The organism is Allobosea sp. RIT-PG3_2 (assembly GCF_057321085.1).
Genome location: NZ_JBXWCA010000003.1, coordinates 111,727 through 222,481 on the forward strand (window position 1 = coordinate 111,727; position 110,755 = coordinate 222,481).

Genomic DNA, 110,755 nt, shown 5'->3' on the forward strand with positions numbered 1-110,755 from the left:
CAGCGTGTCGGCAATGTCCGGAACGCTTTACGCGACGCGCGCGCCGCCGATGGCGCCGAGCAGCCACAGGATCAGAACGACGACGAGCACGAGGCCCAGCACGCCGCCCAAACCGGCGGTTCCATAGCTGCGGTGGCCGTAATATCCGCCGCCACCAAGAAGCAGGATGAGCAGCACGACAATCAGAACGGTGGACATGGCGATCTCCCCAAAGTCAGCGCCCATGCCGGGCGAGGTCTAGCGGGAAACGCCGTCTGGGAACCGCGGGTTCCCTCGCCGCCGGTTTGATCAATCGGCCTTGATGCCGGCTTCCTTGATGAGATCGCCCCATTTCTTCAGCTCGGAGCGCAGGAAGGTGCCGAGCTCGTCCGAGGACCAGCCGCCGGGCTCGGCCGCCAGCGCATCCATCTTCGCCCTGAGCGCGGGATCTGCGACGCCCGCCCGGGTATCGGCCTGGATCTTCGCGACGATCTCGGGCGGCGTCTTGGCCGGCGCAAACAGTGCGAACCACGAGGACACGTCGAAGCCCGGCACCGTATCGGCGATCGGCGGGAATTCCGGCGCGGTCGGCGCACGCTTCGCCGTCGTCACGCCGAGGCCTCGGATCATGCCCGCCTTCGCCTGCGGCAGGGCCGAGGTGATGTTGTCGAAGATCAGGTCGACACGGCCGCCGATCAGGTCCTGGATCGCCTGCGCCGAGCCGCGATAGGGCACATGGACCATCTTGGTGCCGGTGAGCTTCTGGAAGAGTTCGCCTGAGAGATGCAGCGAGGTGCCGACGCCTGACGAGGCGTAGGTCAGCTTGCCGGGATTGGCCTTGGCATAGGCGACGAGCTCGGCGACATCCTTCACCGGCAGCTGGTTGTTCACGACGAGCAGGTTGGGCACGAGCGCGACCATGGTGATCGGCGCGAAATCCTTGATCGGGTCGTAATTGACCTTGGCGTAGAGATACTGGTTCGTCGCGAGGCCAACCGAGACGATCAGCAGCGTCTCGCCATTGGGCTCGGCCTTGGCCACCGCCTCCGTCCCGATATTGCTGCCGGCGCCCGGCCGGTTCTCGACGACGATGCTGGTTCCCCAGGTCTGCCCCAGCTTGTCGGCGATGAGCCGCCCCAGCACGTCGGTGGCGCCGCCCGGCGTGAACGGCACGACTAGCTTGATCAGCCGCCCCTGCGGCCAGGGCTGCTGGCCGAAGCCAGGCGTCGGAGCTGCGAGAAGCGCGCTGGTGCCCGCGAGAAGCGCGCGGCGGTCGATCATGGTGGTCATCGATATCCTCCCTGAGGGGCGCTCTGCGTCGCCTTTGCCAAGGCTGCAATTCGCCGCGGCGCTTGTCCAGTCATCGCGCTTGACCACCATGAGGCACCGCAGCGATTCTGCTGCGATGCGCAGCATCTCGCGAATCGCCACCTTCCTCCTGCCGCTGGCCCTGCTCCCCACGGCCGGCCACGCCCAATCGACGGCGGATCAGGAGGCGAAGACGCGGGCCGCCAACATCGCCGCCTGGCCCGACGCCGCCCGCTCGCTCTTCGGCCAGAAGGCGGCGCCTGCCAGCATGCAGGCACGCGCCATCGGCTCCTATGCCCGCGGTTGCCTCGCCGGGGCCGAGGCGCTGCCGGTCGACGGGCCGAGCTGGCAGGTGATGCGGCTCAACCGCAACCGCAACTGGGGCCATCCGGCGCTGATCGATTATCTCGAGAAGCTCGCCCGCGACGTCCCGCGCATCAACGGCTGGCCGGGGCTGCTCGTCGGCGACATGTCGCAGCCGCGTGGCGGGCCGATGCTGACCGGCCATGCGTCCCACCAGATCGGGCTCGACGCCGACGTCTGGCTGACGCCGATGCCGAAGGGCCGGCTCGACCACGAGCAGCGCGAGAACATGTCGGCGGTCAACATGGCCCGCGCCGACTGGCGCGATGTCGATCCGCGCAACTGGACGCCGGCCCATACCCGCCTGATCAGGGCGGTCGCGGCCGAACCGCGCGTCGAGCGCATCTTCGTCAACCCTGCGCTGAAGGTGGCGCTCTGCCGCGAGGCGGGGGCCGACAAGAGCTGGCTCGACAAGGTCAGGCCGATCTGGGGCCACAACTATCACTTCCACATCCGTTTGGCCTGCCCGGCCGGCATGGCGAGCTGCCAGGGCCAGGAGCCGCCGAATTTCGGCGATGGCTGCGGGACGGAGCTGAGCGGCTGGGTCGAGCGCCAGCATCAGGCGATCTTCAACCCACCCAAGCCGAAGCCGGGTCCGAAGCCGAAGCCCAAGCCGCCCATGTCAGTCGATGCCCTGCCGCCGGAATGCCGGCAGGTGCTCGTCTCCCCCTGACGATGCGCCCTGCCGTCATGCTCGGGCTTGACCCGAGCATCTCCTGAGGAAGAAGGCTCTGAAGCTCTTCCGGCCTGAGATTCCCGGGTCAAGCCCGAGAATGACGCCCTTTACCGCCGCGGCGGGACCCGTGCCGAGCTGTAGGCGAAGGGGTCGCGCTGCGGGCTGATCGGCAGCGCCTCCTCGGAGCCCTGCTGATCGACGACGCCCGATCCGCCGCCGTCGCCGAACACGGTCTCCTCCTCCGAGGGCTCGACCGCCCCGGGCAGGGCGAGAGGCCCGCGCGTCTCGCTCGGCAGAGGCTGCGGCTGGAATCCGGGGCGCCCTTGCCGCTGGCGCGCGTCATATTGCTCCAGGAAGCGCTGTTGCGCATCGAGGCTGTTGTCCTGGCCCCGCCCGTTGCTCGCGACCGGATAGCCTCCCTGCACGGCACCGGGCGGACGCAGTCCGTCGCTCGGCTGGCGCAGCAGCGGCCCGCCGGCATAGGCGTTGGCGGCCGGCTCGCCGCGGCGTGGAGACATGGGCCCTGGTGCGTTCTGCGCCGAGGAGTAGGGCCGGGCCGGGTCCGGCGGCGGCAGGTTGTAGTTCGGCGTGTATTTGATGATCGGCTTGCAGATATGCCGCCCCTTCGAATGGCGGGCGAGGTCGATATGGAGGTGGTCGTAATGCATCGGATCGGCGCCGGGGCCGAGCACCGTGCCGAAATAGGTGCAGGCGCCGACGAAGATCTCGCGCAGGAAGTTCTGCTCTTCGGGCGAGCCGCGCCAGCCGTCCTTGACCGTGACGACGCGGTTGTCGTTCAGCCGGAAGGAGAACACGTCGACGGCGTTGCCATAGGCATGCTCCGAGGTGCGCGTCGTATAGGTGCCGTTGTTCATGGCGCGGCAGGAATAGGAGCCGGACCGGATCTCGATCACCTGTGCGCCGAGGATGTTCATCGCTGCAGGCTGTACGACCTCGGCGAACCACTGGTCCGTCGTCGCGACGACCGGGCAGGCGAGCAGGGCCGGGCTCGTCAGGCTGACGCTGCCGTTCTGCAGGGCCGTGACCTTCAGCGGCTGCTGCATGCCGCAGATTCCGGGGCCGTCGATCGGCTTGCCGCGCAGGCTGACATAGCTCGATATCTGCACCTGGCCGGAGGCGAGGCAGGTCGCTTCCGCCTGGTCGCGCCACGGCGCGCGCTGGGCTTTCTGGAATTTGCCGCAGCCGGCCAGCCCGGCGGCGCCGGCGAGGCCAAGTGCGATGAGGGCGAGTTTCACGCGTCGCATGACCATTCAAATGCGAAGCGTTTGGTGAATGGTTTCTCAACCGACTGCGCCCCGGCCGCCACAGCCGCATTAACTTTGCCGAGGTGGTGAACCGGGTCTTAATCCCGCTCGGATCGGCCTTAACCAGCTGCTGAAGCCGGGACGGTGAAGAGGTTGGAAGTCACTGTGAAGATCACACGGCGAAGCCCTGCGGGAAACATGGCGCTGCCATGGCGAAGGCAGGTGGAGGCGGGGTCCGCGACCATTCGGTCGCAGAATTATCCCCAAGTCTAATCAATGCTTTAAGTAAGTTTTAAGGATGATGTAGCCTTCGCCGTGGCGCTGCCATGGTGCCGCCCCCTTGCGGCCTCCGTCAGTTCTGGTAGCTTCCGCGACAGGTCAATGACAGGAGGAGGGTGTGATGAGTGTCACGCTACGTCTCGACCGATGGATCATGGGTGCGGCCTTCGTGTTCATGATGGCGATCGTTCTGGGAGCGTTCTGACGAGGTCAGTCTCGAAGTCGCTAGGACCACAAGAGCCATGAGAAGCAACGCCGCCGGGAAATCCCGGCGGCGTTTTTGTTTGATACAGCTAGGCGCCCGCCGCGTTTCAGCTTTCGGGGCAGGGAGTTTCGGTGATCTGCCAGGACATCATGTTCACCACCCGTCCGCAGGTCGCCAGCCGGCGGCCCTGGCTCGTCCGGATGCAGGAATTCGATCCCTCTGCGATCTTGCGCCCGTCGTTCCAGCAGAAGCAGAGCGGCTCCGGTGCCTGGGCGAGGCGCGGCGGATCCAGCGCGACGGCAGGCTCCCCGGCTGCGGCCGCTTCCGTGACGAGCAGCAGGACGGCGAGGGCGAGCAGCCAGCTCAATACCCTGTGACGGTGAGGCCTCGGTCCGGATCCGATCATGGCTCTCTCCTGCCCCTGCGCATGGCGAGACGGCCTCGGGAGTTTACCACGCGGTCCCGATCACGACGAATAATTATGCACTGATTTGAAATAGTAAGAGATTTCAGAATGTTAGCCGGGGAGAGGCTTGCGTGCGCGGCGATCGCTCTCCATATTGGCCGGAAGAGAGCCCGTGGGGGGCTCCGGGAGGAACAATGTCACTGATTTCGCTTGCCCGTCGTGGACGTGCCGTCGCCCTGGTCACCGGGGCCCTGTTGCTCGTGCCGCTCGTTGCCGAGGCCCGTCCGGGCGGCGGCCGCAGCTCGGGCAGCCGCGGCAGTTTCACCAATAGCGCGCCGCCCTCGACCAGCACGACGCCGGGTGGCGCCCAGACTTTCCAGCGCTCCGCGCCGTCCTCGCCGGCTTCGCCGTCTATGGCTGGCCCCTCGGCTGCCGGCGCGGCTGCCGCGCAGGCGGCTCGCCCGTCCTTCGCCCGCAACATGATGATGGGCATCGGCGCCGGCCTGCTCGGCGCGGGCCTGTTCGGCATGCTGTCCGGCTCGGGCTTCTTCGGTGGCCTGGCCTCGCTCGCCGGCATGTTCGGCTTCCTGCTGCAGCTCGCGCTGATCGCAGGCATCGTGATGCTCGCCATTCGCTTCTTCCGCCGCCGCTCCGAGCCGCAGCTCGCCGGTGCCGGTGCGCCCTATGCCCGTCAGGGCTATGACGCGCCGCAGCCCCAGCCGGCCGCAGCCCGTATGGGTGGCTTCGGAGGTGGCGGTGCCGCGGCTGCTGCAACGCAGCCCCAGCCGATCGAGCTCGCCGGCGAGGACTTCAACAGCTTCGAGCGCCTGCTCGGCGAGATCAATACCGCTTACTCGAACGAGGACGAGGCCGGCCTGCGCCAGCGCACGACCACCGAGATGTTCGGCTATTTCGACGAGGACCTGACGGAGAACGTCCGCCGCGGCGTCGTCGACCGGGTCACCGACGTCAAGCTGCTGCAGGGCGACCTGTCGCAGGCCTGGCGGGAGGGCGACAGCGACTACGCCACCGTTGCGATGCGCTTCAGCCTGATCAACGCGCTCTACGATCGCAAGAGCGGCAAGATCGTCGAGGGCAACGCGACGCAGACCCAGGAGGTCACGGAATACTGGACCTTCCTGCGCGAGCGTGGCGCCGCCTGGAAGCTCTCGGGCATCCAGCAGGCGGCCTGAGCGGCATCAGAATGATACGATCCAGAACGGCCGGGGCGACCCGGCCGTTTTGCTTTGTCCGGGTTTCGGGTGTTGCGCTGGCGGAAGCCGGCCTATTGCGATACTGGCCAAGTAACAGCTGCAGTGGTCGCAGAACGGTTTCGGAGCCCGCCTTCCATGAGTGACATGCGTCTCGTCGTCGTCGGTGCCGCCGGGCGGATGGGCCGGATGCTGATCCGCGCGATCGACCAGGCCGAGGGCTGCCGGCTTGCGGCTGCCGTCGAGCGGCCGGGTTCGGCCGTCATCGGCGAGGATGCCGGGGTGCTCGCCGGCCTGCCGTCGCGCGGCTTGAAGGTGACGGGGGATGCTGCAGCCGCCTTCGCCAACGCCGATGGCGTTCTCGACTTCACCGCCCCGGCGGCGACGGTCGCCTTCGCCGATCTCGCGGCGGAAGCCGGCATCCTGCATGTCGTTGGCACGACCGGGCTGGAGCCGTCCCATCTGGCGAGGCTGGCCGAGGCCGCTCAACGCACGCCGATCGTCCGTTCCGGCAATATGAGCCTCGGCGTCAATCTGCTGGCGGCACTGGTGCGCAAGGTCGCCGCGACGCTGGGCACCGATTGGGACATCGAGATCGCCGAGATGCACCACCGCATGAAAGTCGATGCGCCCTCGGGCACTGCGGTCCTGCTCGGCGAGGCGGCGGCCGAGGGCCGCGCGATCGATTTGGCTGAGCACCGCGTCGCCGGCCGCGACGGCATCACCGGCGCACGCGAATCCGGCACGATCGGTTTTGCCGCCCTGCGCGGCGGTACCGTGGTCGGAGACCACAAGGTGATCTTCGCCGGCGCCGGCGAGCGGCTGGAATTGGCCCATGTCGCCGAGGATCGCAGCCTCTTCGCGCAGGGCGCGGTCAAGGCCGCGCTCTGGGGCAAAGGGCGGGCGCCCGGCCTCTATTCCATGGCCGATGTTCTCGGCCTCGACACGCTCTGACGATGACCCGTGTCGCCGTCGCACCGGGCGTGTTTCACTGGCCCGGCCGGCTCGCGCCGGTGGAGCAGGCTGCGTTGCTGGCGGAGCTGCGCGCGGTCTCGCGCAAGGCGCCGTTCTTCCAGCCGCGCATGCCGAAGACGGGCAAGCCCTTCTCCGTCCGCATGACCAATTGCGGCACGCTCGGCTGGGTCTCCGACGAGCGAGGCTATCGCTACCAGCCGCTGCATCCCGAAACCGGCGAGCCCTGGCCGCTGATGCCCGCGCCGCTGCTCGATCTTTGGAACGAGCTCTCCGGCTATCCGCATCCGCCCGAGGCCTGCCTCGTCAATTTCTATGCGGGCGGCGCGAAGATGGGGCTGCATCAGGACCGTGACGAGCAGGAGTTCGATGCGCCCGTGTTGTCGGTCTCGCTCGGCGACGCCGCGATCTTCCGCATCGGCGGCACCGCGCGGGGCGGCAAGACGGCCTCGCTCAAGCTCGCTTCCGGCGATGTGCTGCTCTTCGGCGGCGAGGCGCGCCTGGCTTATCACGGCATCGACCGCATCCTCGCCGGCTCCTCGACGCTGTTGCCTGAGGGCGGGCGGATCAATCTGACGCTCAGGCGCGTGACGAAGCCGTAGGGCTATAGTTTTCCGGGCAGGCTCGGGAACGACCATCCCCACAGCAGGGAGCCGGCTCGTAGCCCGAAAGTCGTTGCCACGCCGCCGAGCATGATGATGGCCGTCGGAAGGCCAAGCCCGACCAGCACAGCGGTCACTGCCGCCCCCGCCGTCGCCGCGGTGACGTAGAAGTCGCCGCCCCACAGCACCATCGGCCGGTCGCCGGCCAGGATATCGCGCAGGATGCCGCCGAAACTTGCGGTCATGGCTCCGAGTGCCACGGCGGAAAGGACGGGTGCGCCGGCTGAAAGGCCCTTGAACGTGCCGATGACCGCGAAGAGCGAGAGCCCGGCCGCGTCCGCCCAGATCAAGACCTTGCGGCCGCCCCAGCCTTCCAGCAGGCCTGGCCGGAAGTAAGCCGTGGTCCAGGCGCAAAGCGCGACCACGACGCAAACCGCGACATCGATGGGGTCGCTCACCCAGAACGCGCTGTTTCCGAGCAGGACATCCCGCAAGGTGCCGCCGCCGACCCCGGTGACCGTCGCAAGCAGGATGAAGCCGAACGGATCCATCCCTTTGCGGCCAGCGACGATCGCACCGGTCAGAGCGAAGATTGCGACGCCGGCGGCCTCGAACACGGCGTTAGTGTTTGGTGTCGTCGGCAGGCGGCTCGGCCGCCTTCGGCGCACCGGCCGAGACGCCGACCAGTGCCGGGCGCAGGACGCGCTCGCCGATCTTGTAGCCGACCTGCACGACCTTGGAGACCAGCCCCTTGGCGATCTCGGCGTCGGGCGCCTCGAACATCGCCTGATGCAGGTTCGGGTCGAACTTCTCGCCCTGCGGGTCGATCCGGCGTACGCCGTGGCGCTCCAGCGTCTTCAGGAGCTCGCGCTCCGTCAGCTCGACGCCTTCGTAGAGGGTCTTCACGGGGCCCTCGGCGCTGCTGCGGGCCGCCTCGGGCAGGCTTTCCAGCGCCCGGCGCAGATTGTCGGAGGAGCCGAGCATATCGCGCGCGAAGCTCGTCACCGCATAGGCCTTGGCATCGGCGATCTCGCGCTCGGTACGCCGGCGCAGGTTCTCCATCTCGGCTAGCGTGCGCAGGACCTTGTCCTTGAACTCGTCGCGCTCGGCCTGGAGCTTGGCGATCAGGGCCTCGGGGCCTGCCTCGGTGGCCGCTGCCTGCTCGGGCGCATCGGCCGCCGCATCGAGATTGGGGTCTTCCGTCGCAGGTTTCTGCGTCATCGTCTCTTCCAGTTCCTCATCGTCTGGCTGGCTGGGGCCGCCCTTTTGGCCGGGCCTAAAGGCCGATCATGTCGGGGCACAGCCGCGTTCGTGCCGGATATCGGGCTTATGGCGTCTTAAATCAAGCGCGGGCTGGCACCTTGGGCTTTGCCGGGGCGGCCTTCTCGGCCTCCAGCTTGAACACTTCGAGCAGCGCCTTGCGGATCGTGAGCTGCCGCCCGGTCGAGACGATCTTCGCATGGGTCAGGTCGGTGACATAGAATACGTCGACGGCCTTTTCGCCGAAGGTCGCGATATGGGCCGAGGCGATGTTGAGGTTGAGCTTTCCGATCGCGGTGGTGAGGTCGTAGAGCAGGCCCGGCCGGTCGAGGCCCGAAACCTCCAGCACCGTGTGGCGCGCCGAAAGCACGTTGTCGATGATGACCTCGGGCTCGACCTGGAAGGTCTGGCCGCGCGGCGGCGGCGCGCGCCGCTGCGCCACAAGGTCGGCGATCTTGATCTCGCCCTTCAGCGCCCGCTCGATCGCGGCCGCGATCCGCTCGGCCCGGCGCAACTCGTCGTCGTCGCGGTCGAAGGCGCGCGAGACCGAGATCGTGTCGAGCACGAGCCCGTCGCTCGTCGTGAAGATCTGGGCATCGACGATGTTGCCGCCGGCCGCCGCGCAGGCGCCGGTGACGATGGCGAGCAGGCGTGGATGGTCGGGCGCCAGCACGGTGAGTTCGGTCACGCCGCGGAACTGGTCGGTCTCGACGATGGTCGCGGTGGTGCGCCCGGCGAGCTCGGCCTTGCGCAGGAAACGGGCATGCTTCTCCTGCTGCTCGGGATCGACCTTGATCCAGTAGGCCGGGTAGTGGCGAGCCAGATAGGCCTCGCGCTCCTCCGCGCTCCAGTCGGCGAGGCGCTGGCGCAGCCCGTCCTGTTTCATGCTGACGCGCGCCTTGCGCTCGACGACGGAGTGGCCGCCGGCGAGCACGAGTTCGGTCTCGTAGTAGAGCGTGCGCAGCAGCTGGCCCTTCCAGCCGTTCCAGACGCCGGGCCCGACCGCCTTGATGTCGGCTACGGTCAGGATCAGCAGCAGCTTCAGCCGCTCCAGGGTCTGCACGGTCGCGGCGAAGCTCTCGATCGTCTTGGGGTCGCCGAGGTCGCGGCTCTGCGCCACCGTCGACATGTCGAGATGGTGCTCGACCAGCCAGGCCACGGTCTCGGTCTGTGCACTGGTCAAGCCGAAGCGCGGGCCGAGCTTGCGCGCGATGCGCGCGCCCGCCATCGAGTGGTCGTCCGGCCGCCCCTTGGCGATGTCGTGCAGGAACAGGGCGACATAGAGCGCGCGCCGGTTGGCGATGCTCGGCATGATCTCGTTGGCGAGGGGATGTTCCGCCTCGAGCACGCCGGCATCGATCTCGGCCAGCACGCCGATCGCCCGGATCAGATGCTCGTCCACCGTATAGTGGTGGTACATGTTGAACTGCATCATCGCCACGACCCGGCCGAAATCCGGGATGAAGCGGCCGAGCAGTCCCGACTCGTTCATGCGCCGGAGCACGACTTCCGGCGAGCGCCGGGCGGTGAGGATCTCGATGAAGATCCGGTTGGCCTCCGGCTCGTTGCGCAGGCCCGGCGTCACCAGCCTGAGCGACTGGGTCACGAGGCGGCTCGCATCCGGATGAATGGCGAGATCCTCGCGGCTGGCGATCTCGTAGAGGCGCAGCAGGTTGACCGGATCGCGCTCGAAGGCGCTGTCGTCCACGACGTTGAGGCGCTGGCTCGTCAGCTTGAAATCGCGATGGCCGAGCGAGCGCTCGCGCTTGCGCTTGGTGAAGCTGCCCAGCAGGCGCGAAAGCGTCGCGCGCGGCTTCTGCTGGCGGGCCTCCAGCGCGGCACAGACGATGGCGGTGAGGTCGCCGACATCCTTGGCGATCAGGAAGTAGGACTTCATGAAGCGCTCGACCGGCGCTTGCCCGCTGCGGCCGGCATAGCCGATAGCCGCGGCGACCTGCCTCTGCAGGTCGAAGGAGAGCCGCTCCTCGGCCCGGCCGGTGATGAAATGCATCCAGCAGCGCACGCGCCAGAGGAACTCCTCCGAGCGCTGGAACATCTGCAGCTCTTCCTTGTCGAAAAGCCCGGCCGCGACCAGCTCGCGCACGTCATGGACGCGATAGGCATACTTTGCGATCCAGAACAGTGTGTTGAGGTCGCGCAGGCCGCCCTTGCCGTCCTTGACGTTGGGCTCGACCAGATAGCGCGAGGTGCCGGCCCGCTGCACCCGCGTCTCGCGCTCGGCCAGCTTCGCCTCGGTGAAGGCCGCGGCGGTGCCCTCCACAACCTCGGCATCGAAGCGGCGCGTCATCTCATCGAACAAGGCCCGGTCGCCGACCAGGAAGCGCGCTTCCAGCAGGGCGGTGCGGATCGTCATGTCGGCGCGGGCCTCGCGCACGCAATCGTCGATCGAGCGCACGGAATGGCCGGTCTTCAGCTTCAGGTCCCAGAGCGGGTAGAGCATGGACTCGACCACGCTCTCGCCCCAGGCCGTCTGCTTGTGCGGGAACAGGAAGAGCAGGTCGACATCGGAGCCCGGCGCCAACGTGCCGCGGCCATAGCCGCCGACCGCGACGACCGCGATCCGCTCCGATTGCGAGGGATTGTCGGCAGGGTAGAAATAGGAGGTCGCGGCCTTGTGCAGCCCGATGACGACGGCATCCATCACCGCCGACAGCCGGTGCGCGCAGGCAAGCCCGCTGCGCGGACCAGCAAGGATCGCCTTCGCCGAAGCGGAGCCCTCGTCGAGCAGCTGTCGCAGAGCGCTGACCAGCATCTGGCGCTTCTCCGCCTTGTCCAGTCGTCGTGCGGCCTCGAACAGTCCCGCGACACCCGCCTCCGGATTATGCAGCATGTCGGCGAGGGGAAGCGCAGGGGAGATGGTGGAGGCTGTCACTTGGGCATTGTTCCGTCGGCTGCCGCCATTCTTAACATGCTGTGGGTGAAGGCCAGAGAGAGAAATTACACATAAAAATAATGGGAATTAATGGAACAACGGCGCGTAATGTGTTGTTTGACAAACAGAACGATCGGACCTAAAAGGCGGATACGCGCCGATTTGAGCCACCAGCTTGCGGGCGCGAAACAAGTGCAGCTAAAGCGTGGGGCGAAGGGTGCTTAGCGCCCCGATCCCTCGCATCATCGCCAGAGGGACCGCCAGATGACCCATATCACCCGCCGTATCGCCATAGCCGCTTTCGCCGCCGCCGCAGCATTCGCCGCGCCGGCCTTCGCGCAGGCGCCGAAGGAAATCCGCATCGACTACGCCACCTACAATCCTGTCAGCCTCGTGCTGAAGGAGCGGGGCATCCTCGAGAAGGCGCTCGAGGCCGAAGGCATCAAGGTCCGCTGGGTTCTCTCCGCCGGCTCGAACAAGGCGCTCGAATTCCTCAACGCCGGCTCGATCGATTTCGGCTCGACCGCCGGCGCCGCCGCGTTGATCGGCAAGATCAACGGCAATCCGATCAAGTCGATCTATGTCTATTCTCGGCCGGAGTGGACGGCGCTCGTCACCGGCGCCAAGAGCGAGATCACCAAGGTCTCGGATCTCAAGGGCAAGCGAGTCGCCGTGACGCGCGGCACCGATCCGCACATCTTCCTCGTCCGCGCGCTGGCCGACGCCAAGCTGACCGAGAAGGACGTCAAGCTCGTCCTGCTCCAGCATGCCGATGGCCGGCTCGCCCTGGAGCGCGGCGACGTCGACGCCTGGGCCGGGCTCGACCCGCTGATGGCGGCCGCCGAGGTCGAGAGCGGCGCGAAGCTGTTCTACCGCAAGGCGGAGGACAACACCTGGGGCATCCTCAATGTCCGCGAGGCCTTCGCCAAGGAGAACCCGGCGCTGGTGCGCAAGGTGATCGCAGCCTACGAGGAAGCGCGCGCCTATGCCCGCGCCAACCCGGCCGAGCTGAAGAAGGTCCTGGTTGAGTACACCAAGCTCTCCGAGCCGGTGATCGAGCGCCAGCTGACCCGTACCGAGCTCACCCATTCCGCCATCGGCAAGGCGCAGATCGACAGCATTACCGCTGCCGGCATCGCGCTCACCGAGGCGGGCGTGCTGCCGGCCTCGACCGATGTGAAGGCGGCCGTGGATTCGCTGATTGACCGCAGCTTCGTCGCGACCAACTGAGGGTTGTTGCGCGGCGATGAGCGTTCTGGAGGTCGAAGCCGCGACGGATGAGGCGGAACGGCGGTCTGCCGCGCCCCGCCGCGCCTACGGCCTCGCCATCGCAGGCTTCGGGCTGCCGGTCGTGCTCGCCATCCTGTGGGAATGGCTGGTTGCGGCGGGCATCGCGAACGGCCGGCTGATGCCGCCTCCCAGCGTCGTCGGCCGCACGCTCTGGAACCTCGCTGCATCGGGCGAGCTCCTGACCCATGCCGGCGCGACGCTCTGGCGGGTCGGGGCCGGCTTCGGCCTGGGGGCTCTCGCCGGGACGGTTCTCGGCGCGGTCACCGGCGCCCTGCCTGTCGCCCGCAGCCTGCTCGATCCGACCTTGCAGGCGCTGCGGGCGATCCCCTCGATCGCCTGGGTGCCGCTCTTCATCCTCTGGCTCGGCATCTTCGAGGCCTCCAAGGTCGCGCTGATCGCAGTCGGCGTCTTCTTCCCGGTCTATCTCGGCGTCGCCGGCGCGATCCAGGGCATCGATCGCAAGATCGTCGAGGTCGGCCGGGTCTTCCGGCTCTCGCGCCTTGCCATGGTCAGGCGCGTGCTGCTGCCGGCGATCCTTCCGAGCTGGATCACGGCGCTGCGCTCCGGGCTCGGCCTCGGCTTCATGTTCGTCGTCGCGGCCGAGATCATGGGGGCGAGCGAGGGGCTGGGCTATCTGCTCGTGGACGGCCAGCAGCTCGGCCGCCCCGACACCATCATCGCAGCCATCATCAGTTTCGCCGTGCTCGGCAAGCTGGCGGACGGGCTGCTCGTCGCCATCACGCGGCCCTTCCTCGTTTGGCAGGATACGGCGCGCGACAAGCTCTGAAGGCTTTCACCCGTGCTGAGCTTCGACCAGCTTTCGAAAACCTATGCCGACGGCACCCGTGCCTTGTCGGCGATCACGCTCGATGTCGGGCGCGGCGAGATTCTCGCTTTGCTCGGCGGCTCCGGCTGCGGCAAGACGACCCTGCTCCGGCTCGTCGCCGGGCTAGACCGCCCCAGCGCCGGCGAAATCCGGCTCGACGGCGAGGTCATCGCCGAGCCGCGCGCCGATGTCGGCGTCATCTTCCAGGAGCCGCGGCTCTTCCCCTGGCTCAGCGTCTCCGAGAATGTCGGCTTCGGCCTGTCGCATCTTTCCGCCTTCGAGCGGGAGGGGCTGGTGACCAATGCGCTGGTCCGCGTCGGCCTCGCCGGCTACGAGAAGCGCTGGCCGCGCGAACTCTCCGGCGGCCAGCAGCAGCGCGTCGCCATCGCGCGCGCCCTCGTCACCCGGCCGAAGCTCCTGCTGATGGACGAGCCCTTCTCGGCGCTCGACGCCACGACGCGGGCGAGCCTGCACGGCCATCTGCTGGCGCTCTGGCAGGAAAGCCGGCCGACCGTCGTCATGGTCACCCATGATGTCGAGGAAGCTGTGACGCTCGCCGACCGCATCGTGGTCATGCAGCCCAAGCCCGGCCGCATCTTCGACGAACTCGACAACCCGCTCGCCCGCCCGCGCGACCGGCTCTCGCCAGCGTTCGAGGCGGCTAAGCGCGAGGCGCTGCGCACGCTCGACCGCTCGCTGCGTAACGAGGTCCCGCATCAGGAAAGGACGGCGGAGACGGCCGGCATGTGGTGGTAGCCTGTCCGGATCGCATCAGCCGGACTGGCACCCAGGTCGTCTTGAGCCTATCAGCGCCTTAACGCGATCTTCCGCTCGAACAAGAGGTTCAGCCCCATGGACGTCACCGCACTGCGTGCCCTGCAGGCTCCGCTCAAGGACGAGTACCGGACCAATCCCGAGGCCGCCATCATCACGCTGAAGGCGCATGGCGAGCTCGACGACCAGCACATCGCCTGCAAGGTCGAAACCGGCCGTGCCATCGCGCTCGCCGGCCTTCATCCTGCGACGGGCGGCTCGGGCGCCGAGCTCTGCTCCGGCGACATGCTGCTGGAGGCGCTGGTCGCCTGCGCCGGCGTGACGCTGAAGGCGGTCGCGACCGCCCTCGAGATCGAGCTGAAGAAGGGCGTCGTCCACGCCGAGGGCGATCTCGACTTCCGCGGCACGCTCGGCGTCGCCAAGGATGCGGCTGTCGGCTTCAAGGCGATCCGGCTCTCCTTCGATGTCGAGACCGATGCGCCGCAGGAGAAGCTCGACACGCTGCTGAAGCTCACCGAGCGCTATTGCGTCGTCTTCCAGACCCTGAACGTGAAGCCGGAGCTTTCCGCAGTGCTCAGCCGCGGGTGATCACTCCGCCGCGGCCTTCAGCTCCAGCCCCTTGGCGAAGGGCAGCTTCGGTTCGCTCTTCTCGTCGTCGAAGTCGAGCGCGCCGATCCTCTCGGCGCGGGTCGTGACCTTGCCGGCCGAGGTCTTGATCTGGCCGACATCCTCCTGCGCCTGGCGGAAATGCGTGTCGAGCTTGTCGACGCGCTCGCCCAGCCGTCGCACATCGTCGAGCAGCTTGCCGACCTCGGTCTGGATGACCTGCGCCTCCTCGCGCATGCGCGCATCGCGCACCAGCGACTGCATGAGCTGGATCGCCAGCGCCAGCAGCGAGGGCGAGACGATCATGATCCGCGCCCGGTGCGCCCGCTGCACGACATCGTCGAAATACTCGTGCAGATCGGCATAGATCGACTCGGACGGCACGAAGAGCAGCGCGACATCCTGCGTCTCGCCGGGCAGGAAATAGCGTTCGGCGATGTCCTTCACATGCACGCCGACATCGCTTCGCACGCGCTGGCCGGCGGCCTTCTTCGCATCCTCGCCGCGCGCCTCGCGCAATTGCGTGAAGCTCTCCAGCGGGAATTTCGCGTCAATGACCAGCCCACGCCCGTCTCCGGGCAACGTCACCAAGCAGTCCGGCCGCTTGCCGTTCGAGAGCTGCGGCTGGAAGGCGAAGAAGGCGGCGGGCAGTCCGTCGCGGATGATCGCCTCCATCCGCCCCTGGCCATAAGCGCCGCGCGCCTGCTTGTTGGAGAGTACGTCCTTCAGCGTCACGACCTCGGAGGTGAGGTCGGTCAGGTTCTTCTGGGCGCTGTCGATCACCGCCAGCCGTTCCTGCAGCTTGCCGAGGCTCTCGGTGGTCTGTCGGACATTCTGCTCGAGGCCCTGGCCGACCTTGTGGCTCAGCCCGTCCATACGATCGGCGACGAGCCGCGCGAGATCGCCCTGCCGGGTCGAGAGGATCTCGGCCATGGACTGCATGCGGCCGGCGAGCTCGGCCTGCTGGCGGTTCATCTCGGCGACCTTGTCGTCCATCTCGCGGGCGCGCTCCGCCGCCATGGCCGCTTCGATGGCGCGGCTTTGGCCGCCACGCCAGGCGGACAGCACCACCATCAGCAGAAGCAGGAGGCTCAGGCCGGCGAAGCCGAGCGCCGCTTCGGCCCAGGTCACCGGGCGCTCGAGCAGGGTGAAGGCGATCTCGTTCATGACGCGAGCCTAGCCGATTCGAGGCGGTATTGCGAACGAAAGCGGAACAGTTTGACCGCTTGCCCACAAATGCTTATGTCCCGCCTTGTTCAGCCTTTTTCCTGCGGAATCCCATGGCCATTCGCCCGCTCGTCATCCTGCCCGACGCCCAGCTCCGTCTCGTCTCGAAGCCGGTCGCAGCCGTCACGCCCGATATCCGGGCGCTGGTCGAGGATATGTTCGAGACCATGTATGACGCGCCCGGCATCGGGCTTGCCGCGATCCAGATCGGCGAACCGCTGCGCATCGTGACGATCGACCTGGCGAAGCGCGAGCCGAAGGAAGGCGAGGAGCCGGAGCCGAAGAAGCCACAGGTCTTCATCAATCCGGAGGTCACCTGGTCCTCGGACGAGTTCAATGCCTATGAGGAAGGGTGCCTCTCGATCCCCGAATATTACGAGGAGGTCGAGCGCCCGGCGCAGGTGAAGGTCCGCTTCATGGATCTCGACGGCAAGGTGCAGGAGATCAAGGCCGACGGGCTGCTCGCCACCTGCCTGCAGCACGAGATCGACCATCTCAACGGCGTGCTCTTCATTGACTATCTCTCGCGGCTGAAGCGCGAGCGCGTAACCAAGAAATTCGCCAAGGCCGCCAAGCGCGAGCGGGCGGCGTAACGAGCAGTCGTCACCCGAGCCCTCATCCTGAGGAGCCGCGGCACGCGGCGTCTCGAAGGATGCTTCGGGAGGCGGCTGGATCATCCTTCGAGACGCGCCTTGCGGCGCTCCTCAGGATGAGGGCTGTTCTATTCTTTCCGGCGCTGCGCCGGGGCTGAGGTAAATCGAGCGTATGAGTTTGCGCGTCATTTTCATGGGCACGCCGGATTTCGCCGTGCCGGTCCTGACCGAGATCGTCGGCCAGGGGCACGAGGTCGTCTCCTGCTACACTCGCGCTCCCGCGCAAGCGGGCAGGGGCCTCGAACTCAAGCCTTCCCCGGTTCATAGGGCGGCCGAACGCTTCGGCATCCCGGTCTTCACGCCTGCGACGCTGAAGACGCCGGAACAGGCCGAGATCATCGCCTCGCATCAGGCCGATGTCGCCGTCGTCGTCGCCTACGGCATGATCCTGCCCCAGGCGATCCTGGACCTGCCCGAGCTCGGCTGCCTCAACCTGCATGCATCGCTGCTGCCGCGCTGGCGCGGCGCGGCGCCGCTGCAGCGCGCGATCATGGCCGGCGATGCCGAGACCGGCGTCTGCGTGATGAAGATGGAGGCGGGGCTCGATACCGGCCCGGTCGGCATGGTCGAGACGCTGACGATCGGGCCGGATCTCACCGCCGGTGAATTGCACGACCAGCTCAGCATTCTCGGTGCCGACCTGATGGTGCGGGCGCTCGCCGCGCTCGGGCGCGGCGGCCTGCAGTTCACGCCCCAGCCGGAGGAGGGCGTCACCTACGCCGCCAAGATCACCAATGCAGAGGCCAAGCTGAGCTGGGCGCAGCCGGCGCAGCAGGTGCACGACCGCGTTCGCGGGCTCTCGCCATTCCCCGGCGCTTTCGCCGAGATCGATCTCGGCAAGGGGCCGGAGCGGCTGAGGATCCTGCGGACGGCGCGCGCCGGCGGAGCGGCCGAGCCCGGCACGCTGCTCGACGACGAGGGCACGGTCGCCTGCGCCGTCGGCGCGGTGAAGCTGCTGCAGGTCCAGCGCGCGGGCAAGGCGCCGATGAGCGGGGCCGAGTTCCTGCGCGGCGCCCGGCTCGGAGCTGGCGACAAGCTTTAGCGGAGCAGGCCCTTGTCCGATAATCGCTTCGCATCGTTCGGTGGCCGGCTCTGATGCCGCGCTACAAGCTCGTCATCGAATATGACGGCACGCCGTTCTCGGGCTGGCAGCGCCAGGTGAACGGCCCCTCCGTGCAGCAGAGCGTCGAGGAGGCGGTCGAGGCCTTCTGCGGCCACCCCGTGCGCCTGCATTGCGCTGGCCGCACCGATGCCGGCGTGCACGCCACGCATCAGGTCGCCCATGTCGATCTCGACAGGGAATGGCGCACCGATGTGGTGCGCGACGCCACCAATGCCCGGCTGAAATCCCGCGTCCCGGTCGGCGTGCTCAGCGCCGAGGCGGTGCCCGACGATTTCAACGCCCGGATATCGGCCAGGCGCCGCTATTACATCTACCGCATCCTCGACCGGCGCGCGCCACCGGCGCTCGACCGCGACCGCGTCTGGCATGTGCCGGTCAGGCTCGATCACGAGGCGATGGACCGGGCCGCCAAGGCGCTGCTGGGCCACCACGACTTCACGACATTTCGCGCCGCCGAATGCCAGGCCAACAGCCCGATGCGCACGCTCGACCGGCTCGATGTCCGGCGCGAGGGCTCCGAGATCGTGGTCTACACCGATGCCCGCTCTTACCTGCATCATCAGGTGCGCTCGATCGTCGGCAGCCTGAAGATGGTCGGAGCTGGCCGCTGGCCCGAGGCGAAGATGGGTCAGATCCTCGCTGCACGCGAGCGTGCGCAATGCGCGGCCCTGGCGCCGTCCTGCGGACTTTATCTGGCGGGCGTCGACTACTGAGACGGTCTCAGAACAGGCCGAAAAGCCGGATCACGCCGTAATCCAGGACGACGCTGGCAGCGACCAGCGGCAGCGCGATGGCGCGGCCTTCCGGCGCGAAGGCGGCCCGCGCCACGCAGTAGCGCAACCTCAGCACGATCGCGGCGAAGAAGCCGGATTGCACCAAGGCGAGCTGGGGCGTCGACCAGCCAAGCGCGAGCACGGCGGCCGGAACCGCCATCAGGCTGGCCGAAACGATGCCGGCCCAGTTCCAGGCGATGACGAAGCTGGTGAAGCGCGGAGCCTGCGCGAGTTCCGGGCGCAGCGCTATCAGGAGTGCCGGCACGGCAAGGATGGCAAGGCACAGAGCGGCGATCACCGACAGCACGAGAATGGGGGCGGTGAAAAGCCCGGCGCTGTTAGGCAGCCCGGCCATCAGGCGCGCGGCGGCGAGGATCGCGATCGTCGCGGGCAGCATCAGCGCGAAGGCGAGGAAGGAGCGCCAGAATCCATCCCGGCTGAGATCGAGCTCCGAGAGTGCCTCAGCGCCCCGGGTCATCAGATGCCAGGAACCGCGCAGCGAACGCGCGATGTCGTCGGCGGCCAGCCTCATCACGGCCTCCATCATCTCTCTTAGACTTTCGTCTAACGGAGATAATGGACCTCGGTTCCGAGGCGTCAAGCGTTATGTTGCGCTGCAAAATAGCTGGCGAGTAAACGATGCGTGATCCGCTCGAGCGCGAGGACGTCCGCGACGGCGACGGATTCATCGATCTGGTGCATGGTCTTGCCGACGACACCGTATTCGACCACGGGGCAATAGCTCTTGATGAAGCGGGCATCCGAGGTGCCGCCTGTGGTGGACAGGGCCGGGCGCTTGCCGGTCTCGGCTGCGACCGCATCCGCGACCATCGCGACGAACGGGCCGGGCTCAGTCAGGAAGGCGACGGCATTGGTCGGCTGGAAGCCGATCTCGTAGCGCACCGTGTTGCCGGCGGCCTCGCGCAGCCGCCGCTCGATCTCGGCGGCAAGCGTCTCCGGCGTCCAGACATCGTTGAAGCGGATGTTGAAGACCGCCTTGGCCTGCGCCGGGATGACGTTCGTCGCGGGGTTGCCGACATCGAGCGTCGTTACTTCGAGATTACTCGGGTCGAAATGCGCGGTGCCGGTATCGAGCGGTGTGGCATCGAGCGCCGCCAGCAGGCGCACCATGCCGCGGATCGGGTTGTCGGCGAGATGCGGGTAGCCGACATGGCCCTGAGTGCCCTGGACGGTCAGCCTGCCGGTCAGCGAGCCGCGACGGCCGATCTTGATCATGTCGCTCATGGTCGTCGGATTCGTGGGTTCGCCGAGAATGCAATGGTCGAAACGTTCGACGCGCTTATGTGCCCATTCGAGCAGCTTCACCGTTCCGTTGACGGCCGGCCCCTCTTCGTCCCCGGTGACGAGGAAGGCGATGGAGCCTGGCGCATCCGGGTTCTCGCGGCGATAGCGGATCGCAGCCGCGGCCATTGCGGCGAGCCCGCCCTTCATGTCGCAGGCGCCGCGGCCGTAGAGGATGCCGTTTTCGATCGTTCCAGCGAAAGGCTCGCGCGTCCATGCCGCTGCGTCGCCGACAGGCACCACATCGGTATGGCCGGCGATGACCAGGACAGGGCCTTCGCTGCCGATCCGGGCGTAGAGATTCTCGACGTCGGGCGTGCCGGGCTCGCTGAAGACGGGGCGATGGACCTCGTAGCCTTCCGCCGCCAGCGCGGTGGCGAGCAGGGCAAGCGCTCCGCCTTCCTCGGGCGTTACCGACGGGCAGCGCACCAGCGCCTGCGTCAGTGCCACCGGATCGGCAGGGTCGAAGGAAAGGGCGGAGGTCGAAGCGGCGGGTGCGATCGTCATGCCGCCGCTTTAGCGCGCTTCAGGCTCCGCTGGAACCGGCCTGTGCCGCCGCGGGTGAGCCCGTCGCGATCTCCGGCCCGTCTTTCGCCGCAGGCATCAGGCCCAGATCGATGAAGGCGGCGATCCAGGCGATGGTCGAGATCGCCTCCAGAGACGGCCGCCAGCCGAACGGCAGGTGGGGACGCAACTGCTCCGGCAGCACGATGGCGCAGATCAGCAGGATGCCGAACAGCGGCGTGCTGCCGCGGTCGTTGGCGCGCTTGGCCGCCAGCGCCGCCCAGGGGAACAGCGCGAAGGCGTTGAGGAAAACAAGGATCGTATGGGCGGTCTGACGATCCGCCAGCTGTGGCACGATCTTCTGCAGGGCGAAGAGCGTGAGCGCGACGCCCGCGCTGCCGAGCCAGAAGGCGCGCAGGCCGATGCGTCCATCGAGATCGCTGAACAGACGGATCAGGGACATGCGTCGGGCTCCTCGCTGCCCTTGTCGCATGTCTTAACGCAACGTTGAAGCTTATGGTGAATAAACGGTTAACGGCGCGGCCAACCGGTTGTGCCAACTCAGAAAAGGCTTGAACGGCTCTTGCCGGGCCGCTAGCTGCGGAGAGTGCGCCGTCCCGGCGCGGCCTGCCGCCATCCGAATTCCGTGAGTGCAGTTGAAGGGCGCCCAGCGCGGCCCGAATGAGGTTTCGAGCATGACCATCCGTTTTCATCGCGGCGATCTGCCGGACGGCTACGAGGCCGGATCGAGCGTTGCGATCGATACCGAGACGCTCGGCCTCAATCCGCATCGCGACCGGCTCTGCGTGGTCCAGCTCTCGCGCGGCGACGGCACCGCCGATGTGGTCCAGATCCCGAAGGGCGGCGAGCGGCCGAAGAACCTGATCCGCCTGCTCGAAGACCCGGCCGTGCTGAAGCTCTTCCATTTCGCACGCTTCGACGTCGCGGTTCTCAGGCAGGCCTTCGGCATCGTGACGACGCCGGTCTACTGCACGAAGATCGCCTCGAAGCTGACCCGCACCTATACGGATCGCCACGGGCTCAAGGATCTGGTGCGCGAGCTGCTCGGCGTCGACCTCTCGAAGCAGCAGCAATCCTCGGATTGGGGCGCCGATACGCTGAGCGAGGCCCAGCTCGCCTATGCCGCGTCAGACGTGCTGCATCTTCACGCCCTGCACGAGAAGCTCGAGGCGATGCTGGCGCGCGAGGGCCGCAGCCATCTCGCGCAGGCCTGTTTCCAGTTCCTGCCCTATCGCGCGGAGCTCGATCTCGCCGGCTGGGGCGAGACCGACATCTTCGCCCACACTTGACAATTTCTAAGGCTTCTTGCGTCAGTCTGCCTTGACGACGCGGCGCGGGGGCGGCCCGTCCGATCTGGAGCGAGCGGCGCGTGGGCGCGTTGCGGTTCGCCCGGCGACACGAAAAAGCCGTGAGCGGCTGCCATTGCGCGGGGCATGACTGTGGCAATGACCTTCAACGACCCGGCGGGTCGGGTTTCAGGGCAAGCCTTGCGTCGCCGCGAGGCCTTCAGTGCTGCGCGCCGCCATACCCGGTTCGTCCATGTCCTGCGCCGCGCGATCCCGCTTCTGGTCGTGGGATTGGTCGTTGTGCTGATCGTGATCCCGTTTCTGAGCCCGCTCAGTGGCAAGCTCGCCCATGTCTCGGTCAGCTCGGTCGGCATCACCAACGGCAAGGTCAGGATGGAGACGCCGAAGCTCTCCGGCTACCGCAAGGGTAACCGGCCTTATCAGGTCACCGCCGAGAACGCCTTCCAGGAGATTCGCAACCCGACCCAGGTCGAGCTGGAGACCCTGACCGCCCGCATCCAGATGGAGCGCGAGGGCTGGGTGACGGTCAACTCGAAGACCGGCCTGTTCGACACTCAGAAGGAAAAGCTCAGGCTCGTCGACGACGTGAAGATCCGCACCGAGAGTGGCCACGACATGCAGATGAAGACGGCCGATGTCGACTTCAAATCCGGCACCGTGACGTCGAGGGATCCCGTCAGCGTCCACATGGATCAGACCACTGTGGACGCCGATACGCTTGACGTGAAGAACAATGGCGAGTTGATCGCCTTCGAGGGGCGGGTTCGGGTCTTCATCAAGAACGCGCCAGCAGGTACGATCGCCGGACCCGAACGCGAGGGCAGCACGCCGATGCTGGAACTGCTGAACGCGAATCGGGTTGCCCCGGCGGGGGATGCGCCCGCCAACGACGCTGGCAACGGGAAGAGACAGTGATATGAGCACGGCAAGCCAGACGTTCCGCTTCGCCAGGGGTTTCTGCGGCGCAGGCCTGCTGCTGGCAGCGGGCCTCGTTCTGCTGACTTTGCCGCAGGAGGCTTTCGCGCAGGCTGCGCAGGGCAAGCCACGCGGCGGCAGCGCCTCCTCTCCGCTGGGCGGCCTCGGCGGCGACAGCAAGGAGCCGATCAAGATCGACGCCGACAAGCTCGACGTGCTCGACAAGGAGAACAAGGCCGTCTTCACCGGCAATGTCGTCGCGGTCCAGGGCGAGACCACGGTGCGCTGCACTGTGATGACCGTGCTCTACGAAGGGCGTGCCGGCGGACAGGGCGGTGCCGCCTCAGGCCGGGCGGCGACGCCTGCGCCTGCTGCGCCCGCCGCCAATGGGGGCAACGGCCAGAGCAATGACAGCTCGATCAAGCGCATTCTCTGCAAGGGTCCGGTGACGGTGGTCTCGAAGACCCAGGCCGCGACCTCCGACAACGCCGAGTTCGACCGCGCCAACAACGTGGTGATCATGACCGGCAATGTGGCGCTGAACGACGGCCCGAACATCACCCGCGGGGAGAAGCTGACCTACAACACGGTCACCGGCGTCGCCAATGTCGAGACCAACAAGGGCGGTCGCGTCCAGGGCTTCTTCGTGCCGAACTCCGGCGATGCGAACAAGGCCGACGCGAACAAGCCCGGCGCCAAGCCGGCGCCCAAGCCGACCAACTGATGAAGCTCACCAACTGATCGTGCCGCAGTGACCGTCTCCGAAGCGCCCAGCCCCGCCGCCATGCCCACCCGCACCGAGACTCCGACATCGAACGGCGCGTTCGGGCGCCTGCGCGGGCTCTTCGGCGGGCGAAGCCGCTCGGCGAGTGGAGCCGGATTCGGGGCTTCGGCTGCTGCGATCGGCGGCCCCGGCATCCTCGCCGTCAGCAATCTGCGCAAGAGCTATGGCGGACGAACCGTCGTGTCCGACGCCAGCCTCTATCTGCGCCAGGGCGAGGCTGTCGGCCTGCTCGGCCCCAACGGTGCCGGCAAGACGACGATCTTCTACATGATCACCGGGCTGGTCGCGGCCGATTTCGGGGTGATCTCGCTCGAGGGTGACGACATCACCGCGCTGCCGATGTACCAGCGCGCGCGGCTCGGCATCGGCTACCTGCCGCAGGAGGCCTCGATCTTCCGCGGCCTTTCGGTCGAGGACAATATCCGCTCCGTGCTGGAGGTGGTGGAGCCTGATCGCAAGGCGCGCGAGCGTCAGCTCGATCAGCTGCTCGAGGAATTCACCATCGCCCGCCTGCGCAAGGCGCCCTCGATCGCTCTCTCGGGCGGTGAGCGCCGCCGCTGCGAGATCGCCCGAGCGCTCGCGGGCAAGCCCTCCTTCATCCTGCTCGACGAGCCCTTCGCTGGTATCGATCCGATCGCCGTCGGCGACATCCAGGCGCTGGTGCGCCAGCTGACCGACCGCGGTATCGGCGTGCTCATCACCGACCACAATGTCCGCGAGACGCTCGGCCTCGTCGATCGCGCCTATATCATCCATACCGGCCGGGTGCTGACCGAAGGCTCGCCGGCCGAGATCATCGCCAATCCCGATGTCCGCCGCGTCTATCTAGGCGAGGATTTCCGTCTCTGAGGTCGAGGGCGTCTGCCGGGCTTTGCGCTGTTATGTTGCGGCGCATCAAATTTTCTGCGCACAAACGAGGCAGGGCTTTGACGTGGCGCTAAGCTGGCGCTAGGGTCTTTTCACAAGCAAGAAGCGTGCCGGATGGCGCGCGGCGGGGAAAGGCCTTTGGCGCATGGCGATGATGCCGCGCATGGAGCTACGTCAGGGCCAGTCCCTGGTGATGACGCCGCAGCTGCTGCAGGCGATCAAGCTCCTGCAGCTGTCGCATCTCGAACTCCAGAACTTCGTCGACGGCGAACTCGAGCGGAACCCGCTGCTGGAACGGGACGACGGGGCGGAGCCGCCGTCGCGGGCCGATGGTCCCGACAACCCGCATGCCGCCGACCCTGAGAGCTTCGCTCGTGCCGAGAGCCTGCATACGCAGGAGGGCATGGAAGGCCGGCTCGGCACCGGCCTCGACAATGTTTTCCAGAGTGAGCAGCCGAGCGTTGCCCGCAGCGATTCCGCCGGCGCCGACAGCCTGCCGGTCATCGGCGGCGCCTATGGTTCGCGCAGCGGCTCCTTCGAGGATGGGCCTGAGGGCTTCGAGAGCGGGCTCACGGCGGAAATCTCGCTGCACGACCATCTCAGCGCGCAGCTCGACCTCGCGGTCATCGACCCGGCGCAGCGGATCATCGGCAGCCACCTGATCGACGCGGTCGACGACAGCGGGTATCTCGGCGAGCCCATCGCCGATATCGCAGAGCGCCTCGGTGTCGGGGTCGAGCGGGTGGAAGCCGTGCTGCGCGTGGTCCAGAGCTTCGATCCCTCGGGTATCGCCGCGCGTGACGTCGCCGAGTGCCTCACCATCCAGCTACGGGATCGCAATCGCTTCGATCCGGCGATGCAGGCCCTGATCGCGAATCTTCACCTCGTCGCCAAGCGCGATTTCGCCGCCTTGAAGCGCGTCTGCGGTGTCGATGACGAGGATATCGCCGATATGGTCGGCGAGATCCGCAGGCTGGATCCCAAGCCCGGTCGCGGCTTCGGCGGCTCGGCGGCGGAGACTGTGGTGCCGGATGTCTTCATCCGCTCCGCGCCCGACGGCTCCTGGCTGATCGATCTCAACCCCGACACGCTGCCGCGCCTGCTGGTCAACCAGACCTATCACGCCCGTGTCTCGAAGGCGGTCCGCAACGACGAGGAGAAGGCTTTCATCGCCGAGTGCCTGCAGACGGCGAACTGGCTGACCCGCTCGCTGGAGCAACGCGCCCGCACCATCCTGAAGGTCGCGAGCGAGATCGTGCGCCAGCAGGACGGCTTCTTCGCCCATGGCATCGAGCATCTGCGCCCGCTCAACCTCAAGACCGTCGCCGATGCCATCGGCATGCATGAATCGACGGTCTCGCGCGTCACCTCGAACAAGTACCTGACCTGCTCGCGCGGAGTCTTCGAGATGAAATATTTCTTCTCGGCGGCGATCGCGGCGACGGGCTATGGCGAGGCGCATTCCGCCGAGGCCGTGCGTTTCCGCATCAAGCAGATGATCGACGAGGAGAGCCCGTCCGACGTGCTCTCGGACGACGCCATCGTCACCCGGTTGAAGGCCGGCGGAATCGACATCGCCCGGCGCACTGTGGCGAAATACCGCGAATCCCTGCGCATCCCTTCTTCGATGGAGCGGCGGCGGGAGAAGGTCGCGATGGCGCTCGGTTAGCGTCGAGCGGTTTTGTTCCAAAGCTTTCCCGCATGAGGGCTATGACGGCCCTCTCTCATTGACATCCCCGACTCCCGGTTCTTAGCTCCTAGAGATGGCCGACCACTGGCCATGGCGAACAAGGGGAAGCACTCCATGAGCTTGCGAATCTCCGGCAAGAATCTCGATGTCGGCGAGGCCCTGCGCGGCCAGGCCGAGGAGCGGGTCGCTGCAGCCGTCAGCAAATATTACGAGGGCGGCTATCAGGGCCACGTCACGGTCGACAAGGATGGCTCGGCCTTCCGCACCGACACCGTGATCCATCTCTCCTCCGGGATCACGCTGGAAGCCTCCGCCACCGCGCATGATGCCTATGCCAGCCTCGACAAGATGGCTGAGCGCATCGAGAAGCGGCTGCGACGGTACAAGCGCCGGCTGAAGGACCGCTCGGGTACCAATGGCCGCGATGGCGGGATCGAAATCCCCAGCTATGTGATCGCGGCGCCAGATGACGAAATCGAGGAATTCGATGGGATTTCCGACGGTGACAACCCGGTGATCGTGGCTGAAAGCACCAAATCGCTGCATGTTTTGACGGTCAGCGATGCTGTTGCCGAGCTTGATCTGACCGGTGCGCCCGTCATCATCTTCCGCCACGCTGGCAATGGCCGGATGAACATCGTATACCGCCGCGGCGACGGCAATATCGGTTGGATCGACCCACCGGCATCGTTGTCCTGAGGCCGGCGGGCGACCCGCTCCGGCCGTCGAACCTGACCCGCGCCGACGGCTTTTCGGCCGGCACGGGACATGCATGGACGGGCGAATGACGCTGACCGATCTCCTGAGCCCTGCCGCGGTGATTTCGCCGCTGCGGGCGAACGGCAAGAAGCAGGCTCTCCAGGAGCTTGCCCAGCATGCCGCCACCCTGACGGGCCTTCCCGATCGCGAGATCTTCGAGGCGTTGCTTCAGCGCGAACGCCTCGGCTCGACCGGTATCGGCGAGGGCATCGCCATCCCGCATGGCCGCATGCCGGGCATCGAGCGTCTGGTCGGGCTGTTCGCCCGCACCGAGCGGCCGATCGATTTCGATGCGCTGGACGGCCAGCCCGTCGATATCATCTTCGTGCTGATCGCGCCGGAAGGGGCGGGCGCCGACCATCTCAAGGCGCTGGCCCGCGTCGCTCGGGTGCTGCGCAACCAGGCGGTGCTGGAGCAGGTCCGCAAGATCCGCGATCCCGCCATGATCTACGCGGTTCTGGCGGAATCGGCTGCACAGGCCGCTTAAGCTTAAACGCATTAAAGACTGCTTGGAGGCGACAGGCTGAGCGGCTATGACGCCGGCTGGATTGGCGTCGCGTCTTCCATGCCTGTAACGCGGCGCGCCCTGTTTCGGAGCCGCCAGCCATGGCTTATACGCATGTCGACCTTTTCCCGCTCGGCGAGGACACGACGCCCTATCGCAAACTCGGCAGCGAGGGCGTCAGCGTCGAAAGAATTGGCGACCGTGAGGTGCTGAGCGTCTCGCGCGAGGCGATCCGCCAGCTCTCCGAGCAGGCCTTCATCGACATCAACCATCTGCTGCGCCCGGGCCATCTCGCCCAGCTCCAGAAGATCCTCGACGACCCCGAGGCGACCTCGAACGACAAGTTCGTCGCCTACGATCTCCTCAAGAACGCGAACATCGCCGCCGGCGGCGTCCTTCCGATGTGCCAGGACACCGGCACGGCGATCATCATGGGCAAGAAGGGCCGCAAGGTCTGGACCGAGGGCGACGATGAGGAGGCGCTGGGGGAAGGTGTTTACGACGCCTATTTCAAGCGCAACCTGCGCTATTCCCAGGTCGCTCCGCTTTCGATGTTCGAGGAGAAGAACACGGCGACCAATCTGCCGGCGCAGATCGATATCTATGCCGAGGGTGAGGACGCCTATAAATTCCTCTTCGTCGCCAAGGGCGGCGGCTCGGCCAACAAGACCTTCCTCTTCCAGGCGACGCCCTCGCTCCTGACGAAGGAGCGGATGATCGCCTTCCTGAAGGAGAAGATCCTGACGCTCGGCACGGCGGCCTGCCCGCCCTACCACTTGGCCATCGTCATCGGCGGCACCTCGGCCGAGCAGAACCTCAAAACCGTCAAGCTCGCCTCGACCAAATATCTCGACGCGTTGCCGACTCAAGGGTCGCCCTCAGGCCATGCCTTCCGCGACCTCGAGATGGAGGAGGAGGTCCATAAGCTGACGCAGGCGCTCGGTGTCGGCGCGCAGTTCGGCGGCAAGTATTTCTGCCACGATGTCCGCGTCATCCGCCTGCCGCGCCACGGCGCCTCGCTGCCGATCGGATTGGGCGTTTCATGCTCGGCCGACCGCCAGGCCAAGGGCAAGATCACGAAGGACGGCATCTTCCTCGAGGCCTTGGAAACCGACCCGTCGAAGTACCTGCCGGAAGTCGACGAGGCCGGGCTCGGCGGCGATGTCGTCAAGGTCGATCTCAACCGGCCGATGAGCGAGATTCTCGCCACGCTCACGCAGTATCCCGTCAAGACGCGTCTCTCGCTGACGGGCACTATCATCGTCGCGCGCGACTCGGCGCATGCCAAGATTCGCGAGCGGCTGGAGACCGGGCAGGGCATGCCGGACTACCTGAAGAACCATCCGGTCTATTACGCGGGTCCGGCCAAGACGCCGGAGGGCTTCGCCTCCGGCTCCTTCGGCCCGACCACAGCCGGCCGCATGGATTCCTTCGTCGACCAGTTCCAGTCCTTCGGCGGCTCGATGGTGATGCTCGCAAAGGGCAACCGGTCAGCAGCGGTTCGGGAAGCCTGCAAGAAGCATGGCGGCTTCTATCTCGGCTCGATCGGCGGACCCGCCGCGCGCCTCGCGCAGGACTGCATCCGCAAGGTCGAGGTCCTCGAATACCCCGAGCTTGGCATGGAGGCGGTCTGGCGCATCGAGGTCGAGGACTTCCCGGCCTTCATCGTCATCGACGACAAGGGCAACGACTTCTTCAAGGAGCTGAACCTCGGATGAGGCTGTCGGTCATCCTCGCTTTTTTGGCATTGTCGGCCAGCTCCGCGCCGGCGCAACAGCCGCGCCCGGCCACTTGCTCGCGCGACATCTTCCAGAACGAGGCCGGCTTCCGCCAGCAGCAAACCCGGCTCGCGGCCGTGGCCGGCGCCGACCAGGCGACGCAGTGCCGGGCTTATCGCGAGCATGTCGCCTATCTCCAGAAGTCCCGCTCGGTCTTCGCCGCCTGCCAGGCCGGGGCCGAACGGGAGCGCAACGTCTCCGAGATGGACGGCGATCTGGTGAATTACCGCGCGCTCATCGCCAATCGCTGCGGCGGGCGGTAAGCACTTTCGTCCTGCCCGAACCGAAAGCGACCGCATGACCGACAAGCCGGAAGTACCGCTCCAGATCGCCGTCGTGCCGGTGACGCCGTTCCAGCAGAACTGCTCCATCGTCTGGGACACCCGGACGAAGCAGGCGGCGATCGTCGATCCCGGCGGCGACGTGCCGCGCCTGCGGGAAGCCCTGAAGGAACTGGGCGTCACCCCGGTCGCGATCTGGCTGACGCACGGCCATCTCGACCATGCGGGCGGCGCCACGGAATTGGCCGAGGCGCTCTCGCTGCCGATCATCGGTCCGCATGAGGGGGACAAGTTCCTGCTCGACGGCCTGCCGGAGCAGGGCCTGCGCTTCGACATACTGGACATGAAGGCGGTGAAGCCGACGCGCTGGCTGAAGGAGGGAGACGAAGTCTCGCTTGGCGATCAGACCTTCTCGGTCCAGCATGTTCCCGGTCATACGCCGGGCCATGTCACCTTCTTCCAGAACGATCTGCGCTTCCTGCTGGCGGGCGATACGGTCTTCGCCGGCTCCGTCGGCCGCACCGATTTTCCTTATGGCAGCCACGAGACGCTGATTTCGGGGATCAGGACGAAGCTCCTGCCGCTCGGCGACGACGTCCAGTTCCTGCCCGGCCATGGCCCGGCGAGCACGCTGGGCGAGGAGCGGCAGAACAATCCGTTCCTGCAGGGGTGAAAGACCGCGACGTCTAGCGCGCCCTTGTGGCGAACATGACGTCTTGAACACCTCTATCGACGAAGGAAGAGGTGGATAGTCGGGACCGGCTTGGCCGAGATGCAAGGCGGAAACGAAAAGACCCGCAGCGGATGTCCGCTACGGGCCTCGGAATGAACCAACGGCCATGTCCTGAACGGGTGCGCGTACATCCGGCGTCAAACGTTCGGCTCATGGCCGTCTTCAACGGTAATGGAGAGCGGTGGAACGCTCTCAACATTGCCGTGACCCTGAGATGGGGGCGGGCATCGCCGATTACAAGCCCCGGCTCAAACGGATGGCCGCCACTCGTAGAGAATGTCCGGTTCGCCCTCTTCGTTGCGCGCTCCGTCGTTGAGGTCGACGATGCGGAAGCCGTGGCGCTCGTAGAAGGCGCGGGCGGCCTGGTTTCGCTGGAAGGTGAACAGGCAGAGCCGCGCCGGGTTGCGCTCCCTGGCTTTGTCGAGCAGGAGCGAGCCGAGACCGCAGCGGAAATGCCCCGGCAGCAGGTAGAGCTGATCGAGTTCCTCGCCGTTCACGGTCATGAAGCCGAGGATGCGACCGGCTTCGCGCGCGACCCAGGTCTCGCCGCTGGCGAGCATCACGGTCCCGATCCAGTCGCGCACCTCGGCGTCGCTATGGCAGCGGCGCAGATAGGGCAGGGCCTCGGCCCGTGAGGCCAGATAGAGCGCGGCGATCTCCCCGGCATCCCGGGGAGTCGCGCGTTCGATCGCGATGGAGGTTGTCTCGCTCATCCGGGCTGATCGGGCCAAGCGGCTCAGGCGTCGAAAACGCCCTTCAGGAAATCCTGTTTGCCGATCTGGAAGCCATTCTGGCGCAGGATGTCGTAAGCCGTGGTTGCGTGGAAATAGAAGTTCGGGATGGCGAAGCGGGTCAGGTAGGCCTCGCCCGTCATCGTCACGGTCGCCGAAGGGCCACGCGGGAAGGTGACCTCGCGGGCAAGCCCGGCATCGAGCGTGGCGCCATCGGCCGCCGCGACGAAGGCGAGCGTCTTGGCGATGCGCTCCTTCAGCTCCGGGAAGCTCTTCTCCTCGTCGGGGAAGCGCGGATTCTCGCCGCCGGAGAGCCGCGCCACGGCATTCTTGGCGAAGTCGCAGCAGAGCTGGATCTGGCGGGTGAAGGCCAGCATGTCCGGGGCGAGCCGAGCGCTCAGCAGCACTTCCGGCTGGATCTTGCGGGTATCGGCCTGCTCGACGGCCTTGTCGAGAATGGCGTCGAGCGCGTGAAGCGTCTGCACGAAGCCGGAAAGGGCGGCGGCCTGGACTGTGAGCGGCATGGATATCCCCGGAAACGACAACGGGCCCGGAAAGGGCCCGCTGCGTGAATCTATAGAGGAGATTTTTCCGCGGCGCTCTGCGCTGACAGGTCAGTCCTTCGCGCGCTCGACATAGGAGCCGTCGGTCGTCATCACGACGATGCGGGTGCCGACGCCGACATGCGGGGGCACGGCGCTGCGTACGCCGTTCGACAGGATCGCCGGCTTGTAGGAGGAGGAGGCCGTCTGGCCCTTGGTCACCGGCTCGGTCTCGACGACTTCGAGGGTCACGCGCTGCGGCAGCTCGATCGCGACGGCCTTGTCCTCGAATACCGAGAGCGAGACCTTCATGTTCTCCTGGAGATACGGAGCCATGTCGCCGACGACGTCCTTGTCGACATGGATCTGGTCGAAGGTCTCGGGGTTCATGAAGACGTATTGTTCGCCATCCTGGTAGAGATAGGTGAAGTCGCGATCCTCGACATAGGCGCGCTCGACCTGCTCGGTCGTCTTGTAGCGCTGCGTCATCTTCACGCCGTCGGCGATGCGGCGCATGTCGATCTGCGTCGTCGGGGTGCCCTTGCCTGGGAAGAAGCTCTCGGCCGAAATGACGGTGCAGAGATGCCCGTCGAGTTCGAGGACGTTGCCCTTGCGGACGGAAGAGGCGATGACCTTGACCACGTGAATGTCCTTCTGGTGCGCGGCGCGCCCGCGCGCTATGCGAAATCTCGTCGCCGCGCACCTACCGCATTCGCGTGCGAAACGAAAGCTTTCCGACGCAATCCACGCGAGATTCGATGAGTTCCTCCCCCTCGCCATTCTGGCGGCCCGACATTCACGCTGACCGCCGCCCGGCGCTTCTGGCGCGCGGGCGGATCAAGGCGGCGCTCAGGCGCTGGTTCGAAGGTGATGACTTCACCGAAGTGGAGGCGGCGATCCTGCAGCTCTCGCCCGGCAACGAGACGCATCTGCACGGTTTCGCCACGACGCTGATCGACAACGCCGCCGAGGCGCATCCCTACTACCTGCACACCTCGCCGGAATTCGCCGCCAAGAAGCTGCTCGCGGCCGGCGAGACGCGCATCTTCGATTTCGCCCGCGTCTTCCGCAACCGCGAGCGTACGGCGCTGCATCATCCCGAATTCACCATGCTGGAGTGGTATCGCGCCGGCGAAGATTACGAGGTGCTGATGCGGGACTGCGCAGCGCTCATGGCCGAAGCAGCGCGCGCTGCGGGTGCTACCACGCTGCGCTGGCGCGGCGTCGAGGCCGATCCCTTCGCCGAGCCTGAACGCCTCACCCTGCAGGAGGCCTTCATCCGCCATGCCGGTATCGACCTGCTGCGCACGGTCACGGCCGATCACGACGTTGACCGCGGCGGGCTCGCCGCCGATGCGATCGAGGCCGGCATCCGGGTCGCTCCGGACGACAGCTGGTCGGACATCTTCAGCCGCATCCTCTCAGAGCGCGTCGAGCCGCATCTCGGCCGCGGCCGTGCCACGATCCTCTGCGAATACCCGATCAGCGAGGCCGCGCTGGCTCGCCCGAAGCCCGGCGATCCGCGCGTGGCCGAGCGTTTCGAGCTCTATGCCTGCGGCGTCGAGCTCGCCAATGCCTTCGGAGAATTGACCGATCCGGCCGAGCAGCGCCACCGGTTCGAGGCCGATATGGACGAGAAGGAGCGCATCTATGGCGAGCGCTATCCGATCGATGCCGATTTCCTCGCGGCACTCGCGCAGATGCCGGCAGCATCGGGCATCGCGCTCGGCTTCGACCGGCTCGTGATGCTTTGCGTTGACGCTCGCCGGATCGAGGACGTGCTCTGGACGCCGGTCGCGGAACCGGGCAGGGGAGGGGCATGACCGTTCACCAGCCTCCCGGCGGGCAGCCGCTGCGCAGCATCGACGCGCTCGTCGAAGCCGGGCTCGCCGCGCCCGAGCGGCGCGAGGCCCTGCAGGCGGTGGCGGAGCGCTATGCCGTCTCGGTGACGCCCGCCATCGCCGCGCTGATCGATCCGGCCGACGCTGCCGATCCGATCGCGCGCCAGTTCATTCCGAGCGCGGCCGAGCTCCTCACCTTGCCGCAGGAACTGGCCGATCCAATCGGCGACGACGCTCATTCCCCGGTCGAAGGGGTGGTCCACCGCTATCCGGACCGGGCGCTGCTCAAGCTCGTTCATGCCTGCCCGGTCTATTGCCGCTTCTGCTTCCGGCGCGAGATGGTCGGCCCCGGCGGCGATGCGCTGACCGGTGCCAAACTCGACGCAGCGCTCGCCTATCTCGCCTCCCGGCCCGAGATCTGGGAGGTGATCATGACCGGCGGCGATCCCTTCATCCTCTCCGCCCGCCGTATCCGCGAGGTGGCGAAACGCCTCGCAGCCATTCCGCATATCAAGGTCGCGCGCTGGCACACTCGCGTGCCCGTGGTCGATCCCGGCCGGATCACGCCGGACTACGCCAAGGCGCTGCGCATCCCCGGCAAAGCCAGCTACATCGCCATCCACGCCAACCACCCGCGCGAATTCACGGATGACGCGCGCAAGGCCATAGCGACGCTCACCGACGCCGGCCATGTGCTGCTGAGTCAGTCCGTGCTGCTCAAGGGCGTCAATGCCGATGTCGAGACGCTCTCGGCCCTGATGCGCGCCTTCGTCGAGAACCGTATCAAGCCCTATTACCTGCATCACCCCGATCTGGCGCCGGGCACCTCGCATTTCCGGCTCACGCTGGAGGAGGGGCAGGCCCTCGTCAAAAGCTTGCGCGGGCATCTTTCCGGGCTGTGCCAGCCGACCTATATCCTCGACATTCCCGGCGGCGCCGGCAAGATTCCGGTCGGCCCATCCTTCCTCTCCGGCTGCGAGACGCCCGGCGCGGAGGCGGTCGCAGAAGACCGGCATGGCGGGCAGCATCGCTATCCGCCGGCCTGATACGAAGGATATCGATATGCAGGACAAGCTGCCGCTCGCGATCGTCTCGGACATCGCCTGCCCCTGGTGCTTCATCGGCAAGGCCCGGCTCGAGACGGCGCTCGACCGCCATGGCCTGACCGAGCGCTTCGCCATCACCTGGCTGCCCTATGAGCTCAACCCGGAGATGCCCGAAGAGGGCATGGACCGCACGCAATATCTCGAAGGCAAGTTCGGCCCCGGCAAGCGCAGGGAGATCGAGGTCCGTCTGTCGGAGGCGGCGCTCGAGAGCGGCGTCACCTTCAACTGGGCGAAGGTGACGAAGAGCGTCAACACCCGCATGGCCCATATGCTGGTCGCGGCGGCCTCGACCGTGCAGCGCGGCGGCGAGATGACCGCGGCGCTGTTCAAGGCCTATTGGCAGGACGGGCGCGATATCGGCGACGTCGAGACGCTGGTCCAGATCGCGGTCGAGCAGGGCTTCGACGAGCAGGCCGCCCGCGACGAACTCGCCAATGGCGAGCTGCGCGAGACGGTGATCGGGCTGGAGGATCACGCCCGCAAGGTCGGCGTCACCGGCGTGCCCTTCTTCATCGTCGACGGCAAGCTCGCCGTTTCCGGTGCGCAGCCGCCTGAGGTCTGGGCGCAGGTCTTCCAGCAGGTTCTGGCTGCGCAGCAGCCTGAGCAGGTGCCGCAGTTCTGAACCCGCCCGGGCTTGTCAGGCGCCGATCAGCCCGATGAAGGCGGGCGCTCCGAGCGCGACGCCGGACAGGAACAGCAGCGCGAAGACCACGCGCTTGAGCGCAAGTTGCGAGATCGCCGGCGGATAGCGGCGCGCCAGATGGGTCGCGCCCATCACGACGGGCACGGCCAGCAGGCCTGACAGCGTCGAGGCCGACGGAACCTGGCCGGAGATCGCGACCAGCCCGGTGCGGACCAGGGCGTTGAGCGCGAATACCGTCACCAGCGTTTCCCGCACCACGACGAGCGGCATCGGCTGGCGGTAGAAGTGGTAGACCAGCGGCGGACCGGCTGTCGAGAACAGCCCGCCCATCAGCCCGGCGATGCCGCCGAAGAACAGGAAGCTCGGCGGGGCCGACTGCTGGTGCAGCGGTTCCGGTCTGCGCGCCAGCTGCAGGCTCGACACGATGATGACCAGGCCCAGCACCAGCCGCAGCAGATCGGCCCGGCTGTCGGCGAGCCAGCCCAGCAGCTCGTAGCCGATGAACAGGCCCGGCAGGCTCGTGACCATCACCAGCCCGAATTCCCGCCAGGCGACATCGCGCCAGCCCTTGAGCAGCATCTGCGTCGCATTTACCAGGGTCAGCAGGCTGACGAGCATCGCGGCATCGGGCAGGGAGAGGAGCCCGGACAGCCCCACGCCGCCCATGGTGATCAGGCCGAAGGCGAAGCCTGTCAGCGTCTGGGCATAGGCAGCGATACCGGTCAGCAGCAGAAAGCCGATCAGCGCGGTCCAGGACATCGTCGGCTGTCTCCAGGAACGGAGTGCGAGGCCTAGAGCATTGGCGCGCCGGCCGTAATTCGCTTTCCGGCAGGGCCGATGTGCGTTGCGCGGATCACTGTTGACTTGTCATCGGGTATCGCCGTGCCGTTGCGCCCGGGCAACGCCCATCGCCATTCGACCCGTCGCGAATGCGGCTAAAGGTTGACTTGCACGGGGAGGGGCAGGCAACATCGGCCTGCTCGCGATCAATCTACAGCAGGAGCGGCGAAGATGCTGTCGATCCCGAACCGCGCAGCCGTGTGCTTTTTCGGCGTTGCGCTTTCCGGTTGCATGCAGTCGATGCCGACTGCTGAGACGATCACCCGGCCGACCATGGAAGCCTTTACCCGGCTGAGTTCATGGACGCCCTGGCGCTCGTCCCCCGAACAACCTCCGCCGGTGGTCATCACCGCGCAGGACCCGCTTCCGGCGGTCGAGCCTGTGGAGCAGCAGGCGGCAGCCCCGGAGCTGCGGAAGCCGCCAAAGCCGAAACCTGCCGTCCCTGTGCCGCAATTGGCGTCATCGCGCGCTCGTCCGGTGACGCCCGCGCCCGCAATCGTCCCTGCTGCCGTGGTGATCCCGGCTGCGGCGGCCGCTCCGGTGGTGTCGCCGCCGACGGCGTCGCCGCTTCTGCCGGCTAGGGTCAACTGCCAGACCGCGAGCCAGCCGGGCGAACGCGTTCGGATGGAGTGCACGCCGGTCGAATGACGAACCGGCAGGCGCCGCAGAGATGCGGCGAGCATCCGTGCGTCCTTGCTTCGGCGTGCTGGCCGAGCGTCAATCTTCCCGGTCGGCGATATAAAAGCCGATCGCTGAAGCGCACGCCAACATCATGCTGATTTCAAGAATGCCCATCGCCGCCTCCTGTGTCTCTGGTCGATAACGGCAAAAACCTGCCCAGGTTCCGCCACGCCATCGCCAAAGTTCGAGCCCTGCCCGAGGGGGCATTCTCAGCGCTGGGAATTCATTTTGTGGGGAACAACCCGCTGCGGTCCGGGCTTCCTAGGACATGCCCATTCGCAAGAAACCACCGCTGGATTTTTGGCTTTGGCTCGCGGTTATCGGCCTCGTCGTGATCGTCGGAGCGGTCTCGGTGCAGTTTCCGGCACATATCGCGCAGCCGGTCCCGTCTGCCGCGGGCCAGGGAAAAGGGCGATAGGCCGGGAAGCTCGTCGGGAGCAGCGCTTTTCGCATCGCCAGGTGGTTTGGCGGCGCTGTTCGAGTGCGTACCGTCTCCACGCATGAAAATGCCCCGCCGGCATGCGCTGGCGGGGCAATGTCTTATCGGCGAGCCCTCATGGAGATTTCTCTCCGCGAGGGCTGTCCGAGAGTTAGCTGCGATACCAGGCAGCAAGATTCCAGGTATCGACGTCCCAGCCGCTGTGGTCATGCGAGAGGGTGTTCGCCGCAGCGACGACCTTCTTCCGCGACAGCACCGGTAGGATGACGTTGGCTTCGCAGAAGATCTCGTTGACCTTGATCAGCAGCTCAGCGCGCTTGGCCGGGTCGAGCTCCTTCTGCGCGGCCTTGTAGGCCTCGTCGGCAGCCGGATCGGTGTAGCGCGAGACGTTGCGGCCCAGCCACTTGTTCTCCTTGTTGGCGACTTCCCAGGAAACGAACTGGTTGAGGAAGCGCTCCGGATCGGGCTGGGGCTGGGTCGTCGTGTACATCTCCATGTCGACATAGAGCTTGGTGTAGGTGTCGGGGTTGGCGACATCCGACGAGAAGAACACCGAAGCGGTGACCGACTTGAGCTCGATATCGATGCCGGCGCGCTGGCAGGCCTGCTTGATGATGGCCTGGACCTTCTGGCGCGGGGCGTTGATCGAGGTCTGGTAGACGTATTTGAGCTTCTTGCCGTCCTTTTCGCGGATGCCGTCGGCGCCCTTCTTCCAGCCGGCGTCGTCGAGGATCTTGTTGGCCTTGTCGATGCTGAACTCGTATTTCAGCTTCTGCGACTTGAACTGCTTGGGCTCGTTGACGAAGCTCGCCGTCGCGGTGCCGGCCCGGCCATAGATGAACTTCTGGATCGAGTCGCGGTCGATCAGCAGGTTGATCGCCTGGCGAACGGCCGGATCGGACAGCGTCGGGTGCTTGGTCTTGATGCTCGAGCGCTCGCCGTCGACTTCCGTCCACGGATCGGTCGTGTTCAGGGTGATGAATTCGATGTCGCCGGCAGGGGCTGCGCTGATCTTGCCGCGGCCGCCGGTCTCCATGCGCTTGAGGACCTCGTCTTCGACCAGCGTATCCCAGGCATAGTCGTATTCGCCGGTCTGCAGCACGGCGCGCGCCGCCGAGACTGCGTCGCCGCCGCCCTTGATCTCGAACGTGTCGAAATGCGGCTGGTTCTTGACGTGGTAGTCTTCGTTGCGCGTACCCGTGAGGATGTCGCCCGGCTTGAAGTCGGCGAACTTGTAGGGGCCGGTGCCGACGGGCTTCAGGTTGGCCGGAGCCTCGCGCGACTTTGCGCCCTTGTACTCGCCGAAATGATGCTTCGGGATGATCATGCCGGCGACGCCGACGAAGGGATCGGCCCAGAAGGGCGTCGGCTTGGCGAAGATCACCTTGACGGTGAGATCGTCGACCTTCTCGACCTTGATGTCCTTGTAGGCACCGGAGGTGTAGGCGGCGGTCGCCGGATCGGCGGCGTATTCCCAGGTGAAGACCACGTCGTCGGCGGTGAAGGGCTTGCCGTCATGCCACTTCACGCCCGGCTTCAGCTTCCAGATGACGGTGGTGCCGTCGTCCGAGAGACCGCCATTGGCCTTGCTGGGAACCTCTGCGGCGAGCTGCGGCACGAGGTTGCCTTCCTTGTCCCAGCCGGCCAGCGGCTCGAAGAAGACGCGCGAGGCGATCTGGTCCTTGGTGCCCGAGGCGAAATGCGGGTTGAGCAGCGTCGGCGCCTGCCAGAGCAGCATCTTCAGCGGCCCGCCGCCGCCGGCCTTGGTCGGCTTGTATTCGAGCGTGGCGTTCGCCATCGCGACATCGTTCCAGGCCAGGATCTGGCTCGCGATCGGGGCCGTGATGCCCAATGCCGCCATCCTCTGGATGAAAGAGCGTCGCGACAGGCGCCCGCCCTTCAGATTATCGACCATTCCCTGAATATACTGACTGCTCATAACAGACCTTCGCATTGCGTCGGCTAAATATCGATCAAGAAATAGATCAGTATCAGCCTTGTTTTTACTCGGTCCAAGGCAAGTTAACGCCTTGGTGGCGACTCACCTCGTACGAGCCGCGACCTTAAGCCCATCTTAAGGCGGTTGAGGAGAATGGTAGGGTTGCTCGCTGCGCATGGCGGACACCCACTTTCCATAGATGTCATTGCTCACAAGTCGCGAGACTTTAGCTTCTGCCTGCAGGCCAGCAGGTGGACGAGGGCCATGCCTGGGATAGCGCGGGCTCCTCTTGCCCGGCACGTTGGCGGAGGGCCGGTCAGCCCTCCGCTCTTGTCATCTGAGCCTAGCTCCAGAAGCCTTGTTGATAGGCGCGAGGCGAGAACTCCTTGTCGTCCGCCTGTTCCTCGCGATCGTCCCGATGCTCGCTCTTCTTCTCGCCAGCGCAGTCGGAATCGTGCCGTTCCAGCATCAAATCTCTCCTTTCAAGTTGTGAGGGAGGGTGCCTTGGGCGGGGGGAATATGGAGATTTATGCTGCAGTGCACAAGGTGCGGGCGGCATGGACGGGTTGCCAGTAACGTTGGAACAATCCAGCTATGGCTAAGTTGGTGCGGTTCGCCGCAACGCGGCCTTGAAGATTGGATGTGAGATGAATCGTAAGACGTTTTTCGCGAGCTTGGTCGGTGCGTTGGCGATCGCCGGTGCTGCAATTGCCTCGCCCACGACCGCCGATGCCCAAGCCTTGCCCGCGAACATGGCCGCCGGTCTCGATCAGCAGCCTGTCGAGTACAGCATGACCGCCGCCAAGGAGCGCCGGCTCATGATGATGCAGGAAACCGCGCGCCAGCAGCGGTACGGTCGCGGTGGATACGGACATGGGCGTGGCTACGGTCCGCGGCCCGGCTATGGTTATGGTCCCCGTCCGGGCTATGGTCCGCGTCCGGGTTATGGGCCGCGCCCTGGCTATGGCTATCGTCGTAGCTACGAGCGCTGGTGATCTCGTAGAGACACTGCCGCTGCCGGGATACGCTTGATCCCCTCCAGCTCTTAGCGCGTTCATGCTGCATCATCTGTCTCTCGGGGTTTCCGACATCGAGCGTGCTGCTGCGTTCTATGACGCGGCCCTGGCGCCGCTGGGGTATGTCAGGGTCTGGTCCGATCTTCGCCCTGGCGAGGCCGGGCAGGCTGTGGGCTACGGCTCGCATGGCGGAGGCGACAAGCTCGCTTTGAAGCACCGCCCCGGCGATCAGAAGCCGCCGGGTCCGGGTTTCCATCTGGCCTTCGCGGCACCCGATCAGGAAAGCGTCGCTGCGTTTCACGCTGCGGCGCTCGGGCAAGGGGGCACGGATAACGGTGCGCCCGGCCTGAGACCGCATTACGGGCCGCATTATTACGCGGCTTTCGTCGTCGACCTGGACGGCCATCATCTCGAGGCTGTTTTCAACGCACCCGCGTGACGCGGCGTAGCCGGACGTCTGGCCGCAACTGCCCGCGCAGTTCCGATTGATCTCCACCCTTCCGGGCCGCTGTCCCTTCGGGCCGCCTCGTGCCCGCGGAGCGGTGTGCCGCGTGGCGCGCGAGGCTCGGCGCCTGCCGCGGGACGCCTTGCATCCCGCTTCGAATCATGCGCCTTCCCTCGAAACTCAGGGAGCCGGTTGATGATGCAGAAGATCAACGATGTCCGCGACCGCCTGATCGTCGCTCTCGACGTGCCGACCGTCTGGGACGCCTACCGCCTCGTCTCGACGCTTGGCGACGGCGTCACCTTCTACAAGATCGGCTATCGCCTTGCCTTCGCCGGCGGGCTTGATCTCGCGCGCCAGCTGGTCGCCGAAGGCAAGAACGTCTTCCTCGATCTCAAGCTGCACGACATCGGTAATACGGTGACCGAAGGCGTCGACTCGCTGACCAAGCTCGGCGTCACCTTCCTGACCGTCCATGCCTATCCGCAGACCATGCGCGGCGCCGTCGAGGGACGCGGCGATGCCGAATTGAAGCTGCTCGCGGTCACCGCGCTGACCTCATATGACGATAGCGACCTGCGGGATGCCGGCTACGGGCTCGCGGTGCGCGATCTCGTGCGCCTGCGGGCCGAGCAGGCGCGCACGGCCGGCATCGACGGCATCGTCTGCTCGGCCGCCGAGACGGCGATCGTGCGCGAGGTCATCGGGCCCGACATGGTCATCGTCACGCCCGGCATCCGCCCCTCCGGCAGCGCCGTCGGCGACCAGAAGCGCACCCTGACCCCGGCCGAGGCGATCCGCGTCGGCGCCGATCATCTCGTCGTCGGGCGTCCCATCATCCGCGCGGCAGACCCGCGTGCGGCGGCGGGCGCGGTCATGGACGAGATCGTCGCGGCTTCGTAAGCTCCGCCCCGACCCGATTCAGCCAACGGACTGCACCATGCCCAAGGGATATGTCATCGGCCGCGCCAAGGTCACCGACGCGACCAAATGGGCGGCCTACGCCGCCAAATCTTCCGAGGTGATGAAGATCTATGGCGGCACGCCGATCGTGCGCGGCGGCCAGATGACCGTCGGCGAAGGCGAAGGGCGCGCCCGCAACGTCGTCATCGAGTTCAACGATTTCGCTTCGGCGCGAGCCTACTTGTTCTCGCCGGAATATGCCGAGGCCCGCAAGCTGCGCGAGGGCGCCGGCGAAATCGATCTCGTCGCGGTCGAGGGAGCCTGACCGATGGCGAAAGGCTACTGGATCGCGCGCGTCGATGTCGAGAACGAGGAGGCCTATGGTCGCTATCGTTCCCTGAACGCCGTCGCCTTCGCCAAATACGGTGCGAAGTTCATCGTCCGCGGCGGCGAATACAAGCTCGCCCGCGGCGAAGGTCGCAAGCACAACGTCGTCATCGAATTCAAGGACGAGGCGACGGCGCGTGCCTGCTATGCCTCGCCCGAATATCAGGAGGCGATCAAGCATCTGAGCGCCGCCGGCAAATCCGACCTCATCATCATCGGCGGCTATGAAGGCCCCCAGCCGGGCGAATAGCCTTGCCCGGCGCCGGCCTTGAGCGTGATCTCGCGCAGGAGACGCTGACCGCCATCGGCGTGATCAGCGGCACCTCGATGGACGCCATCGACGTCTCGCTGGTGACGAGCGACGGACGCGACGCCGTCTCCTTCGGCGCTGGTGCTTCCTATCCCTATCGCGATGAGACGCGCCGGGCGCTACAGGCCGTCATCGCCGATGCCGAGCGCGCCTCGGCCGAGCCGCTGGGCGAACTCGAAGCTGGCGTCACGGCCGATCATCTCGCCGCGATCCGCAGCTATGTCGCCGATCATCGCCTCGACTGGGCGGGGATCGATCTCATCGGCCTGCATGGCCAGACGATCTACCATCGCCCGGAACGGCGCTTCACCCGCCAGCTCATCGATGGGCAGGCGGTGGCCGATGCGCTCGGAATTCCCGCCGTCGACCGCTTCCGCCACGCCGATGTCGCGGCTGGCGGCGAGGGCGCGCCCTTCGCGCCGCTTTATCACCGTGCGCTGGCGCAAAGGCTGGAGCAGCCGGTGATGGTGCTGAATCTCGGCGGCGTCGGCAACGTCACCTATATCGATGGCGACACCGTCGTCGCCTTCGACACTGGCCCGGCGAGCGCGATCCTCGACGATTTCGTGCTGCGCCGGCTCGGACGGCCCTATGATGCGGACGGTGCGCTGGCGAGGAGCGGGCGCGTCCATGACGATCTCGTCGCCGGCTTCATGGCCAATCCCTTCTTCGATCGGCCGGCGCCGAAATCGCTTGATCGCAACGATTTCCATCGTCGTGCCCAGGTCGTCGAGGGGCTCTCCGATGCCGACGGTGCGGCCACGCTTTCCGCCTTCACCATCGAGAGCCTCGTTGCGGCTTTGCGCCACGTACCTCGCCCTCCGAAGCGTTGGCTCGTCGGTGGGGGCGGGCGGCTCAACCGGCATTTCATGACACGGCTCGGTGAGCGTCTCGGTGTCCCGATCGAACCGGTCGAGACTGTGGGCTGGAATGGCGATGCGCTGGAGGCGCAGATCTTCGCCTATTTCGCGATCCGCTCGGTCAAGGGATTGCCGCTCAGCCTGCCTTCCACCACCGGGGTGCCGCAGCCGATGACGGGAGGTGAACTCCACCAGCCGGCGGCGCGCGCCTGATCTCAGTTGTCATATCTCCGTCATTTGGAGGATGAGGAGGCCGGCCAGCTCGGCCTAAGCTCATTGTCGGGTGGAGGGCGAAGCGGAGAACTTCGCCGTCCTGTGGGGGGACATCGTTCCGTCGGCCCTTGTCCGGCTGGAACGGAACTCAGCGCGGCTGAAGAGGCAGGACCGCGCTACGCAGCAGCGAGACGAGCTGGCTTTGTTGGCGGGTGTTGGTCTTCTGGAAGATCCGCGCCAGATGCGTGCGTGCGGTCGAGATTCGGACGCCCTGGATATCGGCCGCTTCCGTCAGAGATGACCCGCTTGCGAGGGCGGATGCAAATTTTGCTTCGGTATCGGTCAGATCGAAGAGCTGGCGGGTGCAGGCGACGATGTCGGTCGCCGTCTCCAAGCGCCTGAGCGCGATCATGATCTGGCCATGCGATCGGGGGAGCGCAGGGGATGGAGCCGCAGGCATGACGCAGGCCGAAAGCGAATGACCGCCGTCGCTGCCATGCAGGATCATGCTCGCGTGATGGTTGGCGAGCGGATCGTGGGCGCTTCGCAGCGCGCCGTCGATCAACTGCCGCAGGCGGCGTTGATCGCCCGGCTGCCGGGCGAAGAGGCGGCCCTGACGCAGGCCGATCGCCCCGTCGGGCTCGGCCAGGATCTCGTCGGCACCTTCATTGGCATAGGATATCCGCAGTTCCGCATCGAGGACCGCGATGCCCAGCGCGAGCCGGTCGAGCGCACCGCGCGCCTCGTCGCGCTGGACCTTGACGCGGCCGATATGGCGACGCAGCTCGGCGACACGCCGCAGCACCGGATAGAGCTTGCGCAGCAGTGCGGCGTCCTCGTTGTCGAAGCCGTCCTGGTTGCGGCCGCGCTGCACGTCGAAGAACCAGAAGGCCTGCCCTTTCTCGGCCAGGCGGCAGGCCATGCCGCCATACATGTCCTGCGGGCGCATCCACTCCTGCCAGACGCGCGAGCATCGCAGGGGCTCGATGCCGTAGACCTGATGATCCCGGTAGACCTCCCCGAGCGGGATGCCGCGCAGCGCCATGCCCATCTCGACAAATTCCGACGCCAGCTCGCCGAAGCAATGTTCCTGCAAGGCTGCGTCGTGATGGGTGGCATAGGCGGCCCAGTCTTCCGGATCGGGGCCTATGCTGGCGAAGCAGGCTTTCGAGCCATTGAAAAGCCGTCGCATCGTCTCGGCGGCGACCGGCATCTGCTCCTCGTCCATGGCGCCGGCCAGCAACTGGTCGATCGCGGTCATGACGGTGTCGACATCCGGATGCGCCATGAATGCCCCCAGCTCTCGTATATCCGGCACGATCGTGCGGCGCGCAGGTTAGCAGTATGGGCGGGTGACGAAAAGTCCAAAAACAATCCAAACTTTTACGCGCTTTTCTGCGCGATCGAGCTGGTCTGGAAATCGGTGACGGCGGCGATCTCGTCGGACGAAGGCAGGGCATCGAAGACGCCGTGCCGTGTTGTCGTCAGCGCGCCGGCGGCGGCGGCATCGCGTAGCGCCTTGGCCAGCGGCAGGCCCTCGGCCAGGCGGACACCGAGCGTCGCGGCAAACGCGTCGCCGGCGCCGAGCGTGTCGATCGCATCGACGGGAAAGCTGGGCTGCAGAACAGGCTCGGCATCCGCCATGACCGCAATGGCGCCTGCCGCGCCGCGGGTCAGCACAACGAGCCCCGGGCCGCGTTCCAGGATCGCCGGGCCCAGTTCAGCGATGAAGCGCGGGGGTGTTGCAATATCCTCATCCCAGCCGAACATCGCCGCGAGGCCGCGGGCTTCGGTCTCGTTGACGATGAGAATCGAGGTCGAGCCCAGGATATCGTCGTGGATCGTCCGGAAGGGGGAGGGGTTCAGCAGGGTCGGCACGCCCGCGCGCTGCGCCAGGGCGAAGGCCTCGCGGATCGGCGCGTCCGCGATCTCGAACTGGGCTGCGACCAGAGCCGCGCCCTCGATTGCCCGCGCCTTCTCCCGGACATGGGCGGCCGAAAGGGCCAGATTGACGCCGGAGGCGATGGCGAGGCTGGTCTCGCCGGCTGCATCGATGAAGGCGACGCCGCTCCCGGTCTGGCCCGCGATGCGCACGAGCATGGTCTCCGGCAGGTCGGCGTGCTCCAGCGCCGGGACGGCGAAGCTGGCCGCAAGATCGTCGCCTACCGCCATCAGCCCATCGACGGCGACACCGAGACGGCGCGCCATGATGGCCTGGTTCATACCCTTGCCGCCGGGCTCGATGGTCACCCGCTCGGCGGTGATGGATTCGCCCGGGCGAGGAAAACGCCCGACCTTCGCCGAGCAGGCGAGGACGAAGCTTCCGAGAACGAAGATCGACTTATCGAGCATAGGGTTTGATTTTCCTAGCCACGAACTGCTACGCGGGTTGTGTCACGATCATGCAACCGATGACAGCGCCTAAGCCTCCAATTCCCAAGCGGCCGTTCCAGGAGCTTCTGGAACTGCGCAGCGATACCGCCAAGCCGCTTTATCAGCAGCTTGAGGATCAGTTGGCGCGACTGATCGGCGATGGAGTCCTGCCGCCCGGCATGACCCTTCCGGCCGAACGCGAACTCGCCGAACGGCTCAGCATCAGCCGCACCACCGTACAACGATCCTATAATACGCTGCGACAGCGTAAATTGTTGAGTGCGCAGGGACGTCTGGGCTCGATCGTGCAGGGGCCGGGGCCTCGGCTGCATTCCGGCATGGACCGGCTGAAGGGCTTCACCGAGGAAATGCGCGAGCTTGGCCGGGTGCCGTCCTCACTGATTCTGGAGCGTGCGGTGGTCAACGACCGTTCCATCGCCTCGATCTTCGGGGAGACGTCTCACGCGAGCTTCCTGAAGCTCGTCCGCGTGCGCTCCGGCGACGGCATCCCGATGTCGCGCGAGGTCGCCTGGTACAATCTCGAGCGCGCGCCGGAGTTGGCCAAGGCCGACCTGACGGGCTCGGTCTATGCCACGCTCGCCGGTTTCGGCCATCCGCTGATGCGCTGCGACCAGACCATCGAAGCCGCCGCGCCGACCGAAGAGGAATGCACGATCTTCGGTTTCCGGCAGCCGGTGCCCTGCCTGCTGATCAAGCGACGCAGCTATGGCGCCGAGAGCGAGATGCTCGAATATGTCGAGGGGTTGTTCCGGGGCGATACCTACACTTACCGGCTCGCGCTGAAGGTCTGAACCGGCCGGCGTGGTTACCCCTGCGTGAAGCCAATCCCATTCCAAAATCTGCAAGGGCTTTGAACCGTTCCGCGCCTCCGCGCGACGAATGGAAATCGAGGCGCATCTCCGGGGCTTTCCCCGCATCGGATACGCGGCGATCCAAGGATTGCAGGGATGGGTATTGCGATGTCATTCCATGTTTCGATCATCGGCAGGGCTCCCTACACGCCGCCGCCACCGCGCCGGGAAATGCCGGAAGACGCGGAGACGGCCTCGAAACCCGTCTTTGTCATCGATGCCGGCTTGAACATGCGTTTCGGCAATCGCGGCGCGGCGGCGCTCGCCTGCGACGGCCTTGGCGATACGGATCGCTTCACGGCCTGCGACAAGGATTTCATGGCGCGTCTCCAGGTCTGGATGAAGCGTTGCCGGGCGGGCGCCGTGGCCGGGGAGACGCGCCTGCCGCTCGCCCTGCGCTGCGGGCGCCAGGTCGCGATCGATGCCGTGCATTTGGCGAGCATCGAGCTGTTTGTCCTGACGGTGGACGACCCCGAAAGCGCGATTGAGCGCAAGGTGGCGGAGGTCAGCGAGGCCTGCGGGCTGACGCCGACGGAGGAGCGCATGCTGGCGCTCATGGTCGAAGGGCTCGACACCATCATCGCCGCCAAGCGGCTCGGCATCGCCCCGACAACCGCACGCACCCACCTTCAGCGCCTCTTCGCCAAGACGGGAACGGCCCGCCAGAGCGAGCTCGTCCGCTTCGTCGCGACCTATGTCGAGGAGGCCCGCTGAGCGGATTCGCTCAAGGGCGGGCGATCTCGCTGGCGCTCGATATTGACACGGTTCGTCATCGGCAGCCCTCTGTGCCGATGTGCGGGCGCCCGCACCGTCCGGAGCGACCGCGACCATGGCTGAGACGCTGGCGGCCCTCACCTTCTGCGCCCTGCTGAGCGCAAGCGCCTTCTTCGGCGTGAAGCTGCGCGGCTGGCTGCCGGAAGAGCATCTGTCAGAGCGCACCATGGAGGCCCTGCGGCTGGTGACGAGCCTTCTCGTCACCTTCGCGGCGCTGGTGCTCAGCCTCCAGCTTTCCAACGTCAAGGCGGCTTTCGACAAGGCCTATCGCGATCGCAACGCCGATGCGGCCCAGCTCGCGCAGCTCGACGAATGCCTGCGCAGCTACGGCCCGGATGCCGCGCCCATCCGTCTCGACCTGCGAAGCTACACCGCCGCGGTCATCGCCAGCACATGGCCCCGGGAGCCGAAGCCGACCGGGGTGTCCTATCCCGACACCGCCGCCATGGCCCGTGAAGGCGAGGACATGTCGCTCAGCGCGCTGGTCAACCGCATCGGCCGCACGATCAACGGCCTGTCGCCCGCCGATACGCTCCACGTCAATCTCGCCGCCGAATGCCGGTCGGCCTATCTGCAACTCCAGCAGCGACGCTGGGATGTGATCGAGGACGTCCGTGGCCCCGTCTCGCCGCTGTTCTCAAGCATCCTGACCTTCTGGCTGATGCTGGTTTTCCTGAGTTTCGGCCTGCAGATCCCGCCCAAGCGCCTCGCGGCGATCATGCTGGCCATCGGCATCGTCTCGATCTCGACGGTGATGTTCGTGATCACCGATCTCGAGACGCACTATGCGGGGTTGTTCGGTATCCCCAGCACCTCGATGCGCGATGCCCTGGCGAGCATGATCCGCTGACCTGCTGGTTCTGTTGGCGCGGAGCTTGCCAAGAGACGTATGATCGGGTGCGATGGCATCGCTTACGCGACACGATACAAACGATACGATCTCGATACGAGGCAGGGGACAGGCAGATGACGCGCAGGATGACGGGGTTGAAATTAGGGCTGGCGCTGGCGGCGTCGCTCCTTGCGCTCGGCGTGGCGCAGGCCCAGGCGCCGAAGAAGGGCGGCACGGTCCATGTCGTGGTCCAGCCCGAGCCGCCGATGCTGATGCAGGGCCTCAATCAGAACGGCCCGACCAACATGGTCGCGGGCAACATCTACGAATCGCTGCTGCGCTATGACGAGAAGCTCAATCCACAGCCCTCGCTCGCCAAGAGCTGGGAGGTCTCTGCGGACGCCAAGGTCTACACCTTCAAGCTCCAGGAGGGCGTGAAGTGGCATGACGGCAAGCCCTTCACCGCCGACGACGTCGTCTTCACCCTCGACAAGTTCCTGCGCGACGTCCATCCGCGCTGGCGCCCGATCGTCAACGCCCAGGTCGACAAGATCGAGAAGGTCGACGACTTCACCGTCAAGATCACGCTGAAGCAGCCCTTCGGCCCGATGGTCATGACGCAGGAGGTCGCCTCCGCGCCGATGATCCCGAAGCATATCTATGACGGCAGCGACTATCGCGCGAACCCGGCCAACAACACGCCGATCGGCACCGGCCCCTACAAGCTCAAGGAATGGAAGAAGGGTTCCTACATCCACCTCGTGCGGAACGAGGACTACTGGCTGAAGGACAAGCCGAGCCTCGACGAAATCTATTGGCAGATCATTCCCGATGCAGCCGCGCGCGCGGTTGCCTACGAGACGGGCAAGGTCGATGTGCTGACCGGCGGATCGGTCGATGTCTACGACGTCAAGCGCCTCGCCAAGCTGCCCAACAGCTGCGTGACGACCAAGGGCTGGGAGATGTTTGCACCCCATGCCTGGCTCACCGTGAACATCGCCAAGGGCGGGCCGCTCGCCAACAAGCAGTTCCGCCAGGGCATGATGTACGCGATCGATCGCGACTTCGGGAAGGATGTGGTCTGGGATGGACTCGGCAAGCTGCCGACCGGCCCGATCTCATCGAAGACGAGGTTCTATTCGGCCGATGTCCCGAAATACACTTACGACGTCGCCAAGGCGAAGGAGCTGATCAAGGCCTCCGGCTACAAGGGCGAGCCGCTCAAGATCCTGGCGCTGCCCTATGGCGAGACCTGGAGCCGCTGGGCCGAGGCGATCAAGCAGAACTTCGCCGATGCCGGCATCAACGTCGCGATCGAGACGACCGATGTTCCCGGCTGGACCCAGAAGGCCTCGAACGGCGATTTCGACCTGACCTTCAACTTCCTTTACCAGCTCGGCGACCCCGCGATCGGCGTCGCCCGGAACTATATCTCGACCAACATCGTCAAGGGCAATCCGTTCGGCAACCAGGGCGCCTATGTGAACCCCGAGGTCGACAAGCTCTTCGCGGAAGCCGCGATCGCATCGACCGATGCGGCGCGGCAGGAGCTCTACACCAAGGTCCAGAAGATCCTGGTCGAGGATGTGCCGGTGCTCTGGCTGCTCGAGATGGACTTCCCGACCATCTATCGCTGCAACGTCAAGAACCTCGTCACCACCGGCATCGGCGTGAACGACGGCTTCCGCGACGCCTGGAAGGAGTGACGGGGAAGGTTCGCAGCGGAGCCGTCATCCCGGACAAGCGACGAAGTCGCGCTGATCCGGGGTCCATGCCTGAACCATTCCGGCATGGATCCCGGGTCTTCGCTTCGCTCCGCCCGGGATGACCGGCGAGCAGGATCGAGAGCTGAAGACCAGACCCTATGAATCTCGCACAATTCCTCGCCGGCCGGCTCGTGAAGGGCGTTCTCGTGCTCTTCGCGATCGCCGTGCTGAATTTTCTGCTGATCCGCGCCGCGCCGGGCGATCCGGCGCAGGTGCTCGCCGGCGAGGCCGGGGCCGCCGATGCGCAGCTCCTCGAGCAGCTGCGCGCCCGCTTCGGCCTCGACCAGCCCTTCCTGACGCAGCTCTGGATCTATCTGAAGGGCTATCTCACCTTTGATCTCGGCTTCAGCTATCGCCAGCAGCAGCCGGTGCTGAGCCTGATCATGGAACGCCTGCCGGCGACGCTGCTGCTGACGGGGGCGGCCTTCCTCGTCTCGCTCGTTGTCGGCACGGCTATGGGCGCGCTCGCCGCGCGCCGGGCCGGCAAATGGTCCGACAGCCTGATCACCACGCTGGCCCTGATCTTCTACGCGACGCCCTTGTTCTGGATCGCCCTGATGAGCCAGATCGTCTTCTCGCTGAAGCTCGGCCTCGTCCCCAATGTCGGCTATGAGACCATCGGCGCGAACTATACCGGCCTGGCGCGGGCGCTCGACATCGCCCAGCACCTTATCCTGCCGTCGCTGACGCTCGGCCTGTTCTTCACCGCGCTCTATGCCCGGATGATGCGCGCCTCGATGCTGGAGGTGGCCGGTGCCGACTTCGTCAAGACGGCCCGCGCCAAGGGGGTCTCGCAATCCCGCGTCTGGCGCCGGCACGTCGCGCGCAACGCCATCCTGCCGGTGGTGACGCTTGCCGGTCTGCAGGCCGGCCAGCTCGTCGGCGGCGCCGTGCTGACCGAGACCGTCTTCGCCTGGCCGGGCATCGGCCGGCTGATGTTCGATGCGCTGGTGCAGCGCGACTATTCCGTGCTGCTCGGCGTCTTCTTCATCTCCTCGGCCATGGTCGTCGGCTTCAACATCCTCACCGATCTGGTCTACCGGATCGCCGATCCGCGCATCGAGGCGAACGCATGATGGCCTTCATGTCGGTTTTCCTCAGCCCTCATCCTGAGGAGGCCCGTCAGGGCCGTCTCGAAGGATGCTTCAGAAGGCTCCGGAACACGCTGGATCATCCTTCGAGACGCGCCTGCGGCGCTCCTCAGGACGAAGGCTCTGGAGGCAGGTCGCGATGAACTTCCTCAAGCGTTTCGTCCGCAATCGCGGCGCCGTCATCGGCATCGCCATCCTGCTCGCCGTGGTCGCCTTCGCGATCCTGGCGCCGACGCTCTATCCGCAATCGCCATGGCGCCCGGTGGCGCGGCCCTTCCTCGCGCCCTTCACCATGGAGCGCTTCCCGCTCGGCACCGACACGCTCGGCCGCAACCTCGCCGCCGGCCTCGTCCATGGCGCGCGCGTGTCGCTGATGATCGGTGTGGTCTCGACGCTGGTTGCGCTGGTGATCGGCGTGCCGCTCGGCGCCGCCGCCGGCTATGCCGGGGGCTTCGTCGACGATGCGCTGATGCGCTTCACCGAGTTCTTCCAGACGATTCCCTCCTTCGCGCTCGCCATCGTGCTGGTCGCGATCCTGCAGCCGCAGCTCGGCTCGATCGTGCTCGCCATCGGCGTGGTGAGCTGGCCGCCGGTGGCGCGGCTGGTGCGAGGGGAGGTGCTCTCGCTGAGATCACGCGAATATGTCCAGGCCGCCGTCACCATCGGCCAGTCGACCCCGCGCATCATCTTCAGCCAGGTGCTGCCCAATACCATCGCACCGATCATCGTCATGGGCTCGCTGATGATCGGCTCGGCGATCCTGCTCGAATCCTCGCTCTCCTTCCTCGGGCTGGGCGATCCCAACCTGATGAGCTGGGGCTACATGGTCGGCGCCGGCCGCACCCGCCTGCTCGACGCCTGGTGGATCAGCTTCTTTCCGGGGCTCGCGATCTTCCTGACGGTGCTGGCGCTGAACCTCGCCGGCGAGGGGCTGAACGACGCGCTCAATCCGCGCCTGGCACGGGGGCGCGAATGACCGCTCCCGCACTTTCCATCGAAGCGCTGACGCTGGCGCTGCCGGCCATGGCCGATCGCGCCCACGCGGTCGAGAACATCTCGCTCGTCATCCAGCCGGGCGAGACGCTCTGCGTCGTCGGCGAATCCGGTTCCGGCAAGTCGATGATCGCGCATGCCGTGATGGGCCTGCTGCCCAAGGCGGTGAAGCCCGTCGCCGGAGCGATCAAGCTCGCCGGTCGCGATCTCCTCGCACTCGACGAACAGGCGATGCAGGATGTGCGCGGCCGCGAGGTCGGCATGATCTTCCAGGAGCCGATGACCTCGCTCAACCCGGTCATGCGCATCTCCGACCAGATCGTCGAGACCTTCGAGGCCCACGGCCTGCACGACCGGGCGACGCGCCGGGCCCGCGCCATCGATCTGCTGACCGAGGTCGGCCTGCCCGATCCGCCGCGCCTGGCCAAGGCCTATCCGCACGAGCTATCCGGCGGCCAGCGCCAGCGTGTCATGATCGCGATGGCGCTCGCATTGGAGCCCAAGCTCCTGATCGCCGACGAGCCGACCACGGCGCTTGACGTGACGACGCAGGCGCAGATCCTCAAGCTCATCGACAATCTGCGCCACCGCCACGGCACCGCCGTGCTCTTCATCACCCATGACATGGGCGTCGTCGCCGAGATCGCCGACCGCATCGCCGTGCTGGAGAAGGGCGTGCTGGTCGAGGAGGGCACCGCCGATCAGGTGCTCGGCGCCCCGCGGCATCCCTATACGCAGAAGCTGCTCGCCGCCGTGCCCTCGCTGACGCCGGCGCAGCTCCCGCCGTTGCCGGACACCGCGCCGGTCATCAGCGTCGAAGGGCTGGGCAAGACCTATCGCAAGCGCTCGTTCTTCGGCGTCGCGCGCGAGGTCAAGGCGGCCGACGACATCTCCTTCTCGCTGGTCCGCGGCGAGACGCTCGGCCTCGTCGGCGAGTCCGGTTCCGGCAAATCGACCGTCGGGCGCTGCTGTTTGCGCCTGATCGAGCCGGATCGCGGCCGTATCGCGCTCGGCGATCTCGTGCTCTCCGAGTTGAGCGCGCGCGAATTGCGCCGCCAGCGCAAGCGCATCCAGATGGTCTTCCAGGACCCTTTCGCCTCGCTCAACCCGCGCCAGACGGTCGGCCGCATCATCTCGGACGGCCCCGTCGCCCATGGCACGTCGCGCCGGGAGGCCTTGGCGCGGGCGAAGGAGCTGTTGGAGCTCGTCGGCCTCTCCGCCAATGCGATCGATCGCTATCCTCATGAATTCTCCGGCGGCCAGCGTCAGCGCGTCGGCATCGCAAGGGCGCTCGCGCTCGAGCCTGACGTGCTGGTCGCGGACGAGGCGGTCTCGGCGCTGGACGTCTCCGTGCAGGCGCAGATCCTGAAGCTGATCAAGGATATCCAGGCCCGGCTCGGCCTCGCCATTCTCTTCGTCACCCACGATTTGCGCGTCGCGGCACAGATCTGCGACCGCATCGCGGTGATGCAGCGCGGGCGCATCGTCGAGACCGGCCCGACCGCCGCACTCTTCGCCGACCCGCAGCACGAGTATACGCGGCAGCTGCTGGCGGCAGTGCCGGGCGGCGGGCGCTTCGGGCACTAATCGAGATATCGTCGCGGCTGGGATCGTCCGGGCCGCGACACCCTGCGCCGGAGCCTGCCCATGCCGCTCGATCCCGCCCTTCGCGACAAGATCCTGGCCGCCGTCGAGGCGGGCTTCGACCAGCAGGTTGCCTATACGCAGGAGCTCATCCGCTTCGGCTCCGTGCGCGGGCAGGAGCACACGGTCCAGGATTTCGTCTTCCGCGCTCTGAAGCAGCGCGGCTTCACCATGGACCGCTTCGCCATGGACCGCGAGGCGATCGCCGCCCATCCCGGCGGCGCGCCTTTCTCGGATACGCATTCCGATGCGCCGATCGTCGTCGGCATTCACCATCCGCGCGAGGAGAAGGGCCGCTCCCTCATCCTCCAGGCCCATGTCGACGTGGTGCCGACCGGCCCGGCCGATCAATGGACGCATCCGCCCTTCGATCCCGTCATCGAGGGCGATTGGCTCTATGGCCGCGGCGGCGCCGACATGAAGGCCGGCCACGCGGCCAACCTCGCCTGCCTCGATGCGCTCAGGCGCATCGGCATGCAGCCGGCCGCGACCGTGTATGTGCAGTCGGTGGTCGAGGAGGAATCGACCGGCAACGGCGCGCTGATGACGCATCTGCGCGGTTATCGTGCCGATGCCGTGCTGATCCCGGAACCCGAGGAAGAGATGCTGGTGCGCGCCAATACGGGCGTGCTCTGGTTCCAGGTCGAGGTGCGCGGCAAGCCGGTGCATGTGCGCGAGATGGGCGCCGGCGCCAACGCGATCGACGCGGCCTATCGCGTGATCGCTGCGCTGCGCGAGCTGGAAGAGGAGCTCAACCGCGAGAAGGTGGGCCGGCCGCATTTCGAGGATGTCGCCCATCCGATCAACCTGAACGTCGGCAAGATCGAGGGCGGCGACTGGGCCTCCTCCGTGCCGTGCTGGTGCCGGCTCGATTGCCGCATCGGCCTCTATCCCGGCGTCAGCGCCGAGGAACTGGCCAAGCGGATCGAGGCCTGCGTGCTGGCCTTTGCCCGCAACGACAAGTTCCTGGCCAACAACCCGCCACGCGTCGGCTTCAACGGCTTCTACGCGGAAGGCTACGTATTGGAGCCCGGCAGCGAAGCCGAGGCCGTGCTTGGTCGCGCCCATACCGCCGCGACCGGCCAGCCGCTGAAGAGCTTCATGACGGCGGGCTATCTCGATACCCGCGTCTATGCGCTCTACGACAAGGTCCCGGCGCTCTGCTACGGCCCGATCTCGGAGAACATCCACGCCTTCGACGAGCGTGTCAGCCTCGCCTCGCTGAAGCGCATCACCGGCACCATGGCGCTCTTCGTCGCCGAATGGTGCGGGCTCGAAAGCCTCGAAGCTTGACCGGGCCGGGGCTCGGCCCGAGCCGGGCGCTGCTGCTCGTCCCGCTGCTCGGGCTGCTCTGGGGCTTCAACTGGCCCGCGGTCCGCATCTCGCTCACTGAGATCGCACCTTGGACTCTGCGTGCTGCCGGCATGAGCTTCGCTGGCCTCGTGCTCGTCGCGGTCGCCCTGGCGCGCGGCGTGCCGCTCGCCGTCCCGCGCGGACAATGGCTGCGCCTCGTTGTCGCCGGCATTCTCTCGATCGCGGCCTTCAATGTGCTGCTCGCCTTCGCGCAGCTCGCGGCGCCGACATCGCGCGCCGCGATCCTGACCTTCACCATGCCGATCTGGGCGACGCTGCTCGCCCGCCTCGTCCTTGGCGAAGCGTTCGACGCCAGGCGTCTCGCCGGTCTCGCGCTGGGCATCGCCGGCCTGCTCTGCCTCGGCCTGCCGCTGATCGCCGCCGGCCAGCTCTCCTTCGGCCTGATGCTCGCCTTGTTCGCGGCGGTGAGCTGGGCGCTCGGCACGATCGTGACCAAGCGCTGGCCGGTCTCTGCCCCGGCCCTGACGATCGCCGCCTGGCAATTGCTGATCGGCGGCCTCGTCGCCGGTGTCGGCATGCTCGTCTTCGAGGGCGTGCCCGTGCCGAAGTTGCTCTCGCCGCGCGTGCTGGCGGCGCTGAGCTTCCACATCGTCGGCGCACAGGCGCTAGCCTATTTCCTGTGGTTCACGGTGGTGGCGCGGCTGCCGGCTGGCATCGCCAGCCTGGGCACGCTGATGGTTCCGGCCATCGGCGTGCTCGGCTCGGTGCTGCTGCTAGGCGAGCGGCCGACGCCGACAGACTGGCTCGGACTCGCTTTGGTGGTCGCGGCATCCGGCGCGATTATGATCCCGGCTCGCCGCGCCTGATGGACAGAGCGAGCTTGCGGCCAGCGTGCTCCATTCGCAAAGCCACTGGAGAGCATCCGGATATTTAATTTTGGGATGAAGGGTGACGTTCTATTTGAAGGTGGCGTCGTCTCGCATCGCGATGCCGTCCGCGCATCCAGGGGGACAAGGATTGTCCAAACCGTCGCAGATCGTCGCTTTTCTTTTCCTGCTGGCATTCTGCCCGCAGATGGCCTTCGGACAGACCATGACCGCCACCAGCCTCCATGCCGCTGCGGCCCGCGACGATGTCGGGGCGATCAAGCGCCTTCTCGCCGGTGGCGCCGCCATCGACGGGCGCGACGCGCGCGGCCGCACGGCGCTTCTCGTCGCCACACATGAAAACCGCATCGACGCCGCCAGGGCGTTGATCGAGGCGGGAGCGGACGTCAACGCGAAGGACGCCATCAACGACAGCCCATACCTCTATGCCGGCGCGAGCGGCCATCTCGCCATCCTCAAGCTGACGCTGTCTCACGGAGCCGATCTGAAGAGCACCAATCGCTATGGCGGCACGGCGCTGATCCCGGCCTGCGAGCGCGGCCATGTCGAGACGGTGCGCACGCTGCTCGCGGCCGGCGTGGCCGTCGACCACGTCAACAATCTCGGCTGGACCGGGCTGCTCGAGGCGATCATCCTCAGTGACGGAGGGCCGGCGCATCAGCAGATCGTCAAGGACCTGATCGCCGCCGGAGCCGATGTGAACCTGGCCGATCGCGACGGCGTCACCCCGCTCCGGCATGCCCGCAGCCGCGGCTATGCCAAGATCGAGCAGATGTTGCGCGCGGCCGGTGCCCGCTGAGCGCAAACGAAGACCGGCTACGTGTCTATCCGCCTTGAAGGCGCGCCGCCGGGCCTTTCAGGCCTTCTCGCCGAGATAGGCGGTGGCATCGATCTCGACGATACAGTCCGGCGAGCCGAGGCCGTTGACGATGCAGGACACCCGATGCGGTGAGGCTTCCCCGAAATTGGCGAAATAGACCTCGTTCATCGGTTCCCAATAAGCGCGGTCGGTGACGTAGACGGTGCATTTGACGACATCGGCGAGGTTCCCGCCGGCCTCTTCGAGCAGCGCCTTGATGTTGTCGATGCATTGCTGGGTCTGGCGCCGCGGATCGCCGACGGCGAGCTTGCCGTCCCGGTCGGTGCCGATGCAGCAGACGAACATGAAATCGCCGGCGACTGTCGCCTGTGCGAAGGGCAGCCGGCCCTTGTAGACGCGGTCCGAGGAAATGATGCGTTTGGGCATGGCGAGCTCCGTCGTCGTTTCCCGCCATGTGGCGGCAAAAGATGGAGATCGTCTTTACGCCGGGAAAAGGCAGCCCAGGCTCGGCCGCCACAGCCGTATAAGACCTGCCCTGCGGCGCTCGAATACAGGAATGCGAGATAGGAGAGGCTGGTGCTGCGAGAGAGGATTGAACTCTCGACCTCTCCATTACCAATGGAGTGCTCTACCACTGAGCTACCGCAGCAGGTCCGGCGGCCGGGCGCATCGCTGTCGCTCTGAGGCGGTTGCGGGCGCTGGGCGTCGTTCCGAAGCGGCGCCCTGATGCCACATGCGCGGGGCGGGCGCAACCCGCTCTCTCAATCCGGCAGCAATAATCGTGGATCGATCCGGAAGAGTCGGCCATCGCCGAGCAGATGCGCGCTCAGGCCTTCGCGGAACAAGGGGCGGAAGGCTGCGTCCCGCAGGTTGAGGCCACCGGCATAAGCGCCCATTGCCGGCATCACGCAACGGCGTGGCGACAGCGCGAAGCAACGGCGTCTCAGGCCCCGGCCGCGCATCCTCACCTTGGCGGCGGGGTGCAGATGGCCGGCGATCTCATATCCGTCCTCGTCCGGATCGGGCTCGTGGCGCAGCGTCACGCCGGAAAGCGCGATCGCCGCCGCGCTCTCGCCGCCGACGCGGGCGCTGATCGAGGGGTCGTGGTTGCCGGTGATCCAGAGCCAGTCGCGGCCTTGCTGCAGCAGGCGCAGCGAAGCCAGGCTCTGTGGCGCGAGCCGCTCCTCCGCCTGCCGATCATGAAAGCTGTCGCCGAGCGCGATCACGCAGCGCGGCTGCAGGCGCAGGATCGCAGCAGTGAGCGCGGCCAGTGTCGCCGTGGAATCATAGGGCGGCAGCATCACACCGCGCGCCGCATAGGCGGAGCCTTTCTCGAGATGCAGGTCCGCGACGACGAGCGCGCGCTCCTCCGGCAGCCAGAGCGCGCCGGAGATGTCGGGCACGATCGCGAGCCGGCCGAGCATGAAGGCCGCTTCCGTCACTGTCATGCGCTGTGCCAGCGTCACGCCATCGCCTCTTCGATCAGCATAGCTTCCGCCTCCGCCAGGATCTCGTCCGCCGCCTCGCCAAAGACCGCCTCGCGCCCGATCTCGAGCATCACGGAGACCCCGAGCGGCGAAACATGGTCGAGCGGCTGATGAACGATTCGGCCGCTGATTCGTGTCAGCATCTCACCGAGCCGGCGAATGTCGAGCAGGCCCGTCGCCGCATCGGCGCGCGCGGCCTTGAGCAGGATGTGGTCGGGCTCGTGCCGCCGCAGCACGTCATAGACCAGGTCGGTCGAGATCGTCACCTGCCTGCCGCTCTTCTCCTGGCCCGGATAGCGCCGCTCGATCAGCCCGCCGATGATGGCGCAGGCCCGGAACGTGCGCTTCATCAGCGCCGATTCCGCCATCCACTCCTCGAGATCGTCGCCAAGCATATCCTGCGCGAACAGGTCATCGAGGCTGAGAGCGCCGCGTGCGATCGCCGCGGACATATCGGCGAGCGTCCAGCAGGCCATGCCGTAATCGTTGCAGACGAAGCCGAGCGGCCGCATCCGGGCCCGCTCCAGCCGGCGCGTCAGCAGCATGCCGAGGGTCTGATGGGCGAGGCGGCCCTCGAACGGGTAGGCGACGAGATAGAAGCGTCCGCCGCGTGGAAAGGTCTCGATCAGAAGCTCGCCGGGCTTTGGGACTCGTGACTTCAGCTTCTGCGCATGCAGCCAGGCCGAGACCTCCTCCGGCAGCGTGTTCCAGAGATGTGGCGAGGCCAGCATGGCGCGGACGCGCGCGGCCAGGAAGGTCGAGAGCGGGAACTTGCCGCCGTTATAGGAGGGAACCTTCGGATCGGTACCGGCGGCGGCGCGCGAGCAGACCGCCTCGTTCTCGACGATGCCCTCGAAGCGCAGGACCTCTCCGGCGAAGACGAAGGTATCGCCCGGCACCATGGTCTCGGCGAAATACTCCTCGACCTCGCCGAGAATCCGCCCGCCGCGCGTGATCGTGGCAGACCGGCCGGGCCGACTCGTGCGCGCGCGTCCGAGCCGGACCTTGAGCATCGCGGCCTCGACGATGGTGCCGACATTCATGCGGTATTGCTGGATGACGCGGGCATGGCTCGCACGCCACAAGCCGCTCTTGTCCTGCCGCAGCTTGGCGAAGCGCTCATAGCTCTTCAGTGCATAGCCGCCGGTCGCGACGAAATTGACGACGGCGTCGAAATCGGCGCGGGCGAGATCGGCATAAGGGGAGGCGGTACGAACCTCCTCATAGAGCGCGTCGGCCTCGAATCCGTCCGAGCAGGCGACGCCGAGGACGTGCTGGGCGAGCACGTCGAGCGCGCCCAGGCGCGGCGGCGGCGTGTCCTGCGCGGCTTCGTGCACGGCTTCCAAGGCCGCGCGGCACTCCAGCAGCTCGAAGCGGTTTGAGGGCACGAGCAGCGCCTCGGAGGGCTCGTCCATGCGGTGGTTGGAGCGGCCGATGCGCTGGATCATCCGGCTCGCGCCCTTGGGCGCACCGAGATTGACGACGAGATCGACATCGCCCCAGTCGATGCCGAGATCGAGCGTCGCGGTGCAGACCACGGCCTTGAGGCGCCCATCCGCCATCGCGGCCTCGACCTTGCGGCGCTGCTGGGCGTCGAGCGAGCCGTGATGCAGCGCGATAGGCAGGTTGTCGTCGTTGAGGTTCCATAGCGCCTGGAAGGCGAATTCCGCCTGCATGCGCGTGTTGACGAAGACCAGCGTGAGCTTGTGCGTTCGGATGGCCTCATAGACCTCGGCCATCGCATGCAGCGTCGTATGCCCCGCGATAGGCAGGCGGCGTTCCGTGTCGAGGATGCCGATGCGCGGCTTCGCGCCGCCCGCGACGGTGACCAGCCCGGCGGGCGTCTTGGCTCCGCCGAGATAAAGCTGCAGATCGGCGGGCTCGCGCACCGTCGCCGAGAGGCCGACGGCCGAGACCTGCGGTGCCAGCGCCTTGAGCCTGGCAAGGTCGAGCGAGAGCAGGTCGCCGCGCTTGGAGGTGACGAGCGCGTGCAGTTCGTCGAGCACGATGCGGCGAAGGTTGGCGAAGAAGGGCGCAGCGTCGCGATGCGAGACGAGGAGCGCCAACTGCTCCGGTGTCGTCAACAGGATATCGGGCGGGCGCTGGATCTGGCGCGTGCGCTTGGCGGCGGAGGTGTCGCCAGTGCGGGTTTCGATGGTGATGGGCAGCCCCATCTCGCGCACGGGCGCTTCGAGGTTGCGGGCGATGTCGACGGCGAGCGCCTTCAGCGGCGAGATGTAAATCGTGTGCAACCCGTCATGCCGGCCAGTCCGTTCGCTGAGTTCGACAAGCGAGGGCAGGAAACCGGCGAGCGTCTTGCCGGCACCAGTCGGCGCGACCAGCAGCGTCGAGCGTCCGGCGCGGGCTTCCTCCAGCAGCGCGAGCTGATGCGGCCGCACGCTCCAGCCGCGCCCAGTAAACCAGGCCTCGAAGGCGGGAGGGAGCGGGGAGGGAGCGGCCATGCACTCCAGAGATAGGACGGAGCGTGGGAGAACGAAAGGGGAATGACGCGGCCGTCATCCCCGAGGGCGCAGACGGCCGAATATCTCGCTCCCCCGCTGCATCCAATGGCGTGGCGCCGGCGTATCCCGAGCGAGGTCAGGCTCCTCCTCAAAGCCGCATATGGAGCTGGCCCGGTCGCGAACCCCCCTTTGCGGCCGGGTCTCCCATATTCCCGCCCTGAGGCGAGATCCTCAGCGCCGCTCCGCCACGACCAGCAGCCCCGGCACGGGCGCGCCGCGATCCTGCCGCGTGCTGGCGGGCTCGATGAGTAGGGGGGCAAGGCCCGCTTCATCCAGCCTCTGCTTCAGCCAAGCCTCCGCATGCGCGAACCGCCGATCCCCGCCGACGACCACGCCTTCGCCGTCATGGCTCTGCACCGTGAAGGCGAGGAGACCGCCCGGTTCCAGCACCCGCGCGCTCTGGGCGAAACAGGGCGCGAGTTCGCCGAGATAGACGAAGACGTCGGCAGCCACGACGAGATCGGCGGAAGCATCCGGGCGGCTGGCGAGGAAGCTCGTCAGCCCGGCGACCGCAAGCTTGTCGTAAAGCGGCGTTCCGTCAGGGGCCGTCTTGACCCGTGCGCGCTCGATCATGTGCGGCGAGAGATCGCAGCCGGCGATGAAGCCGCTCTGCTCGTGGATCGCCTCGCCCATCAGCCCGGTGCCGCAGCCGAGATCGTAGACGATGTCGAACCGGAAGGGCCGGCCGGCGTTGCTGCAGCAGCGGACCAGCGCGGATTTCAGCAGTTCGGGGGCGTTGTAGTGCAGGGTCTGGGTGAGATGGCTGTCAAAGCGGTCGGCATAGGCGTCGAACAGTGCGCCGGAGAAGTTCTCGGAGGTCGCCTGCTCGGCCGGCAGGGCGCCGATGCGGGCGAGGTCGAGCCGCGCACCGAAATGATCGGCGGGATCGAGGTCGAGGCATTGCCGCCAGGCCGTCGCGGCGTCCTCCTTGTGGCCGAGCGCCTCCTGCGCCAGCCCGTAGAGATGCCAGGCGGCGGTGAAATGGTAGGCCTGCGACAGGGTCTGGTCGAGGATCTCGACGGCCGCTTGCGCATCCCCGTCCTGCAGCGCAGCCTCGGCCCAGCCATAGCGGCGGTCGAGCACGGGGTCGCCGGAGCTGGCGAAATGCGTGGTCGAGCCTGTATCGGTCATACCGAACGATGTAACCGAGGAGTGTGACGCTGGCCAGACAAAGCGCCCGCTGGCGCCCCTCCGAATTGCTGTTGCCGACGCCGGCGGGGCTCTATTGCCCGCCAGCCGACATCCATATCGACCCCGTCCGGCCCGTGGCGCGGGCTCTGATCACCCACGGCCATTCAGATCACGCCCGCGCCGGCCACGGCGCCGTGCTGGCGACGCGCGAGACGCTGGCGATCATGGCGCTGCGCTATGGCGAGGCCTTCACCGGCTCGCAGCAGGTCGCCGTTCCCGGCGAGACGATCCGCATCGGTGAGGTCGATTTCCGGTTCGCGCCGGCGGGCCATGTCCTTGGCTCGGCCCAGATCGCGGTCGAGAGCCGCGGCCTGCGCATCGTCGCCTCCGGCGATTACAAGCGCGAGCGCGACCCGACCTGCGCACCCTTCGAGGTCATGCCCTGCGATATCTTCATCACCGAGGCGACTTTCGGCCTGCCTGTCTTCCGTCATCCGTCGGCGGCGGGGGAGGTGGCCAAGCTGCTCGAATCCGTCAGGCTCTTCCCGGAGCGGACGCATATCGTCGGCGCCTATTCGCTCGGCAAGGCGCAGCGCGTCATGGCGCTGATCCGCGAGGCCGGCTACGAGCGGCCGCTCTACATCCATGGCGCGGTCGAGAAGATCACCGAGTTCTATCAGGCCGAGGGGATTCCGCTTGGCGAGATCCGCAAGGTCGCAGGCGAGGATCGCAAGGCGCTGGGCGGCGAGATCGTGATCTGCCCGCCGAGCGCGACGCAGGATCTGTGGGCGCGCCGCTTTCCGGATCCCGTCACGGCCTTCGCCTCGGGCTGGATGCGAATCCGCGCCAGGGCGCGCCAGAAGGGCGTCGAGCTGCCGCTCGTCATTTCCGACCATGCCGATTGGGACGATCTGCTCGCGACGATCCGCGAGGTGCAGGCCGGCGAGATCTGGGTGACGCATGGCGAGGCGGACGCGCTCGTCCACTGGTGCGGCACGGCGGGCCTGAAGGCAAAGCCGCTGCATCTCGTCGGCTATGGCGACGAGGGCGAGGCGGAGACGGAAGGGGAGGCGGCCGATGCGGCGGCTGTCTGATCGGTTTGCGTCGGCAGACTATCTAGGAGCGGAACCACAGCGTCATTCCGGGGCGGGCCGGAGGCCCGAGCCCGGAACCCATGAACACGGCGCTTGCCGTCGTGGTCGGGCTTGTCCCGACACTTCACGTCTGCCTTCGGCAAGCGCGGTGTTCAAGACGTGGATGCTCGCCACAAGGGCGAGCAGGACGGAACTGGAAGCAGGTGGTGTTCATGGGTTCCGGGCTCATCGCTGCGCGATGCCCCGGAATGACGGCGAGAATTATGCGCCGGTCGTCTGAGCCCCGATCAGCGCGACTGCGCCATGACCGAGCGGCTCGGCGCGGCCATGCCGACCATCGCATTCGCCATGTCGCGGGCGAGGCAGTCATAGCCCGCATCGCTCATGTGGAAACCGTCCGTCCAGAGCGCGGCCTTGAACGCCTCGGCATCGGCGCGGTGCCACTCCGTCATGGTCTCGTAGCGGGAGAAGACCGGCACGTTCTCGCGCCGCGCGGTCTCGCCGACGGCGGCGACATAGGCGGCATAGCGCTCCGGGTCCTTCACCGAGGGGAAATACTGCGGATCGAGGATCGTCAGCGCCGGGCCGGCATTGCGCACCAGGGCGATGCCGTCGTTGACCATCGACTTGAACGCATCGAGGTCGCCGCCCTTGACGGCGTCGTTCGTGCCGACCTGCCAGATCACCAGATCGTAATGGCGCTCGGCGAGCGCGGCCCTGAGCCTGGCGAGCGTCTGCGGCGCGGTCTCGCCGCCGATGCCGGCATTGACGATCTCGATCTTGGATTTCGGCCAGGCCTTGGCCAGCAGCGCCTGCAAACGGGCAGGATAGGTCCTGTCCTTGGCGCTGGCGCCGACGCCTTCCGTGGAGGAGGAGCCGATGGCGAGGATCGCCAGCGTCTGGCCCTGCGCGACCTTGGTGGAGAGCGGCGCGAGCGTGGCGTTCGAGCGCATGATCGGCGTCTCGCGGCAGGAGAAGCCGGCCGCCAGTGCGGGGGCTCCTACCGAAAGCGCTGCAGCGATGACCGGCAAGGCAAGGAACCGCATCGCGGCACGCATCGGCATCTGTCTCCTGGCTACCATGCCGCTGTTAAGGTTTGCTTCATGAACGGTATCTGAACGATGCGGTGCAACAAATCCGAACGGGCGCAGTGTTGCGCGGGTGCGACAGCATGAACCGCTTCGCCTGGCTGCTCGATCGTCTCGCCTATGAGCCGCGCCGCAACGCCAAGCTGGCGCTGATCGCCGACTATCTGCGCACGACGCCCGACCCCGATCGAGGTTATGCGCTGGCGGCGATGACCGGCGGGCTCGTCTTCCGCAATGCCAAGGCCGGGCTGATCCGCGCGATGATCGCCGAGCGGACCGATCCTGTGCTGTTCGCCCTGTCCTATGACTATGTCGGCGACCTCTCGGAGACGGTCGCGCTCATGTGGCCTGCGCGGCACGGCACTAACGCGGTGCCGCATCTGCCGGAGGTGGTCGAGAGCCTGCGCGAGGCCGGCAAGACCGACCTGCCGCGCCTCGTCGCCTCCTGGCTCGATGCGCTCGACGAGACCGGCCGCTGGGCGCTGCTCAAGCTGATCACCGGGAGCTTACGCATCGGCGTCTCCGCCCGCCTCGCCAAGACGGCGGCGGCGAACCTCGGCGGAGTGCCTGCCGATGAGGTCGAGCAGGTTTGGCACGGGCTTGAGCCGCCCTATACCGAGCTTTTTGCTTGGCTCGAGGGCAGGGGGGCGCGACCGGAGGCGCGCGATCCCGCGCCGTTCCGTCCGGTCATGCTCTCCCATCCGATCGAGGATGGCGATTTCGACAAGCTCGACCCGGCCGAATTCTCAGCCGAATGGAAATGGGACGGCATCCGGGTCCAGGCCGTCAGTGGCGTCAAAGCCGACGGCACGCGGTTGACCCGGCTCTATTCGCGCACCGGCGAGGATATCGCCGGCGCCTTTCCCGATCTCGTCGATGAGCTGACGCAGGACGGCGCACTGGACGGCGAGTTGCTGGTGATGCGCGAAAGCGCCGTGCAGAGCTTCAACACGCTGCAGCAGCGCCTGAACCGCAAGACCGTCACGCCGAAGATGCTGGGCGAGTTCCCCGCACATATCCGCGTCTACGACCTCCTGGTCGACGGCGAGGAGGATATTCGCCATCTCCCGCTGGAAGAGCGGCGCAAGCGCCTAGAAGCCTTCCTGTCCCGTCTTGCCAGCATCCGCTTCGACCTGTCCCCGGTGATCCCCTTCACGTCCTGGGATGAGCTGACGGCGGCGCGCGCCGATCCGGCCGCCGCCGGGGCGGGCGCCGATGCCGAGGCGGTCGAGGGGTGCATGATCAAGCGGCGCGATTCCCCCTATCTGCCCGGCCGTCCCAAGGGCTATTGGTGGAAATGGAAGCGCGACGCCTGGCTCGTCGATTGCGTGCTGATGTATGCCCAGCGCGGCCACGGCAAGCGCTCGTCCTTCTATTCCGACTACACCTTCGGCGTCTGGCGCGTGGGCGAGGAGGGGGGCGAAGAGCTCGTGCCGGTCGGCAAGGCCTATTTCGGTTTCACCGACGAGGAGCTGATCGAGATCGACAAATACGTCCGCAAGAACACGCTGAACCGCTTCGGCCCGGTGCGCGAGGTTACGCATGAGGCGCATGCCGGCTTGGTTTTCGAGGTCGCTTTCGAAGGACTGCAGCGCTCGACGCGGCACAAGTCGGGGCTTGCCATGCGCTTTCCCCGGATCAACCGCATTCGCTGGGACAAGCCGCCGCGCGAAGCCGACCATATCGAGGTACTGGAAGCGATGCTGCCGACCAATGGCTGAGCCGCAATGGGTTGCAGCCTTGCGCTGTCGATGCTTGTGGTGAGTTCCCTGCCTGGGGCAAAATGCGCGGGCCGGACAAGGGCATCGGCCCGAAAAGTGGAATACGGTTTTCGGACAGAGCCGATGCCGGCTTAGGGAGTGGTGGCGATGAGCAAGCAGCCTTCGACGCGGATCGTCATCGCGGACGACCATCCGCTGTTTCGCGGCGCGCTGCGCCAGGCCGTATCTCATGCGATCGGCGGTGCCGAGGTCAGCGAGGTCGGCTCGCTCGAAGCTCTGACCGAGGCGCTGGCGAGCGGCGGCGACGCCGACCTCGTCCTGCTCGATCTGACCATGCCCGGCGTGCAGGGCTTCTCCGGCCTGCTCTTTTTGCGCGCCGACCATCCCGAGATTCCGGTGATCGTCGTCTCAGCCAATGACGACCCGGCGGTGATTCGCCGCTGCATCGAGTTCGGCGCCCTCGGCTTCCTGCCGAAGACCGCCGATGTCGCGCAGATGGGCGAGGCGATCCGCGCCGTGCTCGATGGCGGGGTCTGGACCCCGCCGGGCGTCGATCTGACCGCGCCTGTCGATGCCGAGATCGCCGACATGGTCCGCCGCATGTCGACGCTGACGCCGCAGCAGGTGCGCGTGCTGATGATGTTGTCGGAAGGGCTGCTCAACAAGCAGATCGCCTACGAGCTCGGTGTTTCCGAGGCGACGGTGAAGGCCCATGTCTCGGCGATCCTGACCAAGCTCGACGTCGACAGCCGCACGCAGGCGGTCATCGCCGCGTCGAAGATCGCCGGCACCGCATGGGCGACGGCGGGGGCCTCGGCGACCGTCTGATGATCGTTTCCAGATAGTCAGCTACCTTCGAGAACCAGGCGGGTCATCCCGGACGACCGCAGGGAGACCCGGGATCCATTCCGGAGCGCTTCCAAACGAGGTTCAGGCATGGATCCCGGATCTCCGCTTCGCTGCGTCCGGGATGACCCGCGTTTCATGCGGGCAGTGCTGTTTCCGGGAAATCAAGGACAGCGTTCAGGCGCCATTCAAGCGCAGCCTGTTTCAGGTTAAGACAGCGCGAAGCGCCTCGGAATGTACGGGGCGCAACAGGATGGCCAACGCTTCCATGGAACGGTTTATCGGCGGCTCGCCCCTCAGCGTCCTCGTCCGCCTGATCTTCATCTCGCTGCTGGTCGGGGCCGCCCTGGCCTTCCTAGGCCTGTCGCCGCAGAGCCTCTATGAGGCGGCCGCACGCTTCATCCGCTCGATCACGGGGCTCGGCTTCGGCGCGGTGCGCGAGGTCGGGCAGTGGATCATCGCCGGCGCGCTGATCGTCGTGCCGCTCTGGCTGCTGATGCGGCTCTTCGCGGCGCGGAAGTGAACTCGTCATCTTCCGCTGGAACCACGCCGTCTTTCTGGGGCATTGCGCAGCAATGAGCCCGGAACCCAGAGCCGATGCCCTGACTTGTGTTGGCGATCGCTGTCGGCATCCTCTCGACCGGGTGCATCGATTCTGGGTTCCGGGCTCAAGCCTTCGGCTTGCCCGGGAATGACGGCGTGGTTCTTGATCCTCAAAGCCCTTCGCCGCGGGCGATCGCGGCGGCATCGCGCCCGATCAGGGCGGTGAGCCGCGTCAGCCCGGCGCGGCGCGCCTGCGTGGCGAGTCCGGTCTTCACCTGCTTCGCCAACTGCGGCCCCTTGAACACCATCGCTGAATAGAACTGCACCAGCGTCGCGCCGGCCCGGATCTTGGCGAAGGCGGTCTCGGCCGAATCGACGCCGCCGACGCCGATCAGCGGGAACTGCCCTTCGACGCGCAGGAAGGTCTCGGCCAGGATGCGCGTCGAGGCGGTGAAGAGCGGCTTGCCCGACAACCCGCCCGTCTCGGCCTTGGCTGCGCTGCGCAGGCTTTCCGGGCGCGCGATCGTGGTGTTGGAGACGATCATGCCCTCGATGCCGCGCTTGCGGGCGACGGCGATCATGCCGTCGAGCTCGGGCAGCGTCAGGTCCGGCGCGATCTTGACCAGCACCGGCGTGCGCCGGCCGCCGGCGGCAGCTTCGTCGCGTGCGGCGAGCGTGCGCGCCACGAGATCGTCGAGCGCGGCTTCGGCCTGCAGATCGCGCAGGCCCGGCGTGTTCGGCGAGGAGACGTTGATCGTCAGGAAATCGGCGAGCGGCGCTAGCCGGCGAGCAAGAGTGGCGTAGTCGGCAGCACGGTCGGAAGATTCCTTGTTGGCTCCGAGGTTCACGCCGACCAGGCCGCTGCGGCCGCGCCGGGCTTCGAGCCGCTTCGCGACGGCTTCCATCCCCTCGCTGTTGAGGCCGTAGCGATTGATGACGGCCTCGTCCTCGGTCAATCGGAAGACGCGCGGGCGCGGATTGCCGGGTTGCGGCAGCGGCGTCACGCCGCCGACCTCGACGAAGCCGAAGCCCAAGCCCAGCGCACCGTCGACCGCTTCTGCATTCTTGTCGAAGCCGGCGGCGAGGCCGACAGGGTTCGGGAAGGTGAGCCCGAAGGCTTCCGTCGCCAGTACGGGATCGTCCGAGCCCGTTTTCAGCGCGGGTGCCGCGGCGAGCGCGGCGACGGTCAGGCGATGCGCAGTTTCCGCGTCCATGCGGTGGATCAGCGGCCGGGCGATGTTGAACAGGCTGCCGATCATGCGAGGTCCTCCGGAATGGCGTGGGTCCCGTCGAGGTTGAGCGGCAGCGGCGTGATCCAGCGAGCCGTCTTCGGGTCGAGCGGGGCGTAGAGGTGCGGGAACAAGGCGCCGCCACGCGAGGGCTCGTAGCGTAGTGCCGGGCCGAGGCGCGCATCGTCGATGGCGATCAGCAACAGGCCGTCCTGCCCGGCGAAGTGCTTCGCCACGGTCTCCGCGAGCTGCGCGGCCGTGGAGAAATGGATGTAGCCGTCGGCGAGATCGACCGGAGCACCGGCGAAGCGGCCATTTCGCTCGGCTTCCTGCCAAAGCGGGGCGGGGCATATCTTGTAGATCAGCGGCACCGGCAATCTCGCGGGGACATGTCGGGCACGGCTTAGCCGCTGGCAGGAGGTTTCCGCAAGCCGCAGCCGAATTGTGGCGAGAATCGGATTGAAGTCTTATGTAATAGGTGATATTTCCTATTCCTAATCCCCGCCCCACGGCAAGAGCGAAGCGAGGTCCGCGCGATGCTTTCACATGACCAGATCTGGGAGGCGATCGATACGCTCGCTCAGCGCTACGGTTTCACCGCCTCGGGGCTGGCGCGCAAGGCTGGCCTCGACGCCACGACCTTCAACCGCTCCAAGCGCGTGGCGCCGGACGGGCGCGAGCGCTGGCCCTCGACCGAATCGATCTCCAAGATCCTGGCCGCGACGGGCGCCTCCTTCGACGAGTTCATGAGCGCTGTGCTCCGGCGCGAACCGGCCCCGGCGCGGACCATCCCGCTGATCGGCTTCGCCCAGGCCGGCTCCGGCGGCTTCTTCGACGATGGCGGCTTCCCGGTCGGCACCGGGTGGGAGGAGGTCGCCTTTCCCGGCGTCGCCGACGAGAAGGCCTATGCGCTCGAGATTTCCGGCGATTCGATGCTGCCGCTCTATCGCGACGGCGACACCATCATCGTCTCGCCGACCGCGACGGTGCGGCGTGGCGACCGGGTCGTGGTCAAGACGGTGGAGGGCGAGGTGCTGGCCAAGCAGCTCAGGCGCCAGACCGCGAAGACCGTCGAGCTCGCCTCGCTCAACCCGGAGCATCCGGACCGCGTGCTGAACCTCGGCGAGATCGCCTTCATGGCGCGGGTGATCTGGGCGAGCCAGTAACCCGACCTGTCAGTGCCCGTTGCTGCGCCGCGCCGGAAGCGTGACCCTGAACACGGCGCCGGCCACCGAGGGCTCCAGCTCGATCGTGCCGCCATGGAGCCGGACCAGCTCGGCCGCGACGGCAAGCCCAAGGCCGGTGCCGCCCGGCGTCACCGAGCCGCGGAAGGCCTGGAAGAGATTGGCGCGCGCCCGCTCGGGCACGCCCGGCCCGTTGTCGATGATGCGCAGCGCCACCGAGCCGTTCACAGGCCCGGCCATCACCGTCAGGATCGGCTGGTTGCCTGCTTCCGCTCCCGCCTGGGTCAGCGCCTGGACGGAGTTGCGCATCAGGTTCGTCAGCACCCGCGCCATCTGGTCGGGATCGCAAGGGGCGACCAGCTCGGCCGGAATCTGATTCTCGAAGCGCAGCCGCCCGTTGCCGGGCAGGCCGAGCATCTCCGCCTGTTCGGCGACGAGCTGCCGCAGCGCGACCTCGCGGACGACGGGCGTGGCCTCCGCCGCGCGGCCATAGGCGAGGGTGGCCTGGCAGAAGTCGATGGCGCGTCCGAGCGTCGCGATCAGCCGCGGCGCGAAGCGGCGGATCTTGGCGTCGCGCGTCTCGATCAACTGGTCGGACATCAATTGCGCCGCCGCCAGCATGTTGCGCAGATCGTGGTTGATCTTGGAGACGGCGAGCCCGAGTTCGGCGAGGTGCTTCTTGGTGCGCAGCTCACTGGCGAGCGTCTCTTCCATGCGGGCGAGCGCGCGCTCGGCTTCGCCGATCTCGTCGGCGCGCAGCGAGGGCTCGATGATGCGCTGCGGGTTCTCGGGGTCGTCCTCGAACTCCATGACATTCGCGGCCAGACGCCGGATCGGCCCGATGATCAGCGCATTGAGCGCGATATACACCGCGAGCGCCGTGAGGCCGGTGATCAGCAGCGAGATCAGCAGCAGGCTCCACGAGAATTTCAGCATCGCCCGCCGCAGCGGCCCTTCGTCGATGACGATCTCGACGAAGTCGGCGCCGCCGACCGCCTCGCCGACCACCCGGATCGGCATGGTGGCGGGGGAAACCAGCACGGCGACCGCTTCCTCGATCGCGTTGATCCAGCCGAGATTGCGCAGATCGACCGAGCGGGACACTTCCGGCGGCGGCATTGAATCCAGGCTGAGTAGCCGCCGCGCCCCGCCGACGCGGGCCGCGATCGACCGGGCACCCACGCCCATCAGCAGCCGGTTCTCGCTGCCCTCCGGCAGCCCGTCCTCGGGCGCGCCTTCCAGCACCAGCGCCGCGACCTGCGCGGCGGCGATCCTGTCATGCAGCCAGTTGCGCCGGAAATTCGCGATGGAGGGCAGGTAGATCAGCACCTCCGCCAGCATGACGAAGAGCACGGTGACGAGCAGCAGCTTGGCCGACAGGCCGAGGCGGGTCAGGCCGCGCGGCTGGCTGATCGACAGGTTGTTCCTGGGCAGGCCGGGCTGATGCATTCCGGCGATCTTAGCCGAAGCGCCGCAGAAAGCCGATCAGGCGGCGCAGGCGGGGGCTGTTGGCGGAGGGGACGTGGAAAGAGAGCGCCGCGCGGCGCGAGGCGTCCGAGCGGGAGAGCGCGGGCATCACGACCCCGGCCATGTCGGCGATCGTCAGCCCGGCCTTGGCGGCGACGCACCACGGCGCGATCAGTTCGCCGGCACCTTCGCCGACGATGGTGACGCCGAGGATGCGGCCCTTTTTGTCGGTGACGAGCTTGACGAAACCTTCGCTCTCGCCGGCAGCACGCGAGCCGCCCATCTCGGCGAAGGGCCAGCGCAGCACCTGGATGGTGCCGGCCTTGGCCCGCGCGGCGGCCTCGGACAGGCCGATCGCAGCGATCTCCGGCTGGCACCAGGCGACGCGGGGATCTTTCGCCGGATCGATCCGCGTCGGCTGACGGAACAGGATGTTGCGCAGGACGAGGCCGACATGATCCTCCCCGGCCCGGTCCGCTACCGCCGTTGCTGGCCCGCCGGCGCAACCGCCCAGCGCATAGACGCGGCGGTTGCTCGTCCGCAGGCCCTTGTCGACGAGGACGCCGGAGGAATCGTGACGAATGCCGCCGAGGTCGAGGTCGAGCGCGGCGATCTCCGGCCGTTGTGGTGCCGCCAGCAGCAGATGCGAGCCTTCGACGACGGTTTCGCCCGCGGCGCCGGCGAGGACGAGGCGTAAGCCGGTCCGGCTGCGCTCGGCCCGGATCGGATCGATCTTGTCATGCAGCGCGAGCCCCTCGCGCAGCAGGCGGCGGCGAACCAGCATCGCCGCTTCCGCGTCATGCTCCGCCAGCAGCCCCTCCGGGGCGACGAGCGTGGCTTTGCTGCCGAGACGCTGCAGGGCCTGCGCCAGCGCCGCGCCCGTCGCGCCGCTGCCGAGGATGATCGGGCGTTCGGGCAGGCGTGTCAGCCCGGAGATATCCTCTTCATGGAGGAGCGGCACTGTATCGAGACCGGGCAAATCCGGTTTGGGCGATCGCGCTCCGGTCGCGATGACGAAGCGGCGGGCCTTGATCGGCTGCCCGTCCACATTGACCGTGCTGCGGCTGACGAAGCGGGCCTCGCCGCGGATGATGGTGATCCCAAGCGCGGTGAGGCGCTCCTCGGCGTGGTTGGCGGCCTCTGCCGCCAGCGCGCGCTGGATATGGTCATGAAGCTGCGCCGGGCTCACCTGCGCATCGGTGGTCTTCAGGCCGAGCCGGCCGGCCTCCCGGGCCGCTTGAGCCGACGCTGCGGCCTCGACCAGGGCCTTGGTGGCGAGGGGGGCGGGGCTGCCGCCCAGCACCTCCCTTTCGACGAGCACGACGGAGACGCCGAACGCGGCCGCCGCCGTCGCCAGGGCGATACCGTTGCCGCCTGCGCCGATGACGCAGATGTCGGGTGTCAACGCGGCGGGTTTCGCCACTTTGGCCGTTCCGTCGCTCACCGGATGTCCCGCTTCGCTCTCGTTCTCAATCGCTGATGCGTTGTCGGGCGGGCGGAATCAAGGCCGACGCTCTCCCGATCTTAGGAAGCGCTCGCGTGCCGCGGCTCAGGCGACGCTGCGATTGCCGTTTCCGCCCTTGATGGTCGCGAGAGGCACGGGCCGGCCGAAGAGGAACCCCTGGGCGCGGTGGGCGCCGAGAAGCTGGACGGCGATGCGCTGCTGCTCGGTCTCGATGCCTTCGACCACCACATTCATCTGGAGCCGGCGCGCGAGCTGGCAAACGGCCTCGATGACGGCCTTGGAGGCCTCGTTGGTATGGACCTCGCGGGCGAAGCTCTGGTCGATCTTCACCTGCGCGAACGGGTAGGTCGAGAGATAGGCGAGCGAGGAATAGCCGGTGCCGAAATCATCCAGCGCGAAGGTCACGCCCAGCGCCCGCAGCTCGTCGAGGACCGAAAGCGCCAGCTTGTCGTCCTCGATCAGCAGGGATTCCGTGACTTCGAGCATCAGCCGCCGCGATTCGAGATGCGAGGTCAGCAGTGCGTCCTTGACCGTTTCGATGACCCGGCGGGGCTCGCGGAACTGCAGGGGCGAGACGTTCACGGAGACGCTGATGCCCGGTTCCCAGCTCGCGGCGTCCTTGCAGGCCTGATGGATCGCCCAGTCGCCCATCGCGGCGATCAGGCCGGTCTGCTCGGCGATCGGGATGAAGACGCCGGGAGGAACCAGGCCGCGCGTCGGGTGGCGCCAGCGCATCAGCGCCTCGCGCGAGACGACTTCCTGCGTCTTCAGGTCGATGATCGGCTGGTAGTAGAGTTCGAGCGTGCCGTCCGTCGCGGCCTTGCGCAGGTCGACCTCGATCTCGTGCCGCTCCAGCATCTCCTCGGCCATTGCCGGGTTGAAGAACATCAGCGTGTTCCGGCCGGCCGACTTGGCCTTGTAGAGTGCCGTGTCGGCGTGGCGCAGCAGATCGGCCGGCGTGGTGCCGTCATGCGGCGCCATGGCGATGCCGACGCTGGCCGTGACATAGACCGTCTTGCCCTCGACATCGAAGGCCCGGTTCATGGCGTTGATCATGCGCTGGCCGATGGAGGTGACGATGCCGTGGTCGGCCGAGGGCAGGATCAGCAGGAACTCGTCGCCGCCGAAGCGGGCCAGCATGTCGTTGCCGCGGATCGCGCTGCGCAGGCGGCTCGCGGTTTCCATCAGCACGTGGTCGCCGATATCGTGGCCGAGGCTGTCATTGACCTGCTTGAAGCCGTCGAGATCGACATAAAGTAGCGCGAAGGCCTCGCCCGTCCGCTCTAGCCTGGCGAAGGCGTCGGCGATCTGGGTGTTGTACTCGAACCGGTTGGCGAGCCCGGTCAGCTCGTCGAAGCGCGCCATCTGCTCGATGCGTGCCTCGGTCGCCTTCCGTTCGGTCGCGTCCTCGGTCAGCATGAGAATGCCGCCCTCGGCGGCCGGCGCGAAGGTCACGACCAGTACGAGCCCGCTGCGCGTCACCACCTCGTGGCTCGCCGCCTGCTGGGTGCTCTGGACCGTGGTCAGCGCCGTGCGGATCTCGCGCAGCTGGTCCGAGCTGATCACCTGCCGCTCGACCAGGAAGCGCGCGATCGCCGTCAGCGGTGTCCCGGGCAGGGCGAGCGTCTCCGGCAGGCCGTAGAGCGCGCTGTGCGGTGCGTTGCTGACCGCAAGCTTGAGATTGCGGTCGAACATCGCCAGCCCGTCGATCATCGTGTTCAGGGCGGCGTCGAGCGTGAGGTTTTGCGAGTGCAGGGCCGAGGCGAGCGCCTTCGAATGCTTGGTCGCATCGCTCAGCGCCAGCAGGTTCCGGTGCAGCGAGTTGGTGATCGCGATGTTCGCGGCCACGTAGAGAAAGGCGAAGTAGCCGATATAGCGATAATAGGGGTTATGCGCCTCGATCAGCCCGATCGCCATCGGGATGCAGAAGGTCATCAGCTGCACTGCGACGAATTTGGGCCGGCCGGCGTTGCGCGCGACATAGCCCGACGCCAGGGCGATGGTGGAGGCGACCGAGGTGATGTGGGCCGCCGGATCGTCGGTGTGCACCAGGGCGACATAGCAGCTGTAGCCCAGCACGGCGCTAAAGATCGTGGCGCCAAGGAAGTAATCGCGATCCCAGCGACGGGTCTGCACGTAGCTGTCGTTGGCATGGTTGCGCCGGCGATAGGCCAGAACGGTCATCAGGCGCAGGACGACGATGAGCGTCACCAGCAGGGTGAGGCCCATGAAGACTTCCATGCCGGTCGACAGCCAGCACAGGAAAGGCGTGAGGATCCCGGCGATACCGCCCGGGATGATCGAGGCCGGTGACGAGAAAAGCGAGCTGACCAGCAGCGTGTAGCCGGTCAGGTCGACATCGTCGGCCTTCTCGCGCCCACCGGCAGCCGTCAATCGCTTCAGCGCGCCCGCCATCTACTCCTGCCTTTGCCGCATGCGCGGTCCCGCACGCTAGGCTCAAACCTAGCGCATCATCAAAGGTTTCTAGGGGAGCAGAGGTAAATGCTTCGTGTGACTCCGTTGCGATGAGGGGGTTTCTGGCGCCCCTCAGACCGCTGCTAGATGTCTTTGGTAAACGCGAGCAAGCATCCGGTCCTGTGTTTGCGCGATGCGCTGCAGCTTCGAGATCGCGCTCGGGTTCAGCCGCAGCATGCAGTCGGTCCAGATCTGGCCGAGATGGCCGAGCTCCTCGCGCAGGTCGCCGGCGCGGCGGTTGAAGGCTGAGAAGAGGGCGGTCTTGGCCGCGTGGATCGGCAGGGCGTCGCTGCAGTACTTGCGGATCCAGGCCTCGCCCGTTCCGGTCGGAACCACCGCCTCGAGGCCGCCGGCGGCCATGAATTCCTGAGCGCTCATCTCCTCGCCGGACAGCAGCATCTGCTCCGCCGCACGCGGCCCCATCCGCCGCGACAGGATCGCCACGGCCGTGATCGGGAAGTGGTTGAACTTGATCTCGGGGTAGACGAACGAAGCCTGCTCCTCGGCGATCATCACGTTGCAGGAGCGCGGCGCATCGATGCCACCGCCGATCGCCTTGGCATGGATGGTCGAGAGGGTGATCACCAGCCCGTTCAGGCCGCCCGAGTTCCAGATCGCACCTTCGGCCGACAGCCGCGCATATTCGGCCAGCGACGCACGATCGTTCTTGGCCAGGCAGTCAAGATAGAAGTCGAGATCGCCGCCGAGCGTGAAGAACGGGCCCGTGCCGCGGAAGGCCAGGAAGCGGACCGGAGCGCGGTGATACTGGTCCGGCGCGCCCCACAGCGCCGCGATTGCGCTCTGGATCTTCACCAGGCTGTCAAGCAGCTGAAGCGTGAAGACGGGCTTCAGCTCGGGTCGGATCGTGACCCAGAGCGTCTTGATCTCCGGCTCATACGCGATCTCCACCTCCGGCAGGAAGCCTGCCTTGTAGCGGATGGCGTCGATGACCTCGCAGCTCTCGAGCAGGGTCGGCGCGACGGTTTCCGCTCCGGTCTTCAAGGACTGCAACACCACGCTACCCCCCGAACTGGCTAGTGTCGTGCAACCTAAACGAGCTTAACAAACTGTAAACGGAAACTCCCTGAAATGGTTAATAGCGTTAAGCTTTTTTCCTGCCCAAACGTCATGCCGGCGATCTCCGCGCCGGGTTCGGTCCGGTCGGAGCAAGAGGCGGACCCTTCGGAAGAGGCAGGGCAGGGGGCAGAAAATTTCGGGGAATTGAGGCGGCGGGAAATAAAACGTCGGGAATGCCGGCTTCCGCGAGAAACCCCGCCCCATGGCGGCGCGGGCCGTTTTTCTCATGGCCCGTAACGGCACAATCCTTTGCCGCATCCTGAAACGCGTTCGGCGGTGGGAGAGCGCTTGTCCGCAAGGGGACGAGGGGCTAACCATATCGCCCCGAATTCGCCGCGTTCCCGCGTTCAAACATCCAAGTTGCAAACACCGACGCCGAGCTGATGCCGTGACCCGCCAGACAGCCGAGGACGAGAAGCAGGCGCGCCTAGCCGCCGCGCTCCGCGAGAACCTGAAGCGCCGCAAGGCCCAGGCTCGTGCTCGCCGCTCGGAAGAGGCGAAAGCGCAGGAGCCGGCGCCGCCCGCTCAGGCCGACCCTACCCGGTCCTGATCCCCCTTACCTTCATGGGCCGCCGGGTTGTCCCGGGATGGCCGAGCAGGACCTGACGATGGACAAGATCCGCATCACCGGCGGCCAGCGCCTCAATGGCGCCATTCCGATCTCCGGCGCCAAGAACGCCGCCTTGCCGCTGATGATCGCGAGCCTGCTGACGGACGAGACGCTGACGCTGACAAATGTGCCGCGGCTCTCGGACGTCACCGCGCTCTCGCGCATCCTGTCCAATCACGGCGCCGACCGCACGGTCGCCGGCAAGCGCATCGGCCAGTCGGCCGAGACCGGCCAGACCATCTCGCTCACGGCCCGTCAGATCGTCGACACCTGCGCGCCCTACGAGCTGGTCTCGACCATGCGCGCGAGCTTCTGGGTGATCGCGCCGATCCTGGCACGGATGGGCGAGGCCAAGATCTCGCTGCCCGGCGGTTGCGCGATCGGCACGCGCCCGGTCGACCTCCTGCTCATGGCACTGGAGAAGCTCGGCGCCGAGATCGTCATCGAGAACGGCTATGCGCTGGCGCGCGCACCGAAGGGGCTGAAGGGCGGCGAGATCGTCTTCCCGAAGGTCACGGTGGGCGGCACGCATACCGCGCTGATGGCTGCGGTCCTCGCGCAGGGCACGACAGTGATCGAGAACGCCGCGCGCGAGCCGGAGGTCACGGACCTTGCCGCCTGCCTCGTCAAGATGGGCGCCAAGATCGACGGCGCCGGCACCTCCCGCATCGTCGTGACCGGGGTCTCGCGCCTCGGCGGCGCGCATCACGCCGTCCTGCCGGATCGCATCGAGACCGGCACCTATGCGATGGCCGTCGCGATGACCGGCGGCGATGTCGTGCTGGAAGGGGCGCGTCCCGAGCTGCTCCAGTCGGCGCTGGATGTGCTCGGCAAGGCCGGCGTCGAGATCGATGCGACCAACGAAGGCATTCGCGTGCGCCGCAATGGCCACGGCATCGAGGCCGTCGATATCGACACCGATCCGTTCCCCGGCTTCCCGACCGATCTCCAGGCGCAGTTCATGGCGCTGATGACGAAGGCCAAGGGCACCTCGCGCATCCGCGAGACCATCTTCGAGAACCGCTTCATGCATGTGCAGGAACTCGCCCGGCTCGGTGCGAAGATCCGGCTCGACGGCGATGTCGCCCATGTCGAAGGCGTGCCGAAGCTCACCGGAGCGCCCGTCATGGCGACCGATCTGCGCGCTTCGGTCTCGCTCGTCATCGGCGGTCTCGCCGCCGAGGGCGACACCACCATCAACCGCGTCTACCATCTCGACCGCGGCTTCGAGGCGCTGGAAGCCAAGCTCACCCGCTGCGGCGCGGTGGTGGAACGCATCAGCAGTTGATTCTCGCCTGTTGATTTTCTCGGGGCGGCTCGTCAGAACAAAATCATGTCAGACGACGTCGCCGCTCCGCTGAAGCTCATCGCGCTCGATACCGACGATCTCGGGGTCGTTTCGGCCCATCTTCAAGACGCCGTGCTGAAGGCGGCCGATCTCGTCTATCTGCCGAGCGAGAAGCGTTTTGCCCTCGCCCTGCGCCGCTTCGACTGGGAGGGCGCGCAGCACGGCAAGCGCCGGCGCCGATTGACGGCGCTGCATTTCGACCGCGTTCTGGCCGTGCGCAGCGCCAAGCTCGACAAGAACGATCCCGACAAGGTGCTGAACCTGCTCGCCGTCACCTTCGACCAGGCCGAGGAGCCGGCCGGCGACGTAACGCTGCATTTCTCGGAAGGCGCGGCGATCCGCCTCTCGGTCGAATGCGTCGAGGCCCAGATGAAGGATCTCGGGCCGGTGTGGGAAGCGGTGGCGACACCCGGCCATCCCAACGGCGCCTGAGCCAGATCGCGCCGCCGCCTTTTTGGCCGGTGCCCGCTTCAACCTTCGATACCCTTCGTCTAAAAACGCGCCGTCATCCCGGACAAGCCGCGAAGCGGCGCCGCTCCGGGATCCATCGAAGGGTGCTGCGCTTACGATGGATTCCGGGTCTTCGCTGCGCTACGCCCGGAATGACGACCGAGAGTTCCGATTTGTCGAGGATATCCATGCCGATCAGGCTCGACGACAGCGACGCAGGCTTTGCCGAGACGTTTGCGGCGCTGCTTTCCGCCAAGCGCGAGGTCTCCGAGGAGGTCGATCGCGTCGCTGCCGGCATCATCGCAGACGTGCGTGAAAACGGCGATACGGCGCTGCTCTCCTATACCAGCCGCTTCGACGCGCTCGACCTGACGCCGGAGACCCTGCGCGTCGGCGAGGCCGAGATCGATGCAGCCGTCGCCGCCTGCTCGCCGGAATTGCTGGCGGCGCTGGAGACGGCGCGTGAGCGCATCGCCGTCTATCACGAGCGCCAGAAGCCGGCCGATTCCTGGGTGAAGGATGCGGCGGGCGTCGAGGCCGGCTGGCGCTGGAGCGCGATCGAGGCCGTCGGCCTCTATGTGCCCGGAGGCACTGCGAGTTACCCCTCCTCGGTGCTGATGAACGCGATCCCGGCGAAGGTCGCCGGCGTGCCGCGCATCGTCATGGTCGCTCCGACCCCGCGCGGCGAGACCAATCCGCTCGTGCTGGCCGCCGCGCGGCTGGCCGGCGTCGACGAGGTCTACCGCATCGGTGGCGCGCAGGCCGTGGCAGCACTGGCCTACGGCACGGACAGCATCGCGCCCGTCGCCAAGATCGTCGGTCCCGGCAATGCCTATGTCGCCGCCGCCAAGCGCCGCGTCTTCGGCCAGGTCGGCATCGACATGATCGCCGGCCCCTCCGAGGTGCTGGTGATCGCCGACCGCACCGCCAATCCCGACTGGATCGCCGCCGATCTGCTGGCTCAGGCCGAGCATGACGTATCCGCCCAGTCGATCCTGATGACGGACGATGCGGCATTGGCAATTGAGGTCGAGAAGGCCGTGGCTGCCCAGCTCGCGACGCTGCCGCGTGCCAGGATCGCCGGCCAGAGCTGGCAGGAATTCGGCGCGATCCTGCTCGTCGCCGATCTGGAAGCGGCCGTACCGCTGGTCGATCGCCTCGCGCCTGAGCATCTAGAGATTATGACGGCCGAGCCCGAGCGTCTCGCCGGACTCATCCGCAATGCCGGCGCGATCTTCCTCGGCGGCCATACGCCCGAGGCGATCGGCGACTATGTCGGCGGCCCCAACCATGTCCTGCCGACGGCGCGCTCCGCACGTTTTTCCTCCGGTCTCGGCGTCGGCGACTTCATGAAGCGGACCTCGCTGTTGAAATGCGGCCCGGAAGGCCTGCGGTCGCTCGCCTCCGCCGCGACGCAACTCGCCGAAGCCGAGGGCTTGCAGGCGCATGGCCGATCCGTGACGATCAGACTCAATCTCTGAGCGCCGGAAACGAACGGCGCTGCGGCAGGAGAAGCGATGTCCGACGCCTCGATTTCCAACAAGCAATGCCTGGTCGGCGTCACGCTCGACGAGAATTCGCTCGGCCGCGGCTCGCCGGATCAGGAGCATGAGCGTGCCGTCGCCATCTACGACCTGATCGAGCGCAACAGCTTCGTCGTGCCGGAGCATGACGGTGGGCCGTATCTCGCGCATCTCGCCATGGTCGAGCGCCGCCTCGTCTTCGAGGTCAGGCAGTCCGATGGCGCGCCGGTGGTGACGCATCATCTCTCGCTCAGCCCGTTCCGGCGCATCATCAAGGACTACGAGCTGATCTGCGAGAGCTACTATGCCGCGATCCGGACCGCGACGCCCTCGCAGATCGAGGCGATCGACATGGGTCGGCGCGGCCTGCACGACGAGGCGGCCGGCATCCTGGCCGAGCGGCTGGCCAACAAGGTCGAGGTCGATTTCGACACGGCGCGCCGCCTCTTCACCCTGATCTACGCCCTGCATTGGAAGGGCTGACGGGTTGGAGCGGAGAGCATTTTCAGGCGAGGTGGAAGCCGGTTCGCGTGAAGAAAATGCGCCGAATGCACGGCCTCTGCCGCGTAAGGTCCAGAGCGTGCTCTTCATGTGCGCGATGAATGCCGTGCGCTCGCCGATGGCGGAGGCGCTGGCCAAGCACTTCTTCGGCAAATCGATCTACGTCCAGTCGGCCGGCGCCCGCAAAGGCGAGGCGGATGGTTTCGCTCTCGAGGTTCTCGATGAGATCGGCATCGATCTGAGCCGCCACAAGCCGAAATCGATCGAGGAACTGGAGGAGTGGGAGGGGCTCAATTTCGACCTGATCGTCACGCTCTCGCCGGAAGCCCACCACAAGGCGCTGGACCTGACCCGCACCCATGCCGCCGAGGTCGAATACTGGCCGACCGTCGATCCGACGGTGTTCCAGGGCTCCCGAGAGCAGAAGCTCGATGCCTATCGCGATGTCCGCGACGCGCTGATCAAGCGGATCAAGCAGCGTTTGCAGACGTGACGCGTCTTGCCGTGCCGGCGGATACCCAATGATCACGAAGGCGTAGCCGTCGGTATGCCGAAGCGCGCAGCAGGATCGGGGCAACGAAGGCGGCTTGATGCTTCAGCAGCCATCCCGACCCCGGTGAGGTAATGCAACTAAAAGTTGCAGATTTCGCCTGGCATAGAAATGTAAATTCGCGCCTGGCTGTTGAATTGCTGTTGAAGCCCGCTGAACCGCTTAAGTAAAACTTTACGGGGCTGGGCTTGTGTGACGGCGAGCGGCCGTCCTTCCACTGGTTCCTGTCCATGCCTTCCATGCCTAGTCTGGAACCTTGCGCGGTGCGCGAGGAGAAGCTGTCGTTTTTCGACGGCTTCCTGGTCGCCTGCATCTGTCTGATCGTCAGCTTCGGAGCTTTGGCGAGCCTCCCGCGCGCGCAGGACGGTCTTGTGCCGGTGGCGATCGTCTTCCCGCCTTGGGTCGCCGGTTCCGAAGCGGTCGCGCTCAGTTTCGCCGCCGGTCACCAAGTGCTGCGTAGCGGGCGTCTGTCTTCGGTCGTCGTGGTCGCGCCCGCAGCATTGGCGAGCGAGGTGCCGCCGCTGCCGAAGGGCGCATGGTTCTCTTTGGCTTTGGCCGGGCTCGCCGGGTGTCTCGATGCCGCCGGCGGAACGGAGGCCTCGCGATGATCTGGTCCCTGTCGGTCGTCCGCCGCCGGGTCGCGCAAGCCCTGCTCGTTCTCGGGCTGCTGCATGTGCCGCTGCTGGCGCTCGCCTTCTGGGCGCACGGCACCGAGGGAGTCGTTCCGGTCTCGGTCGCGGCACTGGCGATCCTCGTCGCGCTGGCGTCGTATCGCTTGAGCGGCCCGGCGATGGTGACCCAGCTCGTCATCGCTACCGTGCTGATCGGGCAGGTCTCGATCCTGGTGTTCAGTTTCGCCGGCCATCCCTGGCAGCCCGACATGCATATGTATTACTTCGCGATCCTGGCGCTGCTCGCCGGGTTCTGCGACTGGCGGCCGATCCTGATGGGAGCCGTGCTGACGGCCCTGCACCATCTCGTGCTGCAATATGCGCTGCCGGCCGCGGTGTTCTTCCAGGGGGCCAGCCTGCTGCGGGTGCTGCTGCACGCCGTGATCGTCATCATCGAGACCGCCTTCCTCGCCGTGTTCGCGGTGATCCTGCAGCGCATGTTCACGATGAACGAGGCCAATCTCGCGCGGGCCGAGGCCGTGGCAGAGCGCGAGCGCATCGCGGGCGAAAAGGAACGCGGCCTGGCGGAAGAACTCGGCCGCCGGGCGGAAATGCTGCGCGGCGTTGTCTCCGGCTTCCATGCCCAGATGGAACAGGCGATGGCCGTGCTCGACCATTCCGCGGTGGCGATGAAGGCCGAGGCCGGCACGCTGATCGGCACCTCCGACCATGTGCGTCGGCAGACCGCACTGGTTTCCGCCTCGGCCGCGACCACCATGGAGAGCATTGATCATCTCTCGGCCGCGAGCACCGAGCTCGTCGCCTCCATCGGCGAGATCGGCCGCAACGCGGAGCACTCGGCCGATGGCTCGAAATCGGCGGCCTCATTGGCGCGTCACGCGAGCGCCGAGATCGAGAACCTGACGCATAGCAGCGAAAATGTTGGCGCCGTCGTCGAGATCATCCGTGGCATCGCGGCGCAGACCAGCATGCTCGCCCTCAACGCCACGATCGAGGCGGCGCGTGCCGGCGAGATGGGGCGCGGCTTTGCCGTCGTCGCGAGCGAGGTGAAGACGCTCTCGGCCCAGACCGCCAAGGCGACCGACGAGGTCTCCCACCAGATCGGCGCGATGCAGCAGGCTTCGCATCGTTCGCTGAAGGCGATCCGCGACATCGTCGAGGCGATCGGCGAGGTCGAGAGCGTCGCCAATGCGATTGCGCTCTCGGTCGACGAGCAGAGCCGTGCCACGGCCGAGATCGCTCATCAGGTCAGGCTGTCCTTCCAGGGCGCCCAGCGCAGCGCCGATGTCGCCGGCGGCTTCGAGGTGATGACCCGGCAGACCCATGGCGCCGCGCAGCAGTTGCAGGGCGCTGCGAATGCGCTGGCTCAGCAGGCGCAGGATATCCGCCGCGAGGTCGCCAGCTTCTGCAATCGTGTCGCTGCGGCCTGACCTACCAGTGGCGCCCGGGGCCGACCGGCCCGATGCCGAGGAAGACGCCGAGGCTTGCCGCGATATCGGCGAAGCTCTCGCGCCGCCCCAGCGGCTCCGGCGCGATGCCGGGCCCGAAGGCGAGTATCGGCACATGCTCGCGGGTATGGTCGCTGCCGCGCCAGCTCGGATCGTTGCCGTGGTCAGCGGTGATGACGGCGATGTCGCCGGGCTTCAGCGCGGCCTCGATATGCGGAAGCAGGCGGTCGAAGGCTTCCAGCGCCGCCGCATAGCCGGGAATGTCGCGGCGATGGCCGAACTCAGTGTCGAAATCGACGAGGTTGACGAAGCAGAAGCCGCCATCGGGCAGCCCGTCCCAGGCTTGGAGCGCCGCCTCGACCATGGCCGCGTTGCCGAAGGGCTTGATTTCCTCGCCGGTGGCGCGATGCGCGAAGATATCTCCGATCTTGCCGACGGTGAAGACCTTGCGGCCCTGCGCCGTCAACCGGTCCAGCAGCGTCTCGTTCGGCGGCGGGATCGCGAAATCCTTGCGGTTGCCGGTGCGGGTGAAGCCGTCCTCAGGCGAGCCGACGAAGGGCCGGGCGATCACGCGCCCGATCCGCAGGGGATCGACGAGGCCGCGCACCGTCTTGCAGAGCGCGTAGAGCCGATCGAGCCCGAAATGCTCCTCATGCGCCGCGATCTGCAGCACGGAATCGACCGAGGTGTAGCAGATCGGCTTGCCTGTCCGGATATGCTCGGGCCCGAGTTCCCCGATGATCGCCGTGCCCGACGCATGCCTGTTGCCGAGGATGCCGGGCAGGGCGCCTTCCTTGACGATTCCGGCGACCAACTCTCCGGGAAACGAATTCTCGAGTTCGGTGAAATAACCCCAGGGAAAGGATACCGGGCAGCCCGCGATCTCCCAATGGCCGGACGGCGTGTCCTTGCCCTGGCTGACCTCGACGCCATAGCCCCAGCGTCCCTGCGGCTGCGCCGGCTTCGCGATGCCGGCGAGGGGGCGGCCGGTCGAGGCTTCGCTGGCATGGGCGAGGCCGAGACGGGCGAGGTTCGGCAGCTTCAGTGGCCCGCTGCGCAAGCCCTCGCGATCGCCACGGCCATCGGTGCAGGCTTCGGCGATATGGCCGAGCGTGTCGGAGCCCTCGTCGCCATAGGCGGCGGCATCCTGCGCGCCGCCACAGCCGACCGAATCCAGCACGATCAGGATGGCGCGGGCCATGTTTACTCCCTCACGGCGGCGGCGCTGGCGACTGCCGGTTCGAGATTAAGCGCGGCCGCCAGCAGCGCCTGTGTGTAGGCCTCGCGCGGCTGGGCGAAGATCGCCTCCGCCGGACCTTCCTCGACGACCTTGCCGTTCTGCATCACCAGCACCCGGTGCGACAGCGCCCTGACGACCTTGAGGTCGTGGCTGATGAAGAGATAACCCAGTTTTCGCTTGGCCTGCAGTCCGCGCAGCAATTCGACGATCTGCGCCTGGACGGACATGTCGAGCGCCGAGGTCGGCTCGTCCAGCACGACGAATTTGGGATTGAGCGCCATGGCCCGCGCAATCGCGATGCGCTGGCGCTGTCCGCCGGAGAACTCGTGCGGGTAGCGGTCCATAGCCGCGGGATCCAGGCCCACATCGATGAGCGCCTGCGCCACGATCTCGCGCTGGCGCGGATAGGTGAGGTCCGGCTGTTGGATCGCGAGCCCCTCCGCGACGATCTCGGCCACCGACATGCGCGGCGAGAGCGAGCCGTAGGGGTCCTGGAAGACGACCTGCAGATTCTTGCGCTTCGGCCTGACCTCGCGGCTGGAGAGCCCGTCGATGCGATCGCCGAGGAAGACGATCGGCCCCTCCGAGGAGATCAGCCTGAGGATGGCGAGGCCGAGTGTCGTCTTGCCGGAGCCGGACTCGCCGACGACGCCCAGCGTCTCGCCCTCGCGGACCTTGACCGAGATGCCGTCCACCGCCTTCACATGGCCGGTGACGCGGCGCATCAGGCCTGACTTGATCGGGAACCAGACCTTGACCGGCCCGGCTTCGAGCAGTGTCGTGGCGTCCGCCGGCACCGGCTCAGGGCGCCCCTTCGGCTCGGCTGCGAGCAGGCGCTTGGTATAGTCGTGCTGCGGGTTGGCGAAGATCTCCGCGACCGGACCCTGCTCGACGATTTTGCCCTTCAGCATCACGCAGACCCGGTCGGCGATGCGCCGGACGATGCCGAGATCGTGGGTGATGAACAGCATCGCCATGCCCAACCGGCCCTGGAGCTCCTTGAGCAGCTTCAGGATCTGCGCCTGCACGGTGACGTCGAGCGCAGTCGTCGGCTCGTCGGCGATGAGCAACTCCGGCTCGTTGGCGAGCGCCATCGCGATCATCACGCGCTGGCGCTGCCCGCCGGAAAGCTGGTGCGGATAGGCGCCGAGCCGGCTCGCTGCTTCGCGGATGCCGACGAGTTCCAACAGCTCCAGCGTCCGGGCGCGCGCCTTCTCGCCGCGCAGGCCCTTGTGCAGTTCGAGGATCTCGCCGATCTGCCGCTCGATCGGGTGCAGCGGGTTGAGCGAGGTCATCGGCTCCTGGAACACCATGGTGATGTCGTTGCCGCGCACCTTGCGCATCGCGTCCTCGTCGGCTGCGATCAGGTCCTGCCCGTTGAACATGACCTTGCCGGAAGGGTGATGCGCCGCCGGATAATTCAGGAGCTTCAGGATCGACAAAGCCGAGACCGATTTGCCCGAGCCGGATTCGCCGACCAGCGCCAAGGTCTCGCCCTTGGCGATCGAGAAGGAGACATGGTCGACCGCGAGCGTCTCTCGCCCGCCCTGGCGGAAGGCGACGGAGAGGTCTTCGACGGAAAGCAGCGGCGCGGTCATGCGAAGGTCTTCCGCGGGTCGAAGGCGTCGCGCACCGCTTCGCCGATGAAGATCAGCAGCGACAGCATCAATGCAATCACGGCGAAGCCGGAGAGGCCGAGCCAGGGCGCCTGAAGGTTCGCCTTGCCCTGCGCCAGCAACTCGCCAAGCGAGGGCGAGCCCGGCGGCAGGCCGAAGCCGAGGAAGTCGAGCGATGTCAGCGTGGTGATCGAGCCGTTGAGGATAAAGGGCAGGAAGGTCAGCGTCGCCACCATCGCGTTGGGCAGGAGATGCCGGACCATGATCGTGCGATTGGAAAGCCCGAGCGCGCGCGCCGCCCGCACATATTCGAAGTTGCGCGCCCGCAGGAACTCGGCCCGCACCACGCCGACCAGCGCCACCCAGGAGAACAGCAGGAGGATGCCGAGCAGCACGAAGAAGCTCGGCGTGATGATGGCGGCCACGATGATCAGCAGGTAAAGCGCGGGGATAGAGGTCCAGATCTCGATCAGCCGCTGGAAGATCAGGTCGGTCCAGCCGCCGAAATAGCCCTGGATGGCGCCGGCGGCGATGCCGATCACCGAGGAGAAGGCGCACAGGATCAGCCCGAACAGCACCGAGATGCGGAAGCCGTAGATCAATCGCGCGACCACGTCGCGGCCCTGGTCGTCGGTGCCGAGCCAGTTCCATTCGAGGTCGCGGCAGGTGGAGCCACCTGTGCGCTGCGCGATCGGCTTGCACTGCTCGTCCTTGAGCATCCAGGTCGGCGGGGCCGGGGCGGGGACGGGCAGGTCGAGATTATGCGTGCGGTAGGAGTAGCGGATCGGCGGCCAGATCGCGAAGCCGTTGGCGGCGATCTCCTTGGCGATCACCGGGTCGCGGTAATCGGTGGTGGCGAGGAAGCCGCCGAACTTCTCCTCCGGATAGTTCATCGCGACCGGGAACAGCCATTCGCCCTTGTAGCGCACGGCCAGCGGCTGGTCGTTGGCGATGAACTCCGCGACCAGCGAGAGCAGGAACAGGGCGAGGAAGAGCCAGAGCGACCACCAGCCGCGCCGGTTGGCCTTGAAGTTGTTCAGCCGGCGCCGGTTGATCGGCGAGAGCTTGAGCCAGCCCTGTTTCGCCTCGGCCGGCGCGAGCGGAATGTCGCTGCGCAGGGCCGCGGGCGGGGCATCGATCAGCGCGTCGCTCATGCTCACGCCTCCCGGCTTTCGAAGTCGATGCGGGGATCGACCCAGCTATAGGTCAGGTCGGTGATCAGGTGCACGACGAGGCCGATCAGCGAGAAGATGTAGAGATTGGCGAAGACGACGGGATAGTCGCGGTTGACGATCGCCTCGAAGGAGAGAAGCCCGAGCCCGTCGAGCGAGAAGATCGTCTCGATCAGCAGCGAGCCGGCGAAGAGCGCGTGCACGAAGGCGCCGGGGAAGCCGGCGATGACGATCAGCATGGCATTGCGGAAGACATGGCCGTAGAGCACGCCGCGTTCCGACAGCCCCTTCATCCGCGCGGTCAGCACGTACTGCTTCCGGATCTCGTCGAGGAAGGAGTTCTTGGTCAGCAGCGTCGAGGTCGCGAAGGCACCGAGCGCCATCGCCAGTACCGGCAGCGTGATGTGCCAGAGATAGTCCTTGGCTTTGCCGAAGAGGCTGAGCTCGGACCAGTTGTCCGAGGTCAGGCCCCTGAGCGGAAAGATCTGCCAGAAGGAGCCGCCGGCGAAGAGCACGATCAGCAGGATGGCGAAGAGGAAGCTTGGGATCGCGTAGCCGACGATGACGACGGCGCTGGTCCAGGTGTCGAAGCGCGATCCCTCCTTCACCGCCTTGCGGATGCCGAGCGGGATGGAGATGGCGTAGGAGATCAGCGTCATCCACAGGCCGAGCGTGATCGAGACCGGCAGCTTCTCCTTGATGAGCTGCAGCACCGGCGCATCGCGGAAATAGCTGCGGCCGAAATCGAAGCGGGCGTAGTCGCCGAGCATCTTCAGGAAGCGCTCATGCGCTGGTTTGTCGAAGCCGAACTGCTTCTCCAGCTCCTTGATGAAGGCGGGGTCGAGCCCCTGCGCGCCGCGATAGGCGGAGGCCTCGCCCTGCGCCCCGGCATCGCCCATCTGGCCGCCGCCGACGCGGTCGGACGCGCCGCTGTTTGGGTTCTGGAGCTGCGAAATCACGCGCTCGACCGGGCCGCCCGGCGCGAACTGCACGATGACGAAGGAGACGAGCAGGATGCCGAACAGCGTCGGCACCATGAGCGCGAGGCGCCGGGCGATATAGCTCAGCATGGGGCTCCGCCGTCATTCCGGGGCAGGCCGCAGGCCTGAGCCCGGAATCCAGAACCGACACCCTTCATCAAGAAGCCGAAACCGTTTGCGTCCCGTCGATCAGTGACATTGGTTCTGGGTTCCGGGCTCTTCGCTTCGCGAAGCCCCGGAATGACGGCGAGTGTCCGCACCATCACGCCTTTCCGATCCGCTTGGCCTTCTCGGCGTCGTACCACCAGATCGCGGGAGCGCCGGAGGAGAATTTCGGCTTGGTCTGCGGCCGGTCGTACATGTCCCAATAGGCCAGCCATTCCTCGTCGTTCCACCACATCGGAATCCAGTAGCGCCCGGCGCGAAGCAGTCTGTCGAGGCATTTCGCGGCGACGACGACCTCGGCGTAGCTGTGCGCCTGGCCGATCCTCTCGATCATCGCGTCGATGGCGGGGCTGGAGATGCCGGCGGCATTGCGCGACCCCCTCGTCTTGGCCGCTTCCGAACCGAACACGACGCGCAGCGTGTCGCTGGGGATCGCGCTGCCGCTGAGCGCGCGGCTGATGATGTCGAAGTCGAATTCATCGATTCGACGCTGATACTGGGCGGGGTCGACGAGGCGCGAGGTCGCGTTGATGCCGAGGCGCTTGAGATTGGCCTGGAAGGGCTGCGTGTGCGGCTGCAGGGCCGGGTTGGAATCGAGGAACTCGATCTCGAAGGGCTGGCCGTTCGGCAGCTTCAGCACATTGCCGTCGCGCTTGCAGCCGGCGGCGCGCAGCATCTCGTCGGCCTTGCGCAGCAGGTTGCGGTCGCTGCCCGAGCCGTCCGAGACCGGCGGCAGGAAGGGCTCGCCGAAGACCTCGTCCGGCACCTTGCCGCGGAAGGGCTCCAGCAGGGCCAGCTCCTCCGGCGAGGGCTTGCCGACCGCCTTGGAATCAGAGTTCTCGAAATAGGACGTCATGCGCTCATAGGAGCCGAACATGATGGTCTTGCGCGTCCATTCGAAGTCGAAGGCCAGCCCCAGAGCCTCGCGAATGCGCGGATCGGCGAATTTCTCGCGCCTGGTGTTGTAGATCCAGCCCTGCGAACCGACCGGCTCGGTCTTCGGCAGCGCCTCCTTCTTGACCTTGCCCTCGTGCAGCGCCGGGAAATCGTAGCCCGTCGCCCAGATGCGAGAGGTGAACTCTTCCTGGAAAGTGATGACGCCGCTCTTGAACGCCTCGAACGCCACCTGCCGGTCGCGGAAATATTCCCAGCGCACCCGGTCGAAATTGTTGGTGCCGATATTCACCGGCAGATCCTTGCCCCAATAATCCGGCACCCGCTCGAACTCGATGAAGCGGCCCTGCTCGAAGCGCCCGACCTTGTAGGCGCCCGAGCCCAGCGGCGGTTCCAGGGTCGAGGCGCTGAAATCCCGCGTCGACCAGTATTTTTCCGAGAACACCGGCAGGCCGGCGACGACGAGGTGGAGGTCGCGGCTGCGCTTGGCTGAGAGTTTTACCACGAGGATATCGTCGCTCTCGGCCTCGGACGAGACGAGTTCGTTCAGGATCAGCCGGAAGGAAGGATGGCCCTTCGCCTTGAGGATGTTCATCGAGAAGGCGGCGTCGCGCGCCGTCACCCGCGCGCCGTCATGGAAGCGCGCCTCGGGCCGCAGGCGGAAGCGATAGGTCAGCTTGTCCGGCGAGACGGCGACACTCTTCGCCAGCAGCCCGTAGAGGGAGCCCGGCTCGTCGCCGGAACCGGCCATCAGGCTGTCGAAGCAGGCATCCATGCCGGCCGCGCCATCGCCCTGGAGCACGAAGGTGTTAAGCGTGTTGAATGTGTCGAAGCTCTGGTTGCCGCCGGCCCGCTTGATCTGGACGGTGAGCAGGCCACCTTTCGGGGCCTTGGGGTTCACATAGGCGAAATGCGGAAAGTCCGGCGGCAGTGCGAGTTCGCCGAAGGTCGAGAGCCCATGCGACTCGGCATCCTGCGCCAGCGCCGCTCCGGGAAGGCCGGGCAGGGCGCCCGCGACAGTCGCGGCACCTGCGGCTTCCAGCAACCTGCGGCGTGTGATGCGCATCGCCATCGTTTCGCGTCTCCCGTCTGATTCGCAGCCTTCCTATCTCGCCCGCGCGGCTGGATACGGCAATGGCCGGCAAGGATGGGCAAGGATCGGATTGTGCGGGCAAGCCGAAGGCGGGAGCAAGGCGTGGCCAAACAAAAAGCCGGGCAAAAGCCCGGCTTGTCAGCAGCGAATGGTCGCAGTGCCCGGCCGCTCAGGGCTTCGGCAGCGGCTTCGGCGCGTCCGCCAGAGTGTTGAGATAGGCGACCACGTCGGCGCGGGTCTCGGGCTTGCTGATGCCGGCGAAGGCCATCGCGGTGCCGGGCACATAGGCCTTCGGGTTCTTCAGGAAGTGGTCGAGAGCGTCGGCGTCCCAGCTCTTGTCGTTGCGGCCCTTCATCGCGGCCGAATAGCCGAAGCCCGCGACCGAGCCTTCGCTGCGGCCATAAACGTCGAAGAGATGCGGGCCGACCTTGTTGGCGCCCCCCTTCTCGAAGGTATGGCAGGCCTTGCAGGCGCCGGTGGCCTTCTCGCCCTTGGCCGGGTCGGCCTTGGCGAGGCGCACCGCGATCGGCTCCTCGGCTGCAGCCGCAGCGGCGCCACCGCCTGCGGCGGCCGGCTCTTCGCTCGGCAGATCGAAGCCGGTCACGGCAGGCTTCTTCGGCGCGAAGACGATGCCCGCCGCCATGTTGAGGCTCATCACGACAAGCAGCGTGGAGAGAACCGCGCCGGCGATCTTGTTGGCTTCGATATTCATCGTATCCGAACCTTGGTGCCCTCCGCGGCCGAAGCCCGGGAGACGAGATAGCGCATAGCCGAAGTCTCGAAAGCCTCCAGCCTCCGCCGTTGCTTAACCGCTTTGCGCGCTTCATTGCAACTCGTATAAGCACGCTCCGCTTTGAGACTTTTTGACGCCGCCCGCCGCGATCTGCGGCCCTCCAGCCGAGCCCACCCGGAAACATGTCGAATCCGCTGATCCTGATCCCCGCCCGCATGCAGGCGACGCGCCTGCCCGGCAAGCCGCTCGCCGACATCAACGGCGAGCCGATGATCGTGCATGTCTGGCGCCGGGCCGTCGAAGCTGGCGTGGGAGATGTCGCGGTGGCGACCGACACGCCTGAGATCGCCGCCGCCATCGAGGCGGCCGGCGGCAAGGCGGTGATGACCAGCGCCGACCACCAGACGGGTTCGGACCGCATCAAGGAAGCCGCCGACATCCTGGACCCGCAGCGGCGCTACGACATCATCGTCAACGTCCAGGGCGATTTCCCGACGCTGGAGCCGTCTGCGATCGCCGCCGCGGTGAAGCCGCTTGCCGATCCGGCTGTGGATATCGCGACGCTTGCAGGCGTGATCACCGACGAGGAGGAGAAGACGGCGCCGAGCGTCGTGAAGCTCATCGGCAGCGAGATCGCTCCCGGCCATATGCGTGCGCTTTACTTTACGCGCGCGACCGCGCCGGCGGGCGAGGGGCCGCTCTACCATCATGTCGGTCTCTATGCCTATCGCCGCGCCGCGCTCGACCGCTTCGTCAGCCTGCCGCAGTCGCCGCTCGAGCTGCGCGAGAAGCTTGAACAGCTGCGCGCGCTCGAAGACGGCATGCGCATCGACGTCATGGTCATCGACCACGTGCCGCGTGGCGTCGATACACCGCCCGATCTCGATCGCGCCCGCGCGATCCTGAAGTCCCGTTGAGGAGCCTGAGCGTCCAATGTCCTTCGTCGTATCCTACCAGGGTGAGCCCGGAGCCTTCTCTTCCCAGGCGGCTCTCCAGGTGTTTCCGGACTGTGAGCTCCTGCCCTGCGCCACCTTCGAGGATGCGCTCGCCGCGGTCAGCGACGGCAAGGCGCGCTATGGCATGATCCCGATCGACAATTCGATCGCCGGCCGCGTCGCCGACATCCACCATCTGCTGCCGCGCTCGGGCCTGCACATCATCGGCGAGCATTTCCTGCCGATCCGCTTTCACCTGATGGGCGTTCCGGGCGCGACGCTGGCGACGATCCAGACGGTGCAGAGCCATATCCACGCGCTCGGCCAGTGCCGGAAGATCATCCGCAAGCTGGGCCTCAAGGCCGAGGTCGCGGCCGATACGGCCGGCTCCGCCCGCCAGGTCGCGGAAGCTGGCGACGTCACCCGCGCGGCGATCGCCCCGCGCATCGCGGCGGAGGTCTACGGGCTCGATATCCTGATGGAGGACATCGAGGACGAGAAGCACAACACCACTCGCTTCGTCGTGCTCTCGAAATATCCGGAATATGCCCGCCAGGGCGTCGGCAAGACGGTGACGACGCTGATGTTCCGCGTCCGCAACATTCCCGCCGCCCTCTACAAGGCGATGGGCGGTTTCGCCACCAACGGCGTCAATATGACGAAGCTGGAAAGCTACATGGTCGACGGCCTTTTCGCCGCGACCATGTTCTATGCCGATGTCGAGGGGCATCCCGACGATCCGGCGCTCCGGCGCGCGCTCGATGAGCTCTCCTACTTCTCCAAGGAGATGAAGATCATGGGCGTCTATCCCGCCAACGAGTTCCGCTCGACGATCGAGGAAGCCGCCGAGTAAGGCGCTGCCGACGGGTTGCCAGGCCGCGGCGGCGCCCGCCGATCAGCGGGCGAGGCCGTCCTCGATCGCCGCACGCGCGGCAATGAAGGCGGCCGCATGTTCCGGTGTGGCGCCTTGCTGCTGTTCGAGCAGGAGCAGCGCCGTCTCGTAGATCTCCCGGATATCCGCCGGCGTCAGCACGCGCTTGTGGAGAAGGCAGCGCAGCAGTGCCGCCGTGGTGGTCGAGGCGACGAGATGGCCGGCCGCCATCCCGTCCGCGGAAGTCTGGCGCATGGCCATCACTGCCCCGACGTCTGGAGCGCTTCGGGCACGTCATAGCCCTCGGCCGTATAGCTGTTGATCTTGTTGCGCAGCGTGCGGATGGCGATGCCGAGCAGACCGGCGGCATGAGTACGGTTGCCACCGGTTTCGCGCAGCGTGGCGAGAATCAGATCACGTTCGACGTCGGCGACAGGCAGGCCGACGAGTTGCTCCACGATAGCCTGTTCAGGATCGAGGTTATGCATGGTCGCGGTCCTTTCCGAGCCCCCCGGAAGCCCTATCGACCATGCAAGGGGGCGCCCTTGATGGTTAAGGAGTGGTAAAGACAAGGTGCCTAAGAGCCGGCGTGGTCGCCGAAGCGTCCGCTTCGCTCGTCGCGCCCGGCGTCAAATCCGCCTGAAACCGGCCTTACCAGGGGCGTGGCCCCTCCATCGTCGAGACATGGGCCGAGACGACTTTCCAGCCCTGATCGGGGAAGCGCACCCAGGTCTGGCTCTGGCGGCCGACCACCTCGCGCCCGCGCACCTTGAATTCGAGGTTCACCGTGGCAAGGTCGCGGCCGAGCGTCAGGATCTCCAGCCGAATCCGCTTCTCCTTGATACCCGGCCCCGGCGGACGGGCGACGCGATGGGCATGGATTTCGGAGAAGCCGTAGCCGTTCTCTCCCAGCGCATAGCGGATCGTGTGCGGGCTGTTCCAGAAGGACGCGTCGAGTACATCGACGTCCTTGTCGACCAGCGCCTGCTCGTAGCGCTCGAACAGGGCGCTGATCTCGGCGACGATTTCGGGCAGGTTCGGGGTCAAGTCGGTCACGCGATAGCTTCCATGGCTTGGGCGACGGCGATCAGGCTGGCGTCGGTGCCGCGCCCGCCGATGATCGAGAGGCCGACCGGCGCGCCGTCGATCGTCGCGCCGGGCAGGCTAACCTGCGGCGAGCCGGTCAGGCCGCCTTGGGCGCAAAGGCAGGTGATGCGGTCTCGCATCGGCTGCAGAACAGGCGTGGAGAGGCCGCGCAAGGGCGCGGGAAACGGCGTGGTCGGCAGGCAGAGAATGGTGCCGGGTGGCAGCAGGTGGCGAAGCCGCGCCCTTGCCTCCTCGCGCATCAGCGCCGCCCAGTTGCGCTCGCTCGCCGGAACCTGGGAGCCCGCGATCAGCCCGGCAACGACGCTGAAGGCCATGCGCGGATTGTGCTGCTCGATCCAGGGCTTGAAGGTCTGCCAGGCTTCGACCGGCTGCAGGCTGCGCTGCGCCCGCGCCCAGACCGAGAGGCCCTGCGGGGCCATGATCTCCTCGCGCCCCGGCCCGACGATCCGTTCGAGCTTCTCGACCATCGGCCGCAACGCGGCGCCGACTTCGGGATCGGCGAAGGCGAAGGCATCGACCGCGATGAGCAGCTTCGTCGGCAGCGGCCCCGGCTTCTCGCCGAGCAAGACAGTACCGACCCGCGCGAAGGTCTCGGCGTCGCGTGCGAACCAGCCGACCGTGTCCGAGCTCGGCGCCTGCGGCATCAACCCTGTCAGGTCGAGCCGGCCATGCGTCGGCCTGATGCCATAGAGGCCGCAGAAGCTCGACGGCACGCGCATGGAACCGCCGGTATCCGTGCCCAGCGCGGTGTCGCACAAGCCCGCGGCAACGGCTGCGGCCGAGCCTGAGGACGAGCCGCCCGGCACCCGATCGGGCGCGGCGCTGTTGAGCGGTGTGCCGTCGAAGGCGTTCTCGCCGAGGATGCCGAGCGAAACCTCGTCCGTGATCGTCTTGCCGATCAGGTCGGCGCCGGCGTCGAGCAGCGTCTGCACGACCGAGGCGTGGCGCTCCGGGATGGGATTCGCCTTGGCCCAGTCATGGTTGCCGCCGCCGGTCGGCACTCCGGCCACGTCGAACAAATCCTTGACCGCGAAGGTTAATCCCGACAGCGGACCACCGGGACGGCCGGCAAGGCGGGCGCGGGGCCCGGGAACGAAGGCGTTGGCCGGGTCCGTCATTCAAGGCTCCGCAAAGGCTGGTCTTCAGTGGGATGGCGCAATGCGCGCGGTGCGTCAGATACGCTCGCCCTCGAGCGCCCAGGCTCGCACCAGCGTATTGGCGATGGCGATGTGCTGCGGGCATGCGAGACCGTCCGGGTGCTCGCCGTTCAGCATCTGCAGCACTTCCTCGCGCGGGAACCAGCGCCCGGCTTCCAGCTCGGTCATGTCGAGCGTGATCTCGTCGCCGAGCGCCTCGGCGATGCAGCCGATCATGATCGAGGAGGGGAAGGGCCAGGGCTGCGAGGCGATGTAGCGGACGGCGCCGACCCTGAGGCCAGCCTCCTCCCAGCTTTCGCGCCGGACGGCGTCCTCGAGCGTCTCGCCCGGCTCGACGAACCCGGCGATGCAGGAATACATGCCCGGTGCGAAGCGGGCCTGCCGGGCCAGCAGGCAGGCATCGCCGCGCGTCACCAGCATGATCACGACGGGATCGGTGCGCGGGAAGTGCATCGCGCCGCAGGCGGTGCATTCGCGCCGCCAGCCCGAGGCGCCGGCCACGGTCGGCCCGCCGCATTGCGCGCAGAAATGGTGGCGGGCATGCCAGTCGAGCACGGCCTTGGCCTCGCCGAGCGGCCCGACCTCGTCCTCCGGCACGATGTGCTTGAGCGCGACCGAGCGCAGATCGGTCAGCAGCAGCTCGGGCCGCTCCTTCAAGGGCTCGATCAGGGCCTTGTCGAGCAGGCGGGCGAAGCGTGGCGTGCCGTCCTCGGTCATACCGAGGAAGATTTCCTCGGCGGCAGGGCCGAGCATCTCGGTCTCGCCATGGCTGAACCAGACCGAGAAGGCGTCGCCGTCGAGGCGCTTGAGAATCGGCGTTTCGCCGGCCACGGCCACGATGCGCGTGTCCGAACGGTGGCGGAGCGCCGTCACCGCGTCGGGCTTGCTGCGCAAATCCTCGCGCCGGTCGAGCCGGTTGATCGCGAACCCGGTCTGGGAGGAGCGTTCGCGGCGGGCGGGAGCGTCGTTCATGACTCGGGTCTAGACCCGCTCAGCCCCGCCGCGCAAGCGCGTCTCACGCCTGCCCGCGCCCGCGCAGGAGATGGATGATGCCGGAGAAATCCGTGCCACCTTCGCCCCAGGCATTGTGCAGCCCGAAAAGCTGTGCCGCGGCAGCACCGAGCGGCGTCGAGGCGCCGGCTGCCTGCGCCGCTTCCTGCGACAGCTTCAGGTCCTTCAGCATCAGCGCCGAGGCGAAGCCCGGCTTGTAGTCGTTGTTGGCGGGCGAGGTCGGCACCGGGCCCGGCACCGGGCAATAGGTCGTCAGCGACCAGCATTGGCCCGACGAGGTCGAGGCGACATCGAACAGTGCCTGATGCGACAGGCCGAGCTTCTCGGCCAGCACGAAGGCCTCGGAGACGCCGATCATCGAGATGCCGAGGATCATGTTGTTGCAGATCTTGGCGGCCTGTCCGTTGCCGGCGCCGCCGCAATGCACGATCTTGCGGCCCATCTTGGCGAGGATCGGCCCGCCCTGTCCGAACGCTTCTTCCGTCCCGCCGACCATGAAGGTCAGCGTCGCGCCCTTGGCACCGCCGGTGCCGCCCGAGACCGGGGCATCCAGCGAGAGGCAGCCATGGTCGCCAGCGAGCGCATGCGCCTTGCGCGCGCTCTCGACGTCGATGGTCGAGGAATCGATCAGCAGCGTGCCGGGCTTCACCGCCGGCAGGATATCGGCCCAGACCGAGAGCACATGCTTGCCGGCCGGCAGCATGGTGACGATGACCTCGGCATCCGCGACCGCGTCCTTGGCCGAATCCGCGATCCCGACTCCCATCTCCGCGGCGGCATCCTTAGACGCCTGCACGAGATCGAAAGCTTTGACGCTGTGCCCGGCCTTGACGAGGTTGCCGGCCATCGGGCCGCCCATGTTGCCGAGGCCGATGAAGGCGATGTTGGTCATGCTGCGTTTCCTCTCGTCGTTCTTGGTGCCATCTCGGATTGCTCGAAGAGCAGGCCCGAGACCGTCATCAGAAAAAAGCGCTTTCTCGTCTTGCGATCGCGGATTGCCGTTCGGCGTCAATTCCCTTTCGCCCGCCCGACCAGCCCGCGCGCCACGATCATCCGCATCACCTCGTTGGTGCCTTCGAGGATCTGGTGGACGCGCAGGTCGCGGACGATCTTCTCGATGCCGTAATCGGCGAGATAGCCGTAGCCGCCATGGATCTGCAGGGCGTCGTTGGCGACGTCGAAGCCGGTATCGGTGGCGATGCGCTTGGCCATGGCGCAGAGCTTGGTCGCGTCCGGCGCCTTGGCGTCGAGCGCCGAGGCCGCGCGCCACAGCAAGGTGCGGGCCGCTTCCAGCTCGGTCGCCATGTCGGCGAGCTTGAACTGCAGCGCCTGGAAATCGGCGATGGCCGAGCCGAAGGCCTTGCGTTCCTTGGCATAGGCGATGGCCTTGTCGAGTGCGCCCTGCGCGCCGCCGATCGAGCAGGCGCCGATATTGAGCCGCCCGCCGTCCAGGCCGGCCATGGCGATCTTGAAGCCGATCCCTTCCGGGCCGAGCCGGTTCGCCACAGGCACGCGGCAATTCTCCAGGATCACCGCCCGGGTCGGCTGGGCGTTCCAGCCCATCTTCTTCTCGTTGGCGCCGAAGGAGAGGCCGGGCGTGTCCTTCTCGACGACGAGGGTCGAGATGCCCGAGGGGCCGGGTTCGCCGGTGCGCGCCATCACGACGTAGATGTCGGAGACGCCGGCGCCGGAGATGAACTGCTTCTGCCCGTCGAGGACGTAATGGTCGCCGTCGAGCGTGGCCTTGGTCTTCAGCGCGGCGGCGTCGGAGCCGGCGCCGGGCTCGGTCAGGCAATAGCTGGCGAGGTGCTCCATCGTGCACAGTTTCGGCAGGAAGCGCTGCCGCTGCTCATCGGAGCCGTAGCGGTCGATCATCCAGGCGCACATGTTGTGGATCGAGATATAGGCCGCGACCGTCGGGCAGCCGGTCGACAGCGCTTCGAAGATCAGGGCGGCGTCGAGGCGCGAGAGGCCGGAGCCGCCGACATCCTCCTGAATATAGATGCCGCCCATGCCGAGCGCCGCGGCCGCGCGCATCTCATCGACCGGGAAATGTTTCTCCTCGTCCCAGCGCATTGCATGGGGGGCGAGCGCATCAGCGGCGAAATCCTGCGCCATGTCGCGGATGGCGATCTGGTCTTCGGTCAGGGAAAACGGGCTCAAGGCTGGCGCTCCTGAAGGCTGGGAGCCGTCCGTTGCGGCTTCGGCGATACGATCTGCCGACGCTCGGGATAGGCTCCGTCATAGGGTCCGGTGCGGCCGCGATGGGGCGAGCGCGGCGCGTCGAGTGCGATGAAGTCGTCGGGAGCGGGCGGCTCGCCCGGCTTGCCGACGAAGACGCGCGGTCCGCGATCCGTCACCACCACGTCGCCATAGGCGAGGTCGTCGCGGCTGATGAAGCTCTCGACCGTCACGGGTAGGGAAGGCGGAGGCGGCAGGCTGGCCTCGCGCTCCCGCCTGATCCGATTGTCCTCGATCACCTGCCGGACATGCTCCTGGCTGCGCTGCCACATCGTCTCGATCCGGCCCTGCAGCAACTGGCGGCAGTGACGCTGCTGAGCTTCATCGAGCGTCATGTGCTCGATGAGCCCGGGTTCGCACGAAGCATCGTCGAACGGCGGCGAGGCTTCCGCCGCGGACGGCTGGGCCGGCGCGGGCAGCGTCGACCCGCAGAGGAGGGCGAGCGACGATGCGATGATGCGCAGCGATCGCTCCATGGCCTCCTCCGCCGGTGGCGCCGTCAGTTCATCGTCGGGATGACGAAGCTGGCGCCGTCCTTGATACCGCTCGGCCAGCGCGCGGTCACCGTCTTCGTCTTGGTATAGAAGCGGATCGAGTCCGGGCCGTGCTGGTTGAGATCGCCGAAGGAGGAGCGCTTCCAGCCGCCGAAGGTGTAGTAGGCGAGCGGAACCGGGATCGGCACGTTGATGCCGACCATGCCGACCTGCACCTTCGAGGCGAAATCGCGCGCGGCATCGCCGTCGCGGGTGTAGATCGCGGTGCCGTTGCCGTATTCGTGGTCGTTGGTGAGCTTCAGCGCCTCGTCATAGCTGTCGGCGCGCACGACCGACAGCACCGGCCCGAAGATCTCTTCCTTGTAGATGCGCATGTCCTTGGTGACGTTGTCGAACAGGCAGCCGCCGACATAGAAGCCGTTCTCGTAGCCCTGCATCCTGAAGCCGCGTCCGTCGACGGCGAGCGTCGCGCCTTCCTGCAAGCCGATGTCGACATAGGACTTGATCTTCTCCATCGCCGCCTTGGTGACGACGGGGCCGTAATCGGCCGTCAGATCGGTCGAAGGGCCGACCTTGAGGCTCTCGACGCGCGGGATCAGGCGCTTCACCAGCTCGTCGGCCGTGGCCTTGCCCACGGGAACCGCGACTGAGATCGCCATGCAGCGCTCGCCGGCGGAGCCGTAGCCGGCGCCGATCAGCGCGTCGACCGCCTGGTCCATGTCGGCGTCGGGCATGATGACCATGTGGTTCTTGGCGCCGCCGAAGCACTGCACGCGCTTACCATTGGCGCAGCCGCGGGCGTAGATGTACTCGGCGATCGGCGTCGAGCCGACGAAGCCGATGGCCTTGATCTCGGGATGGTCGAGGATGGCGTCGACCGCTTCCTTGTCGCCGTTGACGACGTTGAGGATGCCGGGAGGGCCGCCCGCCTCGATGAACAGTTCCGCCAGGCGCATCGGCACGCCCGGATCGCGCTCGGAGGGCTTCAGGATGAAGGCGTTGCCGCAGGCGATCGCGGGGCCGAGCTTCCAGAGCGGGATCATCGCCGGGAAGTTGAACGGCGTGATGCCGGCGACGACGCCGAGCGGCTGGCGCAGCGAATAGATGTCGATGCCGGGGCCTGCGCCGTCGGTGAACTCGCCCTTCATCAGGTTGGGGACGCCGAGCGAGAATTCGACGACCTCGACGCCGCGCTGGATGTCGCCCTTGGCGTCGGGAATGGTCTTGCCATGCTCGCGGGCGAGCAGCTCGGCCAGCTCGTCGTTGTTCTGGGCGATGAGGTCGAGGAACTTCATCAGCACGCGGGCGCGGCGCTGCGGGTTGACGGCTGCCCATTTCGGCTGCGCTTCCGCCGCGTTCTGCACGGCGGCGTCGAGTTCGGCGGTGGAGGCGAGGGCGACCTTGCCGATCACGCTGCCGTCCATCGGCTGGAAGATGTCGGAGCTGCGCCCCGAGGTGCCGGCGACCTGCTTGCCGCCGATGAAATGTCCGACCTGACGCATCGCGCCCTCCCTACGAATTGGTGGTGCTGTGATCTTGCCGACTCCCTACCATTCTCGTTTGTGCACGGCTATAGCGAGTGTTAAACGTCGGTCGTGCAAAAAAACAAATATGGGGAGGAGGCCTTGGAGCGCTTCGACTGGGACGATCTCCGTTTCTTTCTGGCTGTGGCGCGATCCGGGCGCCTGACGGCTGCGGCCCGCCGGCTTGGCGCCGATCATGCCACCGTTTCGCGCCGGATCACCTCGCTTGAGGAGGCACTGAAGGCCAAGCTCTTCGAGCGGCGCCCGCAGGGTTATACGCTGACCGCGCATGGCGAGCGCCTGCTCGCCAAGGCCGAGAGCATGGAGACCGAGGCGCTGGCGATCCAGAGCGATATCGGCGGGGCCGACATGGCTTTGTCAGGCACGGTCAGGATCGGGGCGCCCGATGGTTTCGGCACCGCCTTCCTGGCGCCGCGGCTGGCTGCCTTCGCAAGGTCCTATCCCGGGCTCGAAATCCAGCTCATCGCGATGCCCCGGCTGCTCTCGCTGTCGAAACGCGAGGCCGATGTCGCGATCACGCTGGCGCCCCCCAAGGAGGGCAAGGTCGTCGCCCGCAAGCTCTCGGACTATCGCCTCGGCCTCTACGGCTCGCCGGACTATCTCGCGTCGATGCCGCCGGTGACCAAGCCCGACGATCTCTTCGAGCATCGCATCGTCGGTTATATCGACGACCTGATCTTCACGCCCGAACTCGACTATCTCGACGAGGTCGCCAAGGGCTTGCGCGCCCATGTCCAGAGCTCGAGCGTCATCGCGCAGATGAATGCGGTGGTGGCCGGCGCCGGCATCGGCGTGATCCACCACTTCATGGCGGAGGGTGAGCCGCGCCTCGTGCCCGTGCTGCCCGAGACGGTGCAGATCACGCGCTCCTTCTGGCTGCTGGTGCATGCCGATCTGAAGGATGTGGCGCGGGTGCGCGCGATCGTCGACTTCGTCGTGCGCGAGGCGAAGGCGTCGCGTGCCTTGATGCTGGGCGAGCCGAGACAGGAGCAGCGCACTGCGGCCGAATAGCCCGCGGCGCAGCTTTTCCTCAGCCGCGGCGTGGCGGGTCGAGCGGCCGGCCGCTGCGATAGGCATCGAGGAAGCTCTCGGACGAGATCAGATCGGCAAGCGCCCGCAGCCCTTCCGCAACGCCGGGGCCGAGCGTCGCCTCGACCCGGCCATTGGCCTGAGCCCAATGCGAGACGGCCTGCTGCAGGCGCCCCTCGCCAGCCGGCGTCAAGACCGCCCGCTTGCTGCGGCGGTCCTCCAGATCGGCGTGCAGTGCGACCAGCCCGTCCCGCACCAATGGCCGCAATGCGTGGGTGAGGGCCGAGATCTGGATGAGCTGGCGGGCAGCGATCTCGTTGAGCGTCGGCCCCTTTCCGTCTTCCGTCAGGCCGTCGATGGCGACGAGCAGGCCGAACTGCGTCGCCTTCAGGCCGAGCGGCGCGATGGCATCGTCATAAATCTGGCCGAGCCGCCGGGTGGCGCGGCGCATGGCCGTGTTCGTGCAGACGAGCTGGAAGAACGTCTCCGGTATGTCCACGCAGCCGAACGGCGCCCCAGAATCTGGCTTCTTGTTCATGCCCCTAAAATGGTTGAGCACAACACTATTGAAAAGGGTCCGGGCCTCACCATTTCATTGAGCGCTCAACAAATAAGTTGAGTACTCAATGAAATGGAATTCCCTCATGAGCACGCCTTCCCATCGCAAGCTCGCCGTCGTCACCGGCGCATCCTCCGGTATCGGCGCCGTCTATGCCGACAGGCTGGCGGCGCGCGGCTATGATCTGCTGCTGATCGCCCGCCGGCGCGACCGGCTGGAGGAGGTGGCGGGGCGGATCGCCTCCGCCCATGGCCGCAACGCCGAAATCCTGGTCGCCGATCTCGGTGACGAGGCCGATCTCGCGCGCGTCGAGAAGGATCTGGCCGCCCGCGACGATATCGAGCTGCTGGTCAACAATGCCGGTATCGCCCGTTTCGCGCCGATCGCACAGGCGCCCGCCTCGGATTCGGCCGCGCAGATCGCCTTGAACATCGGCGCGCTGACGCGCCTGACCCATGCCGTGCTGCCGGGCTTCGTCGCGCGCAACCGCGGCACGCTCGTCAATATCGCCTCGATCCTGAGCCTTCATTCGCTGCCGCACAGCGCGGTCTATAGCGGCACGAAGGCCTATGTCCTCGCTTTCACCCGCGGCCTGCAGTCCGAGCTGGAAGGAACCGCCGTGAAGGTCCAGAGCGTCCATCCGCCGGCGACGGCGACCGAGATCTGGGAGCTGGCCGGCGTGCCCCTGGCGAGTTTCGACCCCGAGAAGATCATGACGACCGAAGGCATGGTGGACGCTGCGCTCGCCGGGCTTGCCGCCGGCGAGACGATCACCTGGCCGTCCGTTGGGGATGAAGCGCTCTGGGCCACGTTCGACGAGGCGCGCGCGACGCTGGTCGCCGCGTCGCAGACGAAGAATGCGGCGCCGCGCTACGCAGCCGCCTGACGCGATCGCGCTTTCGGCAGGTCGCCTCGCGGAGAGGCGGCTTGCCGGAGGCTCAGGCCGCGTCGGCGCAGACCCGGTTCCGGCCGCTCTGCTTGGCGGCGTAGAGCGCGCGATCCGCCCGGCCGAGACAGATATCGAGCTCGTCCTCCGGGCCGATCGTGGCGACGCCGAGCGAAACCGTGAGCGCCAGCGTGTCCTCGCCCAGCTTCACCGTTTCGCGGGCGATGGCTTCCCGGATGTCGTCGCAGAGCCGCGTCGCTTCAGCGAGATCTGCGCCGGGGAACAGGATGGCGAACTCCTCGCCGCCGACCCGGGCGAGAAGGTTGAAGCCGCGCTCGGCCGAGACGCTCAGGCTGCGCGCGACCGCCGTCAGCGCCCTGTCGCCGCCATCATGGCCGTAGCGGTCATTCAGGCGCTTGAAATGGTCGATGTCGAGGATGGCGATCGAGACCGGCACCCCCATCTCGCGCGCTTCTTCGACGAGCTTGCGGCCGCGCTCGAAGAAGTGTCGGCGATTGAACAGCCCGGTCAGGAAGTCGCGCGCCGCAAGGTCCTGCAGCTGCTTGAGCTGCGTCAGCGTCTCGACATTCGAGGCGATGCGGCATTGCAGCTCCTCGAGCACGAAGGGGCGTGAGACGAAGTCGTGCGCGCCCGCTTTCAGGAAGCCGGCCGAGGTCGTCCGATCCGTCGAGGACGAGATGCCGAGCAGCCGGACCTGCGGATGGCGGCGACGGATGCGGTGCGCCAGTTCGAAGCCGTCCATGTCGGGCATGTAGTAGTCGCTGACCACGAGCTGGATGTCCGGGTTCGCGTCCAGGATCGTCAGCGCCTCCTGCCCGGAGCCGGCCTCGACCACCGCATATTGCTGGATCGACAGCATGCGGGCGAGCACCTTGCGGGTCGTGCGTGTGTCGTCGACGACGAGGATGCGGGTGTTGCGGTTGTTCAGCGCGCGCTTGACCGTGTTGACGAGATTGCTGAGCGCGAATTCATTGTCCTTCAGGACGTAGTCGATGACCTCCCGCTCCATGATCCGCCCGCGCGTGGCGAGATCGAAGGTAGCGGTGAACACGACGGACGGGATGCCGTGGGTGACGGTCCAGTCCAGCGCCTCGCCGCGCGGCGCATCGGGCAGGTTGAGGTCGACGACGGCGATCGCATAGGCGCCGGGCGCCGCGACGATGATCTCGCTCAGATCCTTGAGGGAGCCGCAGGTCGTGACGGGCAGCCCGGTCTCCGCTTGGAGGAACTGCCGCAGCGCCAGCGAGAAGGTTCGGGAGTCCTCGATGACGAGAATCCTGCGGTCGTCGGCTGTCGGTTCTTGTCTGGTCTGAAGCATCGTAAGGGCACCCATGCTGCATCTAGGGCGTCCCCGAGCTTAATTTTTCGTCACGGCCAAACCGCCGCGATCTGCCTCCCGGTGGCGCGGTCTAGAGCCGCCAGGGCAGGATGTTCTGCGGCAGATGGCGTCCGAGCAGATCGAGGATCAGCATCGCGACCAGGATGATGGTGGATGCGCTGATGGCGACGGCGGCGGCCTCGCCGGCAAGACCCGCTTCCTTCAGGCTGAAGAGCACGACACCGAGCGTCTCCGTACCGGAGGACCAGAGCAGGGCCGAGACGGTGAGCTCGTTGAAAGCGACGAGGAAGACCATCAGCGCCGACACCGCTGCCGCAGGCGCCAGGATCGGCGCGACGATGAAGCGCAGCATCTGCCAGAGATTGGCGCCGTCGAGCTTGGCCGCCTCCTCGTGATGCGCCTCGATCTGGGCCATGGCCGCGACGGGCGCCTTCAGTGCCAGCGGCAGGAAGCGCGCGAGATAGGCGAAGAGGATGATGAAGGGCGTGCCGTAGATGCTGACGCCGATCAGCGGCAGCGGCTTCAGGAAGATCAGGATGCAGGCGATGGCCAGCACCACGCCCGGCAAGGCATAGGGCAATTCGATCATCAGCTCGACCGGGCGCCTCAGCTTGCCGAGCCGCCTTTCGAGGGCATAAGCGAAGGCGATCGCAAGGAAGGCCAGGATCAGTGCTGCGGCGCAGGCGAAGAGCAGCGAGTTGCGGAAGGCGCGCATCGTCACGGCCTGCCGCAGCAGCACCTCGGTGAATTTGTCGAAGGTCAGTGTCTGCCAGGACAGCGCGACGCCGAGCGCTGGCGTCAGCGCCTCGCTGAGAAGGGCGATGAGCGGCAGGCCGAGCTTCAGCGCCAGCAGCAGCCAGAGCCCGCCCGCGACGAATGGGCGCGCGGAGCCGAGCACCCAGTACGGTTCGAGCGGCCGTTCGATCTCGACCTTGCCGCGCTGGCGGCTGGCGACGAGCGTTCCCGCAATGATGCCGAGCGCCGCCACGACACCGACCAGCACCGCAAGCGCCGCCGTTTCTCCGAGGCTCGACGGGCCGAAGCTCGACAGCCGGCGGTAGATCAGCGTCGGCAGCGTCAGATAGTTCACAGGCAGGCCGAGCAAGGCGGGGATGCCGAAATTGCCGACACCGGCGACGAAGGCGATGAGCCCGGCGGCGACGATCTGCGGCCGCAGCACGGGAATGACGATGCGGGCGGTGATGGTGGCGTTCGAGGCGCCTTCCATCTGCGCCGCCTCGATCAGCGATTGCGGGATGCTGCGCAGGCCGGTCCAGAGCGTGATCGCGACGAGCGGCGCATGGTGCAGGGCCATCACCAGGATGATGCCGCCGCGGCCCAGCAGCGGGTTCGGCGTGCCCGGCGCGGGCGCGAGTCCGATGAGCGACAGGATCGGCGAGTTCGGTGCGAGTAGGCTGAGGAAGGCGAGCGCCGCCACCTGCGGCGCGATCATCATCGAGAACACGAAGGCGAAGGCGAGCGGGCGCTTGCCCCGGACATCGGTGACGCCGAGCGTCAGCGCGACGATGCCGCCGACGACGAGCGCGCCGAGCGCGGAGAGGCAGGCCGTCTCGAGCGTATGCCAGGTGGCGTTGACGGCGGAGCGGCTTGCCATCTCGACGAAGGCAGCTTCCGGCGCGAACTGCCAGCCGGGCGCGAAGGCCGCGACGATCAAGCGGAAGAACGGCAGGCCGCCGAGCAGCAGCGCGACGGCGATGACGAGCGCCGGCAGGCCGAGGCCTTCCGGCAGCCGCAGGCGCGGAAGAAACGGGGCCGCGATGGCGGGCTCCCCCTTCCCGCTTCGGTCGATGGCCAGCGTCATTTCGCCGCCGGCCCCAGCATGGAATCGGGCATCACTCGAAGATCGAACTGAAGCGCTTGCGCGCCGCGGCCTCGTCGGCCAGCGCCTTGGCCGCGTCGAAGGACATCAGCTTGATCGCGCTGCGCGCCGGGTAGCCGGCCGGGAGCGCGACATCGGGATGAGCCGCGACATAGCCCTGCTTCAGGGCGAGTTCCTGCCCGTCCTTCGACAGCAGGAAGTCGATGAAGGCCTTGGCGGCTTCTGGGTTCTTGGTGCTCTTCAGGATCGCGACCGGCTCGCTGACGGCGGACACGCCCTCGCTCGGGAAGACGAACTCGACCGGCGCGCCCTTGGCCTTCTCGCGGATCGGCATGAAGTCGACGATCATGCCGTAGAGCTTCTCGCCGGTCGCGACCTGCCGCAGGATGTCGCCATTGGCGCCGGCAGCCAGCGTCCCGTTCTCCTTCAGCTTCTCGTAGAAGCTCCAGCCCTCCTTGAGGTTGCCCGTCAGCGTGATCGTGTGGATCAGCGCGGCGCCGGAGTTCAGCGGGCTCGGCATGGCGAGCTGGTTCTTCGCCTCAGCCTCGGTCAGGTCGGTCCAGCTCGTCGGCTTCATCCCGGCCTTGGTGTTGTAGACTATGCCGGTGGTGATCAGCTTGGTCGCGAACCACATCTTCTTGGGGTCGTGCACGCCGGCCGGATAGGCGGCGACGTCCGCCTTGTCATGGGCGAGCAGCCGGTCGTCCTTCTTGAGGCCTTCCATCGTCACTGAATCGGCGATGAGGAGGACGTCGGCCTGGGGGGCGCCGGCCTCGAACTCGGCCTTGAGCTTCGCCATGATGCGCGGCGTGCCGTCGCGGACGAAGGAGACATCGACTTTCGGATATTTCGCCTTGAAGGCGTCGATCGTCTGCTGCGCGTCGGTGTTCGGCTGGCTGGTGTAGAGGACCAGCTTGCCTTCGGCAGCCGAGGCCGCGGAGGGGGCGAGCGCGGTCGCCGCCAGGCCGGCTGCGAAGGTGAAGGCGCTCAAGGATTTGCGCTGCATGTGTGTCTCCGTCCGTCTTGGATCGCCTGTGCGAGATGGCGCAGCCGGTAGACCCCGTGCATGACAGTTCCATGAAGGCGGAGCTCCCAAACACCGGCTGCTGGCGCGTTCTCCGGGAGCTTCAAAAAATAGTATTTATAAGCGGGCCCCCGCTTGTTTCACGCGGGGCTTTTCGATTAGGCTCCCGGCAAGACGGTCAAAAACGTCGGATTAAAACGGTTTAAACGGGGAGGGTATGACATGAAACTGGTTCGGCATTTCGCCATGGGCACGGCGGTCGCGGCGGTGGTCGCCGGCTGGTCGGGTGCTGCCGCGGCGCAGGAAACGCTGACCGCCTGGTTCACCAAGGGCTTCTACAAGGGCGAGGACGACGCGCTGCTCGCAGTCGTCGACAAGTTCCAGAAGGCGACGGGCGTCAAGGTCGAGCTCTCGCTCTACGCGACCGAGGATTGCGTGACGAAATCGGTCGGCGCGGTCGATGCCGGCACGCCGCCCGACGTCGGTTTCTGCACCACCTATGATTTCCGCACGACCGGCAAATGGGCCTATGACGGCAAGCTCGAGGACGTCTCCGACGTGATCGAGCCGATGAAGTCGGAGTTCCAGCCGATGGCGCTCTCGACCACCTTCCTGATGAACGGCAAGGCCGGCAAGAAGTCGTATTACGCCTTCCCGGTCGAGCAGCAGATGATGCACATCACCTACTGGAAGGACATGCTGGAGGAGGCTGGCTTCAAGGAGGCCGATATCCCGAAGACCTGGGATGGCTACTGGGATTTCTGGTGCGACAAGGTGCAGGGCTCCATGCGCGCCAAGGGCAAGCGCATCTATGGCATCGGCCATCCGATGGGCATCGCCGCCTCCGACACCTTCTATTCCTTCCTGACCTTCGCAAACGCCTATAACGCCAAGGTCGTCGACGAGAACGGCAAGATCGTGCTCGACCAGCCCGAGAACAAGAAGGCGATGGTCGAGGCGGTTAAGTCCTACGCCAACATCTTCCAGCGCGGCTGCACGCCGCCGTCCTCGGTCAACTGGCTCGACCCGGACAACAACGTCGCCTTCCACAACCGCACCACCGTCGCCACGCACAACGCCACGATCTCGATCGCCGGCAAGCACATGGACGACATGAACAATCCCTCGCTCACGGCCGAGCAGCGGGCACAGGCCAAGAAGAACTACGAGGACAACATCCGCACGGCCGAGTTCCCGCTCAAGGCCGACGGCAGCAAGATGACCAACCTCGCCGCGGTCAAGACGGCGGTGATCTTCGCCGACGCCAAGAACAAGAAGCGCGCCAAGGAGTTCATGGCCTTCTTCATGAAGGACGAGAACCTGCGGCCCTTCGTCGAGGGTTCGGCCGGCCGCTGGGTGCCGACGACGCTTAAGGGCATCGAGGCGCCGTTCTGGTCCGACGGCAAGGACCCGCATCGCGCGGTCGTCTACAAGCAGTACAAGGACGGCACCGTGCCGTTCCAGTTCGTCTACAACTACAACTTCACGACCGTGAACGCCGAGAACGTCTGGGCCAAGGCCGTGAACCGCGTGGTTCAGGACAAGGTCCCGGCCGAGCAGGCCGTGGACGAGATGATCGCTCGTATCAAGCAGATCGCGGGCTAGGCATCGGCCCGAAAAGTGGAGCCCACTTTTCGGGGAAATCCGACGCCGGAACAAAGAGATGGATCGTCGGGGCGGATACGCCTGTCCGGCCCGACGATCTGAATCCCGCGCTCGTTTCGCTTGCTTCCTTTGTCCGCCGCGGCAATGCTTGCCGCGGCGGATCTTTCACCGGGTGACAATTCCAGGGAGAGTCCATGAGCACTGCCGCCATGACAGCGCCGCTTTCGGCACCGCGCGAGGATAAATCCGGCTTCACGCGTGACCGCGCGATGTGGGGCGCGATCATGCTGGCGCCCTATGTGCTCGTCTTTGCTGTGATGGTGGTCTATCCGGTGGCCTACGGCCTCTGGCTCGGCCTCAACTGGAATTCCTACAAGGCCCTCTTCGCCGATCCGATCTTCCTGCGCACCGTCGTCAACACGATCGTGTTCCTGTTCGTGGCGGTGAACCTGAAATTCCTCATCGCGCTGTTGCTGTCCGGCTTCTTCGTGCAGCAGCGCGCCTGGATCCGCATCGTGCTGGTGCTGTTCATCCTGCCCTGGGCGGTGCCGTCGATTCCGACGATCCTGTCCTTCCGGGTGATGCTGAACCCCGAGAACGGCATGGTGAACCAGCAGCTCTTCCAGTGGTTCGGCATCATGGAAGGGCCGGGCTGGCTGACCGATCCGACGCTCGCCTTCATGTGCTCGATCTTCGTCCACATCTGGAAGTCGCTGCCGTTCTGGACGCTGATCCTGATCACCGGTCGGCTCGCCATCGCGCAGGATCTCTACGAGGCCGCGAGCGTCGACGGCGCCAATCGCTGGCAGCAGTTCCGCTTTATCACCTGGCCGTCGCTGGCGACGCTCTACGTCACCTCGACCATGCTCTCGATGATCTGGACGCTGGGCGATTTCAACAGCGTCTACCTGCTCACCGGCGGCGGGCCCGGCGACCTAAACCATGTGCTGGCCACGCTCGGCATCCGCTACATGCGCAACAACAACCTCGATCTCGGCATCGCCTCGATCATCGTCGCCATGCCTCTGATCCTGCCCATGGTCTTCGTCATGGTGAAGCGCCTGTCGAAGGGAGCCGACGCATGAAAAAGGTTCTCGACGAAGGCAAGCTGCTGCTGATCGCGATTCCCGTCCTGGTCTGGACGCTGCTGCCGATCTACCACCTGTTCGTGCTGTCGATCTCGAACCAGGAATCGATGCTGGCCGGCAAGCTCTGGCCCGACCAGCCGACGCTGCAGAACTTCCAGATCGTCTTCAAGCAGCAGCACTACTACCTGCACAATTTCTGGCTGCAGATGTTCAACAGCTTCTTCATCGCGACCGCGACGGGGCTGATCACGCTGTTCGTCGCCACCTTCGCCGCCTTCGCCATCGCCCGGCTCAAGGTGAAGGGCGGGCGCACGATCATGAACCTGGCGCTCGCGACCTATCTCATCCCGGCAGCTTTCCTCGCCATCCCCATGTACAAGGCGATGGGCTCCTACGGGCTGCTCAACACGCAGGCCTCGCTGATCCTGGCAATGGTCGCGCTGGCCTCGCCCTATGCGATCTGGGTGCTGAAGCAGGCTTCCGACAAGCTGCCCAAGGAACTCGACGAGGCGGCGGTGATGGATGGCGCCACCTCGATCCAGCTCTTCCGGTTGGTCTACCTGCCGCTGATGAAGCCTTCCATGGTGGTGATCGGCATCTATGCGCTGCTGCTCGCCTGGAACGAGTATCTCTACGCCTTCCTGCTGCTGTCTTCGGAGAGGGCGGTGCCGCTCGCGGTCGGTCTCGGCCTCTTCCTCTCGGCTGACGATGCGCCCTGGAACCTGCTGATGGCGGCGGGCCTGCTCTACGCCATCCCGCCGGCGGTGATCTACTACATGTTCCGCAAGAACATGGTCGGTGGGCTCACCTCGGGAGCGGTGAAGAGCTGAGGGCCGTTCCCACTCGTCATTCTCGGGCGAAGCGAAGCGCAGACCCGAGAATCTCGCAGGAAGAGACGACCCCTCCTTCCAGGAATGCCCGGGTCAGGCCCGGGCATGACGTGCGCGCAAGCCCGCTGCATGGCCGGATTGCTTCACCGCTCTCGCCATCGCGATGAACAGGCGCCACAGTGGATGCGTTACGACAAGAAGAATTGCCGAGGATAGATCGATGACCGCCTCCAAGCTCGACCAGCTCCGCGAGATGACCACCGTCGTCGCCGACACCGGCGACATCGAGGCCGTGCGCCGGTTGAAGCCCGTCGACTGCACGACCAACCCGACCCTGATCCTGAAGGCCGTCGAGACGCCGGCCCATGCCCATCTCGTCGACGAGGCGATAGGCTGGGGCAGGAAGCAGGGCGGCGAGAAGGCGGTCCATGCCGTCTGCGACCGGCTTGCGGTGAGCTTCGGCACGGAGCTGACCAAGATCGTGCCCGGCC

At 66.7% G+C, this 110,755-nt stretch carries 111 protein-coding genes and 1 tRNA gene (1 of these 112 cut by a window edge); 61 read left to right on the top strand and 51 right to left on the bottom strand.

Annotation, left to right across the window (positions count from 1 at the left end):
* Positions 1-27 precede the first annotated feature (27 nt).
* Both AC2FAN_RS10845 and AC2FAN_RS10850 read right to left on the bottom strand, forming a co-directional pair.
* Positions 28-198 (bottom strand): DUF3309 family protein, encoded by a 171-nt coding sequence (locus tag AC2FAN_RS10845; protein ID WP_442864899.1) that lies wholly within the window; start codon positions 196-198, stop codon positions 28-30.
* Positions 199-288: 90 nt separating this feature from the next.
* Complete coding sequence (locus AC2FAN_RS10850; RefSeq protein ID WP_265051931.1) at positions 289-1,269, bottom strand: Bug family tripartite tricarboxylate transporter substrate binding protein; 981 nt, start codon at positions 1,267-1,269, stop codon at positions 289-291.
* 115 nt (positions 1,270-1,384) lie between these two features.
* On the opposite strand from AC2FAN_RS10850, the gene mepA reads away from it, so the two are divergent.
* Entirely contained in the window at positions 1,385-2,323 is a 939-nt protein-coding gene (gene mepA / locus AC2FAN_RS10855; protein ID WP_265051932.1) for a penicillin-insensitive murein endopeptidase, read from the top strand.
* A 110-nt stretch (positions 2,324-2,433) separates the two neighbouring features.
* On the opposite strand, the gene AC2FAN_RS10860 is transcribed toward mepA, so the two are convergent.
* Entirely contained in the window at positions 2,434-3,582 is a 1,149-nt protein-coding gene (locus tag AC2FAN_RS10860) for an extensin-like domain-containing protein (RefSeq protein ID WP_485173893.1), read from the bottom strand.
* A gap of 599 nt (positions 3,583-4,181) precedes the next feature.
* On the bottom strand, positions 4,182-4,481 hold the full coding sequence (locus tag AC2FAN_RS10865; protein WP_485173895.1) for a hypothetical protein: 300 nt from the start codon (positions 4,479-4,481) through the stop codon (positions 4,182-4,184).
* Between the two features lie 194 nt (positions 4,482-4,675).
* Between AC2FAN_RS10865 and AC2FAN_RS10870 the strand changes: the two genes are divergently transcribed.
* The 3 genes from AC2FAN_RS10870 (at position 4,676) to AC2FAN_RS10880 (ending at position 7,266) form a co-directional block, all read left to right on the top strand.
* On the top strand, positions 4,676-5,674 hold the full coding sequence (locus AC2FAN_RS10870; protein ID WP_265051935.1) for a Tim44 domain-containing protein: 999 nt from the start codon (positions 4,676-4,678) through the stop codon (positions 5,672-5,674).
* Between the two features lie 165 nt (positions 5,675-5,839).
* Positions 5,840-6,646 carry a 4-hydroxy-tetrahydrodipicolinate reductase gene (dapB, locus tag AC2FAN_RS10875; RefSeq protein ID WP_485174562.1) on the top strand — a complete coding sequence of 269 codons (807 nt, stop codon included), beginning with the start codon at positions 5,840-5,842 and terminating at the stop codon, positions 6,644-6,646.
* Positions 6,647-6,648: 2 nt separating this feature from the next.
* Positions 6,649-7,266: an alpha-ketoglutarate-dependent dioxygenase AlkB family protein gene (locus AC2FAN_RS10880; RefSeq protein ID WP_485173897.1), complete on the top strand. Its 618-nt coding sequence runs from the start codon at positions 6,649-6,651 to the stop codon at positions 7,264-7,266.
* Positions 7,267-7,268: 2 nt separating this feature from the next.
* Here AC2FAN_RS10880 and AC2FAN_RS10885 read toward each other — a convergent pair whose 3' ends face one another.
* The 3 genes from AC2FAN_RS10885 to AC2FAN_RS10895 all read right to left on the bottom strand — a co-directional run bounded on the left by AC2FAN_RS10885 (position 7,269) and on the right by AC2FAN_RS10895 (position 11,377).
* Positions 7,269-7,883: a trimeric intracellular cation channel family protein gene (locus AC2FAN_RS10885; RefSeq protein ID WP_265051937.1), complete on the bottom strand. Its 615-nt coding sequence runs from the start codon at positions 7,881-7,883 to the stop codon at positions 7,269-7,271.
* Between the two features lie 4 nt (positions 7,884-7,887).
* On the bottom strand, positions 7,888-8,499 hold the full coding sequence (gene grpE / locus AC2FAN_RS10890) for a nucleotide exchange factor GrpE (RefSeq protein ID WP_476804766.1): 612 nt from the start codon (positions 8,497-8,499) through the stop codon (positions 7,888-7,890).
* Positions 8,500-8,608: 109 nt separating this feature from the next.
* Positions 8,609-11,377: a [protein-PII] uridylyltransferase gene (locus tag AC2FAN_RS10895; protein WP_485174564.1), complete on the bottom strand. Its 2,769-nt coding sequence runs from the start codon at positions 11,375-11,377 to the stop codon at positions 8,609-8,611.
* Between the two features lie 306 nt (positions 11,378-11,683).
* Here AC2FAN_RS10895 and AC2FAN_RS10900 point away from each other — a divergent pair, with 306 nt between their 5' ends.
* From AC2FAN_RS10900 to AC2FAN_RS10915, 4 genes are all read left to right on the top strand, one after another.
* On the top strand, positions 11,684-12,649 hold the full coding sequence (locus tag AC2FAN_RS10900) for an aliphatic sulfonate ABC transporter substrate-binding protein (RefSeq protein WP_485173899.1): 966 nt from the start codon (positions 11,684-11,686) through the stop codon (positions 12,647-12,649).
* Positions 12,650-12,665: 16 nt separating this feature from the next.
* Entirely contained in the window at positions 12,666-13,496 is an 831-nt protein-coding gene (locus tag AC2FAN_RS10905; RefSeq protein ID WP_485173901.1) for an ABC transporter permease, read from the top strand.
* 12 nt (positions 13,497-13,508) lie between these two features.
* Positions 13,509-14,291: an ABC transporter ATP-binding protein gene (locus AC2FAN_RS10910; protein WP_265051940.1), complete on the top strand. Its 783-nt coding sequence runs from the start codon at positions 13,509-13,511 to the stop codon at positions 14,289-14,291.
* Between the two features lie 96 nt (positions 14,292-14,387).
* On the top strand, positions 14,388-14,897 hold the full coding sequence (locus tag AC2FAN_RS10915; RefSeq protein WP_265051941.1) for an OsmC family protein: 510 nt from the start codon (positions 14,388-14,390) through the stop codon (positions 14,895-14,897).
* Here the strand turns inward: AC2FAN_RS10915 and AC2FAN_RS10920 are convergent, their stop codons facing one another.
* The gene (locus tag AC2FAN_RS10920) at positions 14,898-16,082 is read right to left on the bottom strand and encodes a DNA recombination protein RmuC (RefSeq protein ID WP_485173904.1); all 1,185 of its coding nucleotides are present in this window, start codon (positions 16,080-16,082) and stop codon (positions 14,898-14,900) included. It abuts the gene before it with no gap.
* Between the two features lie 113 nt (positions 16,083-16,195).
* On the opposite strand from AC2FAN_RS10920, the gene def reads away from it, so the two are divergent.
* The 3 genes from def to truA all read left to right on the top strand — a co-directional run bounded on the left by def (position 16,196) and on the right by truA (position 18,631).
* Entirely contained in the window at positions 16,196-16,735 is a 540-nt protein-coding gene (def, locus tag AC2FAN_RS10925) for a peptide deformylase (protein ID WP_485173906.1), read from the top strand.
* Between the two features lie 172 nt (positions 16,736-16,907).
* Positions 16,908-17,837, top strand: a complete 930-nt coding sequence (gene fmt, locus AC2FAN_RS10930) for a methionyl-tRNA formyltransferase (RefSeq protein WP_476804579.1) — start codon at positions 16,908-16,910, stop codon at positions 17,835-17,837.
* Between the two features lie 53 nt (positions 17,838-17,890).
* Positions 17,891-18,631 carry a tRNA pseudouridine(38-40) synthase TruA gene (truA, locus tag AC2FAN_RS10935; protein ID WP_485173908.1) on the top strand — a complete coding sequence of 247 codons (741 nt, stop codon included), beginning with the start codon at positions 17,891-17,893 and terminating at the stop codon, positions 18,629-18,631.
* 7 nt (positions 18,632-18,638) lie between these two features.
* On the opposite strand, the gene AC2FAN_RS10940 is transcribed toward truA, so the two are convergent.
* The 3 genes from AC2FAN_RS10940 to AC2FAN_RS10950 all read right to left on the bottom strand — a co-directional run bounded on the left by AC2FAN_RS10940 (position 18,639) and on the right by AC2FAN_RS10950 (position 20,960).
* Complete coding sequence (locus AC2FAN_RS10940) at positions 18,639-19,223, bottom strand: hypothetical protein (RefSeq protein WP_265051946.1); 585 nt, start codon at positions 19,221-19,223, stop codon at positions 18,639-18,641.
* A 65-nt stretch (positions 19,224-19,288) separates the two neighbouring features.
* On the bottom strand, positions 19,289-20,500 hold the full coding sequence (gene dapE, locus AC2FAN_RS10945) for a succinyl-diaminopimelate desuccinylase (protein WP_485173911.1): 1,212 nt from the start codon (positions 20,498-20,500) through the stop codon (positions 19,289-19,291).
* 19 nt (positions 20,501-20,519) lie between these two features.
* On the bottom strand, positions 20,520-20,960 hold the full coding sequence (locus tag AC2FAN_RS10950; protein WP_485173913.1) for a DUF805 domain-containing protein: 441 nt from the start codon (positions 20,958-20,960) through the stop codon (positions 20,520-20,522).
* 232 nt (positions 20,961-21,192) lie between these two features.
* On the opposite strand from AC2FAN_RS10950, the gene AC2FAN_RS10955 reads away from it, so the two are divergent.
* The 10 genes from AC2FAN_RS10955 (at position 21,193) to AC2FAN_RS11000 (ending at position 30,077) form a co-directional block, all read left to right on the top strand.
* Positions 21,193-21,807 carry a ribonuclease D gene (locus AC2FAN_RS10955; RefSeq protein WP_485173915.1) on the top strand — a complete coding sequence of 205 codons (615 nt, stop codon included), beginning with the start codon at positions 21,193-21,195 and terminating at the stop codon, positions 21,805-21,807.
* 156 nt (positions 21,808-21,963) lie between these two features.
* A complete protein-coding gene (gene lptC / locus AC2FAN_RS10960; protein ID WP_485173917.1) occupies positions 21,964-22,740 on the top strand; it encodes an LPS export ABC transporter periplasmic protein LptC in 777 nt (258 codons plus the stop codon).
* 1 nt (position 22,741) lies between these two features.
* Positions 22,742-23,464 carry an LptA/OstA family protein gene (locus AC2FAN_RS10965; protein ID WP_265051951.1) on the top strand — a complete coding sequence of 241 codons (723 nt, stop codon included), beginning with the start codon at positions 22,742-22,744 and terminating at the stop codon, positions 23,462-23,464.
* A gap of 60 nt (positions 23,465-23,524) precedes the next feature.
* Positions 23,525-24,373, top strand: coding sequence for an LPS export ABC transporter ATP-binding protein (gene lptB / locus AC2FAN_RS10970; protein ID WP_476804768.1), 849 nt, complete (start codon positions 23,525-23,527; stop codon positions 24,371-24,373).
* A gap of 163 nt (positions 24,374-24,536) precedes the next feature.
* Positions 24,537-26,060 (top strand): RNA polymerase factor sigma-54, encoded by a 1,524-nt coding sequence (gene rpoN / locus AC2FAN_RS10975; RefSeq protein WP_485173919.1) that lies wholly within the window; start codon positions 24,537-24,539, stop codon positions 26,058-26,060.
* 135 nt (positions 26,061-26,195) lie between these two features.
* Complete coding sequence (gene hpf / locus AC2FAN_RS10980) at positions 26,196-26,780, top strand: ribosome hibernation-promoting factor, HPF/YfiA family (RefSeq protein WP_265051954.1); 585 nt, start codon at positions 26,196-26,198, stop codon at positions 26,778-26,780.
* An 85-nt stretch (positions 26,781-26,865) separates the two neighbouring features.
* Positions 26,866-27,327: a PTS IIA-like nitrogen regulatory protein PtsN gene (gene ptsN, locus AC2FAN_RS10985; protein ID WP_265051955.1), complete on the top strand. Its 462-nt coding sequence runs from the start codon at positions 26,866-26,868 to the stop codon at positions 27,325-27,327.
* A gap of 119 nt (positions 27,328-27,446) precedes the next feature.
* Positions 27,447-29,063, top strand: coding sequence for a fumarate hydratase (locus tag AC2FAN_RS10990; RefSeq protein ID WP_476804587.1), 1,617 nt, complete (start codon positions 27,447-27,449; stop codon positions 29,061-29,063).
* Complete coding sequence (locus AC2FAN_RS10995) at positions 29,060-29,386, top strand: hypothetical protein (RefSeq protein ID WP_485173922.1); 327 nt, start codon at positions 29,060-29,062, stop codon at positions 29,384-29,386. Before AC2FAN_RS10990 ends, AC2FAN_RS10995 begins: the two co-directional genes overlap by 4 nt.
* A 34-nt stretch (positions 29,387-29,420) precedes the next feature.
* On the top strand, positions 29,421-30,077 hold the full coding sequence (locus AC2FAN_RS11000; RefSeq protein WP_265051958.1) for an MBL fold metallo-hydrolase: 657 nt from the start codon (positions 29,421-29,423) through the stop codon (positions 30,075-30,077).
* A 308-nt stretch (positions 30,078-30,385) separates the two neighbouring features.
* On the opposite strand, the gene AC2FAN_RS11005 is transcribed toward AC2FAN_RS11000, so the two are convergent.
* From AC2FAN_RS11005 to efp, 3 genes are all read right to left on the bottom strand, one after another.
* The gene (locus AC2FAN_RS11005; protein WP_485173924.1) at positions 30,386-30,850 is read right to left on the bottom strand and encodes a GNAT family N-acetyltransferase; all 465 of its coding nucleotides are present in this window, start codon (positions 30,848-30,850) and stop codon (positions 30,386-30,388) included.
* Positions 30,851-30,873: 23 nt separating this feature from the next.
* Entirely contained in the window at positions 30,874-31,392 is a 519-nt protein-coding gene (locus AC2FAN_RS11010; RefSeq protein WP_265051960.1) for a DUF1993 domain-containing protein, read from the bottom strand.
* Positions 31,393-31,482: 90 nt separating this feature from the next.
* Positions 31,483-32,052, bottom strand: coding sequence for an elongation factor P (gene efp, locus AC2FAN_RS11015; protein ID WP_265051961.1), 570 nt, complete (start codon positions 32,050-32,052; stop codon positions 31,483-31,485).
* A gap of 116 nt (positions 32,053-32,168) precedes the next feature.
* Between efp and epmA the strand changes: the two genes are divergently transcribed.
* Genes epmA through AC2FAN_RS11030 form a run of 3 tightly spaced genes read left to right on the top strand, consistent with a single transcriptional unit; the run spans position 32,169 to position 34,979 of the window.
* Positions 32,169-33,233 (top strand): EF-P lysine aminoacylase EpmA, encoded by a 1,065-nt coding sequence (gene epmA / locus AC2FAN_RS11020; RefSeq protein ID WP_485173926.1) that lies wholly within the window; start codon positions 32,169-32,171, stop codon positions 33,231-33,233.
* Entirely contained in the window at positions 33,230-34,297 is a 1,068-nt protein-coding gene (locus tag AC2FAN_RS11025; RefSeq protein WP_485173928.1) for a lysine-2,3-aminomutase-like protein, read from the top strand. The genes epmA and AC2FAN_RS11025 overlap by 4 nt, the downstream gene beginning before the upstream one ends.
* Positions 34,266-34,979 (top strand): DsbA family oxidoreductase, encoded by a 714-nt coding sequence (locus tag AC2FAN_RS11030; protein WP_485174020.1) that lies wholly within the window; start codon positions 34,266-34,268, stop codon positions 34,977-34,979. The genes AC2FAN_RS11025 and AC2FAN_RS11030 overlap by 32 nt, the downstream gene beginning before the upstream one ends.
* 15 nt (positions 34,980-34,994) lie before the next feature.
* On the opposite strand, the gene AC2FAN_RS11035 is transcribed toward AC2FAN_RS11030, so the two are convergent.
* The 4 genes from AC2FAN_RS11035 to AC2FAN_RS11050 form a co-directional block, all read right to left on the bottom strand.
* A complete protein-coding gene (locus AC2FAN_RS11035; RefSeq protein ID WP_485174022.1) occupies positions 34,995-35,759 on the bottom strand; it encodes a TSUP family transporter in 765 nt (254 codons plus the stop codon).
* Between the two features lie 227 nt (positions 35,760-35,986).
* A complete protein-coding gene (locus tag AC2FAN_RS11040) occupies positions 35,987-36,523 on the bottom strand; it encodes a hypothetical protein (protein ID WP_476804594.1) in 537 nt (178 codons plus the stop codon).
* Between the two features lie 588 nt (positions 36,524-37,111).
* The gene (locus AC2FAN_RS11045; RefSeq protein WP_485174025.1) at positions 37,112-38,899 is read right to left on the bottom strand and encodes a peptide ABC transporter substrate-binding protein; all 1,788 of its coding nucleotides are present in this window, start codon (positions 38,897-38,899) and stop codon (positions 37,112-37,114) included.
* A 343-nt stretch (positions 38,900-39,242) separates the two neighbouring features.
* The gene (locus AC2FAN_RS11050) at positions 39,243-39,368 is read right to left on the bottom strand and encodes a hypothetical protein (protein WP_265051968.1); all 126 of its coding nucleotides are present in this window, start codon (positions 39,366-39,368) and stop codon (positions 39,243-39,245) included.
* A gap of 178 nt (positions 39,369-39,546) precedes the next feature.
* Between AC2FAN_RS11050 and AC2FAN_RS11055 the strand changes: the two genes are divergently transcribed.
* The 6 genes from AC2FAN_RS11055 to AC2FAN_RS11080 all read left to right on the top strand — a co-directional run bounded on the left by AC2FAN_RS11055 (position 39,547) and on the right by AC2FAN_RS11080 (position 43,033).
* Positions 39,547-39,894 carry a hypothetical protein gene (locus AC2FAN_RS11055; RefSeq protein ID WP_476804596.1) on the top strand — a complete coding sequence of 116 codons (348 nt, stop codon included), beginning with the start codon at positions 39,547-39,549 and terminating at the stop codon, positions 39,892-39,894.
* A 61-nt stretch (positions 39,895-39,955) separates the two neighbouring features.
* Positions 39,956-40,354: a VOC family protein gene (locus tag AC2FAN_RS11060; protein WP_485174027.1), complete on the top strand. Its 399-nt coding sequence runs from the start codon at positions 39,956-39,958 to the stop codon at positions 40,352-40,354.
* Between the two features lie 201 nt (positions 40,355-40,555).
* Positions 40,556-41,263, top strand: a complete 708-nt coding sequence (pyrF, locus tag AC2FAN_RS11065; protein ID WP_476804598.1) for an orotidine-5'-phosphate decarboxylase — start codon at positions 40,556-40,558, stop codon at positions 41,261-41,263.
* A 37-nt stretch (positions 41,264-41,300) separates the two neighbouring features.
* Positions 41,301-41,588 (top strand): DUF1330 domain-containing protein, encoded by a 288-nt coding sequence (locus AC2FAN_RS11070; RefSeq protein ID WP_038360503.1) that lies wholly within the window; start codon positions 41,301-41,303, stop codon positions 41,586-41,588.
* A 3-nt stretch (positions 41,589-41,591) separates the two neighbouring features.
* Positions 41,592-41,900, top strand: a complete 309-nt coding sequence (locus AC2FAN_RS11075) for a DUF1330 domain-containing protein (protein ID WP_476804599.1) — start codon at positions 41,592-41,594, stop codon at positions 41,898-41,900.
* Between the two features lie 2 nt (positions 41,901-41,902).
* Positions 41,903-43,033 carry an anhydro-N-acetylmuramic acid kinase gene (locus AC2FAN_RS11080; protein ID WP_476804600.1) on the top strand — a complete coding sequence of 377 codons (1,131 nt, stop codon included), beginning with the start codon at positions 41,903-41,905 and terminating at the stop codon, positions 43,031-43,033.
* Between the two features lie 148 nt (positions 43,034-43,181).
* Here AC2FAN_RS11080 and AC2FAN_RS11085 read toward each other — a convergent pair whose 3' ends face one another.
* Complete coding sequence (locus AC2FAN_RS11085; protein ID WP_265051974.1) at positions 43,182-44,321, bottom strand: helix-turn-helix transcriptional regulator; 1,140 nt, start codon at positions 44,319-44,321, stop codon at positions 43,182-43,184.
* A 95-nt stretch (positions 44,322-44,416) separates the two neighbouring features.
* Positions 44,417-45,385 (bottom strand): PfkB family carbohydrate kinase, encoded by a 969-nt coding sequence (locus AC2FAN_RS11090; RefSeq protein ID WP_485174031.1) that lies wholly within the window; start codon positions 45,383-45,385, stop codon positions 44,417-44,419.
* A 59-nt stretch (positions 45,386-45,444) separates the two neighbouring features.
* Here AC2FAN_RS11090 and AC2FAN_RS11095 point away from each other — a divergent pair, with 59 nt between their 5' ends.
* The 10 genes from AC2FAN_RS11095 to AC2FAN_RS11140 all read left to right on the top strand — a co-directional run bounded on the left by AC2FAN_RS11095 (position 45,445) and on the right by AC2FAN_RS11140 (position 56,378).
* Positions 45,445-46,218 (top strand): GntR family transcriptional regulator, encoded by a 774-nt coding sequence (locus AC2FAN_RS11095; RefSeq protein WP_476804602.1) that lies wholly within the window; start codon positions 45,445-45,447, stop codon positions 46,216-46,218.
* Between the two features lie 168 nt (positions 46,219-46,386).
* Positions 46,387-46,992: a helix-turn-helix transcriptional regulator gene (locus AC2FAN_RS11100; protein ID WP_476804603.1), complete on the top strand. Its 606-nt coding sequence runs from the start codon at positions 46,387-46,389 to the stop codon at positions 46,990-46,992.
* A gap of 115 nt (positions 46,993-47,107) precedes the next feature.
* Positions 47,108-47,902, top strand: coding sequence for a bestrophin-like domain (locus AC2FAN_RS11105; RefSeq protein ID WP_476804604.1), 795 nt, complete (start codon positions 47,108-47,110; stop codon positions 47,900-47,902).
* A gap of 116 nt (positions 47,903-48,018) precedes the next feature.
* Complete coding sequence (locus tag AC2FAN_RS11110) at positions 48,019-49,590, top strand: ABC transporter substrate-binding protein (protein ID WP_476804605.1); 1,572 nt, start codon at positions 48,019-48,021, stop codon at positions 49,588-49,590.
* 158 nt (positions 49,591-49,748) lie between these two features.
* A complete protein-coding gene (locus AC2FAN_RS11115) occupies positions 49,749-50,726 on the top strand; it encodes an ABC transporter permease (protein WP_485174034.1) in 978 nt (325 codons plus the stop codon).
* A gap of 154 nt (positions 50,727-50,880) precedes the next feature.
* Positions 50,881-51,717: an ABC transporter permease gene (locus AC2FAN_RS11120; protein ID WP_485174036.1), complete on the top strand. Its 837-nt coding sequence runs from the start codon at positions 50,881-50,883 to the stop codon at positions 51,715-51,717.
* The gene (locus AC2FAN_RS11125) at positions 51,714-53,321 is read left to right on the top strand and encodes an ABC transporter ATP-binding protein (RefSeq protein WP_485174038.1); all 1,608 of its coding nucleotides are present in this window, start codon (positions 51,714-51,716) and stop codon (positions 53,319-53,321) included. Before AC2FAN_RS11120 ends, AC2FAN_RS11125 begins: the two co-directional genes overlap by 4 nt.
* Positions 53,322-53,381: 60 nt before the next feature.
* Complete coding sequence (locus AC2FAN_RS11130) at positions 53,382-54,671, top strand: ArgE/DapE family deacylase (protein WP_265051982.1); 1,290 nt, start codon at positions 53,382-53,384, stop codon at positions 54,669-54,671.
* Positions 54,668-55,558: a DMT family transporter gene (locus tag AC2FAN_RS11135; RefSeq protein ID WP_265051983.1), complete on the top strand. Its 891-nt coding sequence runs from the start codon at positions 54,668-54,670 to the stop codon at positions 55,556-55,558. The genes AC2FAN_RS11130 and AC2FAN_RS11135 overlap by 4 nt, the downstream gene beginning before the upstream one ends.
* Positions 55,559-55,766: 208 nt before the next feature.
* A complete protein-coding gene (locus tag AC2FAN_RS11140; protein ID WP_442865059.1) occupies positions 55,767-56,378 on the top strand; it encodes an ankyrin repeat domain-containing protein in 612 nt (203 codons plus the stop codon).
* Positions 56,379-56,435: 57 nt separating this feature from the next.
* Here AC2FAN_RS11140 and AC2FAN_RS11145 read toward each other — a convergent pair whose 3' ends face one another.
* From AC2FAN_RS11145 to AC2FAN_RS11165, 5 genes are all read right to left on the bottom strand, one after another.
* Positions 56,436-56,825: a RidA family protein gene (locus AC2FAN_RS11145; protein ID WP_265051984.1), complete on the bottom strand. Its 390-nt coding sequence runs from the start codon at positions 56,823-56,825 to the stop codon at positions 56,436-56,438.
* A 148-nt stretch (positions 56,826-56,973) separates the two neighbouring features.
* Positions 56,974-57,048: transfer RNA gene (locus tag AC2FAN_RS11150), tRNA-Thr, on the bottom strand.
* A gap of 112 nt (positions 57,049-57,160) precedes the next feature.
* Complete coding sequence (gene pdeM / locus AC2FAN_RS11155; protein ID WP_485174041.1) at positions 57,161-57,865, bottom strand: ligase-associated DNA damage response endonuclease PdeM; 705 nt, start codon at positions 57,863-57,865, stop codon at positions 57,161-57,163.
* A complete protein-coding gene (locus AC2FAN_RS11160) occupies positions 57,862-60,348 on the bottom strand; it encodes a ligase-associated DNA damage response DEXH box helicase (protein ID WP_485174043.1) in 2,487 nt (828 codons plus the stop codon). Before AC2FAN_RS11160 ends, pdeM begins: the two co-directional genes overlap by 4 nt.
* Before the next feature lie 231 nt (positions 60,349-60,579).
* Positions 60,580-61,539, bottom strand: coding sequence for a class I SAM-dependent methyltransferase (locus tag AC2FAN_RS11165; RefSeq protein ID WP_485174044.1), 960 nt, complete (start codon positions 61,537-61,539; stop codon positions 60,580-60,582).
* A 29-nt stretch (positions 61,540-61,568) separates the two neighbouring features.
* Between AC2FAN_RS11165 and AC2FAN_RS11170 the strand changes: the two genes are divergently transcribed.
* Positions 61,569-62,633 (top strand): ligase-associated DNA damage response exonuclease, encoded by a 1,065-nt coding sequence (locus AC2FAN_RS11170; protein ID WP_485174567.1) that lies wholly within the window; start codon positions 61,569-61,571, stop codon positions 62,631-62,633.
* A gap of 287 nt (positions 62,634-62,920) precedes the next feature.
* On the opposite strand, the gene AC2FAN_RS11175 is transcribed toward AC2FAN_RS11170, so the two are convergent.
* Complete coding sequence (locus tag AC2FAN_RS11175; RefSeq protein ID WP_485174046.1) at positions 62,921-63,697, bottom strand: SGNH/GDSL hydrolase family protein; 777 nt, start codon at positions 63,695-63,697, stop codon at positions 62,921-62,923.
* A 107-nt stretch (positions 63,698-63,804) separates the two neighbouring features.
* Here AC2FAN_RS11175 and AC2FAN_RS11180 point away from each other — a divergent pair, with 107 nt between their 5' ends.
* The 3 genes from AC2FAN_RS11180 (at position 63,805) to AC2FAN_RS11190 (ending at position 66,811) form a co-directional block, all read left to right on the top strand.
* Positions 63,805-65,442 (top strand): cisplatin damage response ATP-dependent DNA ligase, encoded by a 1,638-nt coding sequence (locus AC2FAN_RS11180; RefSeq protein ID WP_485174048.1) that lies wholly within the window; start codon positions 63,805-63,807, stop codon positions 65,440-65,442.
* Between the two features lie 147 nt (positions 65,443-65,589).
* Complete coding sequence (locus AC2FAN_RS11185) at positions 65,590-66,270, top strand: response regulator transcription factor (RefSeq protein WP_265051990.1); 681 nt, start codon at positions 65,590-65,592, stop codon at positions 66,268-66,270.
* Positions 66,271-66,556: 286 nt separating this feature from the next.
* Positions 66,557-66,811: a DUF6460 domain-containing protein gene (locus AC2FAN_RS11190; RefSeq protein WP_265051991.1), complete on the top strand. Its 255-nt coding sequence runs from the start codon at positions 66,557-66,559 to the stop codon at positions 66,809-66,811.
* A gap of 190 nt (positions 66,812-67,001) precedes the next feature.
* Here AC2FAN_RS11190 and AC2FAN_RS11195 read toward each other — a convergent pair whose 3' ends face one another.
* Both AC2FAN_RS11195 and AC2FAN_RS11200 read right to left on the bottom strand, forming a co-directional pair.
* Complete coding sequence (locus tag AC2FAN_RS11195) at positions 67,002-68,090, bottom strand: quinone-dependent dihydroorotate dehydrogenase (protein ID WP_265051992.1); 1,089 nt, start codon at positions 68,088-68,090, stop codon at positions 67,002-67,004.
* Complete coding sequence (locus tag AC2FAN_RS11200; protein WP_265051993.1) at positions 68,087-68,431, bottom strand: DUF952 domain-containing protein; 345 nt, start codon at positions 68,429-68,431, stop codon at positions 68,087-68,089. The genes AC2FAN_RS11195 and AC2FAN_RS11200 overlap by 4 nt, the downstream gene beginning before the upstream one ends.
* Before the next feature lie 165 nt (positions 68,432-68,596).
* On the opposite strand from AC2FAN_RS11200, the gene AC2FAN_RS11205 reads away from it, so the two are divergent.
* On the top strand, positions 68,597-69,226 hold the full coding sequence (locus tag AC2FAN_RS11205) for a S24 family peptidase (protein ID WP_476804617.1): 630 nt from the start codon (positions 68,597-68,599) through the stop codon (positions 69,224-69,226).
* A 9-nt stretch (positions 69,227-69,235) separates the two neighbouring features.
* Here AC2FAN_RS11205 and AC2FAN_RS11210 read toward each other — a convergent pair whose 3' ends face one another.
* The 4 genes from AC2FAN_RS11210 to AC2FAN_RS11225 form a co-directional block, all read right to left on the bottom strand.
* Complete coding sequence (locus AC2FAN_RS11210; protein WP_485174053.1) at positions 69,236-70,693, bottom strand: sensor histidine kinase; 1,458 nt, start codon at positions 70,691-70,693, stop codon at positions 69,236-69,238.
* Between the two features lie 10 nt (positions 70,694-70,703).
* Positions 70,704-72,134 (bottom strand): dihydrolipoyl dehydrogenase family protein, encoded by a 1,431-nt coding sequence (locus tag AC2FAN_RS11215; protein WP_485174055.1) that lies wholly within the window; start codon positions 72,132-72,134, stop codon positions 70,704-70,706.
* 126 nt (positions 72,135-72,260) lie between these two features.
* The gene (locus tag AC2FAN_RS11220) at positions 72,261-74,591 is read right to left on the bottom strand and encodes a putative bifunctional diguanylate cyclase/phosphodiesterase (RefSeq protein ID WP_265051997.1); all 2,331 of its coding nucleotides are present in this window, start codon (positions 74,589-74,591) and stop codon (positions 72,261-72,263) included.
* A 132-nt stretch (positions 74,592-74,723) separates the two neighbouring features.
* A complete protein-coding gene (locus tag AC2FAN_RS11225; protein WP_485174057.1) occupies positions 74,724-75,665 on the bottom strand; it encodes an enoyl-CoA hydratase-related protein in 942 nt (313 codons plus the stop codon).
* Positions 75,666-76,116: 451 nt separating this feature from the next.
* Here AC2FAN_RS11225 and AC2FAN_RS11230 point away from each other — a divergent pair, with 451 nt between their 5' ends.
* The 8 genes from AC2FAN_RS11230 to AC2FAN_RS11265 all read left to right on the top strand — a co-directional run bounded on the left by AC2FAN_RS11230 (position 76,117) and on the right by AC2FAN_RS11265 (position 82,772).
* Positions 76,117-76,278 carry a hypothetical protein gene (locus tag AC2FAN_RS11230; protein WP_485174059.1) on the top strand — a complete coding sequence of 54 codons (162 nt, stop codon included), beginning with the start codon at positions 76,117-76,119 and terminating at the stop codon, positions 76,276-76,278.
* A gap of 58 nt (positions 76,279-76,336) precedes the next feature.
* Positions 76,337-77,626: a UDP-N-acetylglucosamine 1-carboxyvinyltransferase gene (gene murA, locus AC2FAN_RS11235; protein WP_485174569.1), complete on the top strand. Its 1,290-nt coding sequence runs from the start codon at positions 76,337-76,339 to the stop codon at positions 77,624-77,626.
* Between the two features lie 45 nt (positions 77,627-77,671).
* On the top strand, positions 77,672-78,118 hold the full coding sequence (locus AC2FAN_RS11240) for a DUF2948 family protein (RefSeq protein ID WP_265052000.1): 447 nt from the start codon (positions 77,672-77,674) through the stop codon (positions 78,116-78,118).
* A 206-nt stretch (positions 78,119-78,324) separates the two neighbouring features.
* A complete protein-coding gene (hisD, locus tag AC2FAN_RS11245) occupies positions 78,325-79,617 on the top strand; it encodes a histidinol dehydrogenase (protein ID WP_485174061.1) in 1,293 nt (430 codons plus the stop codon).
* A gap of 36 nt (positions 79,618-79,653) precedes the next feature.
* Positions 79,654-80,142: a UPF0262 family protein gene (locus tag AC2FAN_RS11250; protein ID WP_265052002.1), complete on the top strand. Its 489-nt coding sequence runs from the start codon at positions 79,654-79,656 to the stop codon at positions 80,140-80,142.
* Positions 80,143-80,248: 106 nt separating this feature from the next.
* Entirely contained in the window at positions 80,249-80,653 is a 405-nt protein-coding gene (locus AC2FAN_RS11255; RefSeq protein WP_265052003.1) for an arsenate-mycothiol transferase ArsC, read from the top strand.
* A gap of 320 nt (positions 80,654-80,973) precedes the next feature.
* Positions 80,974-81,318: a hypothetical protein gene (locus tag AC2FAN_RS11260; RefSeq protein ID WP_265052004.1), complete on the top strand. Its 345-nt coding sequence runs from the start codon at positions 80,974-80,976 to the stop codon at positions 81,316-81,318.
* Positions 81,315-82,772, top strand: coding sequence for a methyl-accepting chemotaxis protein (locus AC2FAN_RS11265; protein WP_265052005.1), 1,458 nt, complete (start codon positions 81,315-81,317; stop codon positions 82,770-82,772). The genes AC2FAN_RS11260 and AC2FAN_RS11265 overlap by 4 nt, the downstream gene beginning before the upstream one ends.
* A 1-nt stretch (position 82,773) precedes the next feature.
* Here AC2FAN_RS11265 and AC2FAN_RS11270 read toward each other — a convergent pair whose 3' ends face one another.
* From AC2FAN_RS11270 to AC2FAN_RS11295, 6 genes are all read right to left on the bottom strand, one after another.
* Complete coding sequence (locus AC2FAN_RS11270; protein ID WP_485174064.1) at positions 82,774-83,991, bottom strand: phosphopentomutase; 1,218 nt, start codon at positions 83,989-83,991, stop codon at positions 82,774-82,776.
* 2 nt (positions 83,992-83,993) lie between these two features.
* The gene (locus AC2FAN_RS11275) at positions 83,994-85,628 is read right to left on the bottom strand and encodes an ABC transporter ATP-binding protein (RefSeq protein ID WP_485174066.1); all 1,635 of its coding nucleotides are present in this window, start codon (positions 85,626-85,628) and stop codon (positions 83,994-83,996) included.
* The gene (locus tag AC2FAN_RS11280; protein ID WP_485174068.1) at positions 85,625-86,800 is read right to left on the bottom strand and encodes an ABC transporter permease; all 1,176 of its coding nucleotides are present in this window, start codon (positions 86,798-86,800) and stop codon (positions 85,625-85,627) included. The genes AC2FAN_RS11275 and AC2FAN_RS11280 overlap by 4 nt, the downstream gene beginning before the upstream one ends.
* Positions 86,801-86,802: 2 nt before the next feature.
* Positions 86,803-87,888, bottom strand: coding sequence for a microcin C ABC transporter permease YejB (locus AC2FAN_RS11285; protein ID WP_265052009.1), 1,086 nt, complete (start codon positions 87,886-87,888; stop codon positions 86,803-86,805).
* Positions 87,889-88,060: 172 nt separating this feature from the next.
* On the bottom strand, positions 88,061-89,929 hold the full coding sequence (locus AC2FAN_RS11290; protein ID WP_485174070.1) for an extracellular solute-binding protein: 1,869 nt from the start codon (positions 89,927-89,929) through the stop codon (positions 88,061-88,063).
* 190 nt (positions 89,930-90,119) lie between these two features.
* Positions 90,120-90,662: a c-type cytochrome gene (locus AC2FAN_RS11295; protein ID WP_265052011.1), complete on the bottom strand. Its 543-nt coding sequence runs from the start codon at positions 90,660-90,662 to the stop codon at positions 90,120-90,122.
* Between the two features lie 203 nt (positions 90,663-90,865).
* On the opposite strand from AC2FAN_RS11295, the gene AC2FAN_RS11300 reads away from it, so the two are divergent.
* Complete coding sequence (locus AC2FAN_RS11300; RefSeq protein WP_265052012.1) at positions 90,866-91,600, top strand: 3-deoxy-manno-octulosonate cytidylyltransferase; 735 nt, start codon at positions 90,866-90,868, stop codon at positions 91,598-91,600.
* Between the two features lie 16 nt (positions 91,601-91,616).
* The gene (locus AC2FAN_RS11305; RefSeq protein ID WP_265052013.1) at positions 91,617-92,471 is read left to right on the top strand and encodes a prephenate dehydratase; all 855 of its coding nucleotides are present in this window, start codon (positions 91,617-91,619) and stop codon (positions 92,469-92,471) included.
* Positions 92,472-92,513: 42 nt separating this feature from the next.
* Here the strand turns inward: AC2FAN_RS11305 and AC2FAN_RS11310 are convergent, their stop codons facing one another.
* The 9 genes from AC2FAN_RS11310 to AC2FAN_RS11350 form a co-directional block, all read right to left on the bottom strand.
* Positions 92,514-92,744 (bottom strand): hypothetical protein, encoded by a 231-nt coding sequence (locus AC2FAN_RS11310; RefSeq protein WP_265052014.1) that lies wholly within the window; start codon positions 92,742-92,744, stop codon positions 92,514-92,516.
* Positions 92,745-92,749: 5 nt separating this feature from the next.
* A complete protein-coding gene (locus tag AC2FAN_RS11315; RefSeq protein ID WP_442864902.1) occupies positions 92,750-92,977 on the bottom strand; it encodes a helix-turn-helix domain-containing protein in 228 nt (75 codons plus the stop codon).
* A 163-nt stretch (positions 92,978-93,140) separates the two neighbouring features.
* Positions 93,141-93,545 (bottom strand): oxalurate catabolism protein HpxZ, encoded by a 405-nt coding sequence (gene hpxZ / locus AC2FAN_RS11320; RefSeq protein WP_320109535.1) that lies wholly within the window; start codon positions 93,543-93,545, stop codon positions 93,141-93,143.
* Positions 93,542-94,714 (bottom strand): amidase, encoded by a 1,173-nt coding sequence (locus AC2FAN_RS11325; RefSeq protein WP_476804625.1) that lies wholly within the window; start codon positions 94,712-94,714, stop codon positions 93,542-93,544. Before AC2FAN_RS11325 ends, hpxZ begins: the two co-directional genes overlap by 4 nt.
* A gap of 54 nt (positions 94,715-94,768) precedes the next feature.
* Complete coding sequence (nudC, locus tag AC2FAN_RS11330) at positions 94,769-95,725, bottom strand: NAD(+) diphosphatase (RefSeq protein ID WP_485174074.1); 957 nt, start codon at positions 95,723-95,725, stop codon at positions 94,769-94,771.
* A 43-nt stretch (positions 95,726-95,768) separates the two neighbouring features.
* The gene (mmsB, locus tag AC2FAN_RS11335; RefSeq protein WP_476804626.1) at positions 95,769-96,656 is read right to left on the bottom strand and encodes a 3-hydroxyisobutyrate dehydrogenase; all 888 of its coding nucleotides are present in this window, start codon (positions 96,654-96,656) and stop codon (positions 95,769-95,771) included.
* 116 nt (positions 96,657-96,772) lie between these two features.
* Positions 96,773-97,927: an isobutyryl-CoA dehydrogenase gene (locus AC2FAN_RS11340; protein WP_485174076.1), complete on the bottom strand. Its 1,155-nt coding sequence runs from the start codon at positions 97,925-97,927 to the stop codon at positions 96,773-96,775.
* On the bottom strand, positions 97,924-98,481 hold the full coding sequence (locus tag AC2FAN_RS11345) for a hypothetical protein (protein WP_485174078.1): 558 nt from the start codon (positions 98,479-98,481) through the stop codon (positions 97,924-97,926). Before AC2FAN_RS11345 ends, AC2FAN_RS11340 begins: the two co-directional genes overlap by 4 nt.
* Before the next feature lie 23 nt (positions 98,482-98,504).
* The gene (locus AC2FAN_RS11350; protein WP_476804629.1) at positions 98,505-100,001 is read right to left on the bottom strand and encodes a CoA-acylating methylmalonate-semialdehyde dehydrogenase; all 1,497 of its coding nucleotides are present in this window, start codon (positions 99,999-100,001) and stop codon (positions 98,505-98,507) included.
* 123 nt (positions 100,002-100,124) lie between these two features.
* On the opposite strand from AC2FAN_RS11350, the gene AC2FAN_RS11355 reads away from it, so the two are divergent.
* Positions 100,125-101,054, top strand: coding sequence for a LysR family transcriptional regulator (locus tag AC2FAN_RS11355; protein WP_476804630.1), 930 nt, complete (start codon positions 100,125-100,127; stop codon positions 101,052-101,054).
* A gap of 19 nt (positions 101,055-101,073) precedes the next feature.
* On the opposite strand, the gene AC2FAN_RS11360 is transcribed toward AC2FAN_RS11355, so the two are convergent.
* A complete protein-coding gene (locus AC2FAN_RS11360; protein ID WP_265052022.1) occupies positions 101,074-101,523 on the bottom strand; it encodes a MarR family winged helix-turn-helix transcriptional regulator in 450 nt (149 codons plus the stop codon).
* Between the two features lie 193 nt (positions 101,524-101,716).
* On the opposite strand from AC2FAN_RS11360, the gene AC2FAN_RS11365 reads away from it, so the two are divergent.
* Positions 101,717-102,517, top strand: coding sequence for an SDR family NAD(P)-dependent oxidoreductase (locus AC2FAN_RS11365; protein WP_265052023.1), 801 nt, complete (start codon positions 101,717-101,719; stop codon positions 102,515-102,517).
* Positions 102,518-102,569: 52 nt separating this feature from the next.
* Here AC2FAN_RS11365 and AC2FAN_RS11370 read toward each other — a convergent pair whose 3' ends face one another.
* The 3 genes from AC2FAN_RS11370 to AC2FAN_RS11380 all read right to left on the bottom strand — a co-directional run bounded on the left by AC2FAN_RS11370 (position 102,570) and on the right by AC2FAN_RS11380 (position 106,723).
* A complete protein-coding gene (locus tag AC2FAN_RS11370; RefSeq protein WP_476804631.1) occupies positions 102,570-103,856 on the bottom strand; it encodes a GGDEF domain-containing response regulator in 1,287 nt (428 codons plus the stop codon).
* Positions 103,857-103,947: 91 nt separating this feature from the next.
* Positions 103,948-105,699 carry an ABC transporter permease gene (locus tag AC2FAN_RS11375; RefSeq protein ID WP_485174082.1) on the bottom strand — a complete coding sequence of 584 codons (1,752 nt, stop codon included), beginning with the start codon at positions 105,697-105,699 and terminating at the stop codon, positions 103,948-103,950.
* Positions 105,700-105,730: 31 nt separating this feature from the next.
* Positions 105,731-106,723 carry an ABC transporter substrate-binding protein gene (locus tag AC2FAN_RS11380; RefSeq protein ID WP_485174084.1) on the bottom strand — a complete coding sequence of 331 codons (993 nt, stop codon included), beginning with the start codon at positions 106,721-106,723 and terminating at the stop codon, positions 105,731-105,733.
* 240 nt (positions 106,724-106,963) lie between these two features.
* Here AC2FAN_RS11380 and AC2FAN_RS11385 point away from each other — a divergent pair, with 240 nt between their 5' ends.
* The 4 genes from AC2FAN_RS11385 to tal form a co-directional block, all read left to right on the top strand.
* Entirely contained in the window at positions 106,964-108,346 is a 1,383-nt protein-coding gene (locus AC2FAN_RS11385) for an ABC transporter substrate-binding protein (RefSeq protein WP_485174086.1), read from the top strand.
* 209 nt (positions 108,347-108,555) lie between these two features.
* The gene (locus AC2FAN_RS11390) at positions 108,556-109,431 is read left to right on the top strand and encodes a carbohydrate ABC transporter permease (protein WP_442865061.1); all 876 of its coding nucleotides are present in this window, start codon (positions 108,556-108,558) and stop codon (positions 109,429-109,431) included.
* Positions 109,428-110,264, top strand: coding sequence for a carbohydrate ABC transporter permease (locus tag AC2FAN_RS11395; RefSeq protein WP_485174088.1), 837 nt, complete (start codon positions 109,428-109,430; stop codon positions 110,262-110,264). Before AC2FAN_RS11390 ends, AC2FAN_RS11395 begins: the two co-directional genes overlap by 4 nt.
* A 220-nt stretch (positions 110,265-110,484) precedes the next feature.
* On the top strand, positions 110,485-110,755 hold the start of the coding sequence (gene tal / locus AC2FAN_RS11400; protein ID WP_485174090.1) for a transaldolase. 695 nt of this gene lie beyond the right edge of the window; 271 of the gene's 966 nt are visible here — the first part of the coding sequence; the start codon lies at positions 110,485-110,487; its stop codon lies off the right edge, out of view.

Coding starts and splice junctions, on each gene's coding strand:
- AC2FAN_RS11300 (WP_265052012.1), top strand. CDS start 90,866: ATGTCGAATCCGCTGATCCTGATCCCCGCCCGCATGCAGGCGACGCGC.
- AC2FAN_RS11175 (WP_485174046.1), bottom strand. CDS start 63,697: ATGCCGATGCGTGCCGCGATGCGGTTCCTTGCCTTGCCGGTCATCGCT.
- fmt (WP_476804579.1), top strand. CDS start 16,908: ATGAGTTTGCGCGTCATTTTCATGGGCACGCCGGATTTCGCCGTGCCG.
- AC2FAN_RS11125 (WP_485174038.1), top strand. CDS start 51,714: ATGACCGCTCCCGCACTTTCCATCGAAGCGCTGACGCTGGCGCTGCCG.
- AC2FAN_RS11315 (WP_442864902.1), bottom strand. CDS start 92,977: ATGCATAACCTCGATCCTGAACAGGCTATCGTGGAGCAACTCGTCGGC.
- rpoN (WP_485173919.1), top strand. CDS start 24,537: ATGGCGATGATGCCGCGCATGGAGCTACGTCAGGGCCAGTCCCTGGTG.
- lptB (WP_476804768.1), top strand. CDS start 23,525: ATGCCCACCCGCACCGAGACTCCGACATCGAACGGCGCGTTCGGGCGC.
- AC2FAN_RS10940 (WP_265051946.1), bottom strand. CDS start 19,223: ATGAGGCTGGCCGCCGACGACATCGCGCGTTCGCTGCGCGGTTCCTGG.
- AC2FAN_RS11210 (WP_485174053.1), bottom strand. CDS start 70,693: ATGCATCAGCCCGGCCTGCCCAGGAACAACCTGTCGATCAGCCAGCCG.
- AC2FAN_RS11145 (WP_265051984.1), bottom strand. CDS start 56,825: ATGCCCAAACGCATCATTTCCTCGGACCGCGTCTACAAGGGCCGGCTG.
- AC2FAN_RS11115 (WP_485174034.1), top strand. CDS start 49,749: ATGAATCTCGCACAATTCCTCGCCGGCCGGCTCGTGAAGGGCGTTCTC.
- lptC (WP_485173917.1), top strand. CDS start 21,964: ATGACCTTCAACGACCCGGCGGGTCGGGTTTCAGGGCAAGCCTTGCGT.
- AC2FAN_RS11275 (WP_485174066.1), bottom strand. CDS start 85,628: ATGACCGCGCCGCTGCTTTCCGTCGAAGACCTCTCCGTCGCCTTCCGC.
- AC2FAN_RS11350 (WP_476804629.1), bottom strand. CDS start 100,001: ATGCGTCAGGTCGGACATTTCATCGGCGGCAAGCAGGTCGCCGGCACC.
- pyrF (WP_476804598.1), top strand. CDS start 40,556: ATGATGCAGAAGATCAACGATGTCCGCGACCGCCTGATCGTCGCTCTC.
- AC2FAN_RS11270 (WP_485174064.1), bottom strand. CDS start 83,991: ATGGCCCGCGCCATCCTGATCGTGCTGGATTCGGTCGGCTGTGGCGGC.
- AC2FAN_RS11005 (WP_485173924.1), bottom strand. CDS start 30,850: ATGAGCGAGACAACCTCCATCGCGATCGAACGCGCGACTCCCCGGGAT.
- AC2FAN_RS11265 (WP_265052005.1), top strand. CDS start 81,315: ATGATCTGGTCCCTGTCGGTCGTCCGCCGCCGGGTCGCGCAAGCCCTG.
- AC2FAN_RS10850 (WP_265051931.1), bottom strand. CDS start 1,269: ATGACCACCATGATCGACCGCCGCGCGCTTCTCGCGGGCACCAGCGCG.
- AC2FAN_RS11305 (WP_265052013.1), top strand. CDS start 91,617: ATGTCCTTCGTCGTATCCTACCAGGGTGAGCCCGGAGCCTTCTCTTCC.
- AC2FAN_RS11035 (WP_485174022.1), bottom strand. CDS start 35,759: ATGTCCTGGACCGCGCTGATCGGCTTTCTGCTGCTGACCGGTATCGCT.
- truA (WP_485173908.1), top strand. CDS start 17,891: ATGCCGCGCTACAAGCTCGTCATCGAATATGACGGCACGCCGTTCTCG.
- AC2FAN_RS10845 (WP_442864899.1), bottom strand. CDS start 198: ATGTCCACCGTTCTGATTGTCGTGCTGCTCATCCTGCTTCTTGGTGGC.
- AC2FAN_RS11345 (WP_485174078.1), bottom strand. CDS start 98,481: ATGGAGCGATCGCTGCGCATCATCGCATCGTCGCTCGCCCTCCTCTGC.
- AC2FAN_RS11325 (WP_476804625.1), bottom strand. CDS start 94,714: ATGACGGACCCGGCCAACGCCTTCGTTCCCGGGCCCCGCGCCCGCCTT.
- AC2FAN_RS11140 (WP_442865059.1), top strand. CDS start 55,767: ATGGCCTTCGGACAGACCATGACCGCCACCAGCCTCCATGCCGCTGCG.
- dapE (WP_485173911.1), bottom strand. CDS start 20,500: ATGACGATCGCACCCGCCGCTTCGACCTCCGCCCTTTCCTTCGACCCT.
- AC2FAN_RS11360 (WP_265052022.1), bottom strand. CDS start 101,523: ATGCGCCGCGCCACCCGGCGGCTCGGCCAGATTTATGACGATGCCATC.
- AC2FAN_RS10915 (WP_265051941.1), top strand. CDS start 14,388: ATGGACGTCACCGCACTGCGTGCCCTGCAGGCTCCGCTCAAGGACGAG.
- AC2FAN_RS10880 (WP_485173897.1), top strand. CDS start 6,649: ATGACCCGTGTCGCCGTCGCACCGGGCGTGTTTCACTGGCCCGGCCGG.
- AC2FAN_RS10870 (WP_265051935.1), top strand. CDS start 4,676: ATGTCACTGATTTCGCTTGCCCGTCGTGGACGTGCCGTCGCCCTGGTC.
- AC2FAN_RS11365 (WP_265052023.1), top strand. CDS start 101,717: ATGAGCACGCCTTCCCATCGCAAGCTCGCCGTCGTCACCGGCGCATCC.
- AC2FAN_RS11025 (WP_485173928.1), top strand. CDS start 33,230: ATGACCGTTCACCAGCCTCCCGGCGGGCAGCCGCTGCGCAGCATCGAC.
- AC2FAN_RS11195 (WP_265051992.1), bottom strand. CDS start 68,090: ATGATCGGCAGCCTGTTCAACATCGCCCGGCCGCTGATCCACCGCATG.
- AC2FAN_RS11295 (WP_265052011.1), bottom strand. CDS start 90,662: ATGAATATCGAAGCCAACAAGATCGCCGGCGCGGTTCTCTCCACGCTG.
- def (WP_485173906.1), top strand. CDS start 16,196: ATGGCCATTCGCCCGCTCGTCATCCTGCCCGACGCCCAGCTCCGTCTC.
- AC2FAN_RS10920 (WP_485173904.1), bottom strand. CDS start 16,082: ATGAACGAGATCGCCTTCACCCTGCTCGAGCGCCCGGTGACCTGGGCC.
- AC2FAN_RS10965 (WP_265051951.1), top strand. CDS start 22,742: ATGAGCACGGCAAGCCAGACGTTCCGCTTCGCCAGGGGTTTCTGCGGC.
- AC2FAN_RS11280 (WP_485174068.1), bottom strand. CDS start 86,800: ATGAGCGACGCGCTGATCGATGCCCCGCCCGCGGCCCTGCGCAGCGAC.
- AC2FAN_RS10950 (WP_485173913.1), bottom strand. CDS start 20,960: ATGTCCCTGATCCGTCTGTTCAGCGATCTCGATGGACGCATCGGCCTG.
- AC2FAN_RS10955 (WP_485173915.1), top strand. CDS start 21,193: ATGACCATCCGTTTTCATCGCGGCGATCTGCCGGACGGCTACGAGGCC.
- AC2FAN_RS11395 (WP_485174088.1), top strand. CDS start 109,428: ATGAAAAAGGTTCTCGACGAAGGCAAGCTGCTGCTGATCGCGATTCCC.
- AC2FAN_RS11290 (WP_485174070.1), bottom strand. CDS start 89,929: ATGGCGATGCGCATCACACGCCGCAGGTTGCTGGAAGCCGCAGGTGCC.
- AC2FAN_RS11110 (WP_476804605.1), top strand. CDS start 48,019: ATGACGCGCAGGATGACGGGGTTGAAATTAGGGCTGGCGCTGGCGGCG.
- AC2FAN_RS11205 (WP_476804617.1), top strand. CDS start 68,597: ATGCTTTCACATGACCAGATCTGGGAGGCGATCGATACGCTCGCTCAG.
- AC2FAN_RS10895 (WP_485174564.1), bottom strand. CDS start 11,377: ATGCTGCATAATCCGGAGGCGGGTGTCGCGGGACTGTTCGAGGCCGCA.
- AC2FAN_RS11380 (WP_485174084.1), bottom strand. CDS start 106,723: ATGCAGCGCAAATCCTTGAGCGCCTTCACCTTCGCAGCCGGCCTGGCG.
- murA (WP_485174569.1), top strand. CDS start 76,337: ATGGACAAGATCCGCATCACCGGCGGCCAGCGCCTCAATGGCGCCATT.
- hisD (WP_485174061.1), top strand. CDS start 78,325: ATGCCGATCAGGCTCGACGACAGCGACGCAGGCTTTGCCGAGACGTTT.
- AC2FAN_RS10990 (WP_476804587.1), top strand. CDS start 27,447: ATGGCTTATACGCATGTCGACCTTTTCCCGCTCGGCGAGGACACGACG.
- hpf (WP_265051954.1), top strand. CDS start 26,196: ATGAGCTTGCGAATCTCCGGCAAGAATCTCGATGTCGGCGAGGCCCTG.
- AC2FAN_RS11040 (WP_476804594.1), bottom strand. CDS start 36,523: ATGCTCGCCGCATCTCTGCGGCGCCTGCCGGTTCGTCATTCGACCGGC.
- AC2FAN_RS11100 (WP_476804603.1), top strand. CDS start 46,387: ATGTCATTCCATGTTTCGATCATCGGCAGGGCTCCCTACACGCCGCCG.
- AC2FAN_RS11240 (WP_265052000.1), top strand. CDS start 77,672: ATGTCAGACGACGTCGCCGCTCCGCTGAAGCTCATCGCGCTCGATACC.
- AC2FAN_RS11390 (WP_442865061.1), top strand. CDS start 108,556: ATGACAGCGCCGCTTTCGGCACCGCGCGAGGATAAATCCGGCTTCACG.
- AC2FAN_RS11090 (WP_485174031.1), bottom strand. CDS start 45,385: ATGCTCGATAAGTCGATCTTCGTTCTCGGAAGCTTCGTCCTCGCCTGC.
- AC2FAN_RS10905 (WP_485173901.1), top strand. CDS start 12,666: ATGAGCGTTCTGGAGGTCGAAGCCGCGACGGATGAGGCGGAACGGCGG.
- AC2FAN_RS11165 (WP_485174044.1), bottom strand. CDS start 61,539: ATGACCGATACAGGCTCGACCACGCATTTCGCCAGCTCCGGCGACCCC.
- AC2FAN_RS11050 (WP_265051968.1), bottom strand. CDS start 39,368: ATGCTGGAACGGCACGATTCCGACTGCGCTGGCGAGAAGAAGAGCGAG.
- AC2FAN_RS11385 (WP_485174086.1), top strand. CDS start 106,964: ATGAAACTGGTTCGGCATTTCGCCATGGGCACGGCGGTCGCGGCGGTG.
- AC2FAN_RS11220 (WP_265051997.1), bottom strand. CDS start 74,591: ATGGCGGGCGCGCTGAAGCGATTGACGGCTGCCGGTGGGCGCGAGAAG.
- AC2FAN_RS11000 (WP_265051958.1), top strand. CDS start 29,421: ATGACCGACAAGCCGGAAGTACCGCTCCAGATCGCCGTCGTGCCGGTG.
- nudC (WP_485174074.1), bottom strand. CDS start 95,725: ATGAACGACGCTCCCGCCCGCCGCGAACGCTCCTCCCAGACCGGGTTC.
- AC2FAN_RS11045 (WP_485174025.1), bottom strand. CDS start 38,899: ATGAGCAGTCAGTATATTCAGGGAATGGTCGATAATCTGAAGGGCGGG.
- AC2FAN_RS11010 (WP_265051960.1), bottom strand. CDS start 31,392: ATGCCGCTCACAGTCCAGGCCGCCGCCCTTTCCGGCTTCGTGCAGACG.
- AC2FAN_RS11070 (WP_038360503.1), top strand. CDS start 41,301: ATGCCCAAGGGATATGTCATCGGCCGCGCCAAGGTCACCGACGCGACC.
- AC2FAN_RS10865 (WP_485173895.1), bottom strand. CDS start 4,481: ATGATCGGATCCGGACCGAGGCCTCACCGTCACAGGGTATTGAGCTGG.
- AC2FAN_RS11055 (WP_476804596.1), top strand. CDS start 39,547: ATGAATCGTAAGACGTTTTTCGCGAGCTTGGTCGGTGCGTTGGCGATC.
- AC2FAN_RS10995 (WP_485173922.1), top strand. CDS start 29,060: ATGAGGCTGTCGGTCATCCTCGCTTTTTTGGCATTGTCGGCCAGCTCC.
- AC2FAN_RS11310 (WP_265052014.1), bottom strand. CDS start 92,744: ATGCGCCAGACTTCCGCGGACGGGATGGCGGCCGGCCATCTCGTCGCC.
- AC2FAN_RS11250 (WP_265052002.1), top strand. CDS start 79,654: ATGTCCGACGCCTCGATTTCCAACAAGCAATGCCTGGTCGGCGTCACG.
- AC2FAN_RS11185 (WP_265051990.1), top strand. CDS start 65,590: ATGAGCAAGCAGCCTTCGACGCGGATCGTCATCGCGGACGACCATCCG.
- AC2FAN_RS11375 (WP_485174082.1), bottom strand. CDS start 105,699: ATGACGCTGGCCATCGACCGAAGCGGGAAGGGGGAGCCCGCCATCGCG.
- AC2FAN_RS11180 (WP_485174048.1), top strand. CDS start 63,805: ATGAACCGCTTCGCCTGGCTGCTCGATCGTCTCGCCTATGAGCCGCGC.
- AC2FAN_RS11075 (WP_476804599.1), top strand. CDS start 41,592: ATGGCGAAAGGCTACTGGATCGCGCGCGTCGATGTCGAGAACGAGGAG.
- AC2FAN_RS10900 (WP_485173899.1), top strand. CDS start 11,684: ATGACCCATATCACCCGCCGTATCGCCATAGCCGCTTTCGCCGCCGCC.
- AC2FAN_RS11370 (WP_476804631.1), bottom strand. CDS start 103,856: ATGCTTCAGACCAGACAAGAACCGACAGCCGACGACCGCAGGATTCTC.
- AC2FAN_RS11285 (WP_265052009.1), bottom strand. CDS start 87,888: ATGCTGAGCTATATCGCCCGGCGCCTCGCGCTCATGGTGCCGACGCTG.
- mepA (WP_265051932.1), top strand. CDS start 1,385: ATGCGCAGCATCTCGCGAATCGCCACCTTCCTCCTGCCGCTGGCCCTG.
- AC2FAN_RS11060 (WP_485174027.1), top strand. CDS start 39,956: ATGCTGCATCATCTGTCTCTCGGGGTTTCCGACATCGAGCGTGCTGCT.
- AC2FAN_RS11120 (WP_485174036.1), top strand. CDS start 50,881: ATGAACTTCCTCAAGCGTTTCGTCCGCAATCGCGGCGCCGTCATCGGC.
- AC2FAN_RS11190 (WP_265051991.1), top strand. CDS start 66,557: ATGGAACGGTTTATCGGCGGCTCGCCCCTCAGCGTCCTCGTCCGCCTG.
- AC2FAN_RS11105 (WP_476804604.1), top strand. CDS start 47,108: ATGGCTGAGACGCTGGCGGCCCTCACCTTCTGCGCCCTGCTGAGCGCA.
- AC2FAN_RS11160 (WP_485174043.1), bottom strand. CDS start 60,348: ATGGCCGCTCCCTCCCCGCTCCCTCCCGCCTTCGAGGCCTGGTTTACT.
- AC2FAN_RS11130 (WP_265051982.1), top strand. CDS start 53,382: ATGCCGCTCGATCCCGCCCTTCGCGACAAGATCCTGGCCGCCGTCGAG.
- epmA (WP_485173926.1), top strand. CDS start 32,169: ATGAGTTCCTCCCCCTCGCCATTCTGGCGGCCCGACATTCACGCTGAC.
- AC2FAN_RS11085 (WP_265051974.1), bottom strand. CDS start 44,321: ATGGCGCATCCGGATGTCGACACCGTCATGACCGCGATCGACCAGTTG.
- AC2FAN_RS11095 (WP_476804602.1), top strand. CDS start 45,445: ATGACAGCGCCTAAGCCTCCAATTCCCAAGCGGCCGTTCCAGGAGCTT.
- ptsN (WP_265051955.1), top strand. CDS start 26,866: ATGACGCTGACCGATCTCCTGAGCCCTGCCGCGGTGATTTCGCCGCTG.
- mmsB (WP_476804626.1), bottom strand. CDS start 96,656: ATGACCAACATCGCCTTCATCGGCCTCGGCAACATGGGCGGCCCGATG.
- AC2FAN_RS11030 (WP_485174020.1), top strand. CDS start 34,266: ATGGCGGGCAGCATCGCTATCCGCCGGCCTGATACGAAGGATATCGAT.
- AC2FAN_RS11255 (WP_265052003.1), top strand. CDS start 80,249: ATGTGCGCGATGAATGCCGTGCGCTCGCCGATGGCGGAGGCGCTGGCC.
- dapB (WP_485174562.1), top strand. CDS start 5,840: ATGCGTCTCGTCGTCGTCGGTGCCGCCGGGCGGATGGGCCGGATGCTG.